The organism is Rhodomicrobium vannielii ATCC 17100, assembly GCF_000166055.1.
Lineage (GTDB): Bacteria > Pseudomonadota > Alphaproteobacteria > Rhizobiales > Rhodomicrobiaceae > Rhodomicrobium > Rhodomicrobium vannielii.
The window spans coordinates 402881-518223 of the sequence record NC_014664.1; the positions used below are offsets into that span (position 1 = coordinate 402881).

Genomic DNA, 115343 nt, shown 5'->3' on the forward strand with positions numbered 1-115343 from the left:
CTGCACATGATATGGGCCGGGCTGATCGACCACCTCGCGTGAGGCGCCGGCTTCAGCCGTGGCGATGGTCCGGGGTTCCGGCGCGGCATTCGACGCAAGCGTGACGTGAACACCGGTGAGCCGGGGCGATCTGTCGGTAGCGACCGCTTCGGCCGTTTCTCCGTCCGCTTCAACGGCGGCGGCTGCAAGCGGCGCGACCTCGGGAAGTCGGACCGTCTTGTTATGGACAGACATGTTTTTCGGCTGCGCTTCGCCGGGGTCGGGGAACGTCATGGTGACAGCCACCTGCTTCGCCCCCGAGGCTGTCGCGCCCCGATCGACCATGGCGCGGCCCGTCGCCTCTTCGGGCTCGTCCGTCGAGGTGTCGTCGGACGATGCGTCAGGCTCACGGGTGGCACGCACGGCGAGGCCGTTTTCCAGCGACGAGAACAGGATCGCATTCGACGTAGCGTCGGGTTTGCGCTTGAGCTGCAATGCGCCGGCGGGCAAGCGCGACACGCGGCGCAGATGAGCCGTGCCGCCCGCCTGCGGTGCCGCTGCCGGAGCGGGATCCTTCGCGGTGGCTTCGGCGGACGCGACCTGGCGCGGCTCAGCCGTGGCGCGGCTCTCGCTCTTGCGATCCGCCGCCGATGGCTTTTCGGGTGCGGCCTGGGCGAATTGCTTTGGGGCGAAAGACGACACGAGCGCGCCCGCTTTCTTCGCGGCGGTGAGCGTCATGGCTTTCGACCATGAGGCGTCGAGGATGTTGCGCATGGCGGCGTTGCGCACACGCGCTGACGATCCGCCAAGCACCACCGCGATGAGCCGCTTCTCGCCGCGCCGCGCCGTGGCCAGCAGGTTGAATCCCGACGCCGAGGTGAAGCCGGTCTTCATGCCCTCCATGCCCTCGTAGGAGAACAGCATGGTGTTGTGGTTACGGTAGATCTCGCCGTCGTACTGGAAATATTTCGTCGAGAAGACGCGGGAGCGCTCGGGGTGGTCTGTTATCACCGAGCGGGCCAGAATGACGAGATCCTGCGCTGTGGTCCGCTGCTCGGAATTCGGCAGCCCGGACGCGTTTCGGAACGTCGTGTTGAGCATGCCGATGGTGCGCGCCTTCTGCGTCATGCGGCGGGCGAATTCTTCCTCGGAGCCTGCCAGCGCTTCGGCAACCACCACGGCCATGTCGTTCGCCGACTTCGTCACGATGGCGCCGATGACGTCGGAAACCGTGATCGTGTCGCCAGCATCGAGGCCGAGCTTCGTCGGCGACTGCGACGCGGCGTAGGCCGAAACGCGCAGTTTGGTGTTCATGTTGAGCTTGCCGTCGCGAAGCGCGTCGAAAAGCAGGTAAAGCGTCATGACCTTGGTGACGGACGCGGGAAAGCGCGGATCGGTGGCGTTCCTGGAAATGAGGATGCGGCCGGTGTGGAAATCGACCACCATCGCAGAACTGGCCGTGGAATAGGACTGCGCATGCGAGGCCCTGCGGCGAGCCTCGGCGGGACTGGAGACGGCGAGCAGGAAGAGGGCGGCCATTGCGCAGAGAAACAATGCCACCGTGGCCGCCGACGCGCGCGGACCGATGCTTTCCCGAGCGAATGGATTTTCGCCGCTGCCTTTCGGAGCCACGCCTTTCGGCACCCGGCTTTTCGGTGCCAAGTACCTATTTCGCCACGGAAATTGAAAACGCAAATGTCGGATCACGGCGGTGTAAAACCCCAGAAACGTGTCGTCAGCAAGGCGCCGCGTCAAGGCGTCGCGCGGGCGATCAACCTCAATGCAAGGTTGTCCGCTCAAGCTGCTATACCTGTGCGGGTATTAATTCGGTCTTACCCATCACCGAGGTGAGACGTAGCATTTCGATCTGGCCGAGTGCATTCTTGGGAGTTTGGAAACACCGCTGCGTGATGGATGAGGTGGAACCCTTTCAATGTGTAAATGCGCACATATATTCGATGAGGCGCGGCGCTTCGGAGGCCTTGACAGGGGAAACCGATAAACGGGATGATGCAAGGTGATGGCCTCGTTTCCGCGTACGATCTGGAGGCGTCAGGCAGTGTGGCAGACGCTTGAAACGTTCAGGCTTCCGATAGGGTCTCGAATGGTTGCTGCGATGGCGGGCAATAACGGTTTCAAGGACGATAACGGCCTGAAAACAGGTGCCGTAACAAAAACTCGTCCCAAGACGAAACGTCCCAGCCTCTACAAGGTTCTCCTCCTCAACGACGACTACACGCCGATGGAATTCGTCGTCTACGTGCTTGAGCGGTTTTTCAACAAACCTCATGAGGAGGCAACGCTCATCATGATGCATGTACACCAGAAGGGCGTCGGTATCTGCGGTGTGTACACCTATGAAGTTGCTGAGACGAAAGTCACTCAGGTGATGAATTTCGCGCGCCAGCATCAGCATCCCCTTCAGTGCACTATGGAAAAGGAGTAGGTGCGGCAGTGCCATCATTCTCAAACAGCCTGGAAGAGTCGCTCCATCGCGCTATCGAATACGCCAACGAGCGGCATCACGAATACGCAACGCTGGAACACCTGCTCCTTTCGCTGCTGGATGACCGCGACGCGTCTTCTGTCCTTAGAGCCTGCAACGTCGATGTGGAGCGGCTTCGTGCCAAACTCACGGAATTTCTCGACAAGGAGCTGAACAACCTCGTCCTTGACCAGGATGGCGAGGCGCAGCCAACCGCTAGTTTTCAGCGCGTGATTCATCGCGCTGTGGTGCATGTCCAATCCTCGGGCCGCGAGGAAGTGACGGGCGCGAACGTGCTCGTCGCGGTCTTCGCCGAGCGCGAGAGCAACGCCGCATATTTCCTGCAGGAGCAGGACATGACGCGGTTCGACGCCGTGAACTTCATCAGCCACGGCATTTCGAAGCGTGCCGGCATGTCCGAGCCGCGCGGCGTGCGGGGCGTTGAGGACGACGCCACCACGGTCGACGGCGCGGAAGAAAAGAAGCGCTCGACGGATGCGCTCGAAGCCTATTGCGTCAACCTCAACCAGAAGGCGAAGGACGGCCGCATCGATCCGCTGATCGGCCGCGACAAGGAGATCGAGCGCACGATTCAGGTGCTCTGCCGCCGGTCGAAGAACAACCCGCTCTATGTGGGCGATCCGGGCGTTGGCAAGACGGCAATCGCGGAAGGCCTGGCGCGCAAGATCGTGCGCGGCGAGGTGCCGCAGGTGCTCGCCAACGCGACGGTTTTCTCGCTTGACATGGGCACGCTGCTCGCTGGCACGCGCTACCGTGGCGACTTCGAGGAGCGTCTCAAGGCGGTGATGAAGGAGATCGAAGCCTATCCCGGCGCGATCCTGTTCATCGACGAGATCCACACCGTGATCGGTGCGGGCGCAACCTCGGGCGGCGCGATGGACGCGTCGAACCTCTTGAAGCCCGCGCTGCAATCCGGCGTGCTGCGCTGCATCGGTTCGACCACTTACAAGGAATATCGCCAGCACTTCGAGAAGGACCGCGCGCTGGTGCGGCGCTTCCAGAAGATCGACGTCGCCGAGCCGACAGTTGAGGATGCAATCGAAATCATGAAGGGGCTGAAGCCCTATTTCGAGGACTTCCACAACATTAAGTACACGAACCAGGCGATCAAGGCGGCGGTGGAGCTTTCCGCGAAGTACATCCACGATCGGAAGCTCCCCGACAAGGCGATCGACGTGATCGACGAAACGGGCGCGTCGCAGATGCTGTTGGCGCCCTCGAAGCGGAAGCGCACCATCGGCGTGAAGGAAGTCGAGGCGACCGTTGCCACCATGGCGCGCATCCCGCCGAAGACGGTGTCGAAGACGGACACGGAGCTGCTGCGCAACCTCGAAGGCGATCTGAGGCGCGTCGTGTTCGGTCAGGATCAGGCGATCCATGCGCTTTCCGCCGCGATCAAGCTCGCCCGCGCGGGCCTTCGCGATGCGGAGAAGCCAATCGGCTCGTACCTGTTCTCCGGCCCCACCGGTGTCGGCAAGACGGAAGTGGCCCGCCAGCTCGCGAGCCTGCTCGGCGTGCAGATCCTGCGCTTCGACATGTCGGAGTATATGGAGCGGCACACCGTCTCGCGGCTCATCGGCGCGCCTCCGGGCTATGTCGGCTTCGATCAGGGCGGCCTGTTGACCGATGGCGTGGACCAGAACCCGCATTGCGTGCTTCTCCTCGACGAGATCGAGAAGGCGCACCCGGACCTGTTCAACGTGCTGCTTCAGGTCATGGATCACGGCAAGCTCACCGACCATAACGGCAAGCAGGTCGATTTCCGCAACGTCGTGCTCATCATGACCACGAACGCGGGCGCGGCCGACATGGCGAAGCCCGCCATCGGCTTCGGCAGCCAGCAGCGCGTCGGCGAAGACGAGGAGGCGATCAAACGCATGTTCTCGCCGGAGTTCCGCAACCGCCTCGACGCCGTGATCCCGTTCGCTCGCCTCTCGCGCGAGATGATCGGCAGAGTGGTCGAGAAGTTCATCTTCCAGCTCGAAGCGCAGCTCGCGGATCGCAATGTGATCATCGAACTGACGCCGGAAGCGATGGAATGGCTCGCCGATCACGGCTACGACGAAATGTATGGCGCACGCCCGCTCGCCCGCGTCATTCAGGAGAGCATCAAGAAGCCGCTGGCCGAGGAACTGCTGTTCGGCAAGCTCGAAGGCGGCGGTACGGTGCGCGTGGTGGTCGAGGAGAAGGACGGGCAGAAGCAGCTCGCCTTCGAGGTCATCGAGGCGAAGCCGCCGGTGGTCAAGGCGGAAGACGCCGAGGCAAGCGAGGGCGATGGCCCGGCGCTGCTGCCGAAGGGTGCCGCCTGAGCTGCGCGGTAAATTAAAAGGTCGCCGCGGGTTCGTGCGGCGACCGAATTTCAACGCCGGTGCGCTTGTTCAGCGCCCGGCCTTTTTACTTTTGAGACGGTTATGGGGTGCGTGCGCGTCTTGCGGTGCGCGTTTATTGGCGAGAACCGGGTCGCCAGTTAAACAAATCGGACGCCCAGAATCACGAAGGCCGCAGAGCGTTCGCTCTACGGCCTTGTGGAGTTGCTCAACTCTTGTAGGCTTGGGGAAGTCTAGACGGTTTATCAGCCAGCATACGGAACTAACGGTATCAACGTAAGTCCCGTGGCCAATGCAATCGCTGCCCATTCGGTGAAATTAAGCTTAGCCATATGAAGTCTCCTTCAACATGTTCGCCAAGGGTTTATGTCCCGTAGCCTCTGGAGATGAATATAAGCGCCGCGTCGAAAAGGAAAAATCACAAGGTATTTATGGAACGATATGAAAGGCTGCGTATGCTGCCCTCCGGGCGTACGACCGCCAGCGCGGACAGCAACCGCAGCGTCGGCGAGCCGGCCTGAGAGTGGCCCACTTGTCGGCACCGCGCCTCATGGCCCGTTCTAAGAGAGTGTTATCGCTTTTGATCATTCTCAAGCGACAGGCGCGCCTCGCCATCGGCGTTTAAGCCCACCTACAAGCTTCCCGGGGAGGCAAGCTTCGCGCCTTTCATCAGCCATCCGCTCAAATCATTCAGAGGGGTTGCGTCAAGCACTTGCGATTCAACCTTCCAGCTCCTGACCTGACGCGTTTTCTTTGTCGCCCCGGATGTCGAAAACGCATGCCATCGAAGCGATAAAGCTCCACAGTTCGGTTCGGTTGGCCGCATCCGGCCGTTTTCTTCGAGGCTATCTTGCTTTTTCTTTCTGAACACGTCGCGCTCCCCATAGCCGCGACCGCGAGTTTTCCCTCTCATGACACGCACTGAAGCCGGCTTCCGCATGGCGTTTCGCGATGCGGCCCGCGCGCCCGCCGCTGTGCTTTGCCTGTCGTTCATCGGTTTCGGCGTCTTGTGCCACGGCAACGGCGTCAGCCTCGCCTTCGCGCTCTACACCACGATCTTCATGTACGCGCTGCCGGGACAGGTGACGCTCGTCGACCAGATCGGGCGCGACATGCCGCTGTGGACGGCCGCGCTGGCGGTTTCACTCACCGGCGTGCGCCTGCTGCCGATGACCATCGCGCTCGTGCCCTATCTGCGCGGCGGACGCGAGACGCGGCCAGTCGATTACCTCGCCTCGCATTTTGTATCGGTGACGCTGTGGATCGAGAGCATGCGCCGCGTGCCGTTCCTCCCGCGCGGGCTGCGGCTGCCGTTCTACTTCGGCCTCACCACGATGCTGGTCGGCGTGAGCACGCTCGGCACCGTCGCGGGCTATCTCATCGCGGACCGGCTGCCGCCCATCGTGGCCGCATCGCTGATCTTCCTCACGCCGGTCTATTTCTTCATGGGCTTGTCCGCCAACGCCCGCGCCGCCGCCGACTTCGCGCCGATCCTCATCGGCTTCGGAATGGCGCCGTTTTTCATGTGGCTCACGCCGAGCCTCGACCTCGTGCTGAGCGGGCTTGTCGGCGGAACCGTCTCGTTCCTGCTGTTCCGGCGCAAATTGGCGTCGCGCGCCGAGAAAGCCTGAGGCCGCCGCGATGCACGACAGCATATGGATATGGCTTTCATTTGCCATCATGGGGACGGCGGCGAGCGACATCTGGCGCTTCGCGGGTGTGCTCCTGTCTCGCGGCGTCGACCCGGAAAGCGCGGTCATCCTTTGGGTGAAGGACGTGTCGACGGCGCTGGTCGCGGCGCTCATCGCGCGCATGCTGCTGTCGCCGACGGGGGCGCTCGCGGGCGTCGGCGATGCCGTGCGTTTTATCGCGTTCGGCACCGGGCTCGTCGCCTTCTGGCTGTCCGGGCGCAGGCTCGCAGTCGGGCTTCTCGCCGCCGAGGCTGCCTTTTTCGCCGCGCACGCCATTCTCGGGCAGTAGGGAACGCGGACTCCGCTCAGCCATTGGAAAGGGCCGTGTCGCCGCCGATGTAAGGTGAGCGCGGCGCAGGCAATCGCATCGCCGTCAGGAAATTTGCGAAAAATCAAACTGTGGTCGGCTTCCTGCAAGCCCCGCGCGGTCTGATTTCATGCATGGAGACTTCGATGGCTCAAAAGGCAGACCGAACGGGCGCAGGTTCTTCGGTCCTGGCATGCCCCCATCCGAACGCAACGGACGATCTGGCCTCCCGCTTCGCCGCGCAGCTTGTGGCTGAATCGGGTTGCTCCGATCTCGCGTCGGGGCAAGCCGCCGCGTTCACGACACTCGCGGCCGAGGCCTTCGCAAACCTGTGTCGCCGCCATTCGCCCGCGCCGGAGATTTCGATCCGGTCCCATACCTCGCATGAGGGAGAGCACATCGTCATCGATATCGCGAACGACGACATGCCGTTCCTGCTCGATTCGGTGCTGGGCGAGTTGCGCGAGCTTGGCCTTATCCCCTTCGTGGTCGCGCATCCGATCTTCGAGGTCGAGCGGGACGGCAACGGCCTGCTGACCGCGCTCGCGCCCGCCGCGCCCGAGCCGAACGGCCACGCCCGCGAAAGCGTCATACACCTGGAGATCCCGAGGCCCGGCATCGCGCCGTCGTTCGAAACCATCGACCGGGCGCTTCGGCGCGTGATTGGCGATACGGCCCTCGTGGTCGGCGACTTCCACGCCATGACGAACCGCCTCCACGCCGCGATCGCCGATATCGAGCAGAACCCGCCGCCCGCGTCGCCGCAGACGAACGCCGAGGGGATCGATTTCCTGCGCTGGATCGCCGTGGATAATTTCATATTTCTCGGCGTTCGCGAGTTTGCCTACGACGCGAAAGGCGGCGAACTGATCCCGCAGACGAAGCGAAGCCTCGGCCTCCTGCGCGATCCCGAGCGCATCGTGCTGCGCGTCGAGCCGACCCGCGTGCTGACGCCCGAAAGCCGCACCTATTATCTTAACGCGCCGCCGGTGGTGGTCATCAAGGCGAACGCGAAATCGACCGTGCATCGCCGCGTTCACATGGACGCCATAGCGGTGAAGTTGCACGACGCCGAGCGCCGGGTGACCGGACAGATCGTCTTCGCGGGGCTTTTTACCGCCACCGCCTACAACCTTCCTGTCAACAATGTCCCCATCCTCCGCCGCACGGTGAAGAAGGTGCTTCAGCGCTCGCGCCACCCGGCCGAGAGCCACTCCGGCCGAGCGCTCATGAACGTCCTTGAGACTTTCCCCCGCGAAGAGCTTTTCCAGATATCGCCCGAGCGGCTCTCCACCATCTCCGAGGAAATCCTCAAGACCGAGCTTGCGCCCCGCCCGCGCGTGCTTGTCCGCCGCGACGAGTTCCGTCGCTTCGTCACGGTGCTCGTCTACGTGCCGCGCGAGAAGCACAACACGAGCGTCCGAGAGCGCATCGAAGCCATGCTCGCGGAATCCTTCGACGGGCGCTTCGAGCAGACGACGCCTTATTATCCCGAAAGCGCGATGGTTCGCCTTCAGGTCGAAATCTGGAAAGCGGGCGGCGATCTTCTCGATCCCGACGAGCGCGAACTGGAAGCGAAGGTCGAGGACATCATCACCACCTGGGCGGATCGTTTTTCCGCGCGTGTGCTCGCCGAGCGCGGCGGCGACGGGCAGGCGCTGATAGAGAAATATCGCGATGCGTTTCCGGCGGGCTATCAGGAGCGAAACGACGCCGAGCGCGCCCTGAAGGACATAGAGCGCTTCGAAAAGCTTAACGAACGCCATCGGACCGGCATCGACCTCTACCGCGCGGGCGACGCTGAACCCGATGCCGTGCGGGCGACGCTGCAACAGCTCGACGAGCCGCTGACGCTTTCGCGGCGCGTGCCGATCCTCGAAAATCTCGGCTTCGACGTGATTTCGGAGCGCACCTATCTTCTTACGCCGAAGGCCAACGGCGGCGCGCGGCGGTTCTATCTGCACGACATCGACCTCCGCCTGCGCGAGGGCGACGCGGCGACGTTTTGCGAGCGGCGCGAGGCGCTGGAGGACGGCTTCCTCGCCGTGTGGGCGGATGCCGTGCCGAACGACCGCTTCAACGGGCTGATCCTCGCGGCGGGCCTCGACTGGCGGCAGGCGGCGCTGATCCGCGCCTACGCGGCCTATTACCGCCAGACGGGGGCGACCTACAGCGCCGCTTATGTTGCGGAGACGCTCGTCAAGCATGGTGTAATCGCCGCCGACCTGTTTCGCTTGTTTGAGGCGATGTTCGATCCCGCAAAGGGAAGCGATGCAGAGCGGGAGGCCGCGCGGCTGGCCATTGCAGAGCGTATCTTCGCCGCGCTCGACGCGATCCCTTCGATGGACGACGACCGCATTCTGAGGCAACTCGCGTCGCTCATCGGCGCCACGCTGCGCACGAATTTCTATCAGCGGAGCGCGGACGGCATGCCGCCCGAGGCCATCGCGTTCAAGCTCAGAAGCCGCGACATCGAATGGCTGCCCGCGCCGAAGCCTTATGCCGAAATTTTCGTCTCTTCGCCGCGCTTCGAGGGCGTGCATCTTCGCGGCGGATCCATCGCGCGCGGCGGGCTTCGCTGGTCGAACCGCCCGCAGGATTTTCGCACCGAAATTCTCGGCCTCGCCAAGGCTCAGCAGGTGAAGAACGCAGTCATCGTGCCGCAGGGCGCGAAGGGCGGCTTCGTGCCGCGTGCGTCGGCCGGGGCAAACCGCGACGCGACCTATGACGAGGGCGTGGCGGCCTATGAGGGCTTCGTTTCGAGCCTCCTGTCGCTCACCGACAACCTCGTGAAAGGCGAGATCGTGCCGCCCGCCGATACCGTGCGCCGCGATGGCGACGACCCCTATCTCGTCGTGGCCGCCGACAAGGGCACCGCCACCTTCTCCGACTTCGCGAACGAGATCGCCACGAAGCGCGGCTTCTGGCTCGGCGACGCGTTCGCGAGCGGCGGCTCGGCGGGCTACGACCATAAGAAGATGGGCATCACGGCGCGCGGCGCGTGGGAGGCGGTGAAGCGTCATTTCCGCGAGATGAACGTCGATATCCAGACGACGCCGTTCACGGTGGCGGGCGTGGGCGATATGTCGGGCGACGTGTTCGGCAACGGCATGCTGTTGTCGCGAAAGATCCGCCTCGTCGCCGCCTTCGATCACCGCGACATCTTCATAGATCCCGACCCGGACACCGGGACGAGCTTCGAGGAGCGAAAGCGCCTGTTCGAGCGCCCGCGGTCGAGCTGGCAGGATTACGACCGCGCGAAGATTTCGGCGGACGGCGGCGTCTATAGCCGCAAGGAGAAGTCTATCGCGCTTTCGGACGCCGCGCAGAAGCTGCTGGGCGTCGGCGCGCAGGCCACGCCGCAAGATGTGATGGCTGCGATCCTTCGCGCGGATGTTGATCTGCTCTGGTTCGGCGGCATCGGCACCTATGTGCGCGCCAGCACCGAAACGGACGCGCAAGCCGGCGATAAGGCGAACGACGCGATCCGCGCGGCGGCGAACGAGCTTCGCGCGAAGGTGATTGGCGAGGGCGCGAACCTCGGCGTGACGCAGCGCGGGCGCATCGAGTTTGCGCTCGCAGGTGGTCGCATCAACACCGACGCCATCGACAACTCGGCGGGCGTGAACACCTCCGACGTCGAGGTGAACATCAAGATTGCGCTCAGTCGTGCAGTCGCGGAAGGCAGGATCGACACGCCGGAGCGCAACGCGATCCTCGCCGCGATGACCGATGATGTCGCCGCCGCCGTGTTGCGCAACAACTATCTGCAAACGCTCGCGCTCAGCGTCGCCGAAAGCGACGGGCTTGCCGAACTCGGCTTCCAGCAGCGTCTCATCCAGCGCCTCGTGAAGGAAGGCCGCCTCAACCGCGCCGTGGAAGCGCTGCCGACCGACGCTCACCTTGCCGAGCGCGCGACGCAGGGGAAGCCGCTGACGCGGCCCGAGCTCGCCGTGCTGCTCGCCTACGCGAAGATCGTGCTCGAAGACGACCTCGTGAAGACAAAGGCGCTGGACGATCCATTCCTCGCCCGCGAACTCCCGGCCTATTTCCCGCCTGCCATGCGCGAGCGTTTCGCCGCCGAAATCGACGCCCATCCGCTGCGCCGCGCCATCATCGCGACGAGCCTCGCGAACGACATCGTCAATCGCGGCGGCCCGACCTTCGTCGTGCGGCTGATGGATGAAACCGGCCAGTCGCCGGAGGCCGTCGCCTGCGCCTTCGCGGCGGTGTGCGCGATTTACGATCTGTCCGCGATCCACGCCGGGCTCGATGCACTCGACGGCCGGATCGATAGCGTCGAACAGCTTCGGCTGTATCGCTTCGTGCGCGATCTGCTACGGCGGCAGAGTGGCTTTTTCCTCCGCCAGCACCGCTTCAGGGACGGGCTGGAGCAGGGCATCGCGCCCTACGCGCAAGGCATCGCAGCCCTTTCGGCCGAGATGGCGACGCTCTTGCCGGAAAAGGCGGTTGCGCGGCTCGGCGAGGCTGAGGCGCGCCTCCGCGAGATCGGCCTATCGCCCGATTTCGCCCGGCGGGTCGCGGCGCTCGAACCGCTGGCGCAGGCGCTCGACATCGTGCGCGTCGCCGGGGACATGGAAACGCCGGTCGAGGACGCCGCGCGCGTCGTGTTCGCCATCCGCGACGCGTTCCATCTGGACGACATCGCGGCGGCGTCCGAGGCGCTCGCGGGCGGCGACCATTTCAACCGTCTCGCCGTGGACGCGAGCCTCGCGGGCATCGCTTCGGCGCAACGGCGGCTCGCCCGCAGCATCCTCGCGCAATCGACGCGACGCCCGGATTTCGCGACATGGCGCGCCCGCAACGAAGCGCCTGTGAGCCGCGTCGCCGAAGGGCTCGCCGAGGTGCTCTCCGGGCGCGGTCTGACGCTCGCGAAACTCACCGTCGCCGTGGCGCAGTTCCGCGATCTGTCGGCGCCGTAAGGCCGCGATGGCGGCGCGAACCCGCTTCCCCGACGCCGCTGGCTCGTGTATCCCTTGGCCGGAACAGGAAATTTCGGAGGATGCCATGACACGTCGCGCCATCATCGATGCACCGGGCCTTGGAAAGGCGCTCGGGCCATATTCCCGTGCCGTCTGGGCGGGTAACACGCTTTTCCTGTCGGGCCAACTCGGCACCGAGCCGGCGACGAACAAGCTCGTCGAGGGCGGCGCGGGCCCCGAGACGGACCAGATCCTGAAAGGGATCGCCGCCGTGCTGAAAGAGGCGGGCCTGACCCTCGACAATGTCGTGAAATCGAACGTCTACCTCACCGACATGACCGACTTCGCAGCCATGAACGCCGTCTATGAGACGCACTTCACGGCGCCATATCCGTCGCGCACGACCATCGGCATCACGGCGCTTCCGGGTGGCGCGCATGTCGAGATCGAAGTCGTCGCGGTGAAAGATGTGTAGCAACGTATGCGGCAGAGCACTGGCGGAGACCGGTTCTCCCGCCCCTAGATAAGAACCTGGAGCGCGTCCGCGATACAGTTTAGCGCTGACGCGCTTCAGTCCAGCCGCCGAATACGGTCGGCAATCTACATGCGGCTGCTTTGACTGGCGGAAGTCGGCTGCGGGCAAGCAGCCCCCCTCCAGCCGCGATCGGCTGAGCGGTCTCGGCGCATCAGCGCTACGCCCACGGCCTCCCTCTCAACGGATCTGCCATTTCAATCTGACAACTCGCTGACATCGAAGTTCAGCGAGCCGTAATGCTGCGGCTCGCATACTCGATTTGCAAGTGAGGAGAACACATCATGATCACGAAACGCATCGCGCTTTTTGCAGCGGCTGCCGCCATGCTTATGTCGGCGGATGCAGCCTTCGCCCAGCGCTATGGCCGCGGCCCGGTCGCAACGGTGTGCGCGGCCGACATCAACCGCCATTGCAATCGCCTGCACCATGGGCGCGGCGAAGTTCGCGCGTGCCTTCAATCGAATTGGCGCAGGCTGTCGCACGATTGTCGATCCGTGTTGAGAAACCCAGGCGGCGGTCAGCGCTGGAGGTAGTTAGAGCGTATCCGCTTCTGATGGATTCAAGCGCGCGCTCTAGCTCTGTGCTTTATCGTGCGTTTACGTCCAGACGCGCTCTTGCTCGATGGTTGCCCCGATGGAGGGTGTTATGAGCAGAACTGCAATTTGTATCTCAGCCACGCTCTTCGGATTTGCGGCGATTGCTGCTCCCGCGCTCGCGCAAAAGGGAACGGGTGAGCCGTCGGGTGTCGCGCGGCAGGGCCTGAAACTTCCCGTCGAAGCCATGTCGGGCACCATCGAGGCCATCAAGATCGGACGGTGCGAAAAGACGACGGGACGCTCCGCCGAGGGCGCCCATCTCATCGTGCAGATGCCGGATGCGAAGATCAACTTGCATCTCGGCCCGACGTTCGCCCTTCGCGACGAGCTGAAACAGCTCTCCGTGGGCCAAAACATTTCGTTCGAGGCGTTCAGGACGGACCGCATGCCAAAGGGCGCCTACATCGCCAAATCCATCAGGGCGGGCGACAAGGTCTTCGCTTTGAGGAACGACAGTTTACGCCCGATCTGGGCGCGCGGTCGCGGCGGCGGCCTGCCGGTTGCGCGCGGCGGCGGAATCTGCTGGTGGTGACGTTTGCCTCAAAGCGGAGATCCCCGAGCGGGATAACACAATGCGAAAAACAGTTCTGGCTGCCGTCATGCTTTCCGTTCTTGCAGTCTCCGCGAGGGCCGATGACAATCGAATTGCCATCGACCTTCCGCCCGACATCAAGGCGCGCTTCCTTGAGCAGATGCGCACCCATATGAATGCGCTCAACGACGTGATCCATCTCATGGCCGCGGGGAAGGTCCGCGAAGCCGGATCGGTCGCAAGCAGCGAAATGGCGACCGGCAAGGGAAAGGGCATCGGGCGCTTCATGCCGCCGGAGTTCAGGGAAATGGGCTTCGATTACCATCGCAGCGCCGGCGATTTTGCCCGCCTGACCGCCGAGATTTCCGAACCGATGGATGCCGCGGGTTGGGAGAAAGCGGTGGGCGGCGTCGCCCAGATCACGGCGCGATGCTCGGCGTGCCACGCGACGTTCCGCGTGAAGTGAAGCCCGGACGGCCGCACACTTGAGCCGGGGTGATGCGATTGAGCCCGGCTCGGCCATACGGGAAAGCTAAAGCGCGCCGCGCCTCAAGGTTGCGCTATCGTTAACTTGCCACGTCTGTTTTTACCGCTTAACGTGTGCGATACACGGGTGGGCGACTGGAGCGCGTTCGCAAGAACGCGCGTTCGGCTGCCTTTTTTCTGTGAGTATGGCGGTCTGTATTAGGGCGCCGCGCGTCGGGCAAGCGGCGGGGCCTGAGGGCCTAGGGGCTGGAGAGGGTTGTTATGAAGGTGAGTTTTACGTCGCGGCTGGCGCTGATCGCCTGTCTCTCGGCCGTTGTCCCGCAGGCGATGGCGCAGGATGCGGATAGCCGCCCGCCGCTCGCCGATCTGGATGCGCTGGCGATGGAGCCGCAGACCGAAGCGGCGCCCGAAAACGCCGCACCCGCGCCCGGTTCTCTGGACGATATCAAGGCGGAAGTTTCGCCGCATGCACCCCGCACCGCTGCCACGCATGAGGGTAATCCCTCCGTCAGAAATGCCGCCGCGAAGCACGAAACCCCGCCCGCCGCACCGGTCGAGTCCACGGTCGAAAATGCAATTGCCGATCCCCTCGCTCCGAAGGACGACGAGGACGGCCCGGCCCTGCTCGCGCCCGGTGCGCCGACGCATCCGGCGGTTGCCGCTGAAGCGCCCGCTGGCGATCCCGTTGCGCCGCTCGTTGTCGAGCGCGTCGCCAACGCAGGCGGCAAGGCGGATGCACGCGACGATGTCAGCGCCGTGAAGACCTTCTACACCGCGACCAAGGGCAAGCCCGTCTGGACCTCGGCCGAGGGCTTCACGCCCGCCGCGACGAAGGCCATCCGCGAGATCCGCGCCGCCGACAGCTATGGCCTCGATGCCTCGGCTTTCGAGCTTCCCGCCAGTGCCGGTGCAACGCCGGAAGCCCGCGCCGAAGCCGAGGTTAAGCTTAGCCTCGCAATCCTCAAATATGCGCGCCATGCACGCGGCGGTCGTATCGATCCGCCGTCCATCAGCCCCGCGATGGACCGCAAGCCGCATGTCTACGAGCCGAAATCGGTGCTCGAAGCCATCGCCGCCGCTGACGACGCGGATGCCTATCTGCGCGGCCTCCATCCGAAATCGGAGCAGTTCAAGCGGCTTCGCCAGGCGCTCATCGCGCTCGGCAAGACGACCGACAGCGGCACCTCATCCATCCGCATCCCGGCCGGGAAGACGTTCAAGCCCGGCGACGACGATGCGCAGATCGCGCTTATCAGGAAGCGCCTCAACGCCGGTCTCGACGCGCCGCGAGACACGATATACGACGAGGCGCTGCTCGTGGCGGTGAACCGCTTCCAGAAGGAACGTGGCCTCAACGTAAACGGCATCGTCGACAAGAAGCTTCGCGCGGCGCTGAACGAGGGCGCGGGCGGCTCGGTCGATGAAAAGAAGATGCGCCTCATCGTGAACATGGAGCGCTGGCGCTGGATGCCGGACGATCTTGGCGAGTTCTATGTGTGGAATTCGATCCCGGAACAGACTACGCGCGTGTTCGATCGCGGCCGGGTCGCGTTTCAGGAGCGCATCGTCGTCGGCAAGCCCACATCGCAGACGCCATCGTTCTCGGCGAAAATGCAGTTCGTCATCTTTAATCCCGAATGGGGTGTGCCGGACGGCATAAAGGCAAATGAGATTGCACCGAAGCTGAGGCGAGCGGCGCCGAGCGGACCCTCGGACGATCTTTTCTCGTTCCTCGGCGGCCGGAGCGGCGGCGGTGGAGGTGGCGGCGCGTCGAGCGTTCTTCAGCGCCTCGGCGGCCTTCGCGTGACCTATAACGGGCGCGATGTCGATCCCGATTCCGTCGACTGGTCGCGCGTGGACGCGCGCCGCTACAGTTTCATTCAGCCTGCAGGGCCGCGAAATGCGCTCGGCGTGGTGAAATTCCGCTTCCCCAACAAGCACGACGTCTACATGCACGACACGCCGGAAAAGAGCCTGTTCGGCTCGGCGACGCGCGCTTTCAGCCATGGCTGCATGCGCACGCAAAATCCGGTTCGTTTCGCTGAAGTCATCCTCGCGTACGACAACGGGACGACGCCAGAGCAGATCCGCCGCCAGATTGAGAGCGGTCAGACGACAGAGAACAAGCTCACCAAGACGATCCCGGTTCACATGGTGTATTTCACAGCGGCGCCGGACGAGAAGGGCGATATTCGCTATTTTTCGGATCTCTACGGCCTTGACGCCCGTGTGGCGAGCGCCCTGAAGGGTGAGAACTTCCGGTTTGAGGGCGATCCCGTTGTGGCAGTGGCGCAGGAGTCGGCACCTCCGCAACGGGAGGCGCAGGACAGCACCCAGCGGCTCGATCAATATGGACGCCCGGTTCGCGGTGCCGATCCTTACGGCCAGCCGCAGCGGGGCCCGCGCGGGCGCGAAGCCTGGAGCCCGTTCGACTGGTAGCCAGGCGGCAAAGATGTCGTCGCGAACCGCCACCTCGACTGAGTTCGGGGTGGGGTCTCGCCGCCGTCAAATCCCTGTGCGCAAGATCGGGTGACGCGCTGGACATCTTGACGCTTCCGGTCATGCCCTCCTACCTTTCGTGGGACTGAATCAGCGGCGGTTTGGGCCGCGCAACACCAAGAGGCTTTCCATGGCAACCACTGCCGTGTCCGATGCATCTTTCGAACAGGACGTGAAAAATGCCGAGCTTCCCGTGCTCGTCGACTTCTGGGCGGAATGGTGCGGACCGTGCCGCACGGTCGGCCCGATCCTTGAGGAACTTTCCGAAGAGTTCGCTGGCCAGCTCAAGGTCGTGAAGCTCGACGTCGAGAGCAATCCGGGGATCGCGCAGGCCTACAACATTCGCGGCATCCCGGCGCTTCTTCTGTTCAAGAATGGCGAGGTTGCCGGTCAGCAGATCGGCGCGCTGCCGAAGCAGCAGCTTCGCGCATGGATCTCGGGCGCGATTGCGTCTGTCTGATTGAGCCTGTTCGCGGCCGTCTCGACAGCGCCGCCCGCATGAACGAAAAACCGCCTCTCGCAGGCGGTTTTTTTATGCTCGCGTTCGTGCGCGGGATGTGCAGCTTCGCGTGGCCGCAACGCATTACCGCCGCTGTTGCGAAGGGCCATCCATCACGCTTCCATAATTTCCTGACCGTCCATGCAGAATGCCATCCACACCAGATCACATTAAGCTTTCAGATATTTAATCGCAGATGCGACTTCACATTGCGAAGCTTCTTCCCAAATTCGCATCAGTTCAAAGGCGGTCGGTTGGCGAATAACCACGGTATAGGCCGCGTTCATGCGATCTCGGAGGCATTGATGACGGACTCTTCTCCCGAAGGCCGGACGAACACGGCAAAAAAGCAATCTCAAATTTCTGTAATTCTTTCCCGGTTCGGCAAGAAGAGCACGATTTACGTCTCGGCGGCTGCGCTCGCGCTCGGCGCGTTCGTTGGCGCGGCCTCCTTCGAGCCGAACCCGGCGCGTGCCTTCTCTCAGGGCGAGAACGTTTCTCAGGGCGAGGGCATGCGGCAAAAGCTGCCGAGCTTCGCGCCGCTCGTGAAGCAGGTCAAACCCGCCGTGGTTTCGATCCGCGTGAAGTCGGACGCGGCGGCCAAGGCGGCGTTCGGCGATGACGAGGGCGGCCCGAGGGGCAATCCCTTCGAAGGCTCGCCGCTTGAGCGCTACTTCGGCGGACCAGGCGGCCCGCGCGGCGGCTTTGGCCCATGGGGCCGCGCGCCGGGTGGCAAGGGCGGCCCGCGTCAGCTCGTGACGGCGCAAGGCTCCGGCTTCTTCATCTCGCCCGACGGCTATCTCGTGACGAACAACCACGTCGCGCAGGACGCGGTAAGCCTCGAAGTGGTGATGGACGACGGCAAGATCTACACCGCGAAGGTGATCGGCACCGATCCGCGCACGGACCTCGCGCTGCTCAAGGTGGATGGCCGCACCGACTTTCCCTATACGAAGTTTTCGCATTCCGGCGCTGAAATCGGCGACTGGGTCGTCGCCATGGGCAACCCCTTCGGCCTTGGCGGCACTGTGACGGCGGGCATCGTCTCGGCGCGCGGCCGCGACATCGGCGAAGGCCCGTATGACGACTTCATCCAGATCGACGCCTCGGTCAACAAGGGCAACTCTGGGGGGCCGACCTTCAACGAAAGCGGCGAGGTCATCGGCGTCAACACCGCGATCTATTCGCCGTCGGGCGGCTCGGTCGGCATCGCGTTCGCCATCCCCGCGCCGACTGTCGAGCGCGTCGTCGCGGCGCTGAAGGACAAGGGGCACGTCACGCGCGGCTGGCTCGGCGTGCAGATCCAGGGCCTGACGCCTGAGCTTGCCGACAGCCTCGGCCTCAAGACCACGGCCGGCGCGCTGGTCGCGGCGCCGCAGAGCGGAAGCCCCGCCGAAAAAGCCGGGATCAAGACGGGCGATGTGATCACCGAAGTTGACGGCACGGAAGTGAAGGACGGGCGCGACCTCGCGAAGAAGATCGCCGACCTCGCGCCGGGTGCCAACGCGAAGCTCACCGTGCTTCGGGACGGCGAAACGAAGACCGTCGATCTCAAGATCGGTCAGTTGCCGGAGAAGCCGACGCAGCGTGCAAGCCTCTCGGATGACGGGCGGACCGGGCTTAACGATCTCGGTATCGCGGTCGCTCCGGCGGCCGATGTAAGCCCGAACGACCGTCAGGGCCTCGCGGTTGTCGGCGTCGAGCCGGGCGGCAAGGCTGCTGAGGCAGGGCTCGCCGAGGGCGACATCATCTTGCGCGTTGGCGATCAGACAGTGAATCGGCCGGGCGATCTGAAGCGGGCACTTTCCGACGCCAGTAAGTCGGGCAAGAAGAACGCGCTCGCGCTCGTGAAGCGCAACGGCGACCAGCGGTTCGTCGCGCTGCCTGCGGTGAGCTAGCGCCGCCTTCACCGCGCTGACCGCCTTTGAAAACCCGAACGCCGGAACGGTTGCCCCGCTCCGGCGTTTCCCGTTCGTGGACTGACGGTTTCGCGCCATTCTGCCGTTGGGAATGGTCTTGCGGGAACAGGCGGCAATACCGAAATAACCCGTAGCTGCCGAAGCAGGCAACGAAACAACAACGCATGATCCGCAATAGTGGACACCGGTTTTGCGACTATCATGCACGAACAAAACCTGGACGACAAAGGCAAGTAAGCCCCATGAATTTTTTCCGCACCATGCTTTTGCTCGCCGCATTGACGGCGCTTTTCATGGCGATCGGCTTTCTCATCGGCGGCCAGACGGGCATGCTCATCGCGTTCCTGATCGCGGCGGGGATGAACGTGTTCGCCTATTGGAACTCCGACAAGATGGTGCTCGCGCAGCAGGGCGCCGAGGAGGTGGACGAGCGCACCGCGCCGGAGCTTTATTCCATCGTTCGCCAACTCGCGGCGAATGCAAACCTGCCAATGCCGAAGGTCTATATCATCCATACCGACCAGCCGAACGCGTTCGCGACGGGGCGTAACCCGCAAAACGCGGCGGTTGCCGCGTCGGCGGGCCTTCTGCGCATCATGAGCAAGGAGGAAGTGGCGGGTGTTCTCGCGCATGAAATGGCGCACATCAAGAACCGCGACACGCTCATCATGACGATTGCCGCCACCATCGCTGGCGCGATTTCCATGCTCGCGAATTTCGGCATGTTCTTCGGCGGGAACCGCGACAACAACGGCGGCGGCATCGTCAGCACGCTGCTCGCGGTGATCGTCGCGCCTCTGGCGGCTGGCATCATCCAGATGGCGATCAGCCGCTCGCGCGAATATGTGGCCGACAAGGATGGCGGGGAAATCTGTCAGCGTCCGCTGTGGCTCGCGTCCGCGTTACAGAAGATCGAGCAGGCCGCGCATCAGATTCCGAACGAGCAGGCCGAGCGCAACCCCGCGAGCGCGCAGCTCTACATCATCAACCCGCTGTCGGGACAGGGCATGGACAATCTGTTCTCGACGCACCCGAATACGGCGAACCGTGTCGCGGCACTTGTCGAGCAGGCGCGGCAGATGGGTGACACGCAGGAGCCGACGGCCGCGCACATGTCGCCGGTGCAGGGCTTCGAGGCCGGAAGCGGTCCGTGGCAGCAGCGTCCGCGATCCGGCCGCCGGCCGTTCGAAGTGGGGCCTTGGAACCGCTCATCGTGACGCCCTGGGGAACCCGCGTTCCTTCGACCTGAACAATGGATGGAGCGCTTCGGCTCAGAAGCGCTCCAAGTGCCGAGCACAAAATTCGCGATTTGATCGGACTGAGGCGCGTCGTAGGTCAAAGCGTCATTGTGCGACGCACCGCTTTTGCCCATAAGAGCGGACCTTCATTGAAGCGGCGTTCCGCTTCGCACAAACGCGAAAGGCCCGTTCGTGGCGCCGAGACCTTCTTCGAGAAATGCCGACTCCGATCAACACGCGCCTGCGAGCGGTGCATCGTCCGGGCTGATGGCGCGCCGTCTCGCCGTATTCCTTCTGAAGTCGGTGTTGCACGACCACCAGTCTTTTGACGAAGCCTTCGCCGGATCGTCCGCGCGCGACGCCTTCGCGGCCATGGAATCGCGCGACCGCGCCTTCGCCCGCGCCATCGCCACCATTGCGCTGCGCCGCCTCGGTCAGGTCGAGGACATGCTCGCGCGCTTTCTCGAAAAGCCGCTCGCCGCCGATGCCTTCGAGGCGCGCGCCATCCTCATCGCAGGCGCGACGCAGCTTGCGTTCATGGATGTTGCGCCGCATGCCGCTATCGGGCTGGCCGTGGAGCAGGCGAAGGCCTCGCGCTTCAGCCGTCACCTCGGCGGGCTCATCAACGCGGTGCTGAGGCGTGTGAACGAGAACAAGGCCGCGATCTTGAGCGAGCAGGATGCCGCCGTGCTCAACACGCCGGCGTGGCTCTGGGAGCGCTGGGTGGCAGCCTACGGCGAGGCGACGGCGCGCGAGATAACGGGCGCGCATCTGGAGGAGCCGCCGCTCGACCTCAGCGTGAAGGCCGATGCCGCAACATGGGCGGCGAAGCTTGAGGGCGAGGTTCTGCCGTGGGGATCGGTGCGGCTGTCGCATAAGGGTCGCGTGGAGGAAATCGAGGGTTACGCAGAAGGCGCGTGGTGGGTGCAGGATGCTGCCGCCGCTATCCCCGCGCTGTTACTCGGCGACATCGCGGGCAAGCGCGTGGCCGACCTCTGCGCAGCACCCGGCGGCAAGACGGCTCAGCTTGCGGCGGCAGGTGCGCAAGTGACGTCGGTCGATATTTCGGCGTCGCGGCTCCGGCGGCTTGGCGAAAATGCAGCGCGACTCGGGCTGTCCGTCGAAATCGTGAAGGCCAATGTCGGCGACTGGCAGCCGAAGGACTGCTTCGAGGCGATCCTCCTCGATGCACCATGCTCCGCGACGGGCACCATCCGCCGCAATCCCGACATCGCTTACCTAAAGACGGCGGAGGACATCGCCGCGCTCGCCCGCGTGCAGAAGCGGCTTCTCGCGCATGCGCTGACGTTGCTCGCGCCGGGCGGCACGCTCGTTTTCGCCACATGTTCGCTCGAACCGGAGGAAGGGGAGGCGCAGATCGCAGCGCTCTTGGCCGACCGCGCCGACGTGCGGCTGCTGCCCGTCGATGCGGCGGCGCTCAACCTTCCGCCCGAGGTGGTCACGCCGAACGGTTGCCTTCGCACGCTGCCGTTCCACGCGGGCGGCATGGATGGCTTTTTCGCCGCGCGGCTGACACGAATTTGATTGGCGGCGGTCGCGCTGCCGGCGCGTTACGCCTTCGCGAGCCGGTCGAACGCCTGAAGATTGCGCAGCAGCGCCTCAAGCTCGCCGAGCGGCACCATGTTCGGCCCATCTGACGGCGCGTGATCCGGGTCTTGATGCGTCTCGATGAACACCGCCGCGACGCCCACCGCCACAGCGGCGCGCGCGAGCACCGGCACGAAGCGCCTATCGCCGCCGGTGGCAGTGCCCTGTCCACCGGGCTGCTGCACCGAATGCGTCGCGTCGAACACCACTGGCGCGCCCGTTTCCGCGAGGATCGGCAGCGCGCGCATGTCGGTGACGAGCGTGTTGTAGCCGAAGCTCGCGCCGCGCTCGGTCACGAGCACGTTCGGATTGCCCGCCGCGAGCACCTTCGCGACGACGTTTTTCATGTCCCACGGCGCGAGGAATTGGCCCTTCTTCACCTTCACCACGCGCCCCGTTTCAGCGGCGGCGATGAGCAGGTCCGTCTGGCGGCAGAGGAAGGCGGGAATTTGCAGCACGTCCACCGCTTCGGCGACGCGCGCGCATTGCGATGCTTCGTGTACATCCGTCACGATGGGGAGGCCCAGGCTCTCGCGGATCTCGGCGAAGATCGGCAGCGCGGCGTCGAGGCCGAGGCCGCGCTTGGCGTTAGCGCTCGTGCGGTTCGCCTTGTCGAAGCTCGTCTTGTAGACAAGACCGATGCCGAGGCGCCCCGCGATCTCCTTCAGCGCCGACGCCATTTCGAGCGCGTGTGCGCGGCTTTCGAGCTGGCACGGCCCCGCGAACAGCGCGAGCGGCAGCGCGTTGCCGAGGCGCACACCGCGAATATCAACGACGCTATTGGGCGATTGCAAGGTCATGAATGAGCCTCGTTTCGAGATGGTCCGCTGCGAGCGCGACGCGTTTGGCGTCGCCTCGGCGGTTTATAGTCTTAAACGAGGCGGCTTTGGGCCACGGCCGCCGCGATGAACGACGAGAACAGCGGGTGCGGGTCGAACGGTCGCGATTTCAGCTCCGGGTGGAACTGCACGCCGATGAACCACGGGTGGTCCGGGATCTCGATGATTTCGGGCAGGCTCTTGTCTGGCGACAGGCCCGAGAAGCGAAGCCCGGCGCGTTCCAGCTTGTCGCGGTAGGTGATATTCACCTCGTAGCGGTGGCGATGGCGCTCGCTGATGCGCGTCTTGCCGTAAATCTCAGCGACCTTCGAGCCTTCCGCCAGCACGGCATCGTAAGCGCCGAGCCGCATGGTGCCGCCCTTGTCGCTTTCCGCGTGGCGCTGCACGGCCTTTTCGCCCGCCCGCCACTCGGTCATGAGGCCGACGACCGGCTCCACCGCCGGGCCGAACTCGGTCGAGCTTGCGCCGCTGATGCCCGCGACATGACGCGCCGCCTCGATCACCGCCATCTGCATGCCGAAGCATATGCCGAGATAGGGCACGCGCTTGGTGCGGGCGAACTGGACCGCCTCGATCTTGCCTTCGGTTCCGCGCTCGCCGAAGCCGCCGGGGACGATGATGCCGTGGATGTTTTCGAGGTAAGGCGCGACGTCGGCCTTCTCGAACAGCTCCGAGTCGAGCCAGTGGATCTTGACGCGCACGCCGTTCTCGATGCCGCCGTGGCTCAGCGCCTCGGTGAGCGACTTGTAGGCGTCTTTCAGGTTCGTGTATTTGCCGACGATGGCGATGGAAACCTCGCCGTCGGGATGGTCGATGCGGTGCGAGATGGTGCGCCACACGTCGAGATTCGGCTCGGGCGCGTCGGTGATGCCGAAGGCGGCGAGCACTTCGCGGTCGAGCCCCTCGTCATGATAGGCGAGCGGCACGTCATAGATGTTCGGCACGTCGAGCGCCTGAATGACGGCGCTTTCGCGCACATTACAGAACAGCGCGATCTTGGCGCGGTCGCTCTTCGGGACCGGCAGCTCGGAACGACAAAGGAGGATGTCCGGTTGAATGCCGATGGAGCGCAGTTCCTTCACGGAGTGCTGCGTGGGCTTCGTTTTCAACTCGCCCGCCGCCTTGATATAGGGCAGCAGCGTGAGATGGATGAAGATCGCCTCGCGGCGCGGCAGTTCGTTGCCGAGCTGGCGAATCGCTTCGAAGAAGGGGAGGCCCTCGATGTCGCCAACCGTGCCGCCGATCTCGACCAGCACGAAATCTGCGTCGTCGTTGCCGGAGAGGACGAAGTCCTTGATGGCGTTCGTGACGTGCGGGACGACCTGCACCGTGCCGCCGAGATAATCGCCGCGACGCTCGGCCGAGAGCACGTTCTGGTAGATGCGGCCGGTGGTGATGTTGTCGTCGCGGCGCGCGGAGACGCCGGTGAAGCGCTCGTAGTGGCCGAGGTCGAGGTCGGTTTCCGCGCCATCGTCGGTAACGAACACTTCGCCGTGTTGATAGGGCGACATCGTGCCGGGGTCGACGTTGAGATAGGGATCCAGCTTCCTCAATCGCACGGAATAGCCGCGCGCTTTGAGAAGCGCGCCGAGGGCCGCCGATGCGAGCCCCTTTCCGAGTGAGGAAACCACGCCGCCGGTAATGAAGATATATCGCGCCATGGACCTTGAACGTAATACTTCGCGCGCCCGAGCGAAAGGGCGTGCTTTGCTGTTATCATCAACTTCTAGCGTATATCAGACGGGGAACGCTCTCGCGTCGCCCCAAGGCTGCCTTGCGGCGGCCCTATTGCTGCGCGGGCGCGGCCGGTTTCGGGATGTTGAGCTTGGGCAGCGCGGGTGCGTCGGCCGGAGCCTGAGAAGGCGCAGTCGTGGGCGCCGAGGTGCTCGTTGGCGTGCCGATCGCCGAGGTGGGCGTCTTGCGCTGGCCGAGAATGCCGAGCGTGATCGAGGTCAGGAAAAAGATGGCTGCAAGAATCGCCGTCGTGCGCGTCATGACGTTGGCTGCGCCGCGTCCGCTGACGAAACCGCCACCGCCACCGCCGCCGCCCATGCCGAGCGCGCCGCCTTCCGACCGCTGAAGGAGGATAATCACCACCATCGTCACGGCGACGACGATATGAAGCACAAGAAGGACGTTTGCCATTTCTCTCGACCGGTCGCGAATTTCGGAAAAGTTGCCCCATACATACCGGTTTCGACGGCAAGATCAAGCCGCGCGGCCAACATTAGACGGGGGCGCGCGATCGCGCCCGTTGCCGAGTGCGCCGAACCGGTGTAAAAGACGCGCCATGACGACGATCGCCGCACCAATGCTGGCAAAGTTTTATTGGCGCTTCCTTTAGGGAGCGGCAAGTCGTCATTCGTGACCATTGCCGCCGTGTCCGGCGCGCGCATGGTCTTTTCGTCCAGCCTCTCCTGTCACGGCGGCCCTTGATTAGGGGAGAGATGCGGTGATACTCGAAAACAAGGCGGGCTGGGTTCTTGAACCCGGGCGATGTGCGCTTCTCATTCACGACATGCAGCGGCATTATCTCGATGCACTGCCCGATGCCGCGACCCGCGCCGATCTCGTCGGCAAGGTTGCGGGCTTGCGTGCCTTGTGCGCCGAATGGGGCGTGCCGGTGTTTGCGTCGATGGTGCCCGAGGCGCATGGCTTGCAGGAGCGCGGGCTCATGTCGGAGCTGTGGGGGCGTGGTCCGCGCGGCGACGGCGCGATGCTCGATCAGGCGCTCCTCGGCAACGATAGCCGCATCCGCCTCATAACAAAGCGCAGCTACAGCGCCTTCTACGGCACGGATCTCGAAGTGATGCTGCGCAGGCTCGGCCGCGACAGCCTCGTCATTACCGGCCTCTACACATCGATAGGCTGCTTTTCCACAGCGCTGGAAGCATTTGCACGCGACATCCGCGCCTTCGTGGTGGCGGATGCCACGGCCGATATGAGCGCGGCCGATCACGCGGCGGGGCTCCGCAATGCGGCGAGGCTCTGCGCCCGCGTCGTCGATTCCGGGGATGTGCGCGCCGCTCTCGCGCCCCATAGCCTGCGCCCAGTCGATCGTCGCGCCGCCATCGATGTGTGCTGAGCCGGTAGCGTGCGACGCGAGCGCGGGCTTGAGGGGTGCCGGTTACTGTGCGCCGACGACGCCCGCCTGCGCCGGAGCGGGCGGCTTGGGCTTCTGCGCGATGGGTTTTTGCGCCTGCGTCGTCGCGTTGGCCTTCGGCTTGGGCTTCACGGGCTGATCGGCGCCAGCCGCCGATGGAGGCGCGCTATCCGGCCCTGCCTGCGGCTTCGCGCCGTCCTCATCCTCTTCTTCGAGGTTCTTGAGCTGCACGAGCGAACTCGGCGCCATGCAGCGGAACTTCATCTGCTCGTCCAGCTCGATATATTGACGGACAAGGTTGAGGTCTGGCGCGGAGAGGTTTGCCACGGCCCAGTTCGGGCCATGCTCCATCAGGCGGTCCACGTCGAGCGCCTTGAGCGCCTGAAGATCCTGCGTGAGCTTCGCGCACGCCGCCTTATCGAGTTGCGCCGCGTCCGCGCGACCGCTGGTCATCGCAGCGATGACCGCGAGTGCGGCCGCGGCAACCAGCGCCCCTTTGCTCGCCTTTCCGGCGGATTTTTCATCGCGTGTCATCGCCAGCGCCTTTCTTCGAGCGATCGGGAGACATTCCGCCGCATCGGGCTTATCTTGTAGCGTGCTCGCATAACGGAAAGATCAACGCGCCGAGCGCCTTTCCGATGCGCGTGCCGCCGCCGTTATGATTTCAAGGAACGTCGCCGCCTTGAGACTCGCTCCGCCGACCAGCACGCCGTCCACCTCGGGGCTATCGAAAGTCGATGCGGCATTCGCGGGGCTGACCGAGCCGCCGTAAAGGACACGCCAGCGCATGCCGCTCGTCTCACGAAACCGGTCCTTCAGACAGCCGCGCACGATTTCGTGGACGGCCGTAATCTGTTCCGTCGTTGGCGACACGCCCGAGCCGATGGCCCATACGGGTTCATAGGCGACGATGGTGGTCTCGGGCGTCGATTCGTCCGGCAGGCTGTCCGCGAGCTGGCGGCGGCAAACGCTGGCGGTCAGGCCACGGACGTGCTCACCGCGCGTCTCGCCGATGCAGACGACGATCTTGATGCCGGCGCGGAGCGCGGTCGCGGCCTTCGCGCGCACTTCGCGGCTCGTCTCGCCATGTTCGGCGCGACGCTCGCTGTGGCCGAGGATGACGGTCGTTGCGCCAGAATCCTTCAGCATCAGCGCCGAGAGGTCGCCCGTGAACGGGCCTTTCTCGCCGACATGGCAATCCTGCGCGCCGATCTCGACCAGCGAGCCCTCGACGATCTGGGATGCGGCATGCAGAAGCGTCGCGGGCGGAAAAACCGTTACGTCGGGAGCGTTCTCCACGGAAGCGACGCCGTCGCGGATGGCCTGTATCTGCGTGAGGTCGGGCCGCAGGCCGTTCATCTTCCAATTGCCTGCGACATAAAGCTTCGGTCCGGACATTGCGTTTCTCTCGGTGGAACGGGGCGCGCGGAGGAATTTGTTGAAGCGGGCCGACCTCGCGAATCTTGATATTGCGCGCACGTTTTTATTCTCTAAATTACGGCCATCGCGAAACGTGCAAGAAATGCGCGCCCGAATCAAGCCTGCTCTGGCTTGAGCATTCAAGGACTTCAACGATGCATATGCTCCGAAAAGTGGCCGTCTTCATCATGTTCGCCATTCTGATCGGGGCGTTCGCCATCAGCATGGGTGGCAACTATTATGGCGACCGCGAGCGGCGTCAGAGCGTGGCCACGGTCGGTTCTGCCAGCATATCCCCAGAAGATTTTCGTCGCGCTTACCAGCGCGTTCTCGAAAATGTCAGCCAGCAGGCGGGCCGCCGTATTTCCCCCGCCGAAGCGCAGGCTTTCGGACTGCCGAACCGCGTGCTTCAGGGCCTGATCCAGGATGCGGCGCTCGACCTCGAAGCGAAGGAACTCGGCGTCGGCCTGTCCGAAGAGGGCGTGCGCCGCGGGATCACCAGCCTTGACGTTTTCCAGGACAAGGGCGTGTTCAGCGCCGACAAATATCATCGCTTCCTCCAGAATATCGGCTACACGGCCCCATTTTTCGAGCAGGAATATAGGGGCGACCTTATTCGGCGGCAGCTCCGCGGCGTTTTCGACGGCAGCGGCGTCGTCCCGAAGGCATTGCTCGAAGCTTACAACAAATACGGCAACGAACAGCGCACGCTGGCCTATTTCACCCTGACGCCCGAGGCGGCGGGGGCTGTGCCGGCTCCGACCGAGGCTGAACTTCAGGCCTTCTATGAAGACCGCAAGCCGCAATTCATGACGCCGGAACTTCGCAAGGTGTCGGCGCTCGCCATTTCCCCGCAGACGGTCGCGAAAAGCCTGACGATTCCGGACGAAGATCTGAAAGCCGAGTACGCGGCGAAGGCGTCGGTTTATTCCGTGCCGGAGCGTCGCAAGCTTGAAATTGTGCCTTTCAAGACGCGCGCGGATGCGGATGCGGCCTATGCGAAGCTCAAGTCGGGAGCGCGGGATTTGCTGGGCGTCGCGAAGGACGCGGGTTTCAGCCAGCCCGAAATCGACGCGGGTGTCGTTTCGCGGAAAGAACTCGCCGACAAGTTCGGCATCAATGACGCCATCGTCAAGGAGGCCTTCTCGACCGAGAAGGGCTGGACGTCGCGGCCCGTGGACGGCCCTGTGTCGACGGTGATCATGCGGGTGCTGGAAGTGGTTCCCGGTCAGGAACGGAGCTTCGCCGAGGTCAAGGATCAGATCCGAGCCGATCTCGCGAAGACGCGCGCCCAAAGCGAATTTCAACGCCTTATCAAGGCGTTCGAGGAAGACCGCTCGACGGGCATTCCGCTTGCCGACAGCGCAAAGAAGCTGAATCTGCCGCTTGAAGAGGTCACCATCGACCGTTCGGCCAAGGACGCTGACGGCAAGCCGGTGACGGTTTCCGTAGTGCCCGCCGCACAGCTCGCCGATGCCGCCTTCAAGTCGGATGTCGGCGTTGAAAACGAGGCGATTCGCCTTCAGGGCGGCGGCTACGCATGGTTCGAAGTGGCTGACGTTGTGAAGCCGCGCCAGAAGCCTCTCGAAGAGGTCAAGGGCGAGGTCGAGGCGGCCTGGCGCGCCGATCAGGTTCGCGACCGACTCGCATCGCGTGCGCGCGATCTTGTCGCGCGGCTGGACAAGGGCGAGACCATTGACGCCGTTGCGAAGAGCGTCGGCGCGACGGTAAAGACGAGCCAGCCCTTGAAGCGCAACGGCAAGGAAGACGGCGTTCCGCCTGCGGCGATAGCGCAGGCGTTCACGTTGCCGGAAGGTGGTGCCGGATCGGCGGGATCCGAGAACGGTACGTCGCGCGCCGTGTTCCAACTCGCGAAAATCACGCAACCCGGCCCTCTCGCAGAAGAACAGGCCAAGGGACTTGAGCAGCAACTCGCCGGAGCGATCTCGGACGACAATTTCTCGGGCTTCCTGAACCGGATCACGACGGCCTCGCCGATCTCCATCGACCGCAAGGCGTTCGCCAACGTCTCGGGAGGCGCGTATGATGGTGAATAGATTTCGATGGCGTTTCTCTCTCGCTTGATTCCACCCAGAGAGACGCAACCCCGAAATTCCGAGAAAAATCCGATGAAGGTCGAACCTTCGTTTACCGAGTTCACCGCCCGTTATGATTCGGGCGCGGCGCAACTCGTCTTCACGCGCCTCGTCGCCGACCTCGAAACGCCTGTTTCCGCCATGCTCAAGCTCGGCGTGTCGCGGCCGTATTCCTTCCTGCTGGAGTCGGTGGAAGGCGGCGCGGTGCGCGGCCGCTATTCGATCATCGGCCTCGATCCCGACCTGCTGTTCCGTGCGCAAGGCGACGTGGCCGAGATCAACTCCGATCCGCTGGCCGACGCGACCGCGTTCGAGCGCACGGGTGAGGGAACGCTTCAGGCGCTGCGGTCGCTGCTCGCTGCCTCTCACATCGAGATTCCCGATGTCCTTCCGCCCATGTCGGCGGGCGTGTTCGGCTATCTCGGCTACGACACGGTCCGCCTCGTTGAGCGACTGCCGTCCGACAAGCCCGATCCCATCGGCGTGCCTGACGCGCTGCTCATGCGTCCGACGGTCATGGTGATCTTCGACGCGGTAAAGGACGAGATGACCATCGTCGCGGCGGCCAGACCGCGACCGGGCCTATCCGCCAAAGCCGCCTATTCCCGCGCCATCGACCGGTTGACGGAAATCCAGGACACGCTCGAACAGAAAAGCGCGCATGCCTCCTCGGCGGACGGCGTCTCGGACGCGATCCCCGCGGCTACTTCCAACATGCCGGCGCAAGCCTACATGGACATGGTGGCGCGCTCGAAGGAGTATATCGCCGCCGGTGATATCTTCCAGGTGGTGCTGTCGCAGCGTTTCGCGGCGCCGTTCGAACTCCCGCCCTTCGCGCTCTACCGGGCTCTTCGCCGGGTCAACCCCTCGCCCTTCCTCTATTTTCTGAACTTCGGCGATTTCGCGGTGACGGGCTCAAGCCCGGAAATTCTCGTTCGCGTGCGCGACGGCGAAGTCACCATCCGGCCCATCGCGGGCACGCGCCCCAGAGGCGCCACGCCCGAGGACGACAAGCGCCTCGCCGCCGACCTTCTCGCCGATACGAAGGAGCGCGCCGAACACCTGATGCTGCTCGACCTCGGCCGCAACGATGTCGGCCGCGTCGCCGAGATCGGCACGGTTCACGTCACCGGAAGCTTCTTCCTCGAATATTACAGCCAGGTGATGCACATCGTCTCGAACGTGATCGGCCGCCTCGACGGGAAGTACGATTCCATCGATGCGCTGATGGCTGGCTTCCCGGCGGGCACGGTGTCGGGCGCGCCAAAGGTGCGGGCGATGCAGATCATCGACGAATTGGAAACGGACAAGCGCGGCGTCTATGCCGGATGCATCGGATATTTCGCGGCCAACGGCGAGATGGACACGTGCATTGCGCTTCGCACCGCAATCGTGAAGAATGGCACCATGTATGTGCAGGCGGGTGCTGGCATCGTGGCAGACTCGGTTCCGGCCTCCGAGCAGGCGGAGTGCGAGAACAAGGCGAAGGCGCTGTTCCGCGCGGCGGAAGAAGCGGTGCGCTTCGCCGGTCAGGCCGGGCGGGGTCAGTAGCGGGGCGTTCTGGAGTTTTGCCATGAAGACCGTAACGCTGTTCCGCCACGCCAAGTCCGGTGACAAGGACAATCCGAATCTCGACGATTTCGACCGGCCGCTGAGCGACCGGGGCCTCAAGGCCGCGCCAAAAATGGGGGCTGCGCTCCGTGATCGCGGCGTGCGGCCGGAGCTCATCCTGTGTTCGCCGTCTGTCCGCACGCGTCAGACGCTGACGCTCGCGAGCGCCGCTGCGTGGGACAATCCGCCGGCGGAATGCTTCGAAACGAGGATCTACGAAGCGGGCGAGCGCACCCTGCTGAAGCTTCTGCGGGATTGTCCCGAGGAAGCGGATCACGTCATGCTCGTCGGCCATAATCCGGGCTTGCAGGATCTGGCCGTAACCTTCGCGCAGCCCGGCAGCGCCGAGCGTCACGCGATCAAGGACAAACTGCCGACCGCCGCCATTGTCAGCTTCGAGTTCGACGCCGAGGCGTGGAACGATCTGGAGCCAGGGGAGGGCCGCGTCCGCCTCTTCATCACGCCGAACACGCTTCCGCCGATAGGTCAGGCGAACACGGCTCCGCCTTATGGCCAAGGACAAGAATAATGATCATCATCATCGATAATTACGATAGCTTCACCTACAACCTCGTCCATTATTTCGGCGATCTCGGCGTGGAAACGCTGGTCTACCGCAATGACGAGAAGACGGTGGCGCAGGTCTTCGCCGAGAAGCCGGAAGCCATCGTCATGTCGCCCGGCCCGTGTACGCCGAACGAGGCGGGCATCTGCCTCGAACTCGTGCGCGAGAACAAGGGCCATATCCCGCTGTTCGGCGTCTGCCTCGGCCACCAGACCATAGGCCAGGCTTTCGGCGGCAACGTCATCCGCGCGCCGATCCTCATGCACGGCAAGATGTCGAACATTTATCATCAGGGCACGAGCCTGTTTCGCGGCCTGCCGGATGGGTTCGAGGCGACGCGCTACCATTCGCTGATCGTCGAAAGCGACACGCTGCCCGCCTGCCTCACAGCGACGGCGCGCACCTCGGACGGGCTTATCATGGCGCTCGAACATAAGGATGAGCCGACGTTTGGCGTGCAGTTCCACCCCGAGAGCATCGCGAGCCAGCACGGCCATGCGATCCTCGCGAACTTCCTGACGCTGGCGGGCGTCCGCTTTGCGCCGCGAAAACCGGGGCTTGTGCCGGACGCGGCGTCTTCATCCGTGGCAGCGTGAGGCCGCCGATGACTTCGCCCGTTAACGCGCCCATCGCTTCCGACCTTCACGCCGGCTTCCGTTTCGCGCTGGAGAAGGCCGCCGTCGGCACAACGCTCAGCGAGGCGGAGGCGCGCGCGGCTTTCCTCGCCATCATGCACGGCTCGGTTTCCGAGATCGAACTGGCGGCTTTCGTCGCTGCGCTGAAGGCGCGCGGGGAGACGGTGGACGAGATCGCGGGCGCGGTCGCCGCCATGCGGTCGCTGATGGTGCCGGTCGAAGCGCCGGAAGGCGCGCTCGATGTGGTCGGAACCGGCGGCGACGCGAAGGGCACGTTCAACATCTCAACCGCCACGGCCTTCGTGCTGGCGGGGGCTGGCGTGCCGGTGGCGAAGCACGGCAACCGGGCGGTATCGTCGAAATCGGGCGCGGCCGACGTGCTCGAAAAGCTGGGCGTGACGCTGAAAATGCCGGTCGAGCGGCACAAGCGCTGCTTCGAGCGCGCCGGTCTGACGTTCCTGTGGGCACCCACCCATCACCCCGCGATGCGCCACGCCGCGCCGGTTCGCGCCGCGCTCAAGCTGCGCACGATCTTCAATCTGCTTGGGCCCCTGACCAACCCGGCCAGCGCCAAACGCATGTTGATCGGCGCCTATTCCGAGGACTGGCTCCAGCCCATGGCGGAGGTGCTTCGACGCAACGGTGCGCATCATGTGTGGGCCGTGCACGGCGCTGACGGTATGGACGAACTCTCCACCACAGGCGCGAGCCGCGTGGTCGAACTCAAGGACGGCGCGTTCACCACGTTCGACGTGCACCCTGGCGACGCTGGCCTGCCGGAAGCGCGGCTCGACCATCTCCAAGCCGGGACGCCGGAAGAAGCGGCCATCGCGATGCGCGCGCTTCTTCGCGGCGAGCGCGGGCCCTTCCGCGACATCGTGCTTTTGAACGGAGCCGCCGCGTTCATCGTCGCGGGCCGCGCGGCCTCGTTGCGCGAGGGTGCAGCGCTCGCCGCCGCTTCGATCGATGAAGGACACGCGGAGAAGGCGCTCGACGGGCTGATCGCCGCCAGCGCCGACACCCCCGACGCAGCCAATGACGACCGGCCGAACGCGGCCGTAACAGGATAAGCCATGAGCATTCTCGACCGCATTGTCGCCTACAAGAAAGAGGAAGTGGCCGCCGCGAAAGCGCAGGTTTCGCTTGCCGAGCTTGAGGAGCGCGCCGCCGCTGCGCCCCGCGTCCGCGACTTCTTCGACGCTCTGTCGCGCCGCGTCGCCGTGGTTGAGCCCGCGCTGATCGCCGAGGTGAAGAAGGCCAGCCCGTCGCGCGGACTGATCCGCCCGGATTTCGACCCTGCCGCCATCGCGCGCGCCTATGAAGCGGGCGGCGCGAACTGCCTCTCCGTGTTGACGGATGGCCCCTCGTTCCAGGGCACGCCCGCCTATCTCGTCGCCGCGCGCGAGGCGTGCTCGCTGCCGGTGCTGCGCAAGGATTTCATGGTCGATCCCTATCAGGTGACGGAGGCGCGCGCGATGGGCGCGGATTGCATCCTCGTCATCATGGCTTGTACGACCGACGCGCTGGCCGAAGAGCTGATCGCAGCCGCGAGCACGCACAACATGGATGTGCTGGTCGAGGTGCATAACGAAGATGAACTCGCCCGCGCGCTCGCCCTCGATTCCTGGCTGATCGGCATCAACAACCGCGACCTCAACAGCTTCGAGACGCATCTCGAAACGACGGAGAGGCTGGCGCGGCTCATCCCTCCGGGGCGGATTATCGTTTCCGAAAGCGGCATTTTCGCCCCCGCCGACATTGCAAGGCTCATGCGCGAAGGCGCGGGCGCGTTCCTCGTCGGCGAAAGCCTCATGCGCCATGACGACGTCGAGGCCGCGACGCGCGCGCTTCTCGGCGGTTCGGCTCGCGGCGAAAGGCAGGCAGCCACCGCATGAGCGGGCTTTCCCATATCGACGGGAAAGGCGAGGCCGCCATGGTCGACGTCGCGGGCAAGGCCGAAACGGAGCGGACGGCGGTCGCCGAAGGCTGGCTCGTGACGGCGCGGGAAACTCTGGCGCTGATCGAGGATGGCGCGATCGCAAAGGGCGACGTGCTGGCCGCCGCGCGCATCGCGGGCATCATGGCGGCGAAGCGCACGGCCGAACTCATCCCGCTGTGCCACCCGCTTTCGCTTACGAAAGTCAGTGTAGGCTTCGACCTGCGCCCCGAGCGTCCGGGCGTTCGCGTGGAAGCGCTCGCCCAGGCGACCGGCAAGACCGGCGTCGAGATGGAGGCGCTTACGGCGGTTTCGGTCGCGTGTCTCACGCTCTACGACATGCTGAAAGCCGCCGACAAGACGATGGTGATCGATGGCGTTCGCCTGCTGAAGAAGACCGGCGGGCGAAGCAGCAGCGGCTCCTGAGAGAGTGTGAGGCGACTCGCGCGAATGCGGCACGACGCTGTGCCGTCAAAGCCCTTCGCTCAGAAGCGCCAGTTGCACGGTGCCCGGCTTCATCCTGTAGAAGATGTGGCCCCCGATCTGGGTGATCTTGATAAGCTCATGCCGCCACGACGGGTGCACATAGGTCGCGTGGTAATGCGTGGCGTAGCCCACATCGTCGAGCCACACCTCGCCCGCGATGACCTGCTTCGCGAGCTTCACCGACGTCGCCCATTCGGCGCGTTCCTTTACGGTGTTGCGTTTGCCGGTGCAGGTAAACGAAAACTGGCAGCCGGTGCGCAGTCGCTCGCCCTGATAGACGACGCCGCAAATGGTTTTCGGATAGAACGGGCTTCGGATGCGGTTCATGACCACCTGCGCGACCGCGATTTGCCCCTTCACGGGTTCGTCGCGCGCCTCGAAATAGATCGCGGTGGCCATGCAGCGCAGTTCGCGCGCGCGAAATTCGTCTTCGGTGAGGCCGCCGAACAGTGTTTTCGGCTGCTCGGGCGAAAGGCTCGCGTTCTTGAGAAGCCCGGCCCACTGCGTGTCGCGCGATTCGACCGGCGGGGGAGGCGCCTCCATCGCGGCGGGCGCTTCCTCGCGCGGGGCAAACGCCGTCATGAACAGCGAGGCGCTCGCAAGCGCTGCTGTTTGCGCGGGATCGGAGGCCGCCTTCGCCGTGTCGAGGCGCAGGGGATCGGCCTTCATGCGGCGCGCAATCGTGTCGCTGCCCGCGGCCTTCAGCGCATAGGCGAATTTGTCGGCGCGCGGGCCTTTCTGGCTGTCGTAAAACAGGTGCGCGGCCTGCGGCGGGAGCGGCTCCGCCACCTCGGCTGTCTCGACGAGGGTAGGAGCGACCTGCGAAACGCCGGTCGTCGTCAGCATCGTCACGCGGTAATCGATGGCGCGGCGCACATCCGGATCGCGCCAAGCATAGCCGCCAACGGCGAAAATACCTGCGAGTAACGTATATCCCGCAAGTTTCACGAAAGATCGACGTGCTTTCAAAGTAAGCGGAACGGGTCGCGGCGCTTCAACCGCGAACGCTGGTTTCCGGATGACCTCGAACTGCTGCTGGGGTCGTGAAACGAGCGCCCTGCTTTGCCCCTGATACCCGGTCATCGGACGGCTACTTCTCATCGACACTCCTACGCAACGCAGAACATAACGCCCGAACGGTTAACAGGCCGTTAGGCCACTCGGTACAATTCGAGCGTTCTAGCTATAGCTTCGTTGGTGTCAAAATTGCGGAGGTGCTGCGCGACGGACGTTCAAGCGCCGTGAGACGGCGTGCGCAAAACACGAAACTCGGCGGCGGCGCGCCGGATCGTGGTAAACGGCTGGTTATTCCAGTCATTAAAAAATTCGCATTCGGCAAGCGCCAGACCTTTGCGGCCGAATTCGGAAGCGATTTCGGTTTCGACCCAGTCGCGCGCTTTTACCGCGCGAAGGCGAGCGAGGCGGTCGCCCTCGCGAAGCCACGCCTCGTGCCGGGCGAATGCCTCGAACAGCGGCGAGAGGCCCGCTCCGCTGGTGACCGATACGGAAAGACATTCCGGCGCCCAAACGTCCGCATCGCGGTGCGACAGCGACAGCGCGCCCTTGAGATCCGACAGCGCGCGGGTGGCTGCGGCCCCGATGTCGGCCTTCGTTACAACGGCGATATCCGGGATTTCGGCGATGCCCGCCTTCATGAACTGGAGCGAATCGCCCGAAGCGGGCTGGATGCACAGCACCACGGAGTCCGACACGGAGGTGATGTCCGTCTCGGACTGGCCCACGCCGACGCTTTCGATGATGACGCGGTCGTAGACGGCGCGGAGCAGGATCGCGGCAGGGTAGGCAATGTCGGCGAGGCCGCCGAGGCGATTGCGCGCGGCGACGGAGCGGATGAATACGCCGTTGTCCTCGGGATCGCTTCGCATGCGCACGCGGTCGCCCAGCAACGCGCCACCGCTCGCGCGCGACGACGGGTCGACCGCAAGCACCGCGACCGTCTGACCGGCCTTGCGCCAGCCCGCGATCAGCGCGTTGATCATCGTGGATTTGCCCGCCCCGGGCGGCCCGGTGATGCCGAGCGCGATGCCCTTCGGCTCCTCGTAGGCTCGGTCGAGCAAGTCCGCCGCTGGTCCGGGATTGGCCTCGATAGCCGACAGCGCGGCGGCGACCTTCCCCTTGCCGCCTTCGCGGATGGCGTCGAGCGTCGGAAAGAGTGAAGGCGCGGTCGCTGTCATGCGCTCATCCGGCGGGAGTGTTGTTAGCGGGAGCAGATCAGCCCCGGTTCGCCTCGGAGTTAACTCCCGCGCTGCCCCGTCGTCCATTGGCCGAAAGAGCAAGCGCGGGCGCTTTTTCGATCAGCGGTCTTCCAGCTTCCTGTTTGAGGCCTTCTTGCTTGCGATGGCGGCCTGTGCCGCTGCGAGGCGAGCCACCGGCACGCGGAACGGCGAGCACGACACATAGTCGAGGCCGATGGTCTCGCAGAACGCGATGGAGGCCGGGTCGCCGCCATGCTCACCACAGATGCCGAGCTTGAGTTTGTCACGCGTGGCGCGACCACGCTCGGATGCGAGCTTCACGAGCTCGCCGACGCCAACCGTGTCGATGGAGACAAACGGATCGGCCGAATAGATCCCGGCCTTCAGATAATCGCCGAGGAACGCGCCCGAGTCGTCGCGGCTGATGCCGTAGGTCGTCTGCGTGAGGTCGTTCGTGCCGAAGGAGAAAAACTCCGCCGTTTCCGCGATCTCGCCCGCACGAAGCGCCGCGCGCGGAAGCTCGATCATGGTGCCGACCTGGTAGTCGATCTTCGTGGCCGTGGCGAGCTGGACGTCATTCGCCACGCGGACGATGATGTCCTTGATGATGTCGAGTTCTTTCTTCGTTGCGATCAGCGGCACCATGATCTCCGGCACCACCGGTTTGCCAGTTCGCTTTCCGGCTTCCACGGCGGCCTCGAAGATGGCGGCGGCTTGCATCTCCGCGATTTCCGGATAGGTGATCGCGAGGCGGCAGCCGCGGTGGCCGAGCATCGGGTTCTGCTCGGTCAACTGGTTGACGCGGGCGCGAAGCGTCGCCGGGTCGATATCGAGCGACTGCGCAAGCTCGACGATTTCCGTGTGGCCATGCGGCAGGAACTCGTGCAGCGGCGGATCGAGAAGCCGGATCGTGACGGGCAGGCCCTGCATGATCTCGAACAGTTCGATGAAGTCCTGACGCTGCATCGGCAGGATTTTGGCAAGCGCGGTGCGGCGGCCTTCGGTGTCGGTCGCGACGATCATCTCGCGCATCGCCATGATGCGGTCGGTGTCGAAGAACATGTGTTCGGTGCGGCAAAGGCCGATGCCCTCAGCGCCGAACTTGCGCGCCTGCTCGGCATCGCGCGGGGTGTCTGCGTTGGTGCGCACCTTCATGCGGCGTACGACGTCAGCCCATTCCATGAGCTTGGCGAAGTCGCCCGTGAGTTCCGGCTGACGCATCGCAACTTCACCCTGGATCACCTGACCCGTCGAGCCGTCGATGGTGATGATGTCGCCTTCCTTCAGCGTGACGCCCGAGGCCGTCACCGTCTTGAGTTCGGCGTTGATGCGGAGCGCCGAAGCGCCCGAGACGCAGGGCCGTCCCATGCCGCGCGCAACCACGGCCGCGTGGCTCGTCATCCCACCGCGCGCGGTGAGAATGCCCGCCGCCGCATGCATGCCGTGAATGTCCTCGGGGCTCGTCTCGTTGCGGACGAGGATGACGCTCTTGCCTAGCGCCTTCAGCTTCTCGGCATCGTCCGGCGAGAACACGATTTCGCCCGAAGCCGCGCCCGGCGAGGCGGGCAGGCCGATGGTCAGGATATTGCGCTTCGCCTTGGGGTCGATTGTCGGATGCAGGAGTTGGTCGAGCTGCGCCGCCTCGATGCGGCTGATGGCGTCCTCGCGGCTGATGAGGCCCTCATTCGCCATGTCGACGGCGATCCTGAGCGCGGCCGGGGTGGTGCGCTTGCCGTTACGACATTGCAGCATCCAGAGCTTGCCTTCCTGGATGGTGAACTCGATGTCCTGCATGTCGCGGTAGTGATTTTCGAGCGTATGGCAGATCGCCACGAACTCCTTGAATGCCTCGGGCATCACGGTTTCGAGCGAAGGCTTGTCGCTGCCCGCCTCGACGCGCGCGACCTCTGTAATGTTCTGCGGCGTACGGATGCCCGCCACCACGTCCTCGCCCTGCGCGTTCACGAGGAATTCGCCGTAGAGCCGCCCGTCGCCCGTGGACGGGTTGCGCGTGAAGGCGACGCCGGTCGCGCTCGTGTCGCCGCGATTGCCGAACACCATGGCCTGCACGTTAACCGCCGTGCCCCAGCTTTCCGGGATGTGGTTCAACTCGCGGTATTTGATGGCGCGCGCGTTATTCCAGCTATCGAACACGGCCGAGATGGCGCCCCAGAGCTGTTCTTCGATGTTCTGCGGGAAGGGCTTGCCGAGCTTGCGCTGTACAACGGCCTTGTATTGCTCAATCAGCGTGCGCCAGTCGTCGGCAGTGATGTCGGTGTCGAGGTCGTAGCCATTCTGATGCTTGTAGTATTCGAGGATCTCCTCGAAGTTCTCGTGCTTCACGTCGAGCACGACGTTCGAATACATCTGGATGAAGCGGCGGTAGCTGTCATACGCGAAGCGGCGGTCGCCCGAGCGGATGGCGAGCCCTTCCACCGTCTCGTCGTTGAGGCCGAGATTGAGGATCGTGTCCATCATGCCGGGCATCGACGCGCGGCTGCCCGAGCGCACGGAAACGAGGAGCGGGTTCGTGGCGTCGCCGAGCATCGCGCCGACCGTCTGGCCGATATAGCGCACGGACTCCTCGACCTGATCCACGAGGCCCTCCGGCATCTTCTTGCCGTTGGCGTAATAGCCGTTGCAGACCTCGGTCGTGATCGTGAAGCCGGGCGGCACCGGCAAGCCAAGGTTCGACATCTCGGCGAGGTTGGCACCCTTGCCGCCAAGAAGCTCGCGCATCTCGGCCGAACCATCGGCCTTGCCAGCCCCGAAGCGGTAAACGAATTTTTGCGCGCCCGACATTTCATTGCTCCGATTTTCGCCGGCGGCTGCGCCTGAGCCGTCGCCAGATTGTCTTTCGCGTGACCCTGCCGCTGCTGTTTCCCCGCGGTTCCGTTGCACATTCATGATCGTGGCGAAACTTTCTGCAAGGCGCAGATTGGTTTCAAGGATTTTCACGGTCATGTCTAGGGCAAGCTGGAGGGGGTGAAAGCTGGCCATGGATCAGCTCACGTCGTCTACATGAACATATGGTGCGGCTCCCGTTCCCCGAATGCCATCTTGCTCGCGCGATCGGTGGCCCTGACGGGCGCAGGCGAGGGCGAGGCAAGGTTGTGCAGCTGGGACAGGACGCATACTCAAGCGTGGTAACATCCGGAGGCCGCTACCGCAAATGGTTAACCGTCATTTTTCGCGCGTAGCCGGAAATCGTGATCGCGTTTAGCCGCGTTCATGCCGACGGCGCGGCGTATCGCGAGCAATGGACGAGTGCATATCCCGCACCGGCCGCGAAATGGCGCGCGGCGGGTCGTCCTTCCCGTTTCGCCTGCGCTTCTCCACAAAAGGCCATCGTGGGTGGGCCCGCTTTGCGGTAACAACGAGACTATTGGCCCGCATTGGCTCTTGCTTGCGCGAATTGTTATAGAAACGGCCGCTGGCAAGAAGATTAAAATTATAATTATTCTAATTTCAACCTTTAATTATGCATTGACTTTTGGTTTCGTTACTATGTAGCTGTATTCATACGCACATATTTTTAACGCATGCATCGGACTATCGAGAGGAGAGCCCGCTCTTATGAGTTTCGGAAGTGGAACCTCCACTGCGGTGAGTTTGACATTTGATTGCCATCGCCGAAGGCTCCCATGTCAAATACCAACCGCACAGGATTCGACGAGTCGCTTGTGCCCCAGAGCATAGCCTCGCGGCAGTTCTTCCCAGCCTTTGACGTCAGCGCGAAACCGTCCGGAGATAATCATGTCCTACGATGACACGCTTTCCAATTTGCTTCACGCCATGCGCCACGGCGACAAGCTTGTGGAGCAGCTTCTGCATGGCGCCCACGGATCGCCGTTCGATCCCGTGTCGCAGGTTGGCCTTCTGGATCGCGCCACCGTTTCCGACCGGCGTTTCTGGACGGGAGCCGCCATCGGAGCCGCAGCCGTGCTGGTGGCGGCTGCCGTTCGCAACAAGAGAACGGTGACGATCATGGAGGATGATCCGAAGGCGCCGCTGTCTGACGGCGAGGGACGGCGGAGGTCGAACGGACGGTATTAAAGAGAATACCCAAGGAGAAAAATCATGTCGCATAAGCACCATCTTTCCGGCGAGGCTGCGGATGCGGCGCTTCGCTTCGGCGCTTTCGGCGCCCTCATAAGCGGCGGTATCGTTGCGGGCCAGTCCATTTCGGCGGCGCAGCAGGGTGACAAGTCGGTCCCGCAGGCGGTCACGGATACCCTCGCCGCAGCGACGAAAGCCGGTATCGCGGCGGCGGTCGGCGGCGCGGCAGCCGCGGCGGTCGGCGGCCACGGGTTTTCGCGCGTGGCGTCTTTCCTCGCAGGCGCCGCGGCGGCGGCCTGGGTCATGTCGCCTCCAAGGCGCCCGACGTCGATCTCCGACGCCGCGCAAAACAGGGACGCGCCTTCGCCGAAGAAGAGCGACGACATCATTCTCGCATCATCGACGCAGGGCGGTAATCCGAAGGCGGTCTGATCCGCCCGTCCCGTCGCCATCGCACAGGAAAATTCGGTCCCGGACGGCAAACCGACAGACTTACGGCAGGAGACATTCATGAGCGATCACAACAACGAAAACAAGACGTACAACGCGCAAGGTCCGAACCCGGCGCAGGCTCCGCAGGGGTGGTATCCGGGCTACCCGGCTCCGGGGTATGGCGCGCCTTATGGCCACCCCGGCTGGGGTCCGGCTCCGCAGGGTCAGCCGCAGGAACAGGCCGCCCAGCCGCAAGCGCCGGCCTGGTACGGTCCCGCTCCGGCCTACGGCCCTCATCCGTGGTACGGGCATCACCACCATCCGCATTTCGCGCCCTACGGGTACGGCTATGGCCCGCAAGCGGCACCCCAGCAGGAAGCCCCGGCGCAGCAGAAAACGAACGGCGGCTTTTTCTCCTCGGGCTTCGACATCCACAACGACGCGCTGGTGAAGGGCGTCGTGATCGGCGCGGGCCTGACCTACCTCCTGACCAACGAGACGGTGCAGAAGAACCTGATTGGCGCGGCGGTGAAGCTCTGGTCGACGCTTCAGGGCGGTGTGGAAGAGGTGAAAGAGCGGTTCCGCGACGCCGAAGCCGAGATCCACACGGGGGACAATCACCAGTAATCGCCATCGATAATAGCGCCTTGTGCGGAGGCGGGGAGGCCCCCCGCGCCGTGCTCGTCGGGGGAAACGACGCATGACGATTCGCATTGTGCACGAGACGCCGACGCGGTTGCGGTTCCGGCTCACCGACGCCGCGACGATGGGGCCGCGCGTGGCGGCGAGCGTCGAATCGCTGCCGGGCGTCACTTCGGTCCGCGTTAACGCGCCTGCGAAAACCCTCGTCGTGCATCACGATGGAGACCGGCGCACGCGCACCGGCATTCTCCGCGCAGTCAATCATCCCGCGCCGCCGGATGCCGTGCCGGTCGCAAGCGAGGACGAAGGCCCGGACCTTGGCCATGTGTTTGTCTCGGGCGGCATTCTCCTCGCGAGTTTCATCCTTCCGCCGCCGCTCCGCGCGCTCATCTCGGCGGCGAATGTGGCGCCTGTGCTCGTGCGCGGCGCGCGCAAGCTCGCCAATCGCGGCGTGACCGTCGAAGTGCTCGACGCCATCGCGATCACGCTGCCCGCGTTCAGGCGCGACTGGCGCACCGCGAACTTCACGCGCTTCCTGCTCGACCTCGGCGGGCATATCGAGGCCAGCACGTCGGCTCGGTCGGACACGCTGCTCCGCAATCTCCTGAAGGCGCGCCCGGAAGCCGTCATGATTGAAACCGACGATGGCGCGCTCCGCAGCATCCCCTACGACGAGGTGACCGAAGGCGCGCGCGTCGTCGTCAATACGGGCGACCGCATCCCGGTGGATGGCGTCGTGCTCTCGGGCAATGCGTGGGTGAACCAGTCGGCCGTAACGGGCGAGAGCATGCCGATTCCGCGCGAGGAGGGCGATGAAGTGCTGTCCGGCTCCGTCGTCACCGAAGGTCGCCTCGTCATCGTAGCCGAGCGCGTCGGCGACACCACCACCACGGCGCGCATCTCCCGCTATATCCTCGACGGGCTAACCGATCCATCGGGCATCCAGAGCGAAAGCCATCGCCTCGCCGACCGCCGCGTGTTCATCACGCTCGCTTCGGGCGCAAGCGTCTTCGCCGCGACGCGCGACTGGCGGCGGCTCGAATCGGTGTTTCTCGTCGACTATTCCTGCGCGGTGAAATTCGGCACGCCCATCGCGGTCAAATCGGCCATGTACCGCGCGGCGAAAGAGGGGTGCCTCATCAAGAGCGGCCGGTCGCTCGAAACCGTGGGCTCGGTCGATACGGTCGTGTTCGACAAGACGGGCACGCTCACTCACAATACGCTGGAAGTGACGGACATTCACCGTCCAACCGACTCGGATCTCGATGACGCGGCGCTTCTCGCGCTCGTCGCGTCGCTCGCCGAGCACACGAGCCATCCCGTCGCCGCGGCCGTGGTGGATGTCGCGCGCCGCCGCCATCTTGCGCATATCAGCCACGAAGAGGTTGATTTCCTCGTCGGCCACGGCATCGGCTCGCACGTCAAGGGCCAGACGATCCGTATCGGCTCGCGCCACTATCTCGAAGAGCATGAAGGCGTCTCTTTCGCGAGCGCGGAAGCGATCATCGAGCGGCTGGCGGGGGCGGGCAAATCCATGCTGTTCGTCGCGGCGGAAGGCCGCCTCATCGGCGTCATCGGCCTTCGCGACCGGCTTCGCGAGGAGGCGCTGCCCGTGCTGCGCCAACTCCGCGAGAACGGCGTGAAGTCGATCATCATGATCACCGGCGACCACGAGGCGAAGGCGAAGCAGATCGGCCAGATCCTCGAACTCGACCGCGTCTATCACGACCAGAAGCCCGAAGATAAGGCGAGCATCATCGAGGCGCTGAAGGCGGAAGGCCGCGTCGTGGCTTTTGTCGGCGACGGTGTCAACGACGGCCCGGCGCTGATGGCCGCCCATGTCGGCATCGCCATGCCACGCGCCGCAGACATCGCCCGCGCGACCGCCGACATTCTGCTGCTAGACGACCGGCTCGACGGTTTGGCCAAGCTGCGCGGCCTCTCCGGCGAAACGCTGAAGCTCATCCGCTCGAATTTCCGCGCGTCGGTCGGCATAAACTCCGCGATCATGGCGCTCGCGGTACTCGGCAAGCTGTCGCCCATCGCGACGGCCTTCCTGCACAACGGCACCACCATCGGCATTCTTTTGCGCGCGCTCGCTTCGAACAAGGGGCGGGAAAAGCCAGCCAACGCTCGCCTTGCGCCGCTGCGGAAGCTGCCTGCGCCCTCACGTCATTCCACGATGAACTGAACGGGCGAGAGGAACCGGCGCGCCTGCATCACCTCGTGACTGAGCGCGGGCCCCGCCTTCAAGCGTTTAACCGATCGGACTGCAATGCAATCCGATCGGAACGATCTTCAAACGGATGCTACCGTCGATGTCGGGTCGGACGGCTACGAGCCGCGGTGCCAGATATCGGCGCTTTTCACGTCGACCGGCTTCGGCAACAATTGCTCCTTGAAGAAGGTGTCGGCGATGACCTGCTGATCCACGAGGTTGTTCGTCGAGGGCAGACGCACATCGTAGCTGCGGCGGCCGTTCGCCTGCTCGATGATCTTCGTATCGAGGCCCCAGATCGGCTTCAAGAGCTCGGCGGCGGCCTGCGGATTGTCCTTCACCCACTTTCCGGCGGCGTGAAGCTCATCGAAGATGACCGCAAGCACGTCGGGCCGTGCGGTGGCGAAAGCCGTCGCGGCGAGATAGTAGCGTTGATAGAGCGCCACGTCCTTGCCGTCCGCCAGCACGCGCGCGCCCGCCTGGATCTCACCGGCCGAGAGATAGGGATCCCACGTCACCCACGCATCGACGCTGCCTCGCTCGAAAGCCGCGCGGCAATCGGCTTGTCCCAGATAGACCGGCTGGATGTCCTTGAAGGTCAATCCCGCCTTTGCCAGCGTCGCAAGGAGAAGATAATGGCCGCCCGTGCCTTTGGTGAGCGCGACCCGCTTGCCCTTGAGCTCGGCTGGCGATTTCAGCTCCGAGGTGGCGGGGATGAGGATCGCCTGCGCGGTCGGCGACGGTGCTTCCTGCGCGACGTAGATCATTTTTGCGCCAGCGGCTTGCGCGAAGATCGGCACGGTGTCGGCCACATCCGCGGTTAGGTCGATCGCTCCGATGTTCAGCGCTTCGAGCATCGGCGGCCCGGAGGTGAACTCGTTCCACTTCACGCTCACGCCGATTTTCTGAAGTGCGGCGTCGAGCTTGCCTTGTGTCTTCAGCACGGTGATCAGCGTCGACGATTTCTGGAAACCGATGCGCACGGTATCTGGCTTGTCTTCGGCGGCTGCCGGTGCCTGCCATCCGAAGACGACGCAGGAAGCGGCAAGCAGCAGGGAACTCAGGAAATGCATGTGTCTAAACCTCCTTCAGGATGCGGGCTTTGATTTCGGCCGATTTCGGATCGATGTGCTCGCGCCTCGGCCGGGGCAGGTCGATGGGAATATCGAGCGCGATGTGTCCCTCGCGTAGCACGAGGACGCGGTCTGCTAGCGCCACGGCCTCGGCAACGTCGTGGGTGATGAGGATCGTGGTAAAACGGTTCTCCTGCCAGAGACGCTCGGTGAGCTTGTGCATCTCAAGGCGGGTGAGCGCATCGAGCGCGCCGAACGGTTCATCGAGCAGAAGGACGCCTGGCCGCGAAACGAGCGCGCGCGCGAGTGCGACGCGCTGGCGCTGACCACCGGACAGCACGGCGGGCCAGTCGTTTTCACGGCCAGCGAGGCCAACGTCTTCGAGCGCCGCGCGCGCCGTCTCTTTCCAATCCTTGCCGCGCGCTATGCCGACGTTGCCGATCACCGTTTGCCAAGGCAGGAGCCGCGCATCCTGAAAAAGCAGTCGAACCGACGGTTGAAGGCCACAAACACCCTCGCCGTCGATGACAACCTCGCCCGAAGTCGGCAGGTCGAGGCCTGCCACGAGCCGCAGAATGGTGGTCTTGCCGCCGCCCGACCGACCTACAATGGCGACGAACAGACCCCTCGGGATGTCGAGCGTGACGCCCTTCAGCACCTTGAGGCTGCCAAAGGATCGCGCGACGCTGTCGAGCATCAGCGGCAAGCCGATGCCGCCATGCTCTGGCTCGTCGGTCGTCTCGGTCATCGTGGCGGCGCTATCGTCGGCTTGCGGTTTCGAGAGCGGAAGAAGCGTCATGCGGTCCTGCCTTTCACTTGGTATGCGGGATGCCAGGACAGGAGGCGACGTTCGAGGGCTCGCGTCAGCACATCCGCCAGCTTGCCCAGAAGCGCGTAGATCAGGATGCCGAGAACCACGACGTCGGTTTGCAGGAATTCGCGCGCGTTCATCGTCATGTAGCCGATGCCGCTCGACGCCGAGATGGTCTCCGCGACGATGAGGGTCAGCCACATGATGCCGAGCGCGTAGCGAAGCCCGACCATGACCGACGACATTGCGCCCGGAAGGATGACGCGGCGAAACAGGGCGAACGGCCCGAGCCCGTACACCTTCGCCATTTCGATCAGCCCCTTATCGACGGTCCGAATGCCGTGATAAGTGTTCAGATACATCGGGAACATGACGCCGATAGCCACGAGGAAGATCTTCGCCTCCTCGTCGATGCCGAACCAGATGATCACCAGCGGGATCATCGCCAGATGCGGCACATTGCGGAGCATTTGCAGCGAGGAGTCGATCAGCACCTCGGCGGGCCGCAGGACTCCGCACAGGACGCCGAGGAAGAAGCCTGCGCCGCCGCCGATCATAAGCCCCTGGAGCGCGCGTTGTGCGCTGATGCCGACATGCTCGAACAGCGTCCCATCGCGGATCGCCGCCCAGAACGCCGCGGCCACTTGACTTGGCGCGGGTAGCACGCGCTGCGAGACGATCCCCGCGTTGCAGGCGATTTCCCATGCGACGACGAGGAGCACCGGAAGCGCCCATGGAGCCAATGTCGCCCCGATACGAGACAGGTAGCCTTGCCGCATCAAACGCTCACACTGTTGATCGAGGTTGAAAGGTCCGAAGGAGGCGCGCTGTGGAGCGCTTCAACTGAGGCTTGTGCTCTGGCGCATATATTTGGTCCCTCTTGCTGCATGCTCTCAAGCAAACATGTGCGCCTCTAGAGTGCTAGCAACTACTTGCATTTTGCGGTTTCTAAGCCGCCATTTGATGGCCGATGCCACCAGCGAGTGTGAGTCGAAGATCAAATCCGCTCCACTAGTTCTGATTGAGCGCATTGAGGCGCGTTCGGGCCCGCTGGTCGCCGAGTTCATCGGCCTTGCGATACCAGGCGACCGCCTTGGCCTCGTCCGGCTGAAGCCCCTTCACATACAGTTGCCCGAGCACGATGGGATCATAGGTCTCGCCAATGGCGATGGCTGCATCCGGGTCGCCTTTCAGCGCAAGGACTTCGAAGATGGCGCGGGCGCCGGCGATGTCGCCGGTCTTGAAGCGCTCGCGCGCTTTGTCGAAGAGGGCGTTTTCGCCAGCCGAGCGCTCATACGCGGCGCGTGGGCGGGGCTGTCCCGCCGACGTGAACACACCGGACCCGGCAGGCTTTGCAGAAATGGTGACGCTTGCCGTAAGCGTCAGGGGAGGCTTCTCATTCGTGCGGACGCGTGTCACGGCGATCTGGAACCGGCGCGAAAACGCCTCGGGCGCGAGGATAGCCAGCGAGGTAAGCTCTTTCCGGCGCACGAGCCAGATATCGTCCTGAGGCGAGCCGCTCGACAGTTTCACCTCGGGCGGCAGGCCCGTAATGGCGAATAGATCTTCCGGCGAGCCCATGTTTTGGGGCTTGATGCCGAGCGCGATCGTCTGCCCTGATTGCCCCACGACATCGGACACAGTGAACTCTGTCGGCGCAGCCTGCACCATCTTCGTTCGCGAGGGGTGCCGGTCTTCCTTCAGGTCTGCGTCAAGCGAGGCTGTGGTTCCGGCCAGCCCTTGCGGTGCCAGCAGGCTTCCCGCCACCAAGATGCCGGCTGTCAAAGTTCCAGCCAAAGGTTTCCACGTGCCCACGTCCCACCGACCTCGTTGGCTTTTTCCTGTTCTTTTACGGTCGCAGTCTCATTTCTTTTTCGAGTACCAGGCCATGAACTGCTGGAAGAGCGCCTCCCGCTCTTCCTTGGAAATCGCAGTTCCGGCTACTTGGCGCGTCTTCAGGAAGGTGTCGAAATCGGTCTTCACCCGCCCGCCTGTCGAAGCGTCGGCCTCCTTGTGCCCGTCGAGCCATTGCTGCGCCGCCTTGAATCGTGTCCAGCCGGGCACTTCGTAAGCGATGTTGATCTCTTTCCACTTCGGATGGCGACCGGGCCCTTGAAACTTTGCAATATTGTCGAAGAACTTGGCCACGAACTTCGCCACACGCGTATAGCGTTCAGAGTTCACAGGCCAATTGTAGACGACGAGAAGCATGCTTCCCGCGATTGTTGGGACTGGCCGGTCATTCGCGATCAGTTGCGGGTAGTATTCGTTCTTGAGAAGCGCGGGCGAATACGTCTTCAGAAGCTCGCTGTACCGCTCCGCCCCCACGCTGTCGGCGTCGATCGACAGGAAATGGAATCCGTCGTCGCCCTTGAAGCCAGAGAACGCGTTGTGCGGCGCGCCGGCGTAACGGACCATCGCGTCGATGTCGCCGGATCTGAGCCGCGCGCCCGCTTCTTCCTGATCGTAATAGGTCGGCACCACGTTGATTTGCGCCGCCTTGAAGACGGCGTTGCAGGCGATCTCGGTCGAGCTCAGCTTCTTGAAGAAATTGACTTTCCTGCCTTCGAGATCGGCGAAAGTCTTGATTTCCCTGCGCGCCAGAACCTGGAACTCGGAATTGGCGAGCTTCGTGATGTAGTGGATGCGTTGCTCGACATTCGCGAAAACCGCAGGGTCTTTGACGCGTGCCTGCGAAATATCGTCGGCCTCGACAACGCCCATGTCGACGCCCTTGAGCAGAAGCACGTCGATCGCATTCTGCGCACCGCCGCGCCCGAGTATCGGCAGCACGCGGAGGCCGCCGGGCACGTTCGGTTCGTCGACGACGTTCTGGATGTCTTCCGCGAGGCGTGTATACGGGCTCGCCGTGCCCGATCCCATAATGGTTACAACGCTCTCATTCGCCTGTTTTTTTCGCTCCTGATAGGCAGAAAACGGGCTTTCAGCGGTTGCGGGTACTATCGATATCACGCAACCAAATAAAACTGCGAGATATACGCATCGTGTGGCCAGTTTTTTGAAATAACTCATCGGGCACTCTCGCTTTTTTGCCTATATCATGGCCGACTTTGTTCAAATTGCGGCGTCTTGTCTGTGATTGTAATGATAGAACATGCGCAACTATGGTTGTATCTTAGATGTATGCAATATATCGTGAAGTGAATAATATTTTTGTTCCGTTTTTCTATCGTTGCGCGTGAAGGCGGAGTGGAAATGCTTTCACTCTCAGTTTCAATGCAAAGAATTGCCGAAAATGCGCTCGTCCACGAAAACCTGGCGGCTGCATACAATAAGCACGCAGCATCGCTTGGGAGCGAGGGCGTGCCCGGTGAATCTTACGTTTGTTTCTCGGTGAAGGGTTGGCGCCAGAAGAAAAATAGCACGCGATATCAACGCGATACAGCGCGCGCTGGCGTCGGCAACGGTGGGCTGGACCCCCGTCCGATGTCGAGGAGCCGCCGCCGCCCCAGCGATATCCGATCTTCGGCTTGAGGCGCGAGAAGAGGACGACGCACGAGCGGAGCACCGGCGCTGACCGAGCACCATTGACGAAAATCGTGAGCAGCTTTCCCAAGTGGAAGCACACTCAAAACCGAAGGGCCGGTTGAGCGGCTAGGCGTCTCCAAGCATCTTCCGTTGAGTTACAACCACATCATAATATAGGTTGAATTGAAAGTCCGCAATTTCGGACTAGTTCATTGTTCGCGGTACCTTGGGGCCTGCAGGCGGTCCCATAATTCCAGATATCAACAATTAATAGTTGCAAATCGGATACGTCAATTCAATATTTGCAGCCTAAAATTGCATTAGTAGTTGCCGAGATTGAACGGACTCGGCCAATCTGGCGCCGAGCGTGGGGAACGCAACGGAGGTAAAAATGGTCACCATGGCTTTTAGGCACAAAATCGCATTTTGGGGGCGTGTGCTTGCAAGCGCCTCAGTTTTGACGATAGGAGCGGGTGCTAACGCCGCTACCTTGTCCTATGTCGAAGGTGCGGTATCAGTAAATCGCGGCAACGGCTACGCGCCGGCCGGTGCCGGTACCTTCCTGGCGCCCGGTGACCGCATACGCGTCAGTGCGGGTTCCGCTGACATCGCCTATGAAAACGGGTGCGTCGCGAAAGTGGGTGCTGGCCAGACAACGGTCGTCCCCTCTACGCCTCCATCCTGTGGGGAAAGCTCTGTCCAGCCGACAGCGGAGACGGTGGACACAGTAGGTATAGGCATCGGCGTTGGTCTTTTCGCTGGGGGCGTGGGCGTTGGAGCTATTCTGGCTAATACGAGCAGTGACGGGGGTACCATCTCTTTTAGCCCGTAGTCGATGGTGGCCGATCTGGTCGGCACCAGAGCTGCGTTTCTTTCTTTTGCAGTTCGCGCCTTCGACCATCTAATCAGCGACGGGGGAGGGCGCTTCCCCGCCGTTTACATGCGTTTTCAGGCTCGTTGCCGAAACCGGCTGCACAAAGTCGCTATGCTCCTATCCGTGGCGCCACGTTATGAGATGGCCCAAACGCTACAGACAGTCCAAACTGCCTTCAGTCTGGTAGCAGTTTCTTCGGAGGATGCCTCATGGCCTTATGCGCTACGCAAAAGCGCCGGGGCGAGCGCCATGACCGCTTTTCCCACCCCTATTGCAGGACAGCGCTTGCGTCGGGAACTCGTTCAAGGCGAAGACCGGCAATCCAAGCCTCCCCGGAAATCAGTTCCTCTGACGCCGAGCGGGAATCGTGAAAGAATCGAAGGATCTGGCCTCTGCAATCCTCAGTCTGAGGCACATCGGCTTCCAGTGCGAAAATTCGCCACTGCTGAGACCGACCCATCAACATATCCGTCTCGCCGAGCACGCGCCTTGATCCGCTGGCGCAAGTGAGTTGCCAGCGGAGGCCACGCTTGGCGGTAATCCAGCCGCGAAGCTTACCTTCAAGACGATATCGTCCGGGCGGGAGCAGCACGGTCTGCCTAACCTCCGGAAATTTAACACGCCCAACACCGAAAGCGACATGTAGCGCACGTTCACCCTCAGAGCCAACGGGCACAAACTCGGAAATGGCGTTGACCCCGCGACTGATCTGCCAGTCAAACGCCAAGCCGCTAGGATCCTGTTCGAAATTCGCGTGCGTTATTAGGCCCAAAGTGTCAAGTTGATCCTTCGGCAGGAATTGCAGCCACGCGTTGTAAGCTGCGTCAATGAGATTTTTGGCGATTAACGCATTCAAGTAAGGCGCAATCTCAGTATTGCCAATTGGCTGGGCACTTCCCCTAAGCGCAGTCATCAGTTTCAAAGGGGTGTCCGTTTGCTTGGCGTTTCGCGGAAGCGCTGCGAAAAAGGCAGGGCGCCAGCCAGGGCCCTCTGCAAGCTCTTGCACAACGAGGGAGAAGCCAGCCGGGTCTTCGGCGATAGCCGTCAGATAAGCGAAAACGTAAGGAGACACGTCCGAACGCGTCCGTAACAAGATATCGGCATAACCAAGCGCCGATCCAAAATCCTTCTGATAAGCACTGTCGTTAAGAAGCCAAAACTGGGCGATCGTTTCATGACGAGACCGCTTGACCGCTTCTCGCATCAGGATACGGACGAGGTCAGGATCATCGGTCGTTTCCGCCAACAAGCGGTAAGCCTTCGCATTAAGCGGGTCATTTGCTAGAGCGCGAACAGCGAGACGACCGATTTTTCTGCGCAGCGCATCGCGTTCACTTCGCGGCTGTTGGAAGCTTCCGTCCTGCGCTTCGGGAAGGTGAGCGATGGTATCGCCCTTCGACGCAGTGTCGCCCGCCGACGCGCCTGATTCGTTGCTCCCGGTAAGCATCAACAACTGTTCGCGTATATCTTCCGCCTTGGCGAGAAGAGCGACGGGATTATTGGGATTCAAAGCGAGCGCAGTATCGGGAGCGGACGTGGCTAATACGTAAGGGAGGCTTTTGCTTACAACAAGCCAAACAAGTATTAGACCTGCCGTTATGGAAATGACAGACCGCATGGGATTGCTGGAAACATGCGAGACAAAGCCTTTGCCCCGTGCAAAAAGCGCGGACCTCAGCTGCTTGCGATGATGAGGTCTTTTCATTTGCGGCTCCCGAGGAGAAGGAAGACTATGCGCCAGAAGTGAGTGTCCTTGCGCCGTGGACGTATGATTTGTTTGCGGCGTGCGTTTCGGACAACAGCACCAGGTCCATGCGTAAGTCGTGGCACATTCGAGCTTTGCGACCTACCTCCAGCCAATGAGGTGTCATAAGCCGCGCGCCGTTCGACGGTCTTGATTGTTTCCCACGCCCCGGTCACGCGGCCGACATACAGGCTTCGATCAAAACCGTCGCTGTTAGGAAAAAGATCCGGATGAAGCCACCTCATGATCAGCGCCATGTGGCGCCTGATCTCGCCATTCGAGGTCTCGCGACTGGCACCTAGGGTCCGATAGTTGTCGCCATCCCTGTTCAAAAGGATCTGCTCGATGAAGAACCCCGCAGCCTTTCGCAAGACCATTTCAGAACACCCAGTGAGCGCTTCGGCTTCACGCACGGCCCGAGTCTCACCCACCGCAACCTCAAGGAGAAACGTGACTCCCGGAGGCAGCGCGGATCGCCGCGCTTGGCGCACCAAGTGTGGGTAACTGAGCATGCCAAGAGCGGCCGAAAGAGCTTCGTGGCTACGCATCGTCAGCTCAAGCCCGGCTTTGCTAACCGCGGCTTCGCATCGGTGGAGTTACCGTACGTGTAGGCCGACTGTCCGTATTCGTAGCCATATCCGTATCCGTAGTTGTAGCCCACGGCTTTCGAATCGAACTTCGTGAGAACAGCGCCAAGCAGCGTGATGCGCGCGAGTTGGAGACGCCGCAGCGCCGACCGGATCATCCCTTTACCCTTCTCTCCCGCCGCAATAACAAAGATGGTGCCAGCCGATGCGTTGGCGAGCAACTGGGCATCGGCGAGCCCCAGGAGCGGAGGGGCATCAAAAACGATGAGATCGAAAACGTCGCCGCCGAGCGAGACAAGCGAATAGAGGCGGGTCCCGCTCAGAAGATCAGCAGCGTTCGGCGGAAGTGGACCCGAGGCCATGAATGCGAGGTTGGGATGATCCGTCTTCTGGAGAACTTCCGGTGGAAGCGATGAGCCTGTCAGATAATTGGTGAGGCCAACCACGTTGTTCAAACATAGCTTCTTGTGAAGAGACGGATTACGGAGATCTGCGTCGATCAGAAGGACCTTGTGACCCATTTGTGCGAAATGCCGGGCAATCGCCACCGACGTTGTGGATTTGCCCTCGCCAGGCCCCGCGCTCGTCACCGCAATGGAGCGCGGAAGTCCCGACTCAGTGGAAAACTGTAAAGTAGTGGCAAGAGAGCGATACGCCTCCGCAATGGCGGAGCGTGGATCCTTCAGGGCCTGATCCACACCCTCGGCAAACTCCAGGCGAGGGATAATCCCAAGCGTTGAAAGCGCTGAAAGTTGCTCGATCTCCTCGGGAGTGCGAACGCGATCGTCAAGCATTTCAAGCAGAAATGAAATGCCGACTCCAGCACCAAGGCCAAGAGCGAGCGAGATAAGCAGAGCACGCGGAAAATTAGGCTCCGAGGGGGCGTTTGGCGCCAGTGCCCGATCGACAATGAAGATATTGTTGGTGCCGACACCGCCTGCAATATTTACCTCTTTGGAACGCTGGAGCAGACTATTATAGAGGCCCCGATTGGTCTCAACCTCTCGTTTCAAGATGTTGTACTGGATGCCTTTCTTTTGCAGATCGAGTACTTCCCCTCGCAGCGTTTCAATTCTTCCTTTCATCTCGCCTTCTTGCGCGAGCGATGTCTCATAAGCCGCCTTAAGCGAATTGCGGATAGTTTTGACTTCGGCGGCAAGTTGTCGATCGATCTCTTTGATCTTGTTTGAAATCTGCACCATCGTTGGAAAGCTTGGCTTGAAATTTTCAAGCTTCTCTTGATAAACGGTCTCAAGCGCTTTCCGCTGGCCGCGCAGCACCTCGATAACCGGGTTCGATAACAGCTGCGGCAAATTGATTGCAGTGGAACTCTCAAGCTGGCGCCAGAGCTGTTCGTTCTTGATGCGCTCTGAGATCAGTTGCCCTAACGCGGAGTTTGCCGCTGCCAGATTGCTTTCAGTGATTGACGCTCTGTCGCTGACCTCGATCATCTTCTCCTGCTCTGCGAAAACGAGAAGCGCCCTTTCTGCTTCCTCCATTCGAATTTTGAGCTGTTTGATCTGGTCATCGAGAAAGGTTTTGGCGTAAGAATTGGCCTCGAACCTCTTATCCAAGTTGGACGCAATATAAGCGTCTGCGTATCCATTCGCGATTTGTTGCGCACGCACTGCGCTCGGATCTGAGTAGCGAACATCAACGAGCCTGGAATTTGCAACAGGCAAGACCGCCACATTGGAAAGCACAATGCCAACTGCCCAACCCTGCCGCGCAGTTGGCAAAGGAAGCTCCTTCTTAGAAGAAGAGAACAAGGCAGCGCCCAACAAACCAAGTGCTGAAACATCACGCGGCTTAAAGAGCCCTTCGTCATCATAAAGGCGCTGCATCGAGACGACTCGCTCGGCCATTGCCCGACTTTTTATCAGCTCATATTGGGTTCTCAAAAAATCGGTACTTCCCGCTTCCTCCGGCGATGTCGTCCCGCCCTCCACGATCTTAGCCGGCTCCCGTTCGATCTGGATTCTCACGCTGGCTGAGTAGAGCGGCGTCTTGAGCAGCGTAAAAACGCTTCCCAGAACTGTAAACACAAGCGCTGTACCCAAAATGAGCCATTTGCGTTTGAGAACCATATAAAGATATTGGCGAAGGGTGACAGCGAGATCGCTTTCTTCTTCACCCTGTGCTTGCCCATAGCCCTGTGGCCCGAAATTTTCGCCCTTTAACTGTGCTATCGCAGCCGATTGAGAAGGAACCAGAGCCCGCCTCTCATCGCCAAGATCTTTTTGAGAGTCACGCATCCGCTTTGCTCGCTTACTAAAGTAAGGACACTAAGGTGAACAGCGGGAGAGCCTTGAAAACCGCACCGATCCCCTCTTTTACGCTGGAGCTTGGAGCGACGATCACATCACCGGCCTCCAACGCAGGGTCTTCGGCTATTCCGTCACGGATACGCGACACATCGTACTTGGCAACCTGGCGCTGACCATTTACCTGCCGGAAGATAAGGACAGTTTCATCCGCCTTGTCCTCGAACCCTTGCGCCTGCGCGACGGCCTGCAACAGAGACAGCCCGCCGGTGATGGGATAGACGCCCGGCTTTTTGATGGCACCCTCCAAGGTGACACGCTGACTATTATAATTTTTTATAAAAACTGTGATCTGAGGATTCTGCAGATATTTATCCCCAAGCTTGAGGCTCAACTCTCTCTCAATCTCGCGCCCAGTCTTCCCACCCGCTTGAAACTCTCCGATGAGCGGGAAGTTTATAGTTCCCGCTTCCGAGACCTGAACAGTCTTCGACAGCTCCGGCACATTGAAGACAGTGATATCGACGACGTCGAGGGGACCGATCTTATAAGTGTTGCTGGCGGGATCCGATACCGCTGACATGGAAAGAGCAACTTTGCGTAAAGTCTCTTTATTGTCGGGCGCCTGAGCGGAGTCTTCCTTTGAACTCGGAGCCGCAGGTTTCTGGGCTGGTGATGAATCCGAGACGGCACCCGACTCGAGCTTGGGGTCAGTCATGTCGCCGCCTGAAGAAACGCCGCAAGCAGTGATAAAGGCCGCCGCGACTGCGGGAAGCAGAAGTCTGATCAACGCCGACATGTCTTTTGCGACTCCTCTTCGACCAAATACCTGGAATTGGGATTATTGGGCTGCTGGCTGATCGGTAACAGTTCAGCAGGAGCAGCAGATATGGCGATGCCGGAGTAGTCCCGCTCGGTACGAGGCCAGTCGCGACGTGATTGCAGGCTGCGGCCTAAGCAAAAGAGCACGTTTCTCGATACGCTTTTCAAGGTAAGCATCCGGTGAGGGCCGCAGCGTGAGCGCTTGCGGTTGATGACTACGCCGCCAGTTGCAAGCCGGGCTGCTTCCATTCCCAGGGCAGCAGCTCATGGAGTCGGCTTTGCGGCTGGCCTGCGATGCGGGCGAGCACATCGGCCAGCCAAGCCATCGGATCGATGCCGTTGAGTTTGGCCGTCATGATCATCGTCATCATAAAGGCGGCCCGGTCGGCGCCGCGATCTGAACCGGCGAAGAGCCACGACTTTCTTCCGAGCGCAAAACCTCTCAGCGCTCGTTCGGCCGAGTTGTTGCTCAGGCAGATGCGGCCGTCGCCAAGGAAAGCGGCGAACCGATCCCAGCGCTTGAGCAGATAATCGATGGGCCTGGCGACGGAAGCCGAGCGCGACAATCGCGAGCGCTCCTCGCCAAGCGAGGTTTTCAGATCGGCCAGAAGCGGCGCGCTTTGCTTCTGGCGCACGCGCAGGCGCTCGCTGGCGGGAAGGCCGTTGATGGAGCGCTCGATGTCGAACAGCGCGTCGATGCGCTTGACCGCTTCCAGCGCAATCGGGGAGATGGCCGGCGCCTGTTTGCCGCGCTTCGCGTTGGCGGCGATGTCAGCCAGTTCGAAGAACTGGCGCCTGGCGTGCGCCCAGCACAGCGCCGAGACGATGGCGCCTTTTTCGCGCGCCGGATCGTAAAGCCCGTTATAGCCGCTATAGGCGTCGGCCTGCAAAATGCCGGCGAAGTCTCGAAGATGGCTCTCGGGATGCTCCTGCCTTCGGTCTCGCGAAGCGTAGTAAAGCGCGGCCGGCGGCGCGGTCCCGCCAAAAGGGCGATCGTCTCTGACATAGGTCCAGATGCGGCCGGTGACTGTCTTGCCTTTCGCCAGGATCGGCACCGTCGTGTCGTCGCCAAACAACCGTTCGGCCGAAAGAACATGGGCCTCGATCAGCGCCTGGAGCGGTTGCAGCGCCGCCATGCAGGACCCAACCTGATCGGCCAGCGTCGAGACGGAAAGTTCGACGCCTTCGCGCGCATACCGCTCGCTTTGCCGGTTGAGAGGCTGGTGCTGGCCGAACTTCTCGAACAAGATCATGGCCAAAAGGCCCGGCCCGGCAAAACCGCGCGGCGTTGCATGAAAGGGCGCCGGCGGTTGCGCGATCGCCTCGCAGCACCGGCAGGAGAACTTCTCGCGCACCGTTTGGATGACTTTCCAGCGGCGCGGAACAACCTCGAGCGTCTCGGTGACGTCCTCGCCGAGCTTCGACAGCTTCGTCGAGCCGCAAGACGGACAACATGTCGGCGCCGGGAGCACCACGCGCTCGCGCGGCAGATGCGCCGGGAAAGGCTTGCGCGATGGATGCTTGCGCGTAGAGGATGGCGTGCCTTGCGTCCGGGCTGTGGCTGTCTCGGCGAGAAGCTCGTCCTCGGCCGCGGCTGTCTCCAGCTCTTCGAGCTGAAGCTCCATCTGCTCCAGGAGCCGCGCCTTGTGCTCCGAGCGGCTACCGTAAAGCACCCGCCGCAGCTTCTCGATCTCGAGCCTCAGATGAGCGATCAGCGCGTCCGTGCTGGATGTCGCCGCGCGAGCGCGAGCCGCAACGGCCTCGGCGGAAAGGCGGGCGGCGCGCTCGGCGAGGATCATCGCATGCGCGGCGGCAAGGTCGGAAGGAAGAGCGTCAAGCGGCGTGGTCACCCGACAAGAGAATCATGGTTCGCCAACGTTTTCAAAGGCAAACCGTCAGCCAACCGAAGTCGGTCTCCAGGTTTTTTGCGGATTGCGCCAATCGATCCCGGAGAGCAGATAGCCAAGCTGCGCGGGCGAAATCGAGATCGCGCCGTCAGCCGGGCTCGGCCACAAGAACCGGCCTTTCTCCAGACGCTTCGTAAAAGGCAGGCGCCCTGGCCGTCATGCCAGATCACCTTCAGAAGATCGCCCCGGCGGCCGCGAAAGCAAAACAGATGGCCGCTCAAAGGATCGCGCTGCAAAACCTCCTGGACCTGCAAGGACAGCGACGGGAAGCCCCTGCGCATATCGGTGTGACCCGTCGCCAGCCACACCCGCACGCCGGTCGGAACCGGGATCATGGTCTCCTCCCGTCGGCAATATCGAGAATGCGCTTCAACGCGCCCATGTCGGCGCCGGGGCCAACCCGCACGCGCCGCCCGTTCAAAAGCTCGATCTCGATGCGATTATCGGCGGCGGGCGCGTCACTGGCGCTGTGATCGTAGATCGTGTCGCGGCTCTTCCCTGGCGCCGTCAGAGAGACCGGCAGGAATGCCGGTGCGGGCTCTGGCTTCTCGTCGTTCTTGGCCAGCTTCCGCCAACGAAACAGAAGGCTTGGCTTGATCCCATGCCTGCGGGCGACCGCTGACACATTCACGCCGGGCTGCAAAGCCTCGGCGATGATCGCCTGCTTCTCGTCCTCGCTCCAGCGGCGCCGGGTATCAGCAACTACGGAATACCGGCGGGCAAAAGTATCTCCAGACATAGGCACGGGCATAGCTCCTGTCGCGACAAGCGTCACAGACAAGACCTGTCTCTTACACGCCCCGCAAGGCGGCCCTCAGCGGAGGCTTACTTTTCAAGAGGCCATCGCGAAGGTCTTCTTTGTTCAAGGCTTCCTCATACAGCAATAAAACCTACAACCCGCAAGTCATCAAGGTTGATAGCGAGTTACGCCAATCGACATAAAGGGCTCCTATCATGGTCAACCTTGAGCAGCAACTTTAAATTGTAGCTCCTTAGCGTCAGGACGGATTCTGTGGTGTATAGGTGACTCTGCGCTGCTCGTGTGGATTGGTCATTCCCATACCATTGCAACCCTTGCGTCAGTAAACAAAGTGCGCTACCGATAGGTCGTCTCAATTTTTCGATTGGGTAACAGTATGGTCAGATTGAAAAAAGGTTGTGATCGATGATTTCGACGGCCTTGACCGGGCGTCCTGGCGGCAACAAGCGCGCACAAGCTGCGCTACTCGCCAACGTTGAGGGAGTGGTATCGGTTGATCGCGGCGATGGTTGCAGGCCCATCGGCGAGGCAGGGACTTCGCTTGTTGCAGGCGACTAGGTTCAGTCCGCTTCGGTGCCGCCGACATCGTCTATGAGAATGGCTGTTCTCAGAAGGAGCCGAACCAAACTGTGATCGTTCTCTTCTTTGCAACGGCTCGCAAGGGAGCGCGGAAGTCATTGATGAAACTGGCATTAGCGCGACTGATACTGTGCTGACCGGGGATTGGTCTCAGGCGATACGGTCGGTTTCGGATTGCAAATTCGAGTAGTAGCAACGGGCAAAGCCTTAGACGAGTACGCCATGCTATATTTATTATGTGGAGCAACTTTGTTGGCTTCGCTCGTACTGGGCGGAGGCACTCATAGCGGGTTCCTGGGCGACGTTGTTGTCCAACTGCTATCCATACCCTTGCTCATTTTGGCCCTATGGGCAGCTTTCAGTGATGAGCCAGCGCGCAAGGAGAAGGGGCGAATCGCCCTTGCGCTTTGCGGTGGGCTGACACTTGTTGTTGTCTTGCAAGTTCTTCCGTTTCCTTTCGATACTTGGTCTGGAGGAGCACGACTATTTTCTGAGGGCGCCGAGACTCCCTTCACTCTTCCGTCAAGTTGGAACCCCCTCTCAATCGCGCCACAGGCCACATGGGCGGCGGCTGTCTCTCTACTCGTTCCGTTGGCTATATTTTGTTCTGTGCTACAGCTCGACTTGACACAGCGCATGGTGCTCTGTTGGGGGGTGTTTGGTTTTGGTGTAGTCTCTTTGGCGTTGGGCTTCATACAGGTTGCTGCGGGTACCGAGAGTAGCCTACGCTTCTTTGAGATTACAAACCCAACGGAAGCTGTCGGCTTCTTTGCAAATCGCAATCACTTCGCTGCACTATTGAACGTCACTCTTGTTCTTTCGGCGCTTTGGCTCAATGCGACGATGGAGTCATCTCTGAAAAGCGGAGGTTCTCGGACGCGTTCGATTTTATGGCTGGCCGCCGCAGGCACATTAGTCGTGGCGGTCCTGGCCGGTCTCATGATGGCGCGGTCGAGGGCTGGGGTTTTTATCGCCGCAGGTGTTCTTGCCGGAGTTGCGGCAATGATGATTTTGCACCGCTTATCAGAGCACACAAGTGAAGAGCCACGGCACACGTGGCGAGGCCGCCGCTTTTCTTTGGCCGTGGCTATGTTTGCCGCGCTTTTCGCGGTGCATTTCGGCTTGGCAGGATTTCTGACGCGTTTCGAAAGTAATATGGCAGACGATGCCCGGATTCCTTTGACGAAGACGACGCTCGAGACAGCCTTGAAGGGGCTGCCGTTTGGTACCGGACTTGGATCCTTCGTTCCCGTCTATGCTACTGTCGAGAAAAGCGCCGATGCAACGGCTGGATTCGCCAACCGGGCTCACAACGACCTCGCTGAGATACTGCTGGAAACCGGAATCATTGGAGCCGCTCTTCTCGTTGCTTTTCTTGGCTGGTTCGGCCGCAAGGTCATGACGGCATGGGGCAGGTCGCCACGTGATGACGACCCCCGGCAAGCCGCGCTTGCGCGTGCTGCGACGCTCATTGTGGCATTGTTGCTTGCGCATTCGCTTGTGGATTATCCGCTAAGAACTACCGCTCTCAGTGTAACCTTCGCGTTTTTCTCCGCACTCCTTGTCTCGCCGCTCAGTGTACCTCGCGTCGAGTTGCCCAAATCCCCGAGTGGAGGAGGTCGTGTCCGTCAAAGACATACCGAAGCACCAGTGGGCGGTGCCTGGAGCCCCGGTGTACCTTGGCCAGAAAGCTGGCAAAACAGGACAACGGGCACTTAGTCGCCCTTGTTCGTGAGCGGGGGGCGTTGCCAAGGCGGGATTGCCGAGATCACGAAGATCATCGATCATGGGCGTCACGAAGCAGCCCGAGGCGGCGAATCTGAGGCGTGGCGCGATGAATTAGCTGCCCGCCCGGTGCCTAGTTGTTTAATCCCAGATTTTGATGGTGCATTATTCTCCCTCGGCTGGAAGGATGCGCTATGGGACAAATTCTTCATGGGAGCGCCACAACGACTGAGGCGGTCCGTCGAGCGATACAGCATAGTCAAGAGAGCTTGAGGGCCCTGGCCAAGCGCTACGGCATCAACACGAAGACGGTCTCGAAATGGAAGAAGCGCTCATCCGTCGCCGATGTGCCGACTGGACCGAAAGAGCCGAAATCCACGGTTCTGTCGGTCGAGGAAGAGGCGATAATCGTCGCCTTCCGCAAGCATACGCTCTTGCCGCTCGACGATTGCCTCTATGCGCTACAGGCGACGATACCGCATCTGACTCGCTCGTCGCTGCATCGCTGTCTTCAACGCCACGGTATTTCTCGGCTGCCGGACGTCGAAGGCGACAAGCCCGCCAAGAAGAAGTTCAAGTCCTATCCGATCGGCTATTTTCATGTCGACATAGCCGAAGTGCAGACGGCCGAAGGCAAGCTCTATCTCTACGTCGCCATTGACCGCACGAGCAAATTCGCCTTCGTGCAACTCGTCAAAAAGACCGGCAGGACGTCCGCTTCAGCCTTCCTCGTCGCCCTGATAGAGGCAGTTCCCTACAAGATTCACACGGTGCTCACCGACAACGGCATCCAGTTCACGTTTCCGCCGCGTTATGCCGATGGACCAACGGCCAGATACATGACGCACATGTTTGACATGCGATGCAGCGAGAACGGCATTGAGCACCGCCTCACCAAGGTCAAGCATCCCTGGACAAACGGCCAGGTCGAGCGAATGAACCGGACGATCAAGGAGGCGACGGTCAAACGCTATCACTACGACCGTCACGAGCAGCTCGAAACCCATCTATCGGACTTCATCAACGCCTATAACTTTGCTCGCCGACTAAAGACCCTCAAAGGCCTCACGCCTTATGAGTTCATCTGTAAATGCTGGACGAATGAGCCGGAAAGATTCAAGATCGATCCAATCCATCAAATGCCGGGACTAAACACCTAGTGCACTGACTCATTCAGAAGGTGCAGATTGAGGCGGTTGAGCTTGTCGAAGATTTCATCGGCGGTTTTGGTCCAGACGAAGGGTTTTGCGTTCCGGTTGTGATCGGCGATGTAGCGCTTGATGGCGTCTTCGAGGTCGGCGACGGATTTGAAGACGCCACGACGGATGCGCCGCCGGGTAATGGCGGAGAAGAAGTTTTCGACCGCGTTCAGCCAGGACGCCGAGGTCGGCGTGAAGTGAAAAACCCACCTCGGATGATCCGCCAGCCAGGCGTCCACCTTGGGATGCTTGTGGGTTCCGTAGTTGTCCAGAATGACGTGGATGATCTTGCCGGCTGGGACCTTGCGCTCCACGGCGTTGAGGAATTTGATGAACTCCTGATGGCGGTGGCGCTTCATGCAGCGGCCGAGCACGGTTCCATCCAGCACGTTGAGTGCGGCGAACAGCGTGGTGGTTCCGTTGCGCTTGTAATCGTGGGTCATGGTCGCGCATTTGCCGGGCTTCAACGGCAGGCCCGGTTGAGTGCGGTCGAGCGCCTGGATCTGGCTCTTCTCGTCGATGGACAGGACCACGGCATGGCAGGGCGGGCTCATGTAGAGGCCCACCACATCCTCGACCTTTTCGGCGAAGGCGGGATCGTTCGACTTCTTGAACGTGCGCAAGCGGTGCGGCTGAAGGCGGTGGGCTCCCCAGATGCGCTGCACCGTGCGCAAGCTGACGCCCGCCGCCTTGGCGACAGCGCGTCCGGTCCAATGCGTGGCGTTTCCGGGGGGCTCGGAACACGGCAGCGCCAGCACTTTCGCGACGCTCTTCGCTGACAAAGGCGGCTTGCCTGGCTTGCGGGTCTGGTCGCGCAACAGCCCGTCCACCCCTTTTTCGGCGTAGCGCCGCTGCCAACGCCATACGGCTGGCCGGCTGACGCCGCTTGAGCGGGCGACGTCGAAAACGGAACGGCGCTCAGCAGAATGAAGCACGATCTTTGCCCGCTGCGCGTGCTTCTGCGGGCTGTTGCGGTCCCCGATGACCGCCGCCAAACGTGAGCGGTCTTCGGACGAGAGAAGGATGCAGACGGTTTGAGCCATGCCTGAAGCATGCCTTGCTTCGTCTGCTTTGTGAATCCTATGTTTGCGTCAGTGCACTAGCGGCTCTCAAACTCATGCGCGCGCGGTTCCTTGGAGAGTTCCATCCCTTCGCACCGCATGCTGGCTGAAGGCGCCCACTATCAGTTGCCAGTGTTGATCTCAACTGCGCGCGACGCTTTGCGAGATTGGCCCGAAAACGCCTCCGCCGAACGAAGGAACGGCTACTCGTGGTCCGATTCCGACATTTGCATCCGTTCGCAGCACCTCCTGAGCAAATGTCGGAATCACAAGGAGCACTAGCAACTTGATGATTTTAGCGGAGCTTTTGAATTTGACATTTGAGCGAGAGCTCGCGGAAACGGGGACTCAAATGTCAAATTCGCTCCACTCGGTGCTCCAACCACCTCTTCCTCGTGTGTGACGGAACGCTGGCCTTTGCGTCAGTGATGATCGTCGTTCCGCAGCGCTGGCCGAAACGCCAACTCGAGTTGCTAACGCTCACTCGATCGAAATCGTGGCTGGCGGCGCGACGGCTCGCACGCGCGGCGGTGCTGCGCGCCGTGAAGGCCGTCGCATGATCGTGCCGCCAACCAATGTTCGGGTGCTGATCGCCACAAAGGCGGTCAATTTCCGCCGAGGGATCATGGGGCTGGCGGTGATTGTGGAAGCGGAGTTCAAGGCCGATCCATTTTCGGGGGTGATTTACGTGTTCCGCTCGAAGCGAGGGGACAGGATAAAAGTGCTGTTCCGGGATGGAACCGGCATATGCCTTCTGATCAAACGCCTGGAGAGCAAATTTCGCTCGCCCAGGATCGAGGACGGCGTGATGCGCCAATTGTAAAAGGTGGCGTCGCCTGACCGACTTGGAGCTTATCTACTCGCAAGGCGCAGGAGTGGTTGTAATTGCACCGGTGTTGAACAAACGAATCCGATATCCAATGCCATGGATTCTTGATTAGAAGCAGAATACTAGTGAAGTGCGATACAGGTTGTAATCTTAATTGCTGCAATCGTGGATAAACAGTTGGCTGCGCCCGAATAGGATTGCATTTGCGTTTTTATCCCGTAGAAGTTGTATGGCTATTGGTTAAAGCTGGTATGGTGCGCACGGATGCCTCGCTTGGGTCTTCTGATCTTGGATGTTAGCCTCGCCGGTGTCGGAAGCCTGTTGGCCCTAGCGCTCAGAGAGAATTTTGACCTGACGCGTGATCGCTTGTTAGAGTTTCTCCCCTATTTTACTGCCACTGTAGCGGTGGCTTTTCTTGTTTTTGCTATTGGCGGGATTACTCGTGCCATCTGGAGATTCAGTAGCCAGCCGGAATATTTGAAGATAACTGCGACATTGATACTGGTTATCATTGGCGCGGTCTTGATAACGTTCGCCTACAATCGCCTTGACGGTGTTGCTCGTTCCTTGCCACTCATTCAATGCCTGGTATGTGTGGCATTGTTGATCGGCGCGCGTGTTCTTCACAAGATCGCCCACGATGGCCGGCAGATCCGCAAAGCCTCGGCAGGTTTCCTCCGACATACTGATGCCGAGCCGGTCTCGACACTTTTGGTCGTAGGCATTTCCAAGCTTGCCGAAACTTACCTGCAGGCAATCACTGAACTGGCCCCTGGCCGCATCGTGATAGCGGGTGTAGTCGGTCGGACCGATCGCCATGTTGGGCGGCTCGTTGCCACTCATCCTGTCCTGGGCGAACTTCGAGATATCGACGATATCCTCAATGACCTTGAAGTGCATGGGATCGCTATCGACAAAATCGTCGTTGCGACCTCTTTCGATGCGCTCACGGCTGTGGACCGCGCTACTCTGCTAACTCTGGAGCGCTCCAGAAACATCACTGTGCAATTCCTGGCGGAGCACTTGGGCCTCGATTTGAAGCCGCAAGCAACACCCTATCGGTCGAATTGCCGGTCGGAGCTCAGCTTTGAAATTCCACCCCTTGAGCTTCGAGAGATAGGCAAGCGGCGTTACTGGAAGGTCAAGAGAGCAATCGATGCAATTGTTGCTTTCGCAGCGCTCGTAATATTCTCTCCCTTCATCGTGATCGTGGCCTTCGTCGTGGCGGCCACTGTTGGCTTTCCAGTCATATTCTGGCAACAGCGGCCGGGGCTCGGCGGCACGCCCTTCAGGCTTTACAAATTCCGCACCATGAAAGCGGCTCACACCTTCGATGGCCGCCGGCTTTCCGACGACGAGCGTCTCTCAAGCATCGGCACCCTGATGCGCAGGGTGCGCATGGACGAGTGGCCCCAGCTCTTCAATATCATGCGGGGCGACATGTCCATTATCGGTCCGCGACCGCTGTTGCCCTGTGATCAGTCAGAAGCTTACAGGGCGCGCCTGCTTGTGCGCCCTGGGCTCACAGGATGGGCGCAAGTTGTTGGCGGGCGGACGATTTCTCCCGAAGATAAGGCCGCTCTCGACGTCTGGTACGTTCGCAACGCGAGCTTGCGCCTGGATCTTGAGATCGCTGCAAGGACCATACCGATGGTTCTGTTCGGGGAACGAATCTGCATCCCCGCAATCGAACGGGCTTGGCGCGACTTGAGCGCTGGCGGCGTCCTGAAGGGAACACTTGCTTACAAAACAGAAAATGCCTTGTAGCGCAATAAACGACCATAGCTCTTCGCAATCTCAAAGTCATACGCATTAGCCGCAATAAAGCATGCCATCAAGGTAGCAGTTTCCATCGTATATGGCGCTATTTTGACTATCAATTGTCTGACAGCTTCGGGTGAATGCGTTTCACCCGAAGTGCGGTAGCTTGGGTGAGAGCGCCTGCTGACGACCACAAAGCTTCGAGACCAGCGGTGTTCGTCCTTGACCGGATCGTCTCTCCCCCTTCGCAAGACATTTTGCTCAACGAGCTCCCAAGGTATTCAGCTAATGGATCTGAGCGACAAAACTATTGGAGTCATCGGCCTCGGGTATGTCGGGCTTCCGCTTGCCGTCGAGTTCGGCAAGATACGGTCCGTCGTCGGTTTCGATGTCAGCGCCGCCCGTGTTGCGGACCTTCGCGAAGGGATCGACCGCACGCGGGAAGTCGAACCGCATGAGCTGGCCGCCGCCCGCTATCTGACCTACACGACTTCTCTGGAAGAGCTTCGATCCTGCGGGGTCTTCATCGTCGCGGTGCCGACACCGATCGACGCCGCCAAGCGACCCGATATCACGCTTTTGAAACGAGCGGCCGAGTCTGTGGGCAAGGTAATCAGCCGTGGCGGCGTCGCGATCTTCGAGTCTACTGTCTATCCGGGCTGCACTGTCAACGATTGCGTTCCCATCATCGCGAAGCACTCGGGCCTTACCTTCAACCGCGACTTCTTCGTCGGCTACAGCCCGGAACGCATTAATCCCGGCGATAAACTGCACCGGTTAACGTCGATCATGAAGGTAAGCAGCGGCTCGACGCCGGGAGCTGCGGAGGCCATCGACCGTCTCTACGCCAGCATCATCACGGCCGGCACGTACAAGGCCGCATCTATCGAGGTCGCCGAGGCCGCTAAGGTCATCGAGAACACGCAGCGAGACCTCAACATCGCGCTGATGAACGAGCTTGCCCTCATCTTCCACAAGCTCGGCCTCGACACCGGCGAGGTGCTCGCCGCCGCCGCCACAAAGTGGAACTTCCTGCCGTTCAAGCCAGGCCTCGTCGGCGGCCACTGCATCGGCGTGGACCCCTACTACCTGACCCATCGCGCGCAGGAGATTGGCTATCATCCTGAGGTGGTGCTCGCCGGCCGGCGTATCAACGACGGCATGGGCGGCCATGTCGCCGACCGCGTCGCGCGCCTGCTGATGAAGCGCGGCTTGCCTGTCGTCGGCTCTCGTATCCTGGTGATGGGCCTGACGTTCAAGGAAAACTGCCCGGATTTGAGGAACTCGCGCGTTATCGACCTGATCCGTGAGCTCAAGGGCTTCAACGCGACGGTCGAGGTGTGGGATCCCAGGGCCGACCCGGCGGAGGCGCACAAGGAGTTCGGCATCACGCTGGAGAGCGGGGAGCCTGCGGCTAGCCGCTACGACGCCGTCATACTCGCCGTCGGCCATAGCGAGTTCGCTGAGATGGGGCCAGCGCGCGTGCGGGCCCTTGGTCGCCCCGAAGCCGTATTATTCGACGTCAAGGGCCTGTTTCCCAAGGCCGCTTCGGATGGGAGGCTGTAGCGATGACGATCCTCGTCTGCGGCGTGCGGATACACGTGGTGGCCCTACGTTCAAGGGCAACTGCCAAGATTCGAGGATCCGGATCCGCGCGGTAGTCAGGCTTATCGCCGCCCAGCCAGCTGATAGGATCTATGACGCTGTGACCCACCGCGAGTCCGGGACACAGCCGAAGCTCGCTCGCCGCGACTGCAAACCGCACGAAGTTCGCATCGACGTCCAGTCGGCCATCGATCGGACCGAGACCGACTGCCATATTTAATTGAGATTATATAATAGAAGCGCCCAGCGTTGTTGGGGTTCCCAGAAGGGTGTCTTGATGAAAGCCTATAGTTTCGTCGACGTTCAGCGCTGCAATATGTGTGGTGCCAATATGAATGACGCCCGTGTTCTCGGCACGCGTCTCAGCACCTCGCAGGGCTACAAGCCGCGCACAAAGACGGGCATAGCCATAACTGTATGCCGCTGCGGCGGCTGCGGGCTCATCTTTGCGGCGCCGATGCCGATGCCTCGCTCCCTCGATGACCACTACGGAATACCACCCGAGACGTACTGGAAGGACCAATACTTCACGCCGGCGCCAGACTACTTCCGCAAGCAAATCGAGGCGGCGAAGACCCTCCTCGGGCCGCGTGAGCACCTAACGGCCCTTGATATCGGCGCCGGTATTGGCAAGGCGATGAGGGCAATGCGGAACGCCGGGTTTGACGTTTGGGGCATAGAGCCGTCCGCGACGTTTCACAATAAGGCGATTGAACTTGGCGGGTTGCCTGCGGAACGGCTGCAATGCGCGTCAGTCGAAAACGCAACATTCGCACCGCGCTTCTTTGATTTCATCACCTTTGGGGCGGTCCTCGAGCACCTCTATGATCCCTCTGGCTCGATCGCCAAGGCTCTTACTTGGCTTAAGGACGATGGCATCATACATATCGAGGTGCCATCCTCTAATTACCTCATGTCAAAATTACTAAACTTCTATTTCAGGGCTGTCGGAACCAACTATGTTACCAATATCAGCCCGATGCATTCCCCGTATCATCTCTACGAATTCACGCCAACGAGTTTTAAGGCCAACGGTGCCCGCATTGGCTACACTGTGGCGCAGCATCACATCGAGGTTGCCTCCATTCGGCTCCCCTCCGTGGTGCAACCGCTAATGCGCTACGTCATGGACCGGCAAGGGAGTGGAATGCAGCTCGTCGTCTACCTGCGCGCGAAAAGCGGGACTCGCTCGTTAGAGGAAGCTGTAGGATGAAAATCCTCGTAACCGGAACGGCGGGATTCATCGGCTTCCATGTTGCCAGGACGCTCTTGGCGCGCGGCGCGGACGTGGTCGGCTTCGATGTGGTCAACGCCTATTACGACCCATCGCTCAAAGAGCGGCGGTTGGAGTTACTGGCTGAAGCTTCCCGCGCGCCCGAATCCGGCAGTTTCACCTTCATCCGCGCTAACCTCGCAGATCAGGCGGCGGTCAACTCGGCCTTCGCTGCCCATCGCTTCGACCGCGCCATTCATCTGGCCGCCCAGGCTGGCGTGCGACACAGCCTGACGCACCCGCACGACTATGTGCAGTCCAACATCGTGGCCTTCACCAACATCCTTGAGGCGTGCCGGCACAATGATACGCCTCATCTGACCTACGCCTCGACATCGAGCGTCTATGGCGCGAATACCGCGATGCCGTTCTCGGAGCATGTGGGCGTCGATCATCCCCTTCAGTTCTACGCGGCGACAAAGCGGGCCAACGAGCTGATGGCGCATGCCTATAGCCACCTGTTCCGCCTTCCGACGACGGGCTTGAGGTTCTTCACCGTCTACGGTCCTTGGGGTCGGCCGGATATGGCGCTGTTTCTGTTCACAAAAGCGATCCTAGCTGGCGAGCCGATCAAGCTCTTCAACCACGGTCATCACACCCGCGATTTTACCTATGTCGAGGACATCGCCGAGGGCGTGATCCGCGCGTCGGACAGCATTGCGGAACCGAACCCGGACTGGTCGAGCGACCGGCCGGATCCGGCCACGTCGAACGCGCCGTTCCGCATATTCAACATCGGTAACAACCAGCCTGTTAGACTGATGGAGTACGTGGCTGCGCTAGAGGAGGCGCTCGGGCGAACGGCGCAGGTGGAACTTCTGCCGCTCCAGCCGGGTGACGTGCCGGACACGTTTGCCGACGTCTCGCGGCTCGAACGCGCGGTCGGCTACAAGCCGGCGACGCCCGTTAACGAGGGAGTTTCCCGTTTCGTCGCCTGGTACCGCGATTACTACGGTGTGTGACCGGAGCGAGCGGGATCGGTACGCGTGAGCCATCTGCCGTTCAGTCTATCGGATCGCGACGGTTTGGCCCCGCACCTCATCGCCGCCGCTCGGCGCGGCGGCATCATCTGTCGGTGCTCTCGCTCAAAGGCGTCGTCATGTCGATGTGCGTTATGAGCCCCAAACAGGAGACCAGCCGTGCTTGACAACAATCGCGCTGCCCTGCGCGCCGTGCTGAAGAGAACGCTGCCGCGCCCGATGACCCAGTCGATAGCGGTAACAGCTAACTATGGACGGCGTCTTGTCGCGTGGCTGCGCGTGTTGCGCAGCGTCCGTGGTAGAACATCGGCCGACCGGCGCGTATTGCGGCGCTCGGCGATGCGGGCGCCGTTCGACGCGCTCGCCGATATCGGCGAGTGGCGCGAGCCGATGTTGCTCACCGATGCCGAGATCGGCGTGTCTGGTCTTGGAGCGTTCGCAATCCGTGGCGGTTCGGACGATCTCGGGCATGTGCTTCTGGCAACCCACGCCGACATATTCCGGGTGATCGGCGCGCACTTGAAGCCAGGCGACGTCGCCATCGACGCTGGCGCGAACATCGGGGTTGTAACGGTATTCATGGCTCGGCTCGTAGGGCCTCACGGGCATACGATCGCGGTAGAGATGATGCCTGATACCGCTGCACGGTTGCGCCACAACGTGGCGCTCAATGGGCTGGAGGCGGTAGAGGTCGTCGAGCAAGCTTTGTCGGACTGTGCAGGCAAGAAGGTGCATGCCCAGGTTGCGGACGGTTTGTTCGGTCAGGCGAGCATTGCAAACGTCACCAATCCCCAACGCGCTTTGCGCCGCGTCGAGGTGGAGACGACGACACTAGATGCGCTCACCAAGGGCGTCGAGACGATAGCAATAATGAAGATGGACCTTGAGGGAGCGGAGCCGCAGGCGCTCGCGGGAGCCGGTGAAATGCTCCAACGGACCCGTGCCGTGGTGTTCGAGAGCTGGGCACGCGACGGCGGCAGAACTTCATCAATCCTTACAGCCGCCGGCTTCGCCATCACCGCAATCGACGGCCTCAACTTCCTCGCGACGCGAGTCGAGATGCCGACGAGGGCTTCGGGCGCATGAAGGCGGCAGCGCGCTCGATGATAAAACGCGTGGTGTTCGCCGCGCTAGGGTCCGATCCGGCGCGTGCATGGCCTGCGCCTTGCGGAGATGTAGCACGATGTCATGGAGCAAGAACGCCAGCGTTGCGCGAACTGGCAGTGGACGGTAGAGAGCCATGTGCGGCATAGCAGGCATCTGGTGGCCGGAAGGCCAGCGGCAGGGTGAGGCCGAGGTCGTCGCGGCTGCCATGGCAGCGCGGCTCCATCATCGAGGCCCCGATGCGCGGGGCGTCTGGGCCGACGGCGCAGCGGGCATAGCACTCGGCCACGCACGGCTTTCGATCCTTGATTTGTCGCCCGCGGGTGCCCAGCCCATGGTCTCCGCGTCTGGCCGCCATGTCGTGGTCTTCAACGGCGAAATTTACAATCATCTGGATTTGCGCAGAGAGCTTGAAGCGGCGGGAGCCGCCCCGGTCTGGCGCGGGCATTCGGACACGGAGACGCTGCTTGCCCTCTGCGATCGCCACGGCATCGAGGCGGCGCTGAGAAGCGCGACAGGTATGTTCGCTCTGGCCGTCTGGGACCGGGCCGAGCGAACGCTGACGCTGGCGCGCGACCGGATGGGTGAAAAGCCGCTCTATTTTGGCCGCGCAGATAGGGCGCTGGTGTTTGCCTCCGAGCTTAAGGCGCTGCGCGCAGCCCCAGGCTTTGAGGCCGAGATTGATCCGGCGAGCGTCGCGGCCTACTTGCGCCATTCTTGCGTACCCGAGCCGCATTGCATCTATCGAGGTGTGCGGAAGGTCGAGCCCGGTGCACTGGTGCGTCTTTCGCACCCGGCCGAGGCGGCATTCGCTGAGCCCCGCAGCTACTGGTCGCTCGGCGCTACGATAGCCGCCGCCGAGCCGCTCGGCGGCGATTACCGTGCGATGTGCAACGAGGTCGAGGCCTGCCTGGCGGAGGTCGTGCGTTCCCAGATGCTAAGCGACGTGCCGCTCGGTTGCTTCCTCTCTGGCGGCATAGATTCCTCGCTGACGGCGGCCTTGATGACGCGCGCGGCAAAAGGGCCGGTGCGGACATACGCCATCGGCTTCGAAGATGCCCGTTTCAACGAGGCACCGCACGCGCGCCGCGTGGCGGAGCATCTCGGCACAGCACACACCGAGTTCACATTGACGGAGGTGGACGCACTCAGCGTTATCAGTGAATTGCCGGCGATCTACGATGAGCCTTTCGCCGATCCCTCGCAGATACCAACGCTGTTGCTCGCCCGGCTGACCCGACAGCACGTCACCGTCGCCCTGTCGGGTGACGGCGGGGACGAGGTATTTGGCGGCTACAACCGCTACACCTTCGGCCCACGCATGTTGGAATGGGGCCAGTTGTTGCCAGCACCCTTACGCCGAGCGGCTGGCCGCTCGATCCAGGCGCTGCAACGAATGGGCACAAGTGAAAGCTCGTGGCTCAGGCCCGCAGCGCGCGGCCTCGGTCTGCCGATGACCACCGTTGACAAACTCTCGCGGTTCGGACGGGCATTCGCGGACGCGGGCGACACCGAAGCCCTCTATCGTGGGTTGGTTAGCACCTGCAACGCGCCAGCCTCGCTGATGGCGTCGCCAGCCGCAGAGGCGGCAAGCCGTTCCCTTGGCGCTGTCGCGCGTGATCTCACGCCGGCTGAATGGATGATGGCGACGGATGCGCTGACGTATCTGCCAGGGGACATCCTGGTGAAGGTCGACCGCGCGGCGATGAGCGCGTCGCTGGAGACGCGGGCACCATTTCTCGATCGTCGGGTGGTGGAGCTTGCTTGGCGACTTCCGATATCGGCACGCATCGAGGACGGCAAAGGCAAGCGCATACTCCGCGATATTCTCAATCGGTACGTGCCTCGCCAACTGATGGAACGGCCAAAGCAGGGTTTTGCCATCCCCTTGGATGCCTGGCTCAGGGGGCCCCTGCGCGCGTGGGCGGAAGATCTGATTACACCCGCCGTGCTGCGCGAAACCGGTGTCCTTGACGCGGGAGCCGTCGGCCCTCTTTGGGATGCACATCAGGGGGGGCAGGATAATGCGGGCTGGACACTCTGGGCCATTCTGATGCTGCAAAGCTGGCTGAGGACAAGCGACCTGAAGATGCAACCTCAAAGGAGGGAAGAAATCGTGGCCTCCACAGTGTTCACGAGGGCCTGAGCAGTTGATTTATATTTCTTCCTATGCGGCGCTTCTCCTTGCAGGCTTTCTGTCTTTCAAAAGCGCATCGCTTCGCCGGGCCTTGTTCCCGATCGTAGCGCTTTTTTTATTTGCCTTCGTCGCTTTTCGATACGAGGTTGGATGCGATTGGAGCGGATACCGAACTAACTACGATTTAGCACAATATCTGACCGTTGAAGAGGCAGTGTCGGGACCGGAACCGGGCTATTGGCTGCTGTTGACGCAACTTCATTCGCTCGGCTTCGAATATCCCTATCTTAACGTCCTCATGGCGAGCCTCTTTTTCTGGGGGCTTACGAGACTTGCAGTAAGGGAGCCTAATCCTCTGGCCATATTGATTCTGGCTTTTCCTGTTCTTGTAATCAACTTGCCGATGTCCGGCATCCGACAAGGCGCAGCGGTCGGCATGATTTGCCTCGCGCTCAATGCGTTTCGCGCGCGACGCCTCATCACCTACGTAGCTTTGGTAGTTTTTGCGAGTTTCTTTCACACAAGCGCGCTCGCCTTCCTGGCACTCGCCCCTTTTGTCAAGTTCAGGGTGACGCGGGCCACCTTGATCCTTTCTGCAATTCTCGTGCTGCCCAGCGTCGCTTTCCTGCTAAATGACAAAGTGGCCTTCTATTCCGACCGCTACGTCGATACAGGCGTCGATGCCGCTGGCGCCGTATACAGGACCGGGATGCTTGCAGTCGTCGGCGGCTATTTCCTGCTCGTTCTGCGGCAGGCCTACCTGGAACGGTTTCCAGCCGATTACAAATTGGCGCTTATCGGTGCCTGGACGATGCTCGGTACACTCGCTCTCTTACCAATTTCGTCAGTGATCAGCGACCGCTTCGGCTATTATGTTGCGCCGATCCAGCTTATGATCATGGCGCGGACGCCCTATCTTATCAAAGGTCGCAGTCGACTCGTTCTCAGTGCAGCACCCTACGCGGCTCTCGGGGTAGTGCTGATTGTTTGGACGTCCTCCTCCGCGCTCTTCAACCAGTGCTATCTGCCGTATCAGACATGGCTGGACTGGCCGCTATAGTGTTTCGACGCCCCTCCACCTTATCTACCCCCCCCCCAGTAATATCATTTCTCGGCCAATGAGGCTTGAACCTAGAGCTCATACTGAATTGAAATGTCCATGATTGACTACGAAATCTACAATCCCTCTCATTGGGAAGACCTGCGCGATCTGTTCAAACGTGTCTGGGGTGCGTCGCGCTCAGTCGAGTACGACCAGAAACACTGGAACAACACTATTATCGGGACAGCGCCAGGAATCGTTGCTCTTGAAGGTGGTCAGATCGTAGGATTTTACACTGTGTGGCCGGTGCCGCTGACCGACGGCGCAAAGGTTGTGACCGGGGGACAACCGATCGACAGTATGGTCGACAGGCAATTCCAGGGACGTGGATTGTTGCGCGAACTGGGACGTCGCTGCTATCAGGAGTGCGCGCGCCACTCAATTGTCGTGATGTACGGCGCGCCCAACAGGGCTGCACTTGCCGGAAACCTCGGTGGGCTCAACTGGTCACATGTGAGCGAAATCGTCGATTACGTGCGTCCCGTTCTCAGGCAAGCTCGCCGTTCAGGCTTCCTAGCAAACCTCATGGAACAGGACCAAGCCATCAAAGGGCTGACGGTGTCGGCAAGGTACGGCGCGCTAGATGCCGTTGCCGTTTTCTACGCGAATGTTGCGGCCCATGAAGACGCCAAAAAGACCTGGCGCCTTGCACAGTCGATAGAGTGGGTTCGATACCGGTACGGTTCCACGCCCGAGGTTCGGTATGTGACGCTTATAAGCGGCGAAGGCGACGCGATCCGAGGGGCAGCTGTATGCGGAATCCGGTTCAAGGATGATCGGAACGAGTCCGTAATCAAGTTAACGATCAGTGAACTCGTCGGACGCGACAACGCCGCCTGTCGCGAGCTGATAGGGGGCATAGTTAGCTTGGCGGCGGCATGCGGTGCTCCTTATGTTCAGGCGAAATCGTCCGGGGCGGGGTTGGGCTCGGTGCTTCTGTCCGCAGGTTTCCTTCCGTATCGCAGGACACCCCTCATTTCGCGAACACTCGACGCGAGCTGTCATCGCGCCAATCCCTTGGCGAAAAGTGGATGGGCGCTGTTCGGTGGCGCTTTCGATACGGTCTAGCGTCTGCAAGAAAGCGATTTAGACTATGGCCGGTTCGTTTTTAATTTCATTCGACTGCGAGGGTAACTGGGGCATAGCCGACAGGCGGGAGCGGATTGAGAGCCGGTTCATTACGCGTCAGCGATTGTCACAGTCTTACCTTGCACTGTTAAAGCTTCTCGATGTCTATGACATGCCCGCGACTTTCGCATTCGTCATGGCGTTCATCCTCCGGGATAGCGAACGTGCTGATTGGCAGCCGCGCTTAACTGACGTGACGTGCGACGGTCGGAACTGGATGGAGAACTTCCGTCGCGCGGAAAGCAGCGGTGATCTTGATGGCTGGTTCTGTCCCGAAGCCTTGGATATGGTCATGGCTGACAGGCGGCATGAAATCGGATGTCATGGCCTCCGGCATGTTCCGTTCACCGGTGAGGGTGTGACTGAAGAAGTCATTAGAATCGAGCTTGCATGCGCCAGGGAAATCGCAAGTTCTCGTGGAATCGACTTACGGACCTTCGTTTTTCCTCGTAACGAGGTTAGCCGACCAGACCTCTTGGCCGAGTACGGCTATCGCGGGTTCCGCAATGCGCATCCCAGCCTAGGTCGCTTAGGCCGTATAGGAAATCTATTGCGCGAGTGCGACGTCTGGGAACGGGCGCAGCCGGAAGAAGCGCCTGTTTCCGGACTCGTTTCCATTCCTGGCGGCTGCTTCATCAATTGGCAAAAGGGCGCGCGCCGCTTGGTTCCACGTGCGCTGTGCCGTGCAAGATGGAAGTCTATCATCGCTGATGCGGCTGATAACGACCGCATCGCAGGCGTCTTCTTGCATCCGCATAATCTTATCGACGGCCCCGAGACGCTCCTCTTTTTGGAAGATGTTCTGGAGCTGTTGGCCGAGTACCGCGAGAAGCGAGCACTCAGAGTGGTGACCCAGGCAGAGTATTGTGCCGAGCGGGCGATTGCGCATTGCATGCCCGCCTTCAACTGATCAGCATGCGATTTTGCAGTTGGCCCTCCGCTCGCGCGCTGCCTCGGTTACACTATAAGTCGCAGCGAGAGACGAGAGGTTCTCAAGGGTGAGCCGCATTCGCGTCCTTCATACTCTTTGCCGCATTCACAGTGGTGGCGTTGAGCAGCGGCGCATCCTTCTGGCTCAAGCGCTGGGACAGGATCGATATGAGCACGCTGTGATCTGTCAGGAGGCAGACGGCCCGATTCCTGGCGTGCTTCGCGACGCCGGCTGGACAATCCATGAGATTGGCTTGGCGCACAGCATCCTTGATCCGGCGTGGCACGCTCGTGCTCACGCTATTGCGCGAGCTTTTCAGCCGGACATCGCGCATGGTGCAGTTTATGAGGGTGAGGCGCTAGCATGTAGCATCGGCCTGCGGATACCGAGGGTCAAAGTTGTCATGGAGGAAACCTCGGATCCAGTTGATCGCCGCTGGACAGGAAATGCGCTCATGCGTGCCATGTGCATGCGTGCCGACGCATGTATTGGCGTATCGCCCAAGGTCACCGGATATTTGCGCGAAACATTGCGCATTCCACAGCGCAAGATACATCTGATCAACAACGCCGTCCCAAGCGTGCCGCCGCCAAGTTTAGCGCGGATGGCCGAGATGCGCGCCAGACTTGGAATCAGCGAAGGCGACGTGATAATTGGCAGCGTTGGGCGCGTTGACGGAAACAAGCGCTTTAGTGACATCATTCGAGCACTGCCCATGATCCGGTCAAGTCAACCGAGAGCGCGGTTGCTTATCGTAGGGGATGGGCCGGATCGGGTAATGTTGGAACGTCTGACAGAGGAACTGGACGTCACTGGTGCCGTCATCTTTGCTGGTTATCAGGGCGCTCCTCGAGATTATTATCATCTGATGGACGTCTTCGTGCTAGCCTCTGCGCACGAAGCCTTTGGCCTAGTCTTGGTCGAGGCGATGTTATCGGGCGTTCCTGTAGTGGCGACAGAGGTGGGTGGAATCCCATTCGTTCTGGCTGAGGGCAAGGCTGGCGTCCTGGTGCCAGCCAAGCAACATGCAGAACTTGCGAACGCCGTCATTCGCCTCCTGGCGGATCAGAGTTCTGCTCAGGCCTTCAGCTCTGCTGGACTCGAGAGAGCGTTGTCGGCCTTTGCCCCAGAACGATATGTTGCCGAAGTTGCACAGCTGTATGCTGACTTGGTCAGACAAGAAAGGGCTTAGAATTTGTCGAGATGTCTGTTCATAACCTGGGACGGCCCTCAGGTCAGCTATCTCGAAGGGCTCTTCTTGCCCATTTTTGAAGGCTTGGCCGAACACGGGCACCGATTTCATGTTCTTCAGTTCACTTGGGGAAATCCTGATCGCATTGCGGCCATCGAGGCGCTGTGCCGGACCGCTGGGATCCCATACCGAGCCGTGATGGTTAACCGAAGGTTCGGCGCTATCGGACCATTAATAACCGCGGTGTGGGGCGCGAAACATATCAAGTCAGTTGTCCGAGACTGGCAGATTGATACGCTGATGCCGCGCAGTCTGATGCCAGCCTTGTCTACGCTCGCGATGCGAGACCGCAAGGGGCTTCGGGTTATTTTCGATGCTGACGGGTTTGCGGCCGATGAACGAGTGGACTTTTCCGGCTTATCGCCGCACAGCCTCAACTATCGGATCATGCGTGATATTGAGGCGCAAATGGTTCGCGTGTCCGATGCCGTCTTGACCCGAACAGAAGCTGCCATCCCTATCTTGCGGGCGCGTGCCGGGGCGGGTGCGGACTCTTCGAAATACTATGTGGTCACGAATGGGCGACGGATCTCGCCGCTGCCTCGTGATCCTCAATCACGCAGTGAACGTGACGGTCCAGCTATTTGCTATGCTGGATCTATTGGTGATCAGTACTGCCCCGACACCATGCTGGCTGTCGCTTGCGCGATACGCGCCAGTCACCCTGACCTGAAGTTCAAGGTCTTCTCGGCAGATGGCGAGAATATGAAAAATGCAATCGCTGCATCCCGCCTGAACGATAGCGAATGGATCTCGATCGAACGTGTTGCGCCGCAAGATGTACCAAGTCAACTGGCACGCTGCGATGTAGGTTTCTCGTTTCGCAAGCCCACATTTTCGACCCAGGGAATCGCCCCGATTAAATTGGGCGACTACCTTCTTGCTGGTTTGCCGATCATTGGATCGGCGGGTGTTGGTAATACCCAACCGCTCATCGAGGCAGGCGTGTTCTTCCCGAGCGACGGCTCCAACAAGGATGAGATAGTGGACTGGGTCAGCGGGACAGTGATGAAGAATCGCGAAACTATACGTGAAACATGTCGCAACATCGGTGCAACGTGGTTTTCCGTATCGGATTCAGTGGATCGCTACCTTTTGAGTTTCAAAGCTCTGCAATGAGCCGAGGCGCTGTTCTTCTACTCGCGCCATAGCCGACATAGGAGTAGGACCAGCCAGAGAGATGAGTTGCGGGGTGCTCGCCGCCGCAGTCGGGCGAGTAGAAGAACAGCGCCGCGGTGGCGCTCGTCCGCCAAAAGGACAGTATCCGCTATGGATCTGCCACTGAGGCGGTTCAGGCTGCCGTTTTCAGGGCTTGCGCGTGAGCCGCGCGCGGTTTTCCAGTTCCACGGCAGGAGCTCGGCCAGTTGATGGCTTTTGTTCTGGCCGGAGACAATGCGCTCAAGGATATCGGTGAGCCATGGCTGCGGGTCGACATCGTTGAGCAGTGCGGTGTTGATGAGCGAGGCGAGAACCGCCCATGAGTCTGCCCCGTTTTTGCTGTCCGCGAAGAGGCTGTTGCGCCTGCCGAGGCCATGGGACGCATGTCTCGCTCTACGGTGTTGTTGTCCACTTCCACGGTAAGCCTCCGCTGAGGGCCGCCTTGCGGGGCGTGTAAGAGACAGGTCTTGTCTGTGACGCTTGTCGCGACAGGAGCTATGCCCGTGCCTATGTCTGGAGATACTTTTGCCCGCCGGTATTCCGTAGTTGCTGATACCCGGCGCCGCTGGAGCGAGGACGAGAAGCAGGCGATCATCGCCGAGGCTTTGCAGCCCGGCGTGAATGTGTCAGCGGTCGCCCGCAGGCATGGGATCAAGCCAAGCCTTCTGTTTCGTTGGCGGAAGCTGGCCAAGAACGACGAGAAGCCAGAGCCCGCACCGGCATTCCTGCCGGTCTCTCTGACGGCGCCAGGGAAGAGCCGCGACACGATCTACGATCACAGCGCCAGTGACGCGCCCGCCGCCGATAATCGCATCGAGATCGAGCTTTTGAACGGGCGGCGCGTGCGGGTTGGCCCCGGCGCCGACATGGGCGCGTTGAAGCGCATTCTCGATATTGCCGACGGGAGGAGACCATGATCCCGGTTCCGACCGGCGTGCGGGTGTGGCTGGCGACGGGTCACACCGATATGCGCAGGGGCTTCCCGTCGCTGTCCTTGCAGGTCCAGGAGGTTTTGCAGCGCGATCCTTTGAGCGGCCATCTGTTTTGCTTTCGCGGCCGCCGGGGCGATCTTCTGAAGGTGATCTGGCATGACGGCCAGGGCGCCTGCCTTTTTACGAAGCGTCTGGAGAAAGGCCGGTTCTTGTGGCCGAGCCCGGCTGACGGCGCGATCTCGATTTCGCCCGCGCAGCTTGGCTATCTGCTCTCCGGGATCGATTGGCGCAATCCGCAAAAAAACCTGGAGACCGACTTCGGTTGGCTGACGGTTTGCCTTTGAAAACGTTGGCGAACCATGATTCTCTTGTCGGGTGACCACGCCGCTTGACGCTCTTCCTTCCGACCTTGCCGCCGCGCATGCGATGATCCTCGCCGAGCGCGCCGCCCGCCTTTCCGCCGAGGCCGTTGCGGCTCGCGCTCGCGCGGCGACATCCAGCACGGACGCGCTGATCGCTCATCTGAGGCTCGAGATCGAGAAGCTGCGGCGGGTGCTTTACGGTAGCCGCTCGGAGCACAAGGCGCGGCTCCTGGAGCAGATGGAGCTTCAGCTCGAAGAGCTGGAGACAGCCGCGGCCGAGGACGAGCTTCTCGCCGAGACAGCCACAGCCCGGACGCAAGGCACGCCATCCTCTACGCGCAAGCATCCATCGCGCAAGCCTTTCCCGGCGCATCTGCCGCGCGAGCGCGTGGTGCTCCCGGCGCCGACATGTTGTCCGTCTTGCGGCTCGACGAAGCTGTCGAAGCTCGGCGAGGACGTCACCGAGACGCTCGAGGTTGTTCCGCGCCGCTGGAAAGTCATCCAAACGGTGCGCGAGAAGTTCTCCTGCCGGTGCTGCGAGGCGATCGCGCAACCGCCGGCGCCCTTTCATGCAACGCCGCGCGGTTTTGCCGGGCCGGGCCTTTTGGCCATGATCTTGTTCGAGAAGTTCGGCCAGCACCAGCCTCTCAACCGGCAAAGCGAGCGGTATGCGCGCGAAGGCGTCGAACTTTCCGTCTCGACGCTGGCCGATCAGGTTGGGTCCTGCATGGCGGCGCTGCAACCGCTCCAGGCGCTGATCGAGGCCCATGTTCTTTCGGCCGAACGGTTGTTTGGCGACGACACGACGGTGCCGATCCTGGCGAAAGGCAAGACAGTCACCGGCCGCATCTGGACCTATGTCAGAGACGATCGCCCTTTTGGCGGGACCGCGCCGCCGGCCGCGCTTTACTACGCTTCGCGAGACCGAAGGCAGGAGCATCCCGAGAGCCATCTTCGAGACTTCGCCGGCATTTTGCAGGCCGACGCCTATAGCGGCTATAACGGGCTTTACGATCCGGCGCGCGAAAAAGGCGCCATCGTCTCGGCGCTGTGCTGGGCGCACGCCAGGCGCCAGTTCTTCGAACTGGCTGACATCGCCGCCAACGCGAAGCGCGGCAAACAGGCGCCGGCCATCTCCCCGATTGCGCTGGAAGCGGTCAAGCGCATCGACGCGCTGTTCGACATCGAGCGCTCCATCAACGGCCTTCCCGCCAGCGAGCGCCTGCGCGTGCGCCAGAAGCAAAGCGCGCCGCTTCTGGCCGATCTGAAAACCTCGCTTGGCGAGGAGCGCTCGCGATTGTCGCGCTCGGCTTCCGTCGCCAGGCCCATCGATTATCTGCTCAAGCGCTGGGATCGGTTCGCCGCTTTCCTTGGCGACGGCCGCATCTGCCTGAGCAACAACTCGGCCGAACGAGCGCTGAGAGGTTTTGCGCTCGGAAGAAAGTCGTGGCTCTTCGCCGGTTCAGATCGCGGCGCCGACCGGGCCGCCTTTATGATGACGATGATCATGACGGCCAAACTCAACGGCATCGATCCGATGGCTTGGCTGGCCGATGTGCTCGCCCGCATCGCAGGCCAGCCGCAAAGCCGACTCCATGAGCTGCTGCCCTGGGAATGGAAGCAGCCCGGCTTGCAACTGGCGGCGTAGTCATCAACCGCAAGCGCTCACGCTGCGGCCCTCACCGGATGCTTACCTTCCACGCGGCCGTCGGCGAGGAACACAGTGAGCCCCTGCCAGTGGTTGAGCGTGTAGCGGATCGCGGCGGCGAGCGGCGCCGAGACCTCCTTCAGCCGGCCGTCAACACCGCTCCGCGCCACTATCGTGGTGCCTTCGGCCAGTGTTGACCGCCGCTGCGCGCGGCGCTTCGCGATGTCAGGCCGCGACGGAGAAACGCCTCTCCGTCGAACAAAGAAAAGTCGCCCCAGTTCGAAGGGTCCCTTTTGCACGCCGATCCGGGGTTCCGATTGGACGCCGATTGACAGGTTCGGCGTTGAGCTCGTCAGCGCAACAGGTCGGGCGACGTCGTCGCTCACGTCTCCCCGCACTTTGCAGCAAACGCTACAGCCGTCTCAGGCCGGCGTTTCCACACGGACGCGGTCGATATTGCTCATTTGTACCGCCCTCCACGCCATGAACATCAGCACGATCCACAACCGGTACGTCCAGTCGCGGCGGCCGGACAGGTGTTCGGCCCAGGCTTGGCGAACCGGTGCTGGATCAATCAGGTCGTCTCTGGCGAGGGCGTCTTCCGACAGCAAATCCTCAGCCCAGCTACGTAATGGACCGCGCAGCCATTCTCCGACAGGGATGCCGAAGCCAGTTTTCGGGCGTTCGATCAGTTCGCGCGGGACATGGCGGTAGAGGATCTGCCTCAGCGCCCATTTCCCCTGTCCATCGCGGATCCTCATGTCCGGCGGCAATCGAGCCGACAGGCTCATGACTTCGGGATCGAGGAAGGGCACCCGCGTCTCCAGACTCACACCCATGGCGGCGCGGTCGACCTTGCAAAGGATATCGTCGGGCAGGTAGGTGCGCATGTCCTGCGCCATCATCCGTCCGACCGGATCATCCTCCAGGACGGAGGGGAGCAGCGGATCGTCGAGAACGCCGCCTAGATCCGCAGAGAACCCCCGGACGAGCCGCTGACCCGGCCATTCCGACACGAGGCTGCGGTAGAGATCGTCCTGCGTCTCGACTTCGCGCAGTCTGGCTGCTAGCCGGTGCGCCTTGTCGCCCGGTCGGCTGACGGACCTGCTTACGATCGCCCCGGCCCGGTCCCAGACCGGAACCGGCACCGCTGCGATCGCATGCCCCAGCGACCGCCTGAGACCGAAGGGCATCCAGTCGAGCCGGCGCCAGACGCGCGGTCCCCAGAAATAGCGGTTGTACCCCCCGAACAATTCATCTCCCGCATCGCCGGACAGCGCCACGGTGACTTGAGCGCGCGCGGCACGACAGACGAGATGGCTGGGGATCTGTGACGAATCCGCGAAGGGCTCATCGTACAGGTCAGGAAGTTGGGGGATGACCTCGCGCGCTTCGTTCTCGGTGACGACGAGTTCGGTGTGATCGGTCCCCAGATGGCGCGCCACGGCGGCGGCGAAGGGCGCTTCATCGAAGGCGGGGTTTTCGAAGCCCACGGTAAAAGTCTTCACCGGCCGCGACGATTGCACCTGCATAAGGGCCACGATCAGCGAACTGTCGATCCCGCCCGACAGAAAGGCGCCCAGCGGCACGTCGGCGAGCATCTGGCGTCCCACCGCAGCGCGCAGGGCAGTGTCGAGCGCTCCGAGCGCCGCGACCTCGTCGGTAAAGCGGTTCCGGCCGCCGGCCTCGATCGCCTCGTTCAGCGACCAGTAGCGTCGGATCGACAAGCTGCCGTGACGGTCGCCGGGGCGTAGCGGGTCTTGCGGCGGAGCCGCCGGCGGGGTGTCGTCGACTGTGAGGATGCAGCCCGGTTCCAGCTTGTAGACGCCGGGATGGATGCTCCGAGGCGCCGGCACATAGGCAAACCGCAGATAGAGCGCGAGCGCCTGCCGACAGACGTCGCGCGGAAAGCCGGGATGCTGGCGCAGCGCCTTCAGCTCGGACCCGAAGACAAGCGCCCCCCCGGCCCAGCCCCAGTAGAGCGGCTTCTCGCCAATCCGATCGCGGGCAAGCGACAGGCGCCTTTCCTTGCGGTCCCAAAGCGCGATGGCGAACATCCCGGCCGCGCGCCGCAACGTTTCGTCCAGGCCCCAATGCGCGATCCCGGCGAGCAGCGTCTCGGTATCCGAATGCCCGCGCCAGTCGGGCGCGACGCCCGCCGCCTCCAGATCGCGTCGCAGATCAAGGTGATTGTAAATCTCGCCGTTGAAGGCGATCACGAACCGCCCGCAAGCGGACCGCATCGGCTGCGCCCCCGCCTCGGACAGGTCGAGGATCGACAACCGCCGGTGCCCTAGCGCGATCCCGTCCTCCGCCCAAAGCCCTTCGGCATCTGGCCCGCGGTGGTGGAGGGCGGCTGTCATGCGGGCAATCGTGCCGCGTACGTCGTTCGACGGGGGGGCCGCGCTCAGGATGCCGGTCAGTCCGCACATGGCGTCATCATTTCCTCTGCAAGGACGGCATTGGCCGCGCCGGTCAGGGTAGCGTAAAGTGCCGCATAGGCTCGGGTGCCTGCCTGCAGAGAGAACACCTCTTCCGCCGCCTGCCGACAGCGCGCGCCAGTTTCCGGGTCTGACAGCAGCGTCAACAGCCCGTCCCAAGCGGCCTGCATCTGCGCCAATTCGAGCCCATCGAGCAGAACGCCGACCCTGCGATCGCGGATGATCCGGGCGACATCGCCGACACCGTCATTGGCCACGACCGGCAGGCCACAGCCAAGGATTTCGGCCATGCGGGTTGGGGAGCGTCCCAATTCCGAGACCTGTCCACCCGCGTAGAACATCACCGACGCCGTCTGTCCTTGCAGCACCAAGTGCACATCTTCGGGGGCCACCGCGGCAATGCGCAGTCGGTCGCCCAGCCGTCCGTCCGGATCGAGCCCGGCGCGCACCCGCGCGGGATCGTCGCGTGTGGTCAGTTCGAATATCGCATTGGGATCGCGCGCGGCTGCAAAGGCCAGGAACGCCGCCAGCCAGTCGAGCCGGAACCAACCGCTCAGCACCGTCCCAAGACAGCCGATCACCCATCGATCCGGCCTCCCCTCAGCCGGAACAAACCGGTCGAGGTCGGCGCAGGTCGGGATCACCGCAACGGTCTGGCCCGCCATGTCAGATGGATAGATCTGTTTCAGGTGATCGTGGGCCGCATGGGTCAGCGACACTACGGCGTCAGCCCGTCGCAGGCAGGCGCGTTCGGCAGCGACGATCGCACGATGCAGCAGGGACCCGCGCCGCAGCCGCCCCGCGGTTATCAGCTCTTCGGGCCAAAGGGCGCGCATGTCGAAGATGAACGGCACGCCGGTCAGCCGTCCGACAATCATTGCAACAGCGGCGGGGATGTAGGAACGGGCATGGATCAGCCGTGCGCCCTGTCCCTCGACCTCGCGCCGTACCAGCCAGATCATCCGCAGCATGCTCAGCCCGGGGGCGATGATCTTTGGCCGAGGCGCGAACCGCTGCGGCAGCCAGCGGATGCCCAGCCTGTCGCATTCGGCCCGCGCAGCGCCCATCCGCGCGGCATCGGCCCGGTCCTCGTCCTTTTCATAGGTGATCAGCGTGATCCGGTAGTCGCTCGAAAGCCCCCGCAGATAGGCGAAGACCTGGCTTTGCCCCAGCGGTTCGAGCAGCCCGTTGCGGGTCATATAGAGCGTCGGAGTCATCACAGGCCCATGAGGTCGAGGTACTTCCGTGCCGCGATGCCGGGCGCAAAGTCTGCCGCCCGGCGGCGCAGGGCGTCGCGGTCCACGGGCGCGTCGAGCGCCGCCTCCATCGCGCGCGCCAGGGCGTTCGCATCGCCCACCGGGACCAGGCGGCCGAAGCTGCCGTTATCGAGGATTTCCGCCGGGCCCGAGGGACAATCGGTAGACACGACGGGCAAGCCAAAAGACAACGCCTCGACAATCACGTTGCCGAAGCCTTCATGGTCCGAGGATAGAACGAACAGGTTGGCGGTCGCATAGAAGGCCGAAGGATCGGCATGGAAACCGGCAAAGATCACACGGTCGGCAATGCCAAGCTCTGCCGCAAGTCCCCGCAACATCGTTTCGTTCTGGCCCTGACCCAAAATCATCAGCCGTGCGTCCGGTCGCGGCATGGCGGCGAAGGCTCGTAAGAGAAGGGGGTGGTTTTTCTGCTCTTTCAGGCTTCCCACCGTCAGGATTCGCAGCCCCGGCGGGCAATTCCAGAGGCGCTCGGCCAACGTCGTGGCCTGAAGCAGCGGCACTGCACGCGGTGGGATCGGATTGTGGAGAACAGCGACGCGCTCCCTGCCCAACCCTGCCAGCCCTGCGGTATGGCGCGCCGCCCCTTCTGACACTGCGGCAACACGATCGGCCAGACGATAGGTCGTAAGAAGACTGGCCCGCATCATCATGTTATGGGACCAACCCCAGGAAGCATATTGGTTCGAGAGCGTAATGTGCTCCACAAGAAGGAGGCGTGTTCGCTGCATCGACAACATGCGACCAGCAACCGCGGCCGATGTCAGCGGCCACATGTTCGCGATCAGCGCATCGGGGCGACGTGCACGCAGATAACGGGCGAGGGGCACGGGAACCTGCCCGGTCTTCCGAATGTCCAGATCGACCACCGGGAAACCCCGCTGCGCTTCGCTTAGAAAATCCCCCTCTGCCCGCATGAGCACGAATTCAACCGGATGTCCCAGCGCCGCAAACGCCCGCGCCAGATCGACACTGACCCGCTCGGCACCGCCACCGCGCAAGTCGGGGAGAAGGATGGAGATCAACTCGCGATCCTGCGGTACAATGAGACTGGCAAGAACAGCCTTAGTGCGGCGCGCAGTGATTTTGTGTCTCTCGGCTTCATGAAAAAGTTTCTAACTAGTGGAGTTATAATCCGTTGCTCCTGGTTTATCTCAAGGAGGTTATTGTAGAACGCAATATTTTTTTTAATAATATTAATTTGTTTTGAAGATAATTTGTAAGGAAGACTTTTGGAGTCATCAAGCATCTGTTGAAATGCAGAAAGGTACCAATTTGTAAACTTTATGGGCTCAGAACTCCTTCTTTTGTTAATATCTGCGCCTGAGTAGGTGGACACCCCGCACCCTATTCTGTAGTGAGTTAAACATTGATCGACAAATGCCACTTTGCCGAGTGAGGACTCTCGAAATGCCATCGCTATGCCTTCTTGTGTAAGATCGGCTCTGAATGGCCCAAAAAAATCGAAAACGGACTTTCGGAATGCATGTGACTGAGTGATTACGGATTGCCCTCGTTGAATAACTTTGTCCAATGAAGTGGTTGATTCCAGGCTAGTGTGAAGTCGTTCTCGAATAGGTTGACCGACGAGATTAATTTCAAGGACATTCGAATGAACGCCGACATTTCCTGGATCTGCAAGGAGCTTCTCAACGAATATTTCGGTTCGATTCGGCAATGCGATATCGTCGCCGGCAGCCCAGCTAACAATCTCGCCGCTTGACGCGGCGATTACTTTATTAATATGCCCGGCTAGTCCTAAGTTTTTTAAATTTCTCCTCAACCTGATTTTGTGCGGCCCCTCATACTCTGCTGCCATTTCCTGCATGATCTCAAACGTCTGGTCGGTCGAACAGTCGTCAGATAGGATGATCTCCAGCGGTTCGTATGTTTGAGAAAACGCGCCGTTTATGGCCTCCCTGACAAACTGCGCCTGATTGTAAGCAACTACAGCAAACGTTATGAGCGGACGCTCGGTATTCTCTTCCATAATTTCACCCATGTTGCGGAAAAACTCCGATGCGGGATGCCTCTATCGCGCCTTCTTCCAAATGACTTTGCAATTTTAACAGTCAAACGGTAAATCGGACTATCCGCGTAACCAAGAGCATGCACAAGTTCAGACAGGCGATGCTTCATCTTTGCATCGATCGCATAATGAAAAAAATATATATAAATAAATTTAGTTTTCCATAACAGCCCTGGCGTAGGTTTATTTGGGCGTATAAACGCAGAAAGAGCTCTTATTTTATTTCTGTATTTCCGGTCTAGCCGCCGACTTGGCTTTGCGGGCAAATCGGAAACGGACAGGTCCTGCACTTTTGTTATATAACTGATAATTTGGCTTCTTATAAAACGATTCCATCGGCTCGAATCAAGTATGTTATTGCAGCGTCCACTTGAATTAATTGACATTCTTATAGCAACAAGTGGCTCTGGAACGTATATGATTGGACCGGTCAAGAGACATCGTAGCGCCATGGGGCCGTCTTCGATAATTGACCCGCCACAAAACGGACCGAAACGCTCAAAGACCTTTTTTGAATATGCACACGTTGGCGCGATAAAGGGCAGCAAGTCAATTTTCATCCACCGTTCAAGCTCGTTTTTTAAAATAATACTCGATGCTCTTGGTAATAAAATATCTCTCCGCTGTCCAATATCATTTAATTCCAAGGCACAACTATGAATACATGAAACCGCTTTATCATGTTCGAGCCAAGAGTTTACAATTGCTTGCGTTCTTGATGGCAATGAAATATCGTCCCCAGCGGCGACTATTAACAGCTCTCCACGAGCCATCTGCGCTACGGCGCTGAGGTGCTGCGCCGTACCCAGGTTTATCTCGCCTCTTCGCAGATATACGCTGTGCGGCCCCACATACGCCGCCGCCATCTCCTGCATGATCTCGAATGTCCGGTCGCTGGAACAGTCGTCAGACAGGATGATCTCCAGCGGTTCATAGGTCTGGGAAAACGCTCCCTCCACCGCCTCGCGGATGTATTTCTCCTGATTGTAGGCAAAGAGCGCGAAGGTCACGAGCGGTCGGTCCGCCATGCCCTCGGTCAGGCTTGCGTTGCCGCAAGAACTTTTCGTCAGTCGGTCATCCATTTCTCACCCTTTCACCCAGCGCCGCCATGCGACCGAGCCTTCCGCCCGCTCCAGTTTTTTCGGACAAGCGCATCACAGTCCAGAACGCCATGCCCAGCGCCAGCACCATTCCCAGCACTGCACCCAGCGGCTCCGACCAGCGCGCCGCTGAGTCCACCGCGACGGCGGCCCCAATCACCGCAATCGCCTGCACCCGCACTGCGCGCGTCCAACAAAATCCGATCTGGCGCCTTCCCAGCCACCACACCAGCGGCAGGTGGACGACGTAGAGGGCAAGGAACGCCACCCCCGTTGCCGTGACCCCGATAAGCGGCAGACCAAAATAGACGCCCAGCACGAAGACACATATCCCCAGCGACTCAGTCACGATGAAGGTCTTGCCCGCCCCTGCGGCGAGGATGATAAAGCCGAGCGGCCAACTCATCACCTTGAAGATGTCGCCCAGAAGCTGCCAGCGTAGTATCTCGACCGCAGGGCCAAATTCCGCCGTGTAGAGCAGCCGGATCACCCACGGCGCGCAGCCCAGCATCGCCACAATCACGGGGCCGCAGAGAAGCAGCGCGACCTCGGTCTGCTCGTTGACGAGCCGCACCGCTGCGGCGCGGTCGCCGATCGCTGCGGTGAGGCGGGGGTAGTAGTCGGTCCCCATCGCCCCGAGCACGAAGCCCAGATAGGTCATCCCAATCGCCCAGGCGGCCTGAAACTGACCGAGCGCCTCGGCCCCAAGCTCGCGCTGAACCAGCACGCGCACGGCGAGGAACCCCGCCATGGCGATCAGACCGCTCATCATGAAGGCGAAGCCGAGCCGCGCCATGGCACTCCATTCGCGAGCGAGGAGCGGCAGCGGATCGGACGGGCCGGAAGGCCGCTCGAGCCGCGAGACGTACAGGTGGCCAAGCAGAAAAGTAACGACCGGCGCCGCCAGGACCATCGCAATAAGCCCGTCCTCGCCCCAGAGCCAGAGCGCCGCCACACCGAGCACTGCCCCCCCGCTACCCGAGCCGACCTGCACCCGAGCAATGTCGCCAATCCGGCGCAACCCGATCAGTAGTGCGCTCTGCGCCCCAGCCGCGACCGAAAGTCCGACACCGAGCGAGAGCCACGCCACTTGAGCCGCCCGCTCCGGGTCAGCCACGAAGCGTGTGGCGATCCAGCCGCTGGCCAGCCAGAACAGCGCCGCACCGAGGATCGCTTGGGCGAGTGTGCCCCAGAAAAGCGCCCGTCGAACACGTCCGACCTCTGCTGCCCCGCCATCGGCGCTGGCCGCCGCAATCTGGCGAGTGCCGGAATTGGTCAAGCCCAGCCCAGCAACAGACCCGGCAGTCTGCATCAAGCTCTGATAAAGACCCACGAGCCCCACCCCGGCCGGGCCCAGCAGTACCGCCGCAATTTTCATTTTCACGAGGCTAGCGAGGATATTCACCACAGATGCCCCGCCGATAATCGACGAGGACCGTAGCATCGTGCGGTAGGACGATTTGCTCACAGTGACCTGACAAGAGTGGCCGGGTTACCGGCGGCTATAACATTTGGCGGAATATCAGAGACAACGACCGCACCAGCGCCGATCACTGCCCCGTCGCCAATCGAGACACCCTTGAGGACGATGGCTCCCGCACCGATAAAGACGTCATCGCCGATCTTCACTGACCGCTGCACGATGGCCGTAGCGTTTGTTCGATCTGAAACGCGCAGCACATGGAAGTCACTATCAAAAATTGTGACCCTTGGCCCAATCAAGCAACGATGGCCAATTTCGATTTTTTTGGCCTCTGCAATCGCAGTGAAGTCATTGTTCAGGTAGGTGCCATCGCCGATGCAGATCTCGGCCGTTTCACTTCGCACTTCGATATGGCAAGCGCCACTGAAATACCCAGGCGACGGAAACACTCCGATCGTCACATTGCGTCCAATCGTAATCTTGCCGCTACCAAGCGCATGCACTGGTTGAAAAATGCGCAGTCCTTGGCCGGAGAGCTTATTAGTTGATACAATTTCATAGACTAGTATTCTTAGCTTCTGCAGTTGACCGAGCAGTGTCAACCTTAGACGTCTCACTATTCTAGGTATGAGCGGCCTAGACATTTGACATAACCCGCACCGCGTCAGCCAACGCGAGTTGCGGCCCCATCGGCAGGCTCAGCACTTCCTCGGCAAGTTGCCGCGCCAACGGCAGAGCGTCAGGGGCAAGGCCAAGCCCGGCATAGGCGGCCTGCATGTGCGGCGGAATCGGGTAGTGGATCAGCGTGCCAACCCCCGCTTCGGCCAAACGCTTCTGGAGACCTGCCCTGTCGGGCGAACGAACGACATACAGATGCCAAACCGGATCGGCCCAGTCTGGAACATGGGGCAGGATCAGGCCGCTGTCCCGCAGCCCCTCGGCATAGGCGGCAGCGATGGCGCGGCGGCGGTCGGTCCATGCGTCGAGATGCGGCAGCTTGGCGCGCAGCACCGCCGCCTGGATGGGGTCGAGGCGCGAATTCGCACCCTGTACCTCGTTCCGGTATTTCAAACGGCTGCCATAGTTGCGCAAGACGCGGATCCGGTCCGCCAGATCGGCGCTGTTCGTCGTGATCGCACCGCCATCGCCAAGCGCACCCAGGTTCTTGCCGGGATAGAAACTCCAGCAGACGACATCGCCATGCGCCCCGATCCGCCGTCCCTTGTAGCGGGCACCATGGGCCTGGGCAGCATCCTCGATCACCGCTATGCCGCGCTGACGGGCCAGCGCAAGGATCGGGTCGAGGTCGGCGGGCTGGCCGTAAAGATGTACGGGCAGAAGGGCCTTGGTCGCTGGTGTGATCGCGGCGGCGATGCGGGCAGGGTCGATGTTGTGGGTCGCGGGGTCGGGTTCAACCGGCACCGGCCGCGCGCCGACTGCCGTCACAGCAAGCCAAGTGGCGATATATGTGTTCGACGGCACAATCACCTCGTCGCCCGGTCCGATGTCAAGTGCCCTGAGCGCGAGGATCAGCGCATCAAGCCCGTTGGCCACGCCCACCGCATGATCCGCGCCGCAAAAGCCCGCCCATTCCGCCTCGAAGGCCTCGACCTCGGGACCAAGGATATACCAGCCGGAGTCGAGCACGCGATGGATCGCGGCGTCGATCTCCGCTTTGAGTTCGCGATAGGCGGCGCCGAGGTCGAGGAAGGGGATCAATTCAAGCTCCTTCAGTTGGGCATAGCTCTGAATGCGGCTTTTGCCATGACTGGATCCGTGGGGCCTCGGACCTGTCCATGGGAGGCCTCGATGACCAAGGCAGCAAGGTCGTGCAACCTGCCGAGCGCGCTGGAACCCGCAGCAGACAAGTGACCGTGGTCACGGTAGGCCGGAACGTCCTGCACGGTGGTATGGCAGACTCCGTCGCTACAGAGGAAATCGTCCAGCCAGATCACCGGAACAGCACCCTCCACAGAGTGGAGCAGATCACGCGGCAGAGTGCTGAACCTGTAGTGGTCGACTTGCGGAAAATCGCAGGATGCCGTGGTTCTGCTCATCAGCCGGGTCCGTATATGGCACAATCCGAGGTCGTGTCCGGTCCGTGGCGGCGGCGAGACAATGACGAGCTGTTTGCCTGCCACTGCTAGCTGCGCCGCCAATGCCTCAATCCGGGCAGCCAGGGCCGCCTGCCGAGCTGCGGTTTCGGTGATGAAAGAGCCATCGCGGGTAAATAGATTTCTAACGCTTTGCTCGAAGGTTGAGCTGATGACCACGGTTTTCACCGTTTTCTGGGCGAGTATCCAGGCAAGTGCAGAATCGTTAAAGTCAATGCAGCTTTGCCAACTGGTCAAGGTATCATTCAGTGCAAGACCGGGAATCGGGCCACATTGGCTGAGCGTCAGTTGGGCGAAGGGGCGGGCCGAAGGGCTGTCCCGAAGTGCCTGCGCCAAATGCATGGCGAAGCTGTCGCCCCAGAGCGCAAGTTCAGGCTGGTCCGACAGCCGACAGGCTGGAGCAGTGGTGAAACGGCCTGCATCACAATCTGGATGCAGTCCGAAATTCGGTGCCAGCGGATCCAGATCGATACTAGCAAATGTTTGTCCCCCAGGGGACTTGCGCCCGGAAAAACCGCTACCGTCCACTAGAACCGCGCCTACCAGACAGGCCGTGCCAATGCAGGTCAGGGCGGCAAGCACAACGCGGCGCCCACCGGGTGAATATGGAACTGCTCTGCGGAAAGGCTGTTCGACAAAACGCCAGCTGAGCCAAGCCAAGATGAAGGTCGCCAGCAGCAGTACTGCAAGCAGCAGTCCCTCCGGTGGCGAAATGTTACCGATCCGGGCAAAGGCCAGAAGTGGCTGATGCCAGAGATAGGCACTATAACTGATCAATCCGATGGCGACCAGCGGCCGCCAGCAAAGCAGCCGGGCTGCTAATGTCCCCTGCCGCGCAAAGCCCAGCGCTAGCGCGGCCCCGACCACCGGGATCAGCGTCCATAGGCTGGGCATCGGCGTCATAGCGTCAAAGCTCACCACGCTGTAAGCGATTAGCGCTAACCCGACAAAGCCTGCCAGTTCCGCCAAGTTGCGCCTTTCCGTTGTACCGCCCCGGCTGTGGTACTGCGCGACAATAGCGCCAATCAAAAGCTCCCACACCCGCGAGGGCATTAGATAGAAATTCGCAGTTGGCGCATGATCGCTTCCCCATTCGGCGACTATCAGGCTGGTCATGCTGACGACGAGAAGCGCCGGCAACAATAGTGCCCGGCGCCAGCGCCATAGCAGCGCCAGCATTCCTGGAAAAATAAGGTAATACTGTTCCTCGATCGCCAAAGACCAAGTATGCAATAGAGGTTTCAGTTCGGCCGCCGCGCTAAAGTAGTCAGTTTCCCGCCAGAACAATATGTTGGAGCCGAATAAGGCTGTGGCGATGAGGCTTTTGCCGAAAGCGACAAGTTCCTCGGGCAGCATCCAGGCCCAAGCGAACGGAACACAGACCAGCATCACTACGGATAGTGCAGGAAGGATACGCCGGGCCCGCCGTTCATAGAACTTCGCCATCGAAAAGCGACCTGCCGCAAGATCGGCGAGCAGGATTGCAGTGATCAGATAACCGCTGATCACAAAGAAAATGTCTACCCCTACAAAACCGCCGGAAAATCCAGCAATACCAGCGTGAGAAAGGATGACCGGCAATAAGGCGACCGCCCGCAGTCCGTCGATTTCAGTGCGGTACTTCATATTTGCCACCTCGGGCAATTGCGATTAAGATCGCCGCAAACTTTGCGCTACGCCTTTCACACTCTGCAAAAACTTTACTTAATTTATCTCAGTAACGATCGGCCTCGAAGGCCTCGACCTCGGGGCCCAGGATGTACCAGCCCGAGTCGAGCACGCGATGGATCGCGGCGTCTATTTCTGCCTTGAGTTCGCGATAGACGGCGCCGAGGTCGAGGAAGGGGATCGTCATTACCCGCGCTTTTCCAATTCTGCGAGGAAGTCGTCATAGGTTCGCAGATAATCATCGGCTTCGTAGGTCCGCGATGCGAATACCAGAAGAGCCGCATCAGGGCTGTAACGATACTGGGTTCCCCAGATCATATCCGGCATGAATACCCCCATGTCTGGCCGGTCGAGGGTCACTTCGCATCGGCTCTGCCCGTCATCAAGCAACACGCGACATGTGCCGTGGAGGCAGATGAGGAACTGCTGACATCGCCTGTGTGCATGTTCGCCCCGCAATTCCAGAGTAGGGACATCGAAAACGACAAAATAACGGGCGGGCGAGAAGGGCACCTCGGTCGGCACTTCGCCAACGGTCAGCGCCCCGCGAGCGTCGGTGATCCGGCGCATGAGAAACAGCGCGCTTTCGCCCACACCGAGATCAACCTTTGACGGGCGAGGGAGGTGGCTGAAGGCGCGAATGTCGATGTGTTTCGGATCGGGGCGCCTCTGGGAGCCGCCGTCAAGATAGCCGACCACTTGCGCGGGGTTGCCTTCGACGATTGCATTCGGGGGCACCGAGCGCAGAACGACGGCGCCAGCCTTGACCCATGCGCCCTGCCCAATGGTCACGTCCGCGCCGATAACGCAGGCGGCATCAAGCCGTACATTCTGCCGAAGCACGATCCCGTCTCCCGCGAGGACGACCCTTGGACCAAATGTGACGCCTTCAGCGATCTGTGCGTTTTCGGAAATTATGCAGTCAACGGGCCTTTCAGTCATTCCTCACGCTCCCCTTCGAGGATTGCCATGTATCTGGGGCGGTCGGTCAGAAACCGGTCGCGGGCATAGGCGAAATAGATGTCGCGCGCGTCACGGCGGATTTCCGTCATACCCAGACGCCGATAGAAAGCCTGTGCATGATCGTTCTCGACACGCACGTCGACGTTTGCTGTTGGTAAATCGAGACCTTCGAACCCGACACCGAAGGACAGCACCGCGCTCTCCAGCGCCGCCTTCCGCGTCTTGTTGCGGTCAAGGATCCAACTGCCCCAGGTAAAGCTGTCTTTCCCGATGTCATAGAGTCGGACCAGCCCGCAGCGGACGCCATCGCGGCGTTCGATGACATAATAGAGTTCTCGCAAGTCCCCCTCGCGCGCCTTGTAGTCTTCGATCCAGCGACGCTGGTCCTCGGCTGTGCCGCGTACCTCCGAGAGGTGCTGGCTGTAGGCTTGATCGGTGCGCAGGGCGTGGACGTAGTCTGCATCCTCGGGCCAGATGAGGCGCAGGACGATGTTTGGGCCCTCGATACGGGTGAGGTCAGTGTGAACCATCGGATCCTCAATTCATGCAAGCCGAACATGCTAAGGTCGAAGAAAACGCCGTCGTTTCGACAATAAACGTGTAGGTCAGCGAGCTAGGCCGGCGGATTCGTGTCCAGTCAACGGCCGACGTCGTAGCGCATGGAAAACAACTCGTTGGGCGTCGCCAAATACAAGGCTTAGCAAGCTCGGCTTTTTTCTGCCACGTCCAGCAGCAGTGCAGCGACACGGGGTCCCCAGACCTGGAGCGAATAGTGCTCTTCGACCTTGCGCCGACCAGCGGCTCCCATCCGCTGGCGCAACGCGGGATCGCGTAGCAGCGTTGCCAATGCGTCGCTCCACTCGGCTTCCGTGGTCACCAGAAAGCCATTCACCCCATGTTCGACGATCTCGGCGTTAACGCCAACTGGCGAGGCCACGACGGGTAGCCCGCAGGCCATGTACTGGATCAGCTTGTAGCCACATTTCCCCCGCGCCCATGGCGTATCGGTTAGCGGCATGATGCCGATGTCCACAGCTTGCAGAAACGGCACTTCGGCGGCTTCGCTCCACTCAAACAGATCGAGGAGGGGCTGCGCCTCCGTCTTGGGATCGGCGCCCATCGCCGCAAGCTTTCCGCCCGCCAAAGCCGCTGCCTGTGTCAGCGTCGGCAAGAGACCAAGCATATATTCGTTCCATGTGCTGGGCGTCCCGATCCAGCCGATCCGCACCGGACCATCTGCCGATTGTCCATCCTCACGCGGAAGATAGACAGTGGTGTCAACAACGGTTGGCACAATCTCGGTTCGCGGGCAAAGCGGGCGGGCATAAGCGGCCAGATAGGCATTGCCGCAAAGGGCCAGTTCCACCGTACCGATCGTGCGGTGCAACTTGCGCCCCGACAAGGCCCGGATCAGTTTGCTCGAATGCAGGTCATAATTATGAAAGATCGCATCGTCGTAATCGAACACGATCGGCTTGTTCGGCCAGCGCACCAAACCTTCGAGCAGCCCCGGCAGAAACGGAAACAATTCGCAATGCAGCCAGATCACATCGACGTCAGGCTTGAAAAGCAGCCAGCGCAAGCGGTCCAGATAGCGCACCGCGACATGGCCACGGTCCCGTCGCCCGCCCGCATAAAGCTTGCGCAGATAGGCGTCGTCCAGCAAGGGGCGGGGCGCCAGTTCGAAACCCGACTCTTGCAGGAACGGGCGATATTGCTGGAAGCGCTGCCGGGTGCTTGCAGCCATGTCGCCGTATTTGGTCAGCAGGCCGATCTTCATGCCGCGACCCGCCCCTTGTGTCCCACCGCGCACCAGAACGGAAAGCTTTCGGAAAATCGGATCTCCTCCAACCCGGCTGCCTGCATCATCGCCGTGATCTCGCCACGGGTGAAACGCTGCTCCAGGGGGGTGCCGAACCGGTCGCGGGAGTCGGTGCGCATGGTGTAAAAACTGGTGTTTCGATAGCTGGACAACAGCCAGCGATCCACCTTCAGACCAAGCCTTTCGCCGAGCCACGACAGCCGCGCCAGCGGCAGATAGACCATCGCTGCAATCACATCGGTCACAGCCGATTTCGCCTGGGCAGGCAGGATGCAGATGGCGCGGCGCAGAAGGTCCGATGCCCGCCATACAAGGACATACCAAAGGGGGCGGTTGTCGAAGCGATAATAGAGATAGACGAGGAAAGGCGCACCGGGCTTCAGCATCCGCACGCAGTCTCGCAGCGCTTCGGCCGTGTTGGGGATATGGTGCAGAACGCCCAGCGAATAGCCGAAATCCTGACTGTCGGGCGGCAGCGGGCGATCAGCCACCCCGGCATTCACAAAGACCGCATTGCGCCGATGCGCAAGCTTGCGGCGCGCTACGTCCAGCGCCGCGGGTGATGGATCGATACAGGTCAGCGTGCCCACTTTCGGCGCGACCAGCATCGCCCAGCGCCCGGACCCGCACCCCATGTCAAAACCCCGGGCTCCATCGGGTAGGCTTTCCCAAGGGAAGATGCGAAAGTATGTGTCGAACAAAGAGGCATGTTCAGCATCACCCAGCGCTTCCTGGTCAAACCGCGACCATTCATCGCCGAAGGATGAGACGGTCTTCATGTCGATATTGCTCATTTTTGTACAGTTCTCCACGCCATGAACATCAGCACGATCCACAACCAGTGACGTCCAGTCGCGGTGGCCGGACAGGCGTTCGGCCTTGGCTTGGCGAACCGGTGCTGGGGCCGGGATGCGGGGCGCCGCGATCAAGCGTCTACACGGCCAACGCCAGCGGACAGTCACCAAGTGGCTAAAACAACAGACAGGCGCAGCCAGCATAAGCGCATATCGTGCATCAAGTTAGGAAAGTCGCTCGCACTCCCGCACCTCATCGTCGTCATATCTTGCCGATATTAGCGCAACAATGATAATAATACTTAGTACAATTGGCAATAACACCACACCCGATATCAAACCCAACAATCTTCCAAATAACAGTTTCAGAATAAGCGCTCGTTTTGGAAACATCGTATTTCCTCCCTGCTCGCCCTCCACCATGTCTTGAGTTGCTCGCCGCCCTTTTGATCTTCTTCGATCATAGCCAGCGTTCGATCTGGCTGGAGCGGAGCGACCTCCATCGCCGATTGCGGGACGCGCCGACCCTTTCGCCCAAATCGGAGCGTCAAATCAGCGAGTTGCTGACGAACTTCGGGCGATTGCATGCGCGAGGCACTGGATGGCGAAGCCAAACAGCGCGCGACCGGCCTGCGGAACGGGGCGAGTTCGAGGAAGCCGTATATGTAGATATTCCGCAAGATCCCAGGATCGCGTCGCGCTCTGCCTGTCTCCAGAGGCTTGCCCCAACAGAAGGTGGCTTTGGCAAGATCAAACTGATCGACGAAACTCGTTAACCCCGGTTATCCTTGGCGATTAGCCTTCAAGGCGATCGGGAAATATCGTTCCCTGATCGCGATCCGTCCAGTCACAAAACCCGTTCGAATCCTCCCCCCGCCGTTTCACGAGGACAAAGCGTGGTAGCAGGAATGGGGGCGGTTCCAGTACTACACGGCGTGGGTCAATACTTTGCGCTACAACTCAAAAATCGGATCACGTACAGCGATGAATGCTTATCATTCGTGATCGAGATAGCGGACACGTGCTGACAGCAGCGACCTTTTCTTGCTCGCGGCATGTCTACTGGCTTGACTGGGCCAAATTTGGTTTTTTCTACTTCGCAATCAACATCTTGGCCTCGACCTGGACCCTGGTTTGTTGATTGAGTAAATCAAGGAGCAAAAGGACGCGATCACGTTCCCGAAATTCGAGGATTTGTCCCACCAAGCCGTCGAAAGGGCCGCCGCTTATCGTTACAGTCTGACCCGCCTTTAAAGGTGCTTCTGGCTTTGAAATAACACCGTCCATTTCGCGAGCCTTGAGACTCTCGATGAAACCGACTGGAAGCACGGCAGGGCTATCGCCGATTCGCAATATCGAGCGCACGCCGTAGGTTCCCAGGATAGGCCGCAAGTATTGGAACGCGCTCTGATGCTCGACAAAAACATACCCCGGAAAAAGCGGCCGCGGCGCATCATAAGCCCGGCGAGCATGGCGGACATGCTTTACCGTCATTGGGCAGTAAGCGGTGAAGTCTTGCCTCGCCAGATTTTCGACTGCAAAATTTTCCCGGTGCGGATGCGTTGTCAGCACAACCCACTTTGAATTAACAGGTAACAACATAACACCCAATTTCTTAACGCGCGTAGGTATTTCTAATCAAATAGTACTTTTTGTCAGGATCAAGGCGAGCATCGAGCGCTATTTGTTCGAACTTGAAGCCGCCGACCGCCAGCTATCGGTGCCCGAAATCAAGCGCACCCGGCTAACGGATATCCTCGGCGTACGCCCCACGCATTCGCGCAGGGCGGCGAGGTAGGCGTCTGTGACCAGGCGCTCGTCGAACTGGCGTTCCATCTTGACGCGTCCGGCATGCCCCATTGCCAGCCGTCGCGCGTACCCCATGTCGATGATTTCGATCATCTTTGCTGCCAAGTCGTTGGCATCGCGCACGCGGCAGAGGAGCCCGTTTTCGCCGTCGTCCACGACTTCCCGGCAGCCCGGTACATCGGTTGCGACGATCGGCTTTCCAAGCGCCGCCGCCTCGAGCAGCGTGCGTGGAGTGCCCTCGCGATAGGACGGCAGGACGACGCAATCGGCGGCCGCGATGTGCGGGCGCACGTCGTCGGCCTGTCCCAGAAAATCAATGACGCCTTCAGCCACCCATCGGTCGACATCGGTGCGTGAGACCGCGGTGCGGTTCTCCACGTCAAGGAAGCCCATCATCTGAAACGAAGCATCAGGTCGTGCTGCTTGCACTATTCGCGCAGCATCGACGTATTCGCGCACGCCCTTGTCAAAGACGAGACGCGCGATCAGCAGGAACCGGCAGCTGTTACTATTCATGCCGGGTTCACCCTCAACTGGGGCGAACCGGGTAAGGTCGATACCGGAGCCCGGTACCAGTCGGGTCTGCTCGGCCGCCACCAAGCCCGCGGAGACAAATAGTCCGCGGTCGTCGTCGTTCTGGAAGAACACGCAGTGCGAGTTGGCGAGGGCGGTCCCGTAAAGCCGCTTGACGATCTTCGTGAGCCATGTGTTGCGGATGAAGGCGGTGCCGAGCCCCGAGACATTATTGATCACTGGAATGGCGAGCCGCTGCGCCGCTAGCGACCCGTAAACATTGGGCTTTACCGTATATCCGAGATAGGCGACTGGCCGCTCCCGTCTGAGGATCGACAGGTAGCGCAGGAACAGTGAAGCATCTTTCGCTGGGTTCGTGCCCTTGCTGTCTATAGGCAGTGGGATGAACTGGCAGCCCATCGCTTCGAGCCGGGGGACATGCCCATCAGGCGGCGCAATCGCAACGACGTCGTAGCCCTCCGCGACCAGCGCAGCGATAAGCCCGGCCCGGAAGTTGGCGATGTTCCAGGCCGTATTGATGGAGATGATGATGCGCGGGCGGGACGTAGTCATGGCGTGCTCATCGGAGCTATCAGGCAAGTTTGACGACGGGGTGAGGAAGGCTGCGTATCAGTGCATTGCTAGCGAGGCACATATCCGCGAGGGAGAATTGGCACGGTTCGCGAGATGACACTGCCTACGCTGTCGGTGATCCGCACGTTGCGCGATCCCTTCCGCGCCGCGAGCTTGCCTGAGAGGTTTATGTTCCGGGCTTTTAGCTTGGCTGGGTCAGGCGTTTGAGCATGACGACCCAAGGTGAGCCGGTGCGGAACCGCCAGAGGATGCCGTTCAGCACGCGCCGGTCGTCACACGCGGCACGCCGCGCGGCTTGTTCGGCAGAAACGGCAGCAGGATCTCCATTCAAGGTCCGTCAGTTCGTAACATCGGGGCGTCATCAATGCCTCCCGTTTTCTGAAAGGCGTTATCAAATGACACCCGTTTTGGTACGCCAGCCGGATACTTCCCGGATATTAACGGCCGTCCGGCTGGTTGTAGTATTATCAATCATAGGCGACGCGACTTGAAAATATTAGTCAAACGAGTGACAGACGGAAATGTACGCTTTTGGTGCCTCAAGTGATTGGCTTGCAGATAACATTTTCCAACCCATAGGACGACATTTTCGAATATTGACAACGTCGTCATCTTTTCAGCCCTCAGTATTGCATCAGCAAACTCGTCAAGGGTCGATTCCCTCAGTCGCGCTGCCAAGTTATCCTTTTGGCCAATTCTCGCTCGTTCTTGAGAAGTCAGTGCGGCAACCGACCGCAGGACGTCGTGAAGTTTCCGCTCAGGAAATCCATCAACGCGATCTCCAACACTATCCGTGGGCGCCTCGTGCAGATGGCCGTAACATGCATCCCCCTGATTTTCGACTGCAACACAAACAGGCATGCCGGTTTTCGCAGCCTCTAGAACGGCAGTGCCCATTCCAACGAAAACGTCATATGAAGACACGGTTTGGTCAAACATGGCGTGTGGTAAGGGGCCGCAAAGCCTGACGTAGTCCATTACGCCATATCTTTGCGTTGTCGAAACGATGGCGGATTCCTCGGGGCCATAACCCCAGATGTCCCATGTAGCATCGATGCCATCGTCTCGTAGTTGCCTAATGACCATTGCAGCGTTCATGTTATAACTTTTGAATGCAACAAAGCGTCCAACCGACACGATGCGGAGCGCAGCGCGCTTATTACAAGTGCGCGTCGCTTCGGCATTATTCTCTGAAGAGTAGGTTGTAGTCGGCTCCCGCCCTACAATCCGCAGTACAGGATACCCCCTTAAACAGATGCGCCAGAATGCTTGATGAGCGTTGAGGGCGGCATCATTCATGAAGTGGGTAGAGCGCTTTGGTAAAATAAAGAAAAGTTCCCGCATTAACTTTCGAATAATCCCGCTTCGACTGAAGAAAAATGCACGAGAATGGCTTACCCAGTGAAAATGATGGACGACCAGCGTTTCCCTCCGGCGCCGCAGAACCATTCGTGCCAAGAGCTCAGCCGCGACCGCAGCGGAGGGATGCAAGCTGACAAATATAACTCTCTTTGCATTGGAAGCAATTAACTGATTGGCCCTTGAGATCAAATCTGGGTATCCATTGTGAGAAAAAATCCGAAGTCCATCAGTATTTTTTAAAATATCGTTCTCTCGACACGCCACTGTAACCGCAATGCCGAATCGCAAGAATTGCTCTATAAGCTTCATCTCTAGTACTTCTATTCCACCGAGATGAAAGTGGCTTTGTATGAAAATTACATCGATTTCTTTCAGACAAGCACGATCTCTGTTCATAGCAATAATCTTTAGATGTTTGATCCCGGCATTTGATGGTGCATTATTCTCCCTCGGCTGGAAGGATGCGCTATGGGACAAATTCTTCATGGGAGCGCCACAACGACTGAGGCGGTCCGTCGAGCGATACAGCATAGTCAAGAGAGCTTGAGGGCCCTGGCCAAGCGCTACGGCATCAACACGAAGACGGTCTCGAAATGGAAGAAGCGCTCATCCGTCGCCGATGTGCCGACTGGACCGAAAGAGCCGAAATCCACGGTTCTGTCGGTCGAGGAAGAGGCGATAATCGTCGCCTTCCGCAAGCATACGCTCTTGCCGCTCGACGATTGCCTCTATGCGCTACAGGCGACGATACCGCATCTGACTCGCTCGTCGCTGCATCGCTGTCTTCAACGCCACGGTATTTCTCGGCTGCCGGACGTCGAAGGCGACAAGCCCGCCAGGAAGAAGTTCAAGTCCTATCCGATCGGCTATTTTCATGTCGACATAGCCGAAGTGCAGACGGCCGAAGGCAAGCTCTATCTCTACGTCGCCATTGACCGCACGAGCAAATTCGCCTTCGTGCAACTCGTCAAAAAGACCGGCAGGACGTCCGCTTCAGCCTTCCTCGTCGCCCTGATAGAGGCAGTTCCCTACAAGATTCACACGGTGCTCACCGACAACGGCATCCAGTTCACGTTTCCGCCGCGTTATGCCGATGGACCAACGGCCAGATACATGACGCACATGTTCGACATGCGATGCAGCGAGAACGGCATTGAGCACCGCCTCACCAAGGTCAAGCATCCCTGGACAAACGGCCAGGTCGAGCGAATGAACCGGACGATCAAGGAGGCGACGGTCAAACGCTATCACTACGACCGTCACGAGCAGCTCGAAACCCACCTATCGGACTTCATCAACGCCTATAACTTTGCTCGCCGACTAAAGACCCTCAAAGGCCTCACGCCTTATGAGTTCATCTGTAAATGCTGGACGAATGAGCCGGAAAGATTCAAGATCGATCCAATCCATCAAATGCCGGGACTGAACATCTTAGGTCGATAAGCCGTTATTTATATATCCAAAATCCTCTTACCAAACTCCGAGGTAAACGCTTCGGCGAGCCGTTTTACCACGCCATCACGCTCAGATCTCGTGAATGCAATTGGGGGGCCACCGGGTGTGCGGTTCATATCGATAACATATGCTAGACCATTGTTTCTATCGCGCATTACATCGATTTCTCCATATTCCATGCCAATCATCGCGCACATTCTGCATATAGCGTCAACTTCTTCCTGCGATAGTAGGGATCGGGTTGGCAGTATCTGGACAGAGTTTGATGGGATAGCGAAGCGCTCTGAAAGCGGGTGGCGCTTCAGATAGCAGATATCGAGAACAGTCCCGATGACCAGGACCCTGATTTCCTCGACCTCATCGCCAACCTCGGTACAAATTAGTTTTTGATAAAAAAAGCCGTGCTTGGGAATTTCAGGTTCATACAAAATACATCCATCGTGCGCTGCATTTCTTATCGATTTTCGAACATAATGGCCTGTTACATTTAGCGGATCAACCGTGTAGCCATAACCGAATGCTTGCAGCTGATAATCTGCGACGACATCTTTATCAATATTTGTGCAGCGGCCATTGATGAAATGGTCGGGCTGGCGTGGATAGATATCATCAGTAAGAGGAAAAAAGATTGTAGCGCTACCAGGTGACAATAACGTATTGGAAATCCTTATATTTAAAGCATCGCATATCTTCACCATTACATGACCAGAGCTGGGAAAGCCATGCGAAAACGAAAGCACGTTGCGTCGGGTTGAAATTTGAGAAAGGTATCGCGCTCGGTCGAATAAGAATCGAGCATATTTTCGGTGTCGTTTATATTGTGATACGGTCATTGCAGATCTCTGCGGTCATAATATCAGCGGGATTCGGCGACGATGAAGACCCCGCAGGATCGAAGCTCTTCCAGAGAAGTCGTGTAGGTCAGATAGCGGGCGGCGGCCAGCTCATGCGGTTCGACTTCCCGCGTGCGGTCGATCCCTTCGCGAAGGTCCGCAACACGGGCGGCGCTGACATCGAAACCGACGACGGACCGTATCTTGCCGAACTCGACGGCAAGCGGAAGCCCGACATACCCGAGGCCGATGACTCCAATAGTTTTGTCGCTCAGATCCATTAGCTGAATACCTTGGGAGCTCGTTGAGCAAAATGTCTTGCGAAGGGGGAGAGACGATCCGGTCAAGGACGAACACCGCTGGTCTCGAAGCTTTGTGGTCGTCAGCAGGCGCTCTCACCCAAGCTACCGCACTTCGGGTGAAACGCATTCACCCGAAGCTGTCAGACAATTGATAGTCAAAATAGCGCCATATACGATGGAAACTGCTACCTTGATGGCATGCTTTATTGCGGCTAATGCGTATGACTTTGAGATTGCGAAGAGCTATGGTCGTTTATTGCGCTACAAGGCATTTTCTGTTTTGTAAGCAAGTGTTCCCTTCAGGACGCCGCCAGCGCTCAAGTCGCGCCAAGCCCGTTCGATTGCGGGGATGCAGATTCGTTCCCCGAACAGAACCATCGGTATGGTCCTTGCAGCGATCTCAAGATCCAGGCGCAAGCTCGCGTTGCGAACGTACCAGACGTCGAGAGCGGCCTTATCTTCGGGAGAAATCGTCCGCCCGCCAACAACTTGCGCCCATCCTGTGAGCCCAGGGCGCACAAGCAGGCGCGCCCTGTAAGCTTCTGACTGATCACAGGGCAACAGCGGTCGCGGACCGATAATGGACATGTCGCCCCGCATGATATTGAAGAGCTGGGGCCACTCGTCCATGCGCACCCTGCGCATCAGGGTGCCGATGCTTGAGAGACGCTCGTCGTCGGAAAGCCGGCGGCCATCGAAGGTGTGAGCCGCTTTCATGGTGCGGAATTTGTAAAGCCTGAAGGGCGTGCCGCCGAGCCCCGGCCGCTGTTGCCAGAATATGACTGGAAAGCCAACAGTGGCCGCCACGACGAAGGCCACGATCACGATGAAGGGAGAGAATATTACGAGCGCTGCGAAAGCAACAATTGCATCGATTGCTCTCTTGACCTTCCAGTAACGCCGCTTGCCTATCTCTCGAAGCTCAAGGGGTGGAATTTCAAAGCTGAGCTCCGACCGGCAATTCGACCGATAGGGTGTTGCTTGCGGCTTCAAATCGAGGCCCAAGTGCTCCGCCAGGAATTGCACAGTGATGTTTCTGGAGCGCTCCAGAGTTAGCAGAGTAGCGCGGTCCACAGCCGTGAGCGCATCGAAAGAGGTCGCAACGACGATTTTGTCGATAGCGATCCCATGCACTTCAAGGTCATTGAGGATATCGTCGATATCTCGAAGTTCGCCCAGGACAGGATGAGTGGCAACGAGCCGCCCAACATGGCGATCGGTCCGACCGACTACACCCGCTATCACGATGCGGCCAGGGGCCAGTTCAGTGATTGCCTGCAGGTAAGTTTCGGCAAGCTTGGAAATGCCTACGACCAAAAGTGTCGAGACCGGCTCGGCATCAGTATGTCGGAGGAAACCTGCCGAGGCTTTGCGGATCTGCCGGCCATCGTGGGCGATCTTGTGAAGAACACGCGCGCCGATCAACAATGCCACACATACCAGGCATTGAATGAGTGGCAAGGAACGAGCAACACCGTCAAGGCGATTGTAGGCGAACGTTATCAAGACCGCGCCAATGATAACCAGTATCAATGTCGCAGTTATCTTCAAATATTCCGGCTGGCTACTGAATCTCCAGATGGCACGAGTAATCCCGCCAATAGCAAAAACAAGAAAAGCCACCGCTACAGTGGCAGTAAAATAGGGGAGAAACTCTAACAAGCGATCACGCGTCAGGTCAAAATTCTCTCTGAGCGCTAGGGCCAACAGGCTTCCGACACCGGCGAGGCTAACATCCAAGATCAGAAGACCCAAGCGAGGCATCCGTGCGCACCATACCAGCTTTAACCAATAGCCATACAACTTCTACGGGATAAAAACGCAAATGCAATCCTATTCGGGCGCAGCCAACTGTTTATCCACGATTGCAGCAATTAAGATTACAACCTGTATCGCACTTCACTAGTATTCTGCTTCTAATCAAGAATCCATGGCATTGGATATCGGATTCGTTTGTTCAACACCGGTGCAATTACAACCACTCCTGCGCCTTGCGAGTAGATAAGCTCCAAGTTATCTTCGCGTCCCGAACACGCTCGGCCTTCACCGAAGGCGAGGTTCGTCGTGACGATGATCGAGGTTCTCTCGTAGATGCGGCTGGTGAGATGGAACGGAACTGGTCGCCTGGTTGCGCAAAGGGCAATAACCAAGCTCCGCATAAAGCGCTGGTTGAACTGACGCGATGCACTGATCGCGGCCAGACAGGCGCCGCTGCTTGCCGAGAGAGATCGCGTACACCGCCGTCTTCGTTCGGCGGTAAAACGATTCACTGGATCGTTTTCTTCCCCGCCTCACTGTCGTAGATGTCGCGCGGTCATGCGGGTCGAACGCCATCTCCTGGCTCTCCCGCAGATAGGCCCGAACGAACGGCATGCGGCTGGCACAGCCAGAAGTGCGCCACTTTCAACGTCGAAGTCACGCCGACGACCAGCAAGATCTCGTGGCTCCAGTCGAATAGGCTGATTGTCAGCGAATGCCTCGAAGAACTCGCGCGCGATAGCGGGTGCAAACAACAGCCGTTCAAGCGAACCGCTTTGACACTTGGACTGCTCGACATGCTCGCCGACCTAGAAAGGCCCGATTTGGCGCAGCGGTTCCTCGAAGCCTACGCTGATGGCCAAGACGCATGGAATTTTCGAACGGCGGTAACGCTGCTCAAGCTGGTAGGTGCCGATTATCCGAACACCTTTTGAGGGAGGATTTGCTATGAAGGCGCGAGGGAAGAAGGTGCGAGTAAAGAAGGCCAATAACATCTTCACGTTTTCACAGCGTGAAGCGGCGATCATCACCGAATTGCGCGAGAACTCGATATGAGTATTTGCGCGCTCACAGCTAAAGCGCTTTTTGCGCGGGTTACCATAGTCACGCAGAACCGCGCCAAGCTCGCGGCCTATAAAGCGCGGCATCCCCACGGCCTTTGCCGATATGGAGGTGTGTGAGGTGGCTATCGGCAAAAGCTTGAACTTGGAAGACTTGAAATGTCATCCGAATGACGCTGTTGCGATGGTGCACAATTTCGGTTTCGCACACGGTTTACCAAACGAATGTCAGAACTACTTCGCAGCCTGCTGCTATGACCCCGTTTAAAATGGATGCGCTTTAGAGACTAGCGGTCAAACTGACTCGGCGGGTGGACACCATCCCCGCCGCATCGCTTCGCGTGGCTCGATCCCCGCCCGGTGGGGGAATGATTTGACCGGTCCCCGCAAAAGTCCGCCGCGCTAGCGCTTGCCGCCCATGAACGTCGGAAACCAGTCCTCATGTGCGCGGCGAAGCTCGCCGACCGGCACTGGCTTTTCGCCGTCGATTGCGATGACATCGCCGCCGACTTCCCCCACGATGCGTGCAGGGATGCCGCCTGCCTTCGCCTCGTCGAGCACGCGGGTTGCGGCATCGCGCGACACGCCGACGAGATAGCGGCCTTGCTCCTCGCCAAAGGCGGCCGCATGTGGAGCGAGACCATCAGCCGGGGCGTACGTCAACCCGCGTTTGCCGGCGATTGCCATCTCGGCCAGCGCGACGAGCGTGCCGCCGTCCGAAATATCGTGCACCGTTCCCGTAACGCCTGCCTCGATGAGGCGGCGCACGAAATCGCCCGCCTTCTTCTCGGCGGCAAGATCGACCGGCGGCGGCGCGCCTTCGACACGGCCTGTCGCGTAGTCCTGATAGAGCGACTGCCCGAGATGGCCGGTTTCCGCACCTATCAGCACCACGACATCGTCGCCCGGCTTCAGCGCAACCGTCGCCACGCGCGACACATCGGCGATGAGGCCGACGCCACCAATCGCGGGCGTGGGCAGGATGCCTTCGCCATTCGTTTCATTGTAGAGCGAGACATTGCCCGACACGACCGGGTATTCGAGCGCGCGGCAGGCTTCGCCCATGCCCTCGATAGCGCGGGCAAACTCCGCCATAATCTCCGGGCGCTCGGGATTGCCGAAATTCATGCAGTCAGTGATGGCAAGCGGCTTGCCGCCCGCTGCGGTGATATTCCGCCACGTCTCCGCGACGGCCTGCTTGCCGCCTTCGAACGGGTCCGCGTAACAGTAACGCGGCGTTACGTCGGTCGTGAGAGCGACGGCCTTGTTCGTGCCATGGATGCGCACCACGGCCGCGTCCGAGCCGGGACGCACGACGGTGTCGTCCATGACCATGTGGTCGTACTGCTCCCAGATCCAGCGACGCGATGCGAGATGCGGCGAACCGATGAGCGCGGTGAGCGCGTCGCCGAGGCTGTTCGGCGCGGGCACGTCCTCGGCGGCCACAACGGCGGGCACAGGCTTCGGCGCGATGGGCCGATTATACATCGGCGCTTCGTCCGCGAGGATGCCGGTTGGCAGGTCGGCGACCAGCGCGCCCTTGTGGCGCAGCACGAGGTGGCCGGTGTCTGTCGTCGTGCCGATGACGGCGAAGTCGAGTTCCCACTTGCGGAAGATGCGCTCTGCCAGCGGCTCCGAGCCGGGGCGCAGCACCATGAGCATGCGCTCCTGGCTCTCCGACAGCATCATCTCGTAGGCCGTCATGCCTTCCTCGCGCTGTGGCACGAGGTCGAGATTCAGCTCGATGCCAGAGCCGCCCTTCGCCGCCATCTCGACGGACGATGAGGTGAGGCCAGCCGCGCCCATATCCTGAATGGCGAGGATCGCGTCTTCGGCCATGAGTTCGAGGCAGGCTTCGAGCAGCAATTTCTCGGCGAATGGATCGCCCACCTGCACGGTGGGGCGCTGCTCCTGCGAGTTGTCGTCGAACTCGGCGGAGGCCATTGTCGCGCCATGGATGCCATCGCGGCCTGTCTTCGAGCCGACATACACGACGGGATTGCCCGCGCCCGCCGCCGCCGAATAGAAGATGCGGTTCGCGTCCGCGAGCCCGACACACATCGCGTTGACGAGGATATTGCCGTTGTAGCGCGCGTCGAAATTCGTCTCGCCGCCGACGGTCGGCACGCCCATGCAGTTGCCGTAGTCGCCGATACCGGCCACGACGCCCGCCACGAGATGGCGCGTTTTCGAGTGGTCCGGCTCGCCGAAGCGCAGCGCGTTCAGCAGTGCGATGGGCCGCGCGCCCATGGTGAACACGTCGCGCATGATGCCGCCGACGCCCGTCGCCGCGCCCTGATAAGGCTCGATGAAGGACGGGTGGTTGTGGCTTTCCATCTTGAAGATGATCGCCTGCCCGTCGCCGATGTCGATCACGCCCGCGTTTTCGCCCGGTCCGCAGATGACATGCGGTCCGGTTGTCGGCAGTTTCTTCAGCCACACGCGCGACGATTTGTACGAGCAATGCTCCGACCACATCACCGAGATGATGCCGAGCTCCGTGAGGTTCGGCGCGCGGCCGAGTTTCTCGCAGGCGAGGCGGAACTCCTCGGCGCCCATACGGTGGGCGGCGGCCAGTTCTTCGGTGGCGATGACGGAGGTATCGGTGGCGGGCATTGAGATGATCCTGTACGCGGGCCGCTTTAACGGCGCGACCCATCTCCCCGCTGGGCGGGCATGCCCGGTTTGAGGCGAGGTCGTTTCTTCAAACAGAGATCAACGCGCACCTAACCCGATTTATCGAGTGCGAACACGCTGATCGGCAAAAAAACTAGATGCGCCCTGACGCGTTCGCCCGGACGATCAAGCTGGAACACATGACCGGGGCGAACCCCGGCCATGAATGAGGCGATTCGGCGCGAACGCTCAGACGGCGCGCTGCTCGCGGTCGAGTTCATATTCCGCGACGCCGACCTTCAGCATGTCGTACGCATCTTCGAGGAATTCCTCCTCGTCCATATATTCGACATAGCTCGGGAAGTAGCCCGAATCGTCGTCATCGTCGTCCGCGTCTTCGGAGGCGCCCGCAGCCTGGAAGGTGATGCTGCCGTCCTCGTGGATATAGACGTTGGCGAGCGTCTCGCTGTCCGGCTTGTACTTGATCTGCACGATGGGGTCGCCCTCGGCTTCGGCGAGGACGAAGTCCAGCCGCTTCGAGGCGATCTGCTCCTTCAGGCGCTCGACGAGCTTCGCGGCGGTCTCGCGGCGAGCCTCGGGGTCGAGCTTTGCGGTCTGCATCTCGCGCTTCACTTCATCAACTTCGTCGTCGAAACTCATGATGGCGATCCTTTCGCTGGAGCGGTTGCCTTGGAGACGCAAAAGTTCTGGCTCGCTAGTGGAGCAAATTTGACGTTTGAGTCCAGCCTGCCACACGCTCGCGCCCAAATGTCAAATTCAAAGCTCCACGAGAAACAAATTCTTGCTGGCGGTTCTTTGATTTCGGCATTTGCTCTCGAACTCTGTGCTGCCGTTTGTAAATGTCGGATTCAAACCGCTAGTTCAAAGTCCGTGTAAGCGATTCGAACAGGCGTCGCCCATCGATTCCGCCCAGCGCTGCATCGGCGGCGCGTTCCGGGTGCGGCATGAGCCCCATGATACGCCCGCTGCGGTCGATAAGGCCAGCGATGTCGCGGCGGGAACCGTTCGGATTCCCGCTTCCGCCTCCAGCGGTCGCATAGCGGAAAACGACCTGTCCTTCGCCCTCGATCCTGTCCAGCGTCTCGTCATCCGCGAAATAGGAGCCGTCCTTGTGTGCGATGGGGATCGTAACGCGTTCGCCTTGCGTGTAGGCGTTCGTGAATGCCGTATCCGCGCGTTCCACCGTCAGGTCCACGTCGCGGCAGATGAAGTTGAGGCCGCTGTTGCGCATCAGCGCGCCGGGCAGAAGCCCCGTCTCCGTGAGGATCTGGAACCCGTTGCAGATGCCGAGCACGGCGACGCCGCGCTCCGCTTCGGCCTTCACCGCGCGCACGATGGGCGACTGTGCGGCCATTGCACCCGAGCGGAGATAGTCGCCGTAGGAGAAGCCGCCCGGCAACACGATGAGGTCGACCTTCGGCAACGCCTCGTCGCCGTGCCAGACCATCGCGGGCTTGACGCCCGTCACGGCTTCGAGCGTGACGGCGGCGTCGCGATCGCAGTTCGAACCGGGAAATACGATGACGGCGGCCTTCATAGAAGCTCGACCCTGTAGTTTTCGATGACCGGGTTTGCGAGAAGCTGGCGGCACATGGCGTCAAGCTCGGTCTTCGCCGACGTCTCGTCCGTCGCCTTCAGTTCCACCTCGATGAGCTTGCCCTGGCGCACGTCCTCGACGCCGCCAAAGCCCAGCGAGTGAAGCGCGTTCGCGATAGCGCGCCCTTGCGGGTCGAGCACCCCGTTCTTGAGGGTTACGGTGATGCGCGCCTTCATTCTCGTCTCCGCCATGGTCTTCAAGTCTAGTCCGATTGCATCCGTTCGCGGCACCTTGTGAGCAGATTGGGACTCACAAGCACCACGAGCGACTTTTCGATGTGGAGGAATTTGACATCTGAGCGAGTGGCTCATCGCAACCCAAGCTCAAATGTCAAATTCGCTGCACCAGCTATTTAGATTGCACCAGCACCGGGCCTGACGGCTTCGGCGCGGGGTTGTCGACCAGGATGCCGAGCCGCCTTGCAACCTCGGAGTAGGCTTCGAGAAGCCCGCCCATGTCGCGGCGGAAGCGGTCCTTGTCGAGTCTGTCCTTCGTCTCAATGTCCCACAGGCGGCAGCAATCGGGGCTGATCTCGTCAGCGAGTACGATGCGAACCTGCCCGTCGGGATCGTAAATGCGGCCGAACTCGACCTTGAAGTCGACCAGCCGAATGCCGATGCCGAGGAACAGACCGGAGAGGAAATCGTTGATTCGAAGCGCGAGCGCCATCATCTCGTCGATTTCCTGCGGCGCGGCCCAGCCGAACGCGGTGATGTGCTCTTCCGTCACCATCGGGTCGTTCAGCTTGTCGGCCTTGTAATAGAACTCGATGATGGAGCGCGGAAGCTGCATGCCCTCTTCGAGGCCGAGGCGCGTGCCGAGCGACCCCGCGACGACGTTGCGCACCACGACTTCGAGCGGGATGATCTCCACTTCGCGGATCAACTGCTCGCGCATGTTGAGGCGTCGGATGAAGTGCGTCGGCACGCCGATCTCGTTCAAGCGGCTGAAAATGTACTCGGAAATCCGATTGTTCAGCACGCCCTTGCCTTCGAAGCGCTCATGCTTCTGGGCGTTGAACGCGGTGGCGTCGTCTTTGAAGTGCTGGATGAGGGTGCCGGGTTCCGGTCCTTCATAAAGAACCTTCGCCTTTCCCTCGTAGATGCGGCGGCGGCGGTTATTCATGGGAGACCCCCTTCTCGTGAAGGAAATTATCAGGGCGGATGTCATTTCGGTACTACAAGCGCATATTTGGTGCGTTGTCACGCGTCCACACGAAAACGGCTGGGAAAACGCGCCGCGCGTCCCAAATCCAGATCGATTCCAAATTCCGCGGGTGGCCATGTTGACTTCGAGCCAGCGAACGCTATCCATGCTACAGTATTCACGCAAGGCATTCATCAAAGATGGCTTCGCGGGCGCCTCTGTTAAAGGGCCTCGCAAAATGTGGCCGAGGGAGGCTCCGACCATGACGACATTCGACGACCGCGAAAATGCTTTCGAGGCAAAATTCGCCCGCGACGAGAATCTGCGCTTCACGGCGACGGCCCGGCGGAATCGCTATCTCGGCGTCTGGGCGGCGGAAAAGCTGGGGCTTTCTGGCCCTGACGCCGACGCATACGTCAAGGATGTGATCCGCTCCGACTTTCTGGAGCCGGGCGATGAGGATGTGATCGCAAAAGTTCTGACGGACTTCAAGGCGAAGGGCGTCCCCGTCGAGGACAAGGAGCTTCGTCGCAAGCTCCTCGAACTGACGGGGCAGGCGCTCGCCGAAATCGAGGCAGGCAAATAGGCTTCGGCGTTCGGAGCCGAATGCGATCAGGCAGAACAATCCCGCGAGGCGACTCGCGGGATTTTCATATGACGCCGAGCTTGCGCTGGAGGCTCGACGACGACGTCGTGTATTGGAAGACCGAGCGCTTGCCCGGATAGACGATCTTCTGCGCGGCCTGTGCCATGAGCGCGGCCTCGTGAAAGCCCGACAGGATGAGCTTCAGCTTGCCGGGATAGGTGTTGATGTCGCCGATGGCGAAGATGCCCGGCTCCGATGTCTCGAACCGCGCCGTATCGACAGCGATCTGGTTTTCGTTGAGATTGAGCCCCCAATTTGCGATGGGGCCAAGCTTCATCGTCAGCCCGAAGAACGGCAGGAGCCGTTCAGCCTCGACGTCGTATTCGAGGTCCAGGCCGCCGACAGGCCCGCGAATCGTAACCGAACGCAGCGCACCGCTATCGCCGTTCAGCTTCGTAAGCTGCCCCTGAATGAAACGCACCGAGCCATCCGCGAGAAGCTCGCGCAGCTTGTTCACCGAATCGGGGGCGGCGCGAAATTCGTCGCGACGGTGGATCAGCGTCACGCTCTTTGCGATCGGCTGAAGGTTCAGCGTCCAGTCGAGCGCCGAGTCGCCGCCGCCGACGATCAGAACCGCCTTGTCGCGGAATGCGTCGATCTTGCGAACCGCGTAAAAGACCGATGCGCCCTCGAAGCCCTCGATCCCGGCGAGAGGCGGGCGCTTCGGCGTGAACGATCCGCCGCCCGCCGCGACCACAACCACCTTCGCGCGAAACCGGGTGCCGAGATCGGTTTCCACCTCGAAGCCGCCATCGGTCTTCCTCAGCGACTCGACGCGCTGCCCGAAATGGAACGTGGGTTCAAACGGCCGTGCCTGTTCGAGCAGCCGGTCCGTGAGCGCCTGCCCGGTGATCGTCGGATGCGCCGGGATATCGTAGATCGGCTTCTCGGGGTAAAGCTCCGCGCATTGGCCGCCGGGCTTGTCGAGGATGTCGATCACATGCGCCTTGATGTCGACGAGTCCGAGTTCGAACACGGCGAATAGGCCGACCGGCCCGGCGCCGATGATGAGCGCATCCGTCTCGATTTCCGCCGGTGCGCCATCGACGCCCGACCCGACAATCATATCCAAGGCCATTCTCCCGCCTGCATCAGTTCTGGAATTCTGGAATGCGCACGACAAGTCCGTCAAGCTCAGGCTTGAGCCGGATCTGGCAGCTGAGGCGGCTCGATGCCCGCACGTCGAACGCGAAGTCTAGCATATCCTCTTCCATTTCGGAGGGCGCGCCCGTTTTTTCCTTCCACGTGTCGTCGACATAGACATGACAGGTGGCACACGAACACGCGCCGCCGCATTCGGCCACGATGCCGGGTACGGCGTGCTTGACTGCCGTCTCCATCAGCGTCTGGCCCGGCTCGCCGTCGACCATGTGAACCGTTCCGTTATGTTCGATGAACGTGACCTTGATCATGCCCGCAATCCCTTGGCGTGTTCTTGTGTGTAGGAAAGATGGGTAAAGATTCACGGGAGCCAATCGGGCGGTTGCGCGATTGAGGCTGGATAGCCCGCTCAAGTGCTGAGGTTGTCCTCCACCGAAAAAAAAACCTGTGGTTTTCTAGCACGAGCCGCTTCGGCCTTCATCATCGCGGATCGAATCGCACTATGACACTGGATAAATACGCGTTGTTTCAGTGGAAAAGTTGCGGTGTTTCATTAAAAATGTGTGTCTTCAGGTAATCTTTTTTTAGCCTCAAAAGTCCGCTAGCCATGCTATCGGATGGGAATTTCGTGACGTTTATCGAAGCGGTTTTTGAGGGGCTATGACGATCTGCCTGGAGTCGATGCGTAGCGTCGTAAGATGTGTTTTTTACGACGCAGGCGGAATCTCGGTCACACCACATGCTGTCAGGACGGCCTGATGAGTCAAAAACAAGCGATCTCTCAGACGCCGATCGACCTCAAGCCTGAGGACGAGGCGAAAGAAAAGGTCTCCGGCGGCAACGCTCCCGAAAAGAATTCGGCTGTCCAAGGGTCGGACGCTCGTCCGCCCGCGAACCGCGACGGTCAGCAGCCTGGCCCGCGCGGTGGCCAGCCGCGCCGCATGCAGGCGGATTCAGAGGACAATACCGTCCACATCTCGTCCAACGCTCCCGCCCGCTCGGGCGGCGCGAAGCGGGTCGCTGCTCGCCCGGCGAACGATGACATGCCGTCCATTGGCGGCCTCATCTACGCCCTGCAACAGAGGCCATCGCGTTCTCCATTCCTGATCGCGCTCGTCGCGTCGGGCGTTTGGTTCGCGCTTGGCATGCTCGTGTCGTGGGCCGTTTTCCAGAAGAGCTTCGACGGCGCGGAAACCACGGCGGACATGATCGCGAACCCGGCCGTCTTCGGCGTGGTCGCCACGGTCGTGATCCCGATCGCGTTATTCTGGTTTCTCGCCATCCTCGTCTGGCGTGCGCAGGAACTGCGCCTCATGTCGTCGGCGATGACCGAGGTCGCGGTGCGCCTCGCCGAGCCTGACCGCATGGCGGAGCAGTCGGTTGCGTCGCTGGGCCAGACGGTCCGTCGTCAGGTCGCGGCGATGAACGACGCTATTTCCCGCGCGCTCGGCCGTGCCGGCGAACTGGAAGCCCTCGTTCATAATGAAGTCGCGGCGCTCGAACGCTCTTACACCGAGAACGAAAACCGCATCCGCAATCTCATCAATGAGCTTGCGAGCGAACGCGAGGCGCTGGCGAACAACAGCGAGCGCGTCAGCGAGGCGTTGCGCGGCATCGGCACGCAGGTGACTCGCGAGATAACCGCCGCCAGCGAAAAGGCGACGCAGTCACTCGGCCACGCCAGCAACACCATGTCGGAGGCGTTCGCGACCCGAGGCCAGAAGATCACCGCCGCTGTGACGGCAGCGGGCGTAGCCATCGACGAAAAGCTCGCGGAACGCGGCGCACGGATCACGGACCAGCTTACGAAGCATGGCGCGCAGGCTGCGGAAGCGCTGCGCATTTCGAGCCTCGAAGTCACGCGCGCCATTCAGGAGAC

97 protein-coding genes and 4 pseudogenes (2 of these 101 running past the window's edge) are annotated in these 115343 nt (G+C 61.1%); 47 read left to right on the forward strand and 54 right to left on the reverse strand.

All coding sequences use genetic code 11. The features are described from left to right. A protein-coding gene (locus tag RVAN_RS01715; protein WP_013418038.1) for an SPOR domain-containing protein crosses the window boundary here: on the reverse strand, nucleotides 1-1518 show its 5' portion. The gene continues 237 nt to the left of window position 1, outside the view; 1518 of the gene's 1755 nt are visible here — the first part of the coding sequence; it begins with the start codon at nucleotides 1516-1518; its stop codon lies off the left edge, out of view. A 577-nt stretch (nucleotides 1519-2095) separates the two neighbouring features. On the opposite strand from RVAN_RS01715, the gene clpS reads away from it, so the two are divergent. The 6 genes from clpS to RVAN_RS01745 all read left to right on the forward strand — a co-directional run bounded on the left by clpS (nucleotide 2096) and on the right by RVAN_RS01745 (nucleotide 12228). Continuing rightward, nucleotides 2096-2425: an ATP-dependent Clp protease adapter ClpS gene (clpS, locus tag RVAN_RS01720; protein ID WP_037233862.1), complete on the forward strand. Its 330-nt coding sequence runs from the start codon at nucleotides 2096-2098 to the stop codon at nucleotides 2423-2425. A gap of 8 nt (nucleotides 2426-2433) precedes the next feature. Continuing rightward, the gene (gene clpA, locus RVAN_RS01725; RefSeq protein ID WP_013418040.1) at nucleotides 2434-4794 is read left to right on the forward strand and encodes an ATP-dependent Clp protease ATP-binding subunit ClpA; all 2361 of its coding nucleotides are present in this window, start codon (nucleotides 2434-2436) and stop codon (nucleotides 4792-4794) included. 929 nt (nucleotides 4795-5723) lie between these two features. Continuing rightward, nucleotides 5724-6443 carry an AzlC family ABC transporter permease gene (locus tag RVAN_RS01730; RefSeq protein WP_013418041.1) on the forward strand — a complete coding sequence of 240 codons (720 nt, stop codon included), beginning with the start codon at nucleotides 5724-5726 and terminating at the stop codon, nucleotides 6441-6443. 10 nt (nucleotides 6444-6453) lie between these two features. Next, nucleotides 6454-6792: an AzlD domain-containing protein gene (locus RVAN_RS01735; RefSeq protein ID WP_013418042.1), complete on the forward strand. Its 339-nt coding sequence runs from the start codon at nucleotides 6454-6456 to the stop codon at nucleotides 6790-6792. 164 nt (nucleotides 6793-6956) lie between these two features. Then, nucleotides 6957-11753 carry an NAD-glutamate dehydrogenase gene (locus tag RVAN_RS01740; RefSeq protein ID WP_013418043.1) on the forward strand — a complete coding sequence of 1599 codons (4797 nt, stop codon included), beginning with the start codon at nucleotides 6957-6959 and terminating at the stop codon, nucleotides 11751-11753. Nucleotides 11754-11838: 85 nt separating this feature from the next. Next, entirely contained in the window at nucleotides 11839-12228 is a 390-nt protein-coding gene (locus tag RVAN_RS01745) for a Rid family detoxifying hydrolase (RefSeq protein ID WP_013418044.1), read from the forward strand. A gap of 254 nt (nucleotides 12229-12482) precedes the next feature. Here RVAN_RS01745 and RVAN_RS20715 read toward each other — a convergent pair whose 3' ends face one another. Continuing rightward, a complete protein-coding gene (locus RVAN_RS20715; RefSeq protein ID WP_245258093.1) occupies nucleotides 12483-12698 on the reverse strand; it encodes a hypothetical protein in 216 nt (71 codons plus the stop codon). On the opposite strand from RVAN_RS20715, the gene RVAN_RS01750 reads away from it, so the two are divergent. From RVAN_RS01750 to RVAN_RS01785, 8 genes are all read left to right on the forward strand, one after another. Continuing rightward, on the forward strand, nucleotides 12618-12821 hold the full coding sequence (locus RVAN_RS01750; protein WP_245258090.1) for a cysteine rich repeat-containing protein: 204 nt from the start codon (nucleotides 12618-12620) through the stop codon (nucleotides 12819-12821). The two genes, RVAN_RS20715 and RVAN_RS01750, sit on opposite strands and share 81 nt — an antisense overlap. A 112-nt stretch (nucleotides 12822-12933) precedes the next feature. Then, nucleotides 12934-13416, forward strand: a complete 483-nt coding sequence (locus RVAN_RS01755; protein ID WP_013418046.1) for a hypothetical protein — start codon at nucleotides 12934-12936, stop codon at nucleotides 13414-13416. Next, the gene (locus RVAN_RS01760; RefSeq protein WP_245258020.1) at nucleotides 13385-13882 is read left to right on the forward strand and encodes a hypothetical protein; all 498 of its coding nucleotides are present in this window, start codon (nucleotides 13385-13387) and stop codon (nucleotides 13880-13882) included. Before RVAN_RS01755 ends, RVAN_RS01760 begins: the two co-directional genes overlap by 32 nt. Before the next feature lie 281 nt (nucleotides 13883-14163). Beyond that, nucleotides 14164-16341 carry a L,D-transpeptidase family protein gene (locus RVAN_RS01765; RefSeq protein WP_013418048.1) on the forward strand — a complete coding sequence of 726 codons (2178 nt, stop codon included), beginning with the start codon at nucleotides 14164-14166 and terminating at the stop codon, nucleotides 16339-16341. A 190-nt stretch (nucleotides 16342-16531) separates the two neighbouring features. Continuing rightward, complete coding sequence (gene trxA / locus RVAN_RS01770) at nucleotides 16532-16861, forward strand: thioredoxin (RefSeq protein ID WP_013418049.1); 330 nt, start codon at nucleotides 16532-16534, stop codon at nucleotides 16859-16861. Nucleotides 16862-17205: 344 nt separating this feature from the next. Beyond that, on the forward strand, nucleotides 17206-18798 hold the full coding sequence (locus RVAN_RS01775; RefSeq protein ID WP_013418050.1) for a Do family serine endopeptidase: 1593 nt from the start codon (nucleotides 17206-17208) through the stop codon (nucleotides 18796-18798). A 263-nt stretch (nucleotides 18799-19061) separates the two neighbouring features. After that, the gene (gene htpX, locus RVAN_RS01780) at nucleotides 19062-20036 is read left to right on the forward strand and encodes a zinc metalloprotease HtpX (protein WP_013418051.1); all 975 of its coding nucleotides are present in this window, start codon (nucleotides 19062-19064) and stop codon (nucleotides 20034-20036) included. 288 nt (nucleotides 20037-20324) lie between these two features. Further along, entirely contained in the window at nucleotides 20325-21602 is a 1278-nt protein-coding gene (locus RVAN_RS01785) for an RsmB/NOP family class I SAM-dependent RNA methyltransferase (RefSeq protein WP_013418052.1), read from the forward strand. Nucleotides 21603-21628: 26 nt separating this feature from the next. On the opposite strand, the gene kdsA is transcribed toward RVAN_RS01785, so the two are convergent. From kdsA to secG, 3 genes are all read right to left on the reverse strand, one after another. Further along, on the reverse strand, nucleotides 21629-22465 hold the full coding sequence (kdsA, locus tag RVAN_RS01790; protein ID WP_013418053.1) for a 3-deoxy-8-phosphooctulonate synthase: 837 nt from the start codon (nucleotides 22463-22465) through the stop codon (nucleotides 21629-21631). A 71-nt stretch (nucleotides 22466-22536) separates the two neighbouring features. Further along, entirely contained in the window at nucleotides 22537-24165 is a 1629-nt protein-coding gene (locus RVAN_RS01795; RefSeq protein ID WP_013418054.1) for a CTP synthase, read from the reverse strand. A gap of 124 nt (nucleotides 24166-24289) precedes the next feature. After that, nucleotides 24290-24649: a preprotein translocase subunit SecG gene (gene secG, locus RVAN_RS01800; RefSeq protein ID WP_013418055.1), complete on the reverse strand. Its 360-nt coding sequence runs from the start codon at nucleotides 24647-24649 to the stop codon at nucleotides 24290-24292. A gap of 307 nt (nucleotides 24650-24956) precedes the next feature. Here secG and RVAN_RS01805 point away from each other — a divergent pair, with 307 nt between their 5' ends. Beyond that, entirely contained in the window at nucleotides 24957-25589 is a 633-nt protein-coding gene (locus tag RVAN_RS01805) for an isochorismatase family protein (protein ID WP_013418056.1), read from the forward strand. Nucleotides 25590-25631: 42 nt separating this feature from the next. Here RVAN_RS01805 and RVAN_RS01810 read toward each other — a convergent pair whose 3' ends face one another. After that, nucleotides 25632-26141 (reverse strand): hypothetical protein, encoded by a 510-nt coding sequence (locus RVAN_RS01810; protein WP_013418057.1) that lies wholly within the window; start codon nucleotides 26139-26141, stop codon nucleotides 25632-25634. Between the two features lie 81 nt (nucleotides 26142-26222). Continuing rightward, nucleotides 26223-27005, reverse strand: a complete 783-nt coding sequence (tpiA, locus tag RVAN_RS01815) for a triose-phosphate isomerase (protein WP_013418058.1) — start codon at nucleotides 27003-27005, stop codon at nucleotides 26223-26225. Between the two features lie 182 nt (nucleotides 27006-27187). Here tpiA and RVAN_RS01820 point away from each other — a divergent pair, with 182 nt between their 5' ends. From RVAN_RS01820 to moaC, 7 genes are all read left to right on the forward strand, one after another. Then, nucleotides 27188-29083 carry a peptidyl-prolyl cis-trans isomerase gene (locus RVAN_RS01820; protein ID WP_041787192.1) on the forward strand — a complete coding sequence of 632 codons (1896 nt, stop codon included), beginning with the start codon at nucleotides 27188-27190 and terminating at the stop codon, nucleotides 29081-29083. A 72-nt stretch (nucleotides 29084-29155) separates the two neighbouring features. Continuing rightward, nucleotides 29156-30673 (forward strand): anthranilate synthase component I, encoded by a 1518-nt coding sequence (trpE, locus tag RVAN_RS01825; RefSeq protein ID WP_013418060.1) that lies wholly within the window; start codon nucleotides 29156-29158, stop codon nucleotides 30671-30673. A 22-nt stretch (nucleotides 30674-30695) separates the two neighbouring features. After that, entirely contained in the window at nucleotides 30696-31262 is a 567-nt protein-coding gene (locus tag RVAN_RS01830; RefSeq protein ID WP_013418061.1) for a SixA phosphatase family protein, read from the forward strand. Continuing rightward, nucleotides 31262-31894, forward strand: a complete 633-nt coding sequence (locus tag RVAN_RS01835) for an anthranilate synthase component II (RefSeq protein WP_013418062.1) — start codon at nucleotides 31262-31264, stop codon at nucleotides 31892-31894. The genes RVAN_RS01830 and RVAN_RS01835 overlap by 1 nt, the downstream gene beginning before the upstream one ends. 8 nt (nucleotides 31895-31902) lie before the next feature. After that, complete coding sequence (gene trpD, locus RVAN_RS01840) at nucleotides 31903-33003, forward strand: anthranilate phosphoribosyltransferase (protein ID WP_013418063.1); 1101 nt, start codon at nucleotides 31903-31905, stop codon at nucleotides 33001-33003. A gap of 3 nt (nucleotides 33004-33006) precedes the next feature. Continuing rightward, nucleotides 33007-33828, forward strand: a complete 822-nt coding sequence (gene trpC, locus RVAN_RS01845) for an indole-3-glycerol phosphate synthase TrpC (RefSeq protein WP_013418064.1) — start codon at nucleotides 33007-33009, stop codon at nucleotides 33826-33828. After that, on the forward strand, nucleotides 33825-34295 hold the full coding sequence (gene moaC / locus RVAN_RS01850) for a cyclic pyranopterin monophosphate synthase MoaC (RefSeq protein WP_013418065.1): 471 nt from the start codon (nucleotides 33825-33827) through the stop codon (nucleotides 34293-34295). Before trpC ends, moaC begins: the two co-directional genes overlap by 4 nt. 45 nt (nucleotides 34296-34340) lie before the next feature. On the opposite strand, the gene RVAN_RS18585 is transcribed toward moaC, so the two are convergent. The 3 genes from RVAN_RS18585 to ppdK all read right to left on the reverse strand — a co-directional run bounded on the left by RVAN_RS18585 (nucleotide 34341) and on the right by ppdK (nucleotide 39373). Next, nucleotides 34341-35303 (reverse strand): cell wall hydrolase, encoded by a 963-nt coding sequence (locus tag RVAN_RS18585; protein ID WP_049779172.1) that lies wholly within the window; start codon nucleotides 35301-35303, stop codon nucleotides 34341-34343. A gap of 284 nt (nucleotides 35304-35587) precedes the next feature. Next, a complete protein-coding gene (locus tag RVAN_RS01860) occupies nucleotides 35588-36550 on the reverse strand; it encodes an ArgK/MeaB family GTPase (protein WP_013418067.1) in 963 nt (320 codons plus the stop codon). A gap of 120 nt (nucleotides 36551-36670) precedes the next feature. Then, on the reverse strand, nucleotides 36671-39373 hold the full coding sequence (ppdK, locus tag RVAN_RS01865; RefSeq protein ID WP_041788012.1) for a pyruvate, phosphate dikinase: 2703 nt from the start codon (nucleotides 39371-39373) through the stop codon (nucleotides 36671-36673). 954 nt (nucleotides 39374-40327) lie between these two features. On the opposite strand from ppdK, the gene RVAN_RS01870 reads away from it, so the two are divergent. The 4 genes from RVAN_RS01870 (at nucleotide 40328) to RVAN_RS01885 (ending at nucleotide 43895) form a co-directional block, all read left to right on the forward strand. Beyond that, nucleotides 40328-40627: a hypothetical protein gene (locus tag RVAN_RS01870; protein ID WP_013418069.1), complete on the forward strand. Its 300-nt coding sequence runs from the start codon at nucleotides 40328-40330 to the stop codon at nucleotides 40625-40627. A gap of 24 nt (nucleotides 40628-40651) precedes the next feature. After that, nucleotides 40652-41062, forward strand: a complete 411-nt coding sequence (locus RVAN_RS01875; RefSeq protein ID WP_013418070.1) for a hypothetical protein — start codon at nucleotides 40652-40654, stop codon at nucleotides 41060-41062. 78 nt (nucleotides 41063-41140) lie between these two features. Continuing rightward, nucleotides 41141-41689 carry a hypothetical protein gene (locus tag RVAN_RS18590; RefSeq protein ID WP_013418071.1) on the forward strand — a complete coding sequence of 183 codons (549 nt, stop codon included), beginning with the start codon at nucleotides 41141-41143 and terminating at the stop codon, nucleotides 41687-41689. A gap of 73 nt (nucleotides 41690-41762) precedes the next feature. Continuing rightward, complete coding sequence (locus RVAN_RS01885) at nucleotides 41763-43895, forward strand: heavy metal translocating P-type ATPase (protein WP_013418072.1); 2133 nt, start codon at nucleotides 41763-41765, stop codon at nucleotides 43893-43895. Between the two features lie 143 nt (nucleotides 43896-44038). Here the strand turns inward: RVAN_RS01885 and RVAN_RS01890 are convergent, their stop codons facing one another. The 11 genes from RVAN_RS01890 to tnpA (RVAN_RS20960) all read right to left on the reverse strand — a co-directional run bounded on the left by RVAN_RS01890 (nucleotide 44039) and on the right by tnpA (RVAN_RS20960) (nucleotide 58232). Beyond that, nucleotides 44039-44995: an aliphatic sulfonate ABC transporter substrate-binding protein gene (locus tag RVAN_RS01890; protein WP_013418073.1), complete on the reverse strand. Its 957-nt coding sequence runs from the start codon at nucleotides 44993-44995 to the stop codon at nucleotides 44039-44041. Between the two features lie 4 nt (nucleotides 44996-44999). Continuing rightward, on the reverse strand, nucleotides 45000-45794 hold the full coding sequence (locus tag RVAN_RS01895; protein WP_013418074.1) for an ABC transporter ATP-binding protein: 795 nt from the start codon (nucleotides 45792-45794) through the stop codon (nucleotides 45000-45002). Beyond that, on the reverse strand, nucleotides 45791-46585 hold the full coding sequence (ssuC, locus tag RVAN_RS01900; protein ID WP_013418075.1) for an aliphatic sulfonate ABC transporter permease SsuC: 795 nt from the start codon (nucleotides 46583-46585) through the stop codon (nucleotides 45791-45793). Before ssuC ends, RVAN_RS01895 begins: the two co-directional genes overlap by 4 nt. Nucleotides 46586-46817: 232 nt before the next feature. Further along, nucleotides 46818-47591 (reverse strand): sel1 repeat family protein, encoded by a 774-nt coding sequence (locus tag RVAN_RS18595; protein ID WP_155942321.1) that lies wholly within the window; start codon nucleotides 47589-47591, stop codon nucleotides 46818-46820. Nucleotides 47592-47669: 78 nt separating this feature from the next. Continuing rightward, nucleotides 47670-48689 carry a TAXI family TRAP transporter solute-binding subunit gene (locus tag RVAN_RS01910; RefSeq protein ID WP_041787194.1) on the reverse strand — a complete coding sequence of 340 codons (1020 nt, stop codon included), beginning with the start codon at nucleotides 48687-48689 and terminating at the stop codon, nucleotides 47670-47672. A 1748-nt stretch (nucleotides 48690-50437) separates the two neighbouring features. Beyond that, entirely contained in the window at nucleotides 50438-51874 is a 1437-nt protein-coding gene (locus RVAN_RS01915) for a hypothetical protein (protein ID WP_013418080.1), read from the reverse strand. A gap of 589 nt (nucleotides 51875-52463) precedes the next feature. Continuing rightward, on the reverse strand, nucleotides 52464-54755 hold the full coding sequence (locus RVAN_RS01925; protein WP_013418082.1) for a GumC family protein: 2292 nt from the start codon (nucleotides 54753-54755) through the stop codon (nucleotides 52464-52466). 16 nt (nucleotides 54756-54771) lie between these two features. Further along, a complete protein-coding gene (locus tag RVAN_RS01930; RefSeq protein ID WP_013418083.1) occupies nucleotides 54772-55563 on the reverse strand; it encodes a polysaccharide biosynthesis/export family protein in 792 nt (263 codons plus the stop codon). A gap of 238 nt (nucleotides 55564-55801) precedes the next feature. After that, the gene (gene tnpC, locus RVAN_RS01935; RefSeq protein ID WP_013418084.1) at nucleotides 55802-57385 is read right to left on the reverse strand and encodes an IS66 family transposase; all 1584 of its coding nucleotides are present in this window, start codon (nucleotides 57383-57385) and stop codon (nucleotides 55802-55804) included. Between the two features lie 47 nt (nucleotides 57386-57432). Further along, nucleotides 57433-57828, reverse strand: coding sequence for an IS66 family insertion sequence element accessory protein TnpB (gene tnpB, locus RVAN_RS01940; protein ID WP_013418085.1), 396 nt, complete (start codon nucleotides 57826-57828; stop codon nucleotides 57433-57435). Then, complete coding sequence (gene tnpA, locus RVAN_RS20960; RefSeq protein ID WP_041787200.1) at nucleotides 57825-58232, reverse strand: IS66-like element accessory protein TnpA; 408 nt, start codon at nucleotides 58230-58232, stop codon at nucleotides 57825-57827. The genes tnpB (RVAN_RS01940) and tnpA (RVAN_RS20960) overlap by 4 nt, the downstream gene beginning before the upstream one ends. A gap of 852 nt (nucleotides 58233-59084) precedes the next feature. Between tnpA (RVAN_RS20960) and RVAN_RS01950 the strand changes: the two genes are divergently transcribed. Beyond that, a complete protein-coding gene (locus tag RVAN_RS01950) occupies nucleotides 59085-60551 on the forward strand; it encodes an O-antigen ligase family protein (protein ID WP_169309499.1) in 1467 nt (488 codons plus the stop codon). Nucleotides 60552-60751: 200 nt separating this feature from the next. Further along, entirely contained in the window at nucleotides 60752-61717 is a 966-nt protein-coding gene (locus RVAN_RS01955; protein WP_013418088.1) for an IS481 family transposase, read from the forward strand. A 9-nt stretch (nucleotides 61718-61726) separates the two neighbouring features. On the opposite strand, the pseudogene RVAN_RS01960 reads toward RVAN_RS01955, so the two are convergent. After that, a pseudogene (locus RVAN_RS01960) lies at nucleotides 61727-62799 on the reverse strand (IS630 family transposase). Nucleotides 62800-63313: 514 nt separating this feature from the next. On the opposite strand from RVAN_RS01960, the gene tnpB (RVAN_RS20725) reads away from it, so the two are divergent. From tnpB (RVAN_RS20725) to RVAN_RS02030, 12 genes are all read left to right on the forward strand, one after another. Continuing rightward, nucleotides 63314-63640: an IS66 family insertion sequence element accessory protein TnpB gene (gene tnpB, locus RVAN_RS20725; protein WP_155942322.1), complete on the forward strand. Its 327-nt coding sequence runs from the start codon at nucleotides 63314-63316 to the stop codon at nucleotides 63638-63640. A gap of 270 nt (nucleotides 63641-63910) precedes the next feature. Next, nucleotides 63911-65413, forward strand: coding sequence for a sugar transferase (locus tag RVAN_RS18605; RefSeq protein ID WP_013418091.1), 1503 nt, complete (start codon nucleotides 63911-63913; stop codon nucleotides 65411-65413). Nucleotides 65414-65695: 282 nt separating this feature from the next. Next, nucleotides 65696-66973 carry a nucleotide sugar dehydrogenase gene (locus RVAN_RS01975; protein WP_013418092.1) on the forward strand — a complete coding sequence of 426 codons (1278 nt, stop codon included), beginning with the start codon at nucleotides 65696-65698 and terminating at the stop codon, nucleotides 66971-66973. A 316-nt stretch (nucleotides 66974-67289) separates the two neighbouring features. After that, the gene (locus RVAN_RS01985; RefSeq protein ID WP_013418093.1) at nucleotides 67290-68225 is read left to right on the forward strand and encodes a class I SAM-dependent methyltransferase; all 936 of its coding nucleotides are present in this window, start codon (nucleotides 67290-67292) and stop codon (nucleotides 68223-68225) included. Beyond that, nucleotides 68222-69247 carry an NAD-dependent epimerase gene (locus RVAN_RS01990; RefSeq protein WP_013418094.1) on the forward strand — a complete coding sequence of 342 codons (1026 nt, stop codon included), beginning with the start codon at nucleotides 68222-68224 and terminating at the stop codon, nucleotides 69245-69247. Before RVAN_RS01985 ends, RVAN_RS01990 begins: the two co-directional genes overlap by 4 nt. Nucleotides 69248-69424: 177 nt before the next feature. Then, nucleotides 69425-70351 (forward strand): FkbM family methyltransferase, encoded by a 927-nt coding sequence (locus RVAN_RS02000; protein ID WP_013418095.1) that lies wholly within the window; start codon nucleotides 69425-69427, stop codon nucleotides 70349-70351. A gap of 154 nt (nucleotides 70352-70505) precedes the next feature. After that, nucleotides 70506-72515 carry an asparagine synthase (glutamine-hydrolyzing) gene (gene asnB / locus RVAN_RS02005; protein WP_013418096.1) on the forward strand — a complete coding sequence of 670 codons (2010 nt, stop codon included), beginning with the start codon at nucleotides 70506-70508 and terminating at the stop codon, nucleotides 72513-72515. 4 nt (nucleotides 72516-72519) lie between these two features. After that, nucleotides 72520-73566 (forward strand): EpsG family protein, encoded by a 1047-nt coding sequence (locus tag RVAN_RS02010; protein ID WP_013418097.1) that lies wholly within the window; start codon nucleotides 72520-72522, stop codon nucleotides 73564-73566. Nucleotides 73567-73665: 99 nt separating this feature from the next. Then, nucleotides 73666-74676, forward strand: a complete 1011-nt coding sequence (locus tag RVAN_RS02015) for a GNAT family N-acetyltransferase (RefSeq protein WP_013418098.1) — start codon at nucleotides 73666-73668, stop codon at nucleotides 74674-74676. A 25-nt stretch (nucleotides 74677-74701) separates the two neighbouring features. Next, nucleotides 74702-75646, forward strand: coding sequence for a polysaccharide deacetylase family protein (locus RVAN_RS02020; protein ID WP_013418099.1), 945 nt, complete (start codon nucleotides 74702-74704; stop codon nucleotides 75644-75646). Nucleotides 75647-75734: 88 nt separating this feature from the next. After that, nucleotides 75735-76859 (forward strand): glycosyltransferase family 4 protein, encoded by a 1125-nt coding sequence (locus RVAN_RS19435; protein WP_013418100.1) that lies wholly within the window; start codon nucleotides 75735-75737, stop codon nucleotides 76857-76859. Between the two features lie 66 nt (nucleotides 76860-76925). Then, entirely contained in the window at nucleotides 76926-78038 is a 1113-nt protein-coding gene (locus tag RVAN_RS02030) for a hypothetical protein (RefSeq protein ID WP_169309500.1), read from the forward strand. 215 nt (nucleotides 78039-78253) lie between these two features. Here the strand turns inward: RVAN_RS02030 and RVAN_RS21085 are convergent. Continuing rightward, nucleotides 78254-78495 (reverse strand): annotated as a pseudogene (locus RVAN_RS21085) (transposase domain-containing protein); the annotation flags it as partial. A gap of 91 nt (nucleotides 78496-78586) precedes the next feature. On the opposite strand from RVAN_RS21085, the gene tnpA (RVAN_RS20965) reads away from it, so the two are divergent. The 3 genes from tnpA (RVAN_RS20965) to tnpC (RVAN_RS02045) all read left to right on the forward strand — a co-directional run bounded on the left by tnpA (RVAN_RS20965) (nucleotide 78587) and on the right by tnpC (RVAN_RS02045) (nucleotide 81019). Further along, nucleotides 78587-78994, forward strand: coding sequence for an IS66-like element accessory protein TnpA (gene tnpA / locus RVAN_RS20965; protein ID WP_041787200.1), 408 nt, complete (start codon nucleotides 78587-78589; stop codon nucleotides 78992-78994). Continuing rightward, complete coding sequence (tnpB, locus tag RVAN_RS02040; protein ID WP_013418102.1) at nucleotides 78991-79353, forward strand: IS66 family insertion sequence element accessory protein TnpB; 363 nt, start codon at nucleotides 78991-78993, stop codon at nucleotides 79351-79353. The genes tnpA (RVAN_RS20965) and tnpB (RVAN_RS02040) overlap by 4 nt, the downstream gene beginning before the upstream one ends. Before the next feature lie 82 nt (nucleotides 79354-79435). Next, nucleotides 79436-81019, forward strand: a complete 1584-nt coding sequence (gene tnpC, locus RVAN_RS02045; protein ID WP_013418084.1) for an IS66 family transposase — start codon at nucleotides 79436-79438, stop codon at nucleotides 81017-81019. Between the two features lie 17 nt (nucleotides 81020-81036). Here tnpC (RVAN_RS02045) and RVAN_RS02050 read toward each other — a convergent pair whose 3' ends face one another. The 15 genes from RVAN_RS02050 to RVAN_RS02110 all read right to left on the reverse strand — a co-directional run bounded on the left by RVAN_RS02050 (nucleotide 81037) and on the right by RVAN_RS02110 (nucleotide 96650). Continuing rightward, complete coding sequence (locus tag RVAN_RS02050) at nucleotides 81037-81405, reverse strand: hypothetical protein (protein ID WP_041787210.1); 369 nt, start codon at nucleotides 81403-81405, stop codon at nucleotides 81037-81039. A 36-nt stretch (nucleotides 81406-81441) separates the two neighbouring features. Next, the gene (gene asnB, locus RVAN_RS02055; RefSeq protein WP_013418103.1) at nucleotides 81442-83451 is read right to left on the reverse strand and encodes an asparagine synthase (glutamine-hydrolyzing); all 2010 of its coding nucleotides are present in this window, start codon (nucleotides 83449-83451) and stop codon (nucleotides 81442-81444) included. Next, on the reverse strand, nucleotides 83439-84677 hold the full coding sequence (locus RVAN_RS02060; RefSeq protein ID WP_013418104.1) for a glycosyltransferase: 1239 nt from the start codon (nucleotides 84675-84677) through the stop codon (nucleotides 83439-83441). Before RVAN_RS02060 ends, asnB (RVAN_RS02055) begins: the two co-directional genes overlap by 13 nt. After that, complete coding sequence (locus RVAN_RS02065) at nucleotides 84677-85762, reverse strand: glycosyltransferase (RefSeq protein ID WP_013418105.1); 1086 nt, start codon at nucleotides 85760-85762, stop codon at nucleotides 84677-84679. Before RVAN_RS02065 ends, RVAN_RS02060 begins: the two co-directional genes overlap by 1 nt. Beyond that, nucleotides 85759-86739, reverse strand: a complete 981-nt coding sequence (locus RVAN_RS02070) for a glycosyltransferase (RefSeq protein WP_013418106.1) — start codon at nucleotides 86737-86739, stop codon at nucleotides 85759-85761. The genes RVAN_RS02065 and RVAN_RS02070 overlap by 4 nt, the downstream gene beginning before the upstream one ends. Continuing rightward, nucleotides 86697-87848, reverse strand: coding sequence for a glycosyltransferase family 2 protein (locus tag RVAN_RS19445; protein WP_013418107.1), 1152 nt, complete (start codon nucleotides 87846-87848; stop codon nucleotides 86697-86699). Before RVAN_RS19445 ends, RVAN_RS02070 begins: the two co-directional genes overlap by 43 nt. Continuing rightward, a complete protein-coding gene (locus tag RVAN_RS02075) occupies nucleotides 87841-89310 on the reverse strand; it encodes an O-antigen translocase (protein ID WP_041787212.1) in 1470 nt (489 codons plus the stop codon). The genes RVAN_RS19445 and RVAN_RS02075 overlap by 8 nt, the downstream gene beginning before the upstream one ends. 20 nt (nucleotides 89311-89330) lie before the next feature. Further along, nucleotides 89331-89891, reverse strand: a complete 561-nt coding sequence (locus tag RVAN_RS20970) for an acyltransferase (RefSeq protein WP_013418109.1) — start codon at nucleotides 89889-89891, stop codon at nucleotides 89331-89333. Between the two features lie 34 nt (nucleotides 89892-89925). After that, nucleotides 89926-91008: a DegT/DnrJ/EryC1/StrS family aminotransferase gene (locus tag RVAN_RS02085; protein ID WP_013418110.1), complete on the reverse strand. Its 1083-nt coding sequence runs from the start codon at nucleotides 91006-91008 to the stop codon at nucleotides 89926-89928. Between the two features lie 11 nt (nucleotides 91009-91019). Then, complete coding sequence (locus RVAN_RS18620; protein WP_013418111.1) at nucleotides 91020-93029, reverse strand: acyltransferase family protein; 2010 nt, start codon at nucleotides 93027-93029, stop codon at nucleotides 91020-91022. Nucleotides 93030-93117: 88 nt separating this feature from the next. Then, the gene (locus RVAN_RS19965) at nucleotides 93118-93258 is read right to left on the reverse strand and encodes a DegT/DnrJ/EryC1/StrS aminotransferase (RefSeq protein WP_013418112.1); all 141 of its coding nucleotides are present in this window, start codon (nucleotides 93256-93258) and stop codon (nucleotides 93118-93120) included. Further along, nucleotides 93258-94013, reverse strand: coding sequence for a WxcM-like domain-containing protein (locus RVAN_RS19970; protein ID WP_013418113.1), 756 nt, complete (start codon nucleotides 94011-94013; stop codon nucleotides 93258-93260). Before RVAN_RS19970 ends, RVAN_RS19965 begins: the two co-directional genes overlap by 1 nt. Continuing rightward, on the reverse strand, nucleotides 94010-94564 hold the full coding sequence (locus tag RVAN_RS02100) for a GNAT family N-acetyltransferase (protein ID WP_013418114.1): 555 nt from the start codon (nucleotides 94562-94564) through the stop codon (nucleotides 94010-94012). The genes RVAN_RS19970 and RVAN_RS02100 overlap by 4 nt, the downstream gene beginning before the upstream one ends. Before the next feature lie 167 nt (nucleotides 94565-94731). After that, complete coding sequence (locus RVAN_RS02105) at nucleotides 94732-95814, reverse strand: glycosyltransferase family 4 protein (protein WP_013418115.1); 1083 nt, start codon at nucleotides 95812-95814, stop codon at nucleotides 94732-94734. After that, nucleotides 95811-96650: a class I SAM-dependent methyltransferase gene (locus tag RVAN_RS02110; protein ID WP_041787214.1), complete on the reverse strand. Its 840-nt coding sequence runs from the start codon at nucleotides 96648-96650 to the stop codon at nucleotides 95811-95813. Before RVAN_RS02110 ends, RVAN_RS02105 begins: the two co-directional genes overlap by 4 nt. Before the next feature lie 431 nt (nucleotides 96651-97081). Between RVAN_RS02110 and RVAN_RS02115 the strand changes: the two genes are divergently transcribed. Then, nucleotides 97082-97426 carry a hypothetical protein gene (locus RVAN_RS02115; protein ID WP_041787216.1) on the forward strand — a complete coding sequence of 115 codons (345 nt, stop codon included), beginning with the start codon at nucleotides 97082-97084 and terminating at the stop codon, nucleotides 97424-97426. A gap of 316 nt (nucleotides 97427-97742) precedes the next feature. Here the strand turns inward: RVAN_RS02115 and RVAN_RS02120 are convergent, their stop codons facing one another. The 4 genes and pseudogenes from RVAN_RS02120 to RVAN_RS19975 form a co-directional block, all read right to left on the reverse strand. After that, nucleotides 97743-98252 (reverse strand): transcription termination/antitermination NusG family protein, encoded by a 510-nt coding sequence (locus tag RVAN_RS02120; RefSeq protein WP_041788041.1) that lies wholly within the window; start codon nucleotides 98250-98252, stop codon nucleotides 97743-97745. Between the two features lie 78 nt (nucleotides 98253-98330). Further along, nucleotides 98331-99545 (reverse strand): glycosyltransferase family 4 protein, encoded by a 1215-nt coding sequence (locus RVAN_RS02125; protein WP_013418118.1) that lies wholly within the window; start codon nucleotides 99543-99545, stop codon nucleotides 98331-98333. 205 nt (nucleotides 99546-99750) lie between these two features. Further along, a pseudogene (locus RVAN_RS19450) lies at nucleotides 99751-99928 on the reverse strand (transposase); the annotation flags it as partial. Between the two features lie 109 nt (nucleotides 99929-100037). Further along, nucleotides 100038-101414: a hypothetical protein gene (locus RVAN_RS19975; protein ID WP_155942323.1), complete on the reverse strand. Its 1377-nt coding sequence runs from the start codon at nucleotides 101412-101414 to the stop codon at nucleotides 100038-100040. On the opposite strand from RVAN_RS19975, the gene RVAN_RS02135 reads away from it, so the two are divergent. Beyond that, nucleotides 101397-102371, forward strand: coding sequence for an IS481 family transposase (locus RVAN_RS02135; protein ID WP_013418120.1), 975 nt, complete (start codon nucleotides 101397-101399; stop codon nucleotides 102369-102371). The genes RVAN_RS19975 and RVAN_RS02135 overlap by 18 nt on opposite strands. Nucleotides 102372-102379: 8 nt before the next feature. On the opposite strand, the gene RVAN_RS19980 is transcribed toward RVAN_RS02135, so the two are convergent. The 10 genes and pseudogenes from RVAN_RS19980 to purC all read right to left on the reverse strand — a co-directional run bounded on the left by RVAN_RS19980 (nucleotide 102380) and on the right by purC (nucleotide 111696). After that, a complete protein-coding gene (locus tag RVAN_RS19980) occupies nucleotides 102380-103216 on the reverse strand; it encodes a hypothetical protein (RefSeq protein WP_013418121.1) in 837 nt (278 codons plus the stop codon). Between the two features lie 23 nt (nucleotides 103217-103239). Beyond that, nucleotides 103240-103497, reverse strand: a complete 258-nt coding sequence (locus RVAN_RS02145) for a UDP-glucose/GDP-mannose dehydrogenase (protein WP_013418122.1) — start codon at nucleotides 103495-103497, stop codon at nucleotides 103240-103242. Nucleotides 103498-103779: 282 nt separating this feature from the next. Further along, complete coding sequence (locus RVAN_RS18625; RefSeq protein ID WP_013418091.1) at nucleotides 103780-105282, reverse strand: sugar transferase; 1503 nt, start codon at nucleotides 105280-105282, stop codon at nucleotides 103780-103782. A 278-nt stretch (nucleotides 105283-105560) separates the two neighbouring features. Then, nucleotides 105561-105661, reverse strand: a pseudogene (locus RVAN_RS21090) (IS21-like element helper ATPase IstB); the annotation flags it as partial. Between the two features lie 424 nt (nucleotides 105662-106085). Then, a complete protein-coding gene (locus RVAN_RS19990) occupies nucleotides 106086-106424 on the reverse strand; it encodes a hypothetical protein (RefSeq protein WP_155942324.1) in 339 nt (112 codons plus the stop codon). Nucleotides 106425-106739: 315 nt separating this feature from the next. Beyond that, a complete protein-coding gene (gene purL / locus RVAN_RS02160) occupies nucleotides 106740-108953 on the reverse strand; it encodes a phosphoribosylformylglycinamidine synthase subunit PurL (RefSeq protein WP_013418125.1) in 2214 nt (737 codons plus the stop codon). A gap of 249 nt (nucleotides 108954-109202) precedes the next feature. Next, nucleotides 109203-109613, reverse strand: a complete 411-nt coding sequence (locus tag RVAN_RS02165; RefSeq protein ID WP_013418126.1) for a hypothetical protein — start codon at nucleotides 109611-109613, stop codon at nucleotides 109203-109205. A 217-nt stretch (nucleotides 109614-109830) separates the two neighbouring features. Then, nucleotides 109831-110511: a phosphoribosylformylglycinamidine synthase subunit PurQ gene (gene purQ / locus RVAN_RS02170; protein ID WP_013418127.1), complete on the reverse strand. Its 681-nt coding sequence runs from the start codon at nucleotides 110509-110511 to the stop codon at nucleotides 109831-109833. Beyond that, nucleotides 110508-110747, reverse strand: a complete 240-nt coding sequence (gene purS / locus RVAN_RS02175; protein WP_013418128.1) for a phosphoribosylformylglycinamidine synthase subunit PurS — start codon at nucleotides 110745-110747, stop codon at nucleotides 110508-110510. Before purS ends, purQ begins: the two co-directional genes overlap by 4 nt. A gap of 172 nt (nucleotides 110748-110919) precedes the next feature. Then, on the reverse strand, nucleotides 110920-111696 hold the full coding sequence (purC, locus tag RVAN_RS02180) for a phosphoribosylaminoimidazolesuccinocarboxamide synthase (protein WP_013418129.1): 777 nt from the start codon (nucleotides 111694-111696) through the stop codon (nucleotides 110920-110922). Nucleotides 111697-111979: 283 nt separating this feature from the next. Here purC and RVAN_RS02185 point away from each other — a divergent pair, with 283 nt between their 5' ends. Continuing rightward, nucleotides 111980-112303 (forward strand): DUF1476 domain-containing protein, encoded by a 324-nt coding sequence (locus RVAN_RS02185; RefSeq protein WP_013418130.1) that lies wholly within the window; start codon nucleotides 111980-111982, stop codon nucleotides 112301-112303. 64 nt (nucleotides 112304-112367) lie between these two features. Here RVAN_RS02185 and RVAN_RS02190 read toward each other — a convergent pair whose 3' ends face one another. Further along, nucleotides 112368-113441 carry an NAD(P)/FAD-dependent oxidoreductase gene (locus RVAN_RS02190; protein ID WP_013418131.1) on the reverse strand — a complete coding sequence of 358 codons (1074 nt, stop codon included), beginning with the start codon at nucleotides 113439-113441 and terminating at the stop codon, nucleotides 112368-112370. A 13-nt stretch (nucleotides 113442-113454) separates the two neighbouring features. Further along, the gene (locus RVAN_RS02195; protein ID WP_013418132.1) at nucleotides 113455-113775 is read right to left on the reverse strand and encodes a 2Fe-2S iron-sulfur cluster-binding protein; all 321 of its coding nucleotides are present in this window, start codon (nucleotides 113773-113775) and stop codon (nucleotides 113455-113457) included. A 447-nt stretch (nucleotides 113776-114222) separates the two neighbouring features. Between RVAN_RS02195 and RVAN_RS02200 the strand changes: the two genes are divergently transcribed. Beyond that, a protein-coding gene (locus RVAN_RS02200) for a hypothetical protein (protein ID WP_013418133.1) crosses the window boundary here: on the forward strand, nucleotides 114223-115343 show its start. The gene runs 1984 nt beyond the window's last position; only the first 1121 of its 3105 coding nucleotides appear in the window; the start codon lies at nucleotides 114223-114225; its stop codon lies off the right edge, out of view.

Bases quoted from the DNA above. Each gene is read 5' to 3' on its own strand.
- clpS (WP_037233862.1), top strand. From the start codon at position 2,096: ATGGCGGGCAATAACGGTTTCAAGGACGATAACGGCCTGAAAACAGGT.
- RVAN_RS01730 (WP_013418041.1), top strand. From the start codon at position 5,724: ATGACACGCACTGAAGCCGGCTTCCGCATGGCGTTTCGCGATGCGGCC.
- RVAN_RS01735 (WP_013418042.1), top strand. From the start codon at position 6,454: ATGCACGACAGCATATGGATATGGCTTTCATTTGCCATCATGGGGACG.
- RVAN_RS01740 (WP_013418043.1), top strand. From the start codon at position 6,957: ATGGCTCAAAAGGCAGACCGAACGGGCGCAGGTTCTTCGGTCCTGGCA.
- RVAN_RS01745 (WP_013418044.1), top strand. From the start codon at position 11,839: ATGACACGTCGCGCCATCATCGATGCACCGGGCCTTGGAAAGGCGCTC.
- RVAN_RS01750 (WP_245258090.1), top strand. From the start codon at position 12,618: ATGTCGGCGGATGCAGCCTTCGCCCAGCGCTATGGCCGCGGCCCGGTC.
- RVAN_RS20715 (WP_245258093.1), bottom strand. From the start codon at position 12,698: ATGGCGGTTGATGTCGGCCGCGCACACCGTTGCGACCGGGCCGCGGCC.
- RVAN_RS01755 (WP_013418046.1), top strand. From the start codon at position 12,934: ATGAGCAGAACTGCAATTTGTATCTCAGCCACGCTCTTCGGATTTGCG.
- RVAN_RS01765 (WP_013418048.1), top strand. From the start codon at position 14,164: ATGAAGGTGAGTTTTACGTCGCGGCTGGCGCTGATCGCCTGTCTCTCG.
- trxA (WP_013418049.1), top strand. From the start codon at position 16,532: ATGGCAACCACTGCCGTGTCCGATGCATCTTTCGAACAGGACGTGAAA.
- RVAN_RS01775 (WP_013418050.1), top strand. From the start codon at position 17,206: ATGACGGACTCTTCTCCCGAAGGCCGGACGAACACGGCAAAAAAGCAA.
- htpX (WP_013418051.1), top strand. From the start codon at position 19,062: ATGAATTTTTTCCGCACCATGCTTTTGCTCGCCGCATTGACGGCGCTT.
- RVAN_RS01785 (WP_013418052.1), top strand. From the start codon at position 20,325: ATGGCGCGCCGTCTCGCCGTATTCCTTCTGAAGTCGGTGTTGCACGAC.
- kdsA (WP_013418053.1), bottom strand. From the start codon at position 22,465: ATGACCTTGCAATCGCCCAATAGCGTCGTTGATATTCGCGGTGTGCGC.
- RVAN_RS01795 (WP_013418054.1), bottom strand. From the start codon at position 24,165: ATGGCGCGATATATCTTCATTACCGGCGGCGTGGTTTCCTCACTCGGA.
- secG (WP_013418055.1), bottom strand. From the start codon at position 24,649: ATGGCAAACGTCCTTCTTGTGCTTCATATCGTCGTCGCCGTGACGATG.
- RVAN_RS01810 (WP_013418057.1), bottom strand. From the start codon at position 26,141: ATGACACGCGATGAAAAATCCGCCGGAAAGGCGAGCAAAGGGGCGCTG.
- tpiA (WP_013418058.1), bottom strand. From the start codon at position 27,005: ATGTCCGGACCGAAGCTTTATGTCGCAGGCAATTGGAAGATGAACGGC.
- RVAN_RS01820 (WP_041787192.1), top strand. From the start codon at position 27,188: ATGCTCCGAAAAGTGGCCGTCTTCATCATGTTCGCCATTCTGATCGGG.
- trpE (WP_013418060.1), top strand. From the start codon at position 29,156: ATGAAGGTCGAACCTTCGTTTACCGAGTTCACCGCCCGTTATGATTCG.
- RVAN_RS01830 (WP_013418061.1), top strand. From the start codon at position 30,696: ATGAAGACCGTAACGCTGTTCCGCCACGCCAAGTCCGGTGACAAGGAC.
- RVAN_RS01835 (WP_013418062.1), top strand. From the start codon at position 31,262: ATGATCATCATCATCGATAATTACGATAGCTTCACCTACAACCTCGTC.
- trpD (WP_013418063.1), top strand. From the start codon at position 31,903: ATGACTTCGCCCGTTAACGCGCCCATCGCTTCCGACCTTCACGCCGGC.
- trpC (WP_013418064.1), top strand. From the start codon at position 33,007: ATGAGCATTCTCGACCGCATTGTCGCCTACAAGAAAGAGGAAGTGGCC.
- moaC (WP_013418065.1), top strand. From the start codon at position 33,825: ATGAGCGGGCTTTCCCATATCGACGGGAAAGGCGAGGCCGCCATGGTC.
- RVAN_RS01860 (WP_013418067.1), bottom strand. From the start codon at position 36,550: ATGACAGCGACCGCGCCTTCACTCTTTCCGACGCTCGACGCCATCCGC.
- ppdK (WP_041788012.1), bottom strand. From the start codon at position 39,373: ATGTCGGGCGCGCAAAAATTCGTTTACCGCTTCGGGGCTGGCAAGGCC.
- RVAN_RS01870 (WP_013418069.1), top strand. From the start codon at position 40,328: ATGTCCTACGATGACACGCTTTCCAATTTGCTTCACGCCATGCGCCAC.
- RVAN_RS01875 (WP_013418070.1), top strand. From the start codon at position 40,652: ATGTCGCATAAGCACCATCTTTCCGGCGAGGCTGCGGATGCGGCGCTT.
- RVAN_RS18590 (WP_013418071.1), top strand. From the start codon at position 41,141: ATGAGCGATCACAACAACGAAAACAAGACGTACAACGCGCAAGGTCCG.
- RVAN_RS01885 (WP_013418072.1), top strand. From the start codon at position 41,763: ATGACGATTCGCATTGTGCACGAGACGCCGACGCGGTTGCGGTTCCGG.
- RVAN_RS01890 (WP_013418073.1), bottom strand. From the start codon at position 44,995: ATGCATTTCCTGAGTTCCCTGCTGCTTGCCGCTTCCTGCGTCGTCTTC.
- RVAN_RS01895 (WP_013418074.1), bottom strand. From the start codon at position 45,794: ATGACGCTTCTTCCGCTCTCGAAACCGCAAGCCGACGATAGCGCCGCC.
- ssuC (WP_013418075.1), bottom strand. From the start codon at position 46,585: ATGCGGCAAGGCTACCTGTCTCGTATCGGGGCGACATTGGCTCCATGG.
- RVAN_RS01910 (WP_041787194.1), bottom strand. From the start codon at position 48,689: ATGGGATCGGGCACGGCGAGCCCGTATACACGCCTCGCGGAAGACATC.
- RVAN_RS01915 (WP_013418080.1), bottom strand. From the start codon at position 51,874: ATGAAAAGACCTCATCATCGCAAGCAGCTGAGGTCCGCGCTTTTTGCA.
- RVAN_RS01925 (WP_013418082.1), bottom strand. From the start codon at position 54,755: ATGCGTGACTCTCAAAAAGATCTTGGCGATGAGAGGCGGGCTCTGGTT.
- RVAN_RS01930 (WP_013418083.1), bottom strand. From the start codon at position 55,563: ATGTCGGCGTTGATCAGACTTCTGCTTCCCGCAGTCGCGGCGGCCTTT.
- tnpC (WP_013418084.1), bottom strand. From the start codon at position 57,385: ATGATCCTCGCCGAGCGCGCCGCCCGCCTTTCCGCCGAGGCCGTTGCG.
- tnpB (WP_013418085.1), bottom strand. From the start codon at position 57,828: ATGATCCCGGTTCCGACCGGCGTGCGGGTGTGGCTGGCGACGGGTCAC.
- tnpA (WP_041787200.1), bottom strand. From the start codon at position 58,232: ATGTCTGGAGATACTTTTGCCCGCCGGTATTCCGTAGTTGCTGATACC.
- RVAN_RS01955 (WP_013418088.1), top strand. From the start codon at position 60,752: ATGGGACAAATTCTTCATGGGAGCGCCACAACGACTGAGGCGGTCCGT.
- RVAN_RS18605 (WP_013418091.1), top strand. From the start codon at position 63,911: ATGCCTCGCTTGGGTCTTCTGATCTTGGATGTTAGCCTCGCCGGTGTC.
- RVAN_RS01975 (WP_013418092.1), top strand. From the start codon at position 65,696: ATGGATCTGAGCGACAAAACTATTGGAGTCATCGGCCTCGGGTATGTC.
- RVAN_RS01985 (WP_013418093.1), top strand. From the start codon at position 67,290: ATGAAAGCCTATAGTTTCGTCGACGTTCAGCGCTGCAATATGTGTGGT.
- RVAN_RS01990 (WP_013418094.1), top strand. From the start codon at position 68,222: ATGAAAATCCTCGTAACCGGAACGGCGGGATTCATCGGCTTCCATGTT.
- asnB (WP_013418096.1), top strand. From the start codon at position 70,506: ATGTGCGGCATAGCAGGCATCTGGTGGCCGGAAGGCCAGCGGCAGGGT.
- RVAN_RS02015 (WP_013418098.1), top strand. From the start codon at position 73,666: ATGATTGACTACGAAATCTACAATCCCTCTCATTGGGAAGACCTGCGC.
- RVAN_RS02020 (WP_013418099.1), top strand. From the start codon at position 74,702: ATGGCCGGTTCGTTTTTAATTTCATTCGACTGCGAGGGTAACTGGGGC.
- tnpA (WP_041787200.1), top strand. From the start codon at position 78,587: ATGTCTGGAGATACTTTTGCCCGCCGGTATTCCGTAGTTGCTGATACC.
- tnpB (WP_013418102.1), top strand. From the start codon at position 78,991: ATGATCCCGGTTCCGACCGGCGTGCGGGTGTGGCTGGCGACGGGTCAC.
- tnpC (WP_013418084.1), top strand. From the start codon at position 79,436: ATGATCCTCGCCGAGCGCGCCGCCCGCCTTTCCGCCGAGGCCGTTGCG.
- asnB (WP_013418103.1), bottom strand. From the start codon at position 83,451: ATGTGCGGACTGACCGGCATCCTGAGCGCGGCCCCCCCGTCGAACGAC.
- RVAN_RS02060 (WP_013418104.1), bottom strand. From the start codon at position 84,677: ATGACTCCGACGCTCTATATGACCCGCAACGGGCTGCTCGAACCGCTG.
- RVAN_RS02070 (WP_013418106.1), bottom strand. From the start codon at position 86,739: ATGGGTGAAATTATGGAAGAGAATACCGAGCGTCCGCTCATAACGTTT.
- RVAN_RS19445 (WP_013418107.1), bottom strand. From the start codon at position 87,848: ATGGATGACCGACTGACGAAAAGTTCTTGCGGCAACGCAAGCCTGACC.
- RVAN_RS02075 (WP_041787212.1), bottom strand. From the start codon at position 89,310: ATGCTACGGTCCTCGTCGATTATCGGCGGGGCATCTGTGGTGAATATC.
- RVAN_RS18620 (WP_013418111.1), bottom strand. From the start codon at position 93,029: ATGAAGTACCGCACTGAAATCGACGGACTGCGGGCGGTCGCCTTATTG.
- RVAN_RS19965 (WP_013418112.1), bottom strand. From the start codon at position 93,258: ATGACGATCCCCTTCCTCGACCTCGGCGCCGTCTATCGCGAACTCAAG.
- RVAN_RS19970 (WP_013418113.1), bottom strand. From the start codon at position 94,013: ATGACTGAAAGGCCCGTTGACTGCATAATTTCCGAAAACGCACAGATC.
- RVAN_RS02100 (WP_013418114.1), bottom strand. From the start codon at position 94,564: ATGGTTCACACTGACCTCACCCGTATCGAGGGCCCAAACATCGTCCTG.
- RVAN_RS02105 (WP_013418115.1), bottom strand. From the start codon at position 95,814: ATGAAGATCGGCCTGCTGACCAAATACGGCGACATGGCTGCAAGCACC.
- RVAN_RS02110 (WP_041787214.1), bottom strand. From the start codon at position 96,650: ATGAGCAATATCGACATGAAGACCGTCTCATCCTTCGGCGATGAATGG.
- RVAN_RS02120 (WP_041788041.1), bottom strand. From the start codon at position 98,252: ATGTTGTTACCTGTTAATTCAAAGTGGGTTGTGCTGACAACGCATCCG.
- RVAN_RS02125 (WP_013418118.1), bottom strand. From the start codon at position 99,545: ATGACTACGTCCCGCCCGCGCATCATCATCTCCATCAATACGGCCTGG.
- RVAN_RS02135 (WP_013418120.1), top strand. From the start codon at position 101,397: ATGGGACAAATTCTTCATGGGAGCGCCACAACGACTGAGGCGGTCCGT.
- RVAN_RS19975 (WP_155942323.1), bottom strand. From the start codon at position 101,414: ATGAAGAATTTGTCCCATAGCGCATCCTTCCAGCCGAGGGAGAATAAT.
- RVAN_RS19980 (WP_013418121.1), bottom strand. From the start codon at position 103,216: ATGACCGTATCACAATATAAACGACACCGAAAATATGCTCGATTCTTA.
- RVAN_RS02145 (WP_013418122.1), bottom strand. From the start codon at position 103,497: ATGGATCTGAGCGACAAAACTATTGGAGTCATCGGCCTCGGGTATGTC.
- RVAN_RS18625 (WP_013418091.1), bottom strand. From the start codon at position 105,282: ATGCCTCGCTTGGGTCTTCTGATCTTGGATGTTAGCCTCGCCGGTGTC.
- RVAN_RS19990 (WP_155942324.1), bottom strand. From the start codon at position 106,424: ATGCCGCGCTTTATAGGCCGCGAGCTTGGCGCGGTTCTGCGTGACTAT.
- purL (WP_013418125.1), bottom strand. From the start codon at position 108,953: ATGCCCGCCACCGATACCTCCGTCATCGCCACCGAAGAACTGGCCGCC.
- RVAN_RS02165 (WP_013418126.1), bottom strand. From the start codon at position 109,613: ATGAGTTTCGACGACGAAGTTGATGAAGTGAAGCGCGAGATGCAGACC.
- purQ (WP_013418127.1), bottom strand. From the start codon at position 110,511: ATGAAGGCCGCCGTCATCGTATTTCCCGGTTCGAACTGCGATCGCGAC.
- purS (WP_013418128.1), bottom strand. From the start codon at position 110,747: ATGAAGGCGCGCATCACCGTAACCCTCAAGAACGGGGTGCTCGACCCG.
- purC (WP_013418129.1), bottom strand. From the start codon at position 111,696: ATGAATAACCGCCGCCGCCGCATCTACGAGGGAAAGGCGAAGGTTCTT.
- RVAN_RS02185 (WP_013418130.1), top strand. From the start codon at position 111,980: ATGACGACATTCGACGACCGCGAAAATGCTTTCGAGGCAAAATTCGCC.
- RVAN_RS02190 (WP_013418131.1), bottom strand. From the start codon at position 113,441: ATGGCCTTGGATATGATTGTCGGGTCGGGCGTCGATGGCGCACCGGCG.
- RVAN_RS02195 (WP_013418132.1), bottom strand. From the start codon at position 113,775: ATGATCAAGGTCACGTTCATCGAACATAACGGAACGGTTCACATGGTC.